Below are 115,343 nucleotides of genomic sequence, written 5' to 3' on the forward strand. Positions count from 1 at the left end.
ACCATCAATACATGAAAACCTACCTGAAGCATCAGAAGGATTTTGGTGGTGCTAACAACATTCTTATCTCGGTTTGTGATGCAGACGGAGATATTTTCAATGAGCCTTTCTTCAATGCGTTAAAAGGGGTTCATGACCAATTATTTTTTATTCCCGGTGTCGATAGGATCCTCGTAAAGTCACTGTATTCGCCGAGTACTCGATTTGTTGAGGTGGTCGAAGACGGTTTCGCTGGTGGTCCTGTTATCCCTGCCAACTTCAAGCCAGATGAAAAAGGCCTGGCGGTTGTAAAAGGAAATATAGAAAAGGCGGGTATTGTAGGCCGTATAGTTGCTGACGATTATAGTTGTGCAATGGTTACTGCATCTTTGATGGAAATTGACCCTGATACAGGTGAGAAACTAGATACGCTTAAAATTGCTAAGCAACTTGAAGAAGATATTCGTCAAAAGTACGAGAACAATAAAATCAGTGTGCATGTTATTGGCTTTGCCAAAATGGTAGGCGATGTTGCTGATGGTGCTAAAGGCGTGGTTGCGTTTTTCGCTTTAGCGATTGCAATTACAGCTGTCATGGTATTTTTCTTCTGTCGTTCGATTACACTCACATTCCTACCCATAGCCTGTTCGTTAATTGCTGTAGTATGGCAAATGGGTATGCTATCTAGCTTAGGCTTTGGTATAGACCCGATGTCTATCCTTGTACCGTTTTTAGTGTTTGCTATTGGTGTGAGCCACGGTGTACAGATGATTAACTCAGTTGTTAAGCAAGTACGCACAGGGATCACCTGTAAAGAAGGTGCTCAGAATAGCTTTAGAGCGTTGCTGATCCCGGGTGGTGTTGCGCTTCTATCAGATACCATTGGTTTTATTACGCTGCTGTCTATCGACATTGGCATAATAAGAGAGCTTGCCATAACAGCGTCGCTAGGTGTGGCAATGATCATCTTGACGAACTTGGTATTGCTGCCAGTTCTGATTTCGTACATGAAGTTAGAAAATAAACCACAAAAACCGGAGCGTCATTCTGGCGTCCATAAATCTGATGTTTGGCACGCAATGGCAAGTTTGGCTACGCGCGGCCCTGCAACAGTTATCCTTGTGTTAACGGCAGGTCTATATGCGTTTGGCTATTACCATGCGCAGAACATGAAAATTGGTGAATTGCATGCTGGAGCTCCTTCATTGCACGAAGACTCACGTTACAACCAAGATACATTTTTAATCACAGATCGTTATGCGATCAGTGTTGATTACATGACAGTCATTGTGGAGACTCAACCTGATGCTTGTACATCATATGATAATCTTGATGTGATTGATCGCTTCCAATGGCGACTAGAAAACGTGCCAGGTGTTCAGTCTGCTGTGAGCCTAGCGTCGATTGCTAAAGTGGTTAATGCTGGCTACAACGAAGGTAACCCAAAGTGGCGTGTGCTATCGCGTAACCAACAAACCTTAGTGCAATCAATTGCTCGAGTTCCAACAACAAGTGGTCTATTAAACCGTGATTGTAGTGTTATGCCTGTGGTGCTGTTCCTTGAAGATCACAAGGCAGAAACCATAGAGCGTGTAGTTGCTAAAGTGAAAGAAGTCTCTGCCGAACTAAATAATGATGTTTTACAGTTTAAACTAGCATCAGGTCCAGTGGGGGTTATGGCTGCGACTAATGAAGCAGTAGAGGCTGCACAATTACCAATGATGTTATACGTCTATGGCGCTGTCATACTGCTGTGTTTAATTAGCTTTAGAAGTATTCGTGCAACTATAGTTGTTGTATTGCCTCTTTATGTTGTGTCGACACTCGCGCAAGGCTTAATGACAGGGTTAGACATTGGTTTAACGGTGTCAACGTTACCTGTAATCGCCTTAGGTGTGGGTATCGGGGTTGACTATGGTATTTATATCTTGTCGACAATGAGTGCCCGTTTACGCGAAGGTGATTCGGTGGAGCAAGCATACTTTGCAGCGTTGAAAGAGCGTGGCAGTGCTGTGCTACTAACTGGAATTACGCTTGCTATTGGTGTTTCTACGTGGTTCTTCTCTGCACTTAAGTTCCAAGTAGATATGGGTATATTGCTAACCTTTATGTTCCTTGTGAACATGCTAGCGGCAATTATCGTGCTGCCAGCGATTGCGGCTTTCCTATGGCCAGCACCAAAAAAAGATGAAAAAAAATAAGCTTTTTTTCATTGCATAAATAAACAAGAAAATGGCCGAAAGGCCATTTTCTATTTAACCTCCCTGAATAAACACTTATTCCACTGAATAAATAACTCGCTAATTGGTCAACCTGTACGGTTTGGCTACAAAATATTGCTCGCAATACCTTAAATTTATTAATAAAATTGAAAACTATGGTCTATCCTCATAGGGATAGATTGATTTTAGTTCAGTTTGTTTGATTTTTAGCTGATTTTGCTGAGGCGTATTGACTTCAATAATAAGTAAAACAAGACCAATTCGCTTTTGCCGACTCCAGTTTGGCAAACGAACTAAAAGCAGTACAACAATTATTCTAAGCGTTTTATCCAAAAGGAAAGCGACATGGCGTTCGTAGACGGTCTACCCTCAGTATTATTGAAAAATGTTGCTCAATTTATCCAACAAAAAGTGCCTTCCCAAACGGCACCATTAGTTGAGCAATTTGCAAACCTGCTTTACGGCAATATCTCTACATCAGATTTAGCACACCGCAACGACAGCGATTTGTACGGTGCGACGATGAGTCTGTGGAATTCACTTAGTGATCATGTAGATGATAAACCAGTGATTAAAGTCTTTAATCCAGAAGTGTCGAAGCACGGTTGGAAGTCAAGCCATACGATCATCGAAGTTATCGTCCAAGATATGCCATTCTTGGTGGACTCGTTGCGTATTGCGTTAAACCGTCAAGGATTATCGCCACATTTGATGCTCAACAGCCCGATTCAGGTTGTTAGAAACACGAAGAATCAGATCACTAAAATTGCGTCTACGGCAGATGCAAAAATCCGCTCATCAAAGGCTGAAACGGTTTTCTTTATCGAGATAGATCGCCAAGACAGCGCAGAAGTGATGGCATCACTGACCGAAGAATTATACTCGGTAGTCAGTGATATCTTGCTCACTGTGAATGATTGGCAACCGATGCTCAAAAAACTCAACAATGTCATTACTGACGTTAAAAAGGCGAAACTTCCTTGTGAAAAGCAAGAAAAAGAAGACTCGCTAGAGTTTTTACAGTGGGTTGCTGACAATCACTTTACCATTATGGGCTATCGCTCTTACGATGTAAAAACGTTAAAAGGTGATGTTGCATTGGCTGCCAATGTCGACTCTAGCCTAGGTTTAATGCGCAATTCAAAAGGCACAAAGCAACGCCTTATCTCTACGTTGAGCGAAACGGCACGTGAGATAGCTCTGGGTAAAAACCTTCTGATTTTAACCAAGACCAACTCCCGTTCGCGTGTTCATCGTCCAGCACACTTAGATTATATTGGTGTTAAACGTTTTGATGACAAAGGTAATGTCGTAGGTGAAGAGCGCTTTATAGGCTTGTTTGGTTCAGCGTACTACACAAATAGTGCATTGAACTTGCCGCTTATCAAATCTAAGGTGATTGGTGTATGCGACGCTTCAGGGTTCGGTAAGGGGACGCATGCCTACAAAACATTAATCAATATTTTAGAAACATACCCGCGCGATGAAATTTTACAAAGTAGCATCAGTGAGCTTTTACAAAACGTAAAAGGTATCATGCAAATGCAAGAGCGCGACTACACGGGATTGTTTGTTCGTCGTGACGCGTTCAGTCGCTTCTACTCTTGTATGGTGTATGTACCAAGGGAGCGATACAACACTAAATTGAGAATTCAAACTCAGCAGTTACTTGGCGAATTCTTTGGCAGTGATCAAGAAGTTGAATTCAATACTTACTTCTCAGAGTCTGTTCAAGCAAGAACCCATTACATCGTCCGAGTGAACCATACAAAAGCTGATATTAACGTGAAAGAAATTGAAAAGAACTTAAATGAAGCAGCTCGTAGCTGGGATGATAAGCTTGCTGCTGCGTTAAACTCACACAAAGGTGAGGCACTAGGTAAAGCATTAAGCCGTAAATATTCGGCATTCCCGCAATCATATAAAGATGAAATCTTGCCGGGTACTGCGATTGTTGATATCGAAAAGCTTGAAAAAGTATGTGAACAGTGTCCTTTAGAGATGTTGTTCTATCAACCGCAGGAAGAAGATGCGACCAGTCGATTTGTTAAACTGAAGCTGTTCCACAAAGGCGAGCCACTTCATCTTTCCGACGTATTACCTATGTTAGAAAATTTTGGCTTGCGTGTGATTGGTGAAAGCCCATATGCAATTCGCACGTCAGAAGGAGAGACATGTTGGATTTTGGATTTCTCCATGTTGCTTACTGGTGAACGCGAGTTCAATCTTGATAAAGTACAAACACTATTCCAAGATGCGTTTGCTAAAGTGTGGAGTGGTCATTTAGAAGATGACGGCTTCAACCGCCTGATTTTAGGTGCAGGTGTAGGTGGTCGAGAAGTATCGATTTTACGTGCGTTTGCAAAATATGAACGTCAAATAGGTGGTACGTTCAGTCAAAACTATATTGAAGATACTTTCGCGCGTTATCCAAATCTCGCTGAATTATTAATTAAGCTATTTAATTTACGCTTTGATCCAACGGTAAAACGTTCAGAAAAAGCGATAACAAAAGTACTAACGGATATTGAAAGCTCGTTAGACAATGTGGCTAATTTGGATGATGACCGCATCATTCGACGCTTTGTTGAAATGATTAATGCGACAATCCGTACGAACTATTTCCAAAATGATAAGCAGGGCAACGAGAAGTCTTATATCTCGTTTAAAATTACGCCAAAAGAAATTTCAGATATTCCACAGCCTATTCCTGCATTTGAAATCTTTGTTTACTCGCCACAAGTCGAAGGTGTTCACTTACGTGGTGGCAAAGTGGCTCGTGGTGGTTTACGTTGGTCAGATCGCCGAGAAGATTTCCGTACAGAAGTACTAGGCCTTGTTAAAGCACAGCAAGTAAAGAACACGGTAATTGTACCTGTAGGCGCAAAAGGTGGTTTCGTTTGTAAACAACTTCCTGTTAATGGTTCACGACAAGAAGTGTTTGAGGCTGGTAAAGAGTGTTACCGTACCTTCATTCGAGGCCTACTTGATATTACAGATAATATTGTTAAAGGTGAGATTGTTCCGCCGAATGACGTTGTTCGCCATGATGAAGATGATCCATATTTAGTTGTTGCTGCCGATAAAGGTACGGCAACATTCTCAGATATTGCAAATGCGATTTCTGAAGAGTACAACCACTGGTTGGGTGACGCTTTTGCATCAGGTGGAAGTGTCGGTTATGACCATAAAGGTATGGGTATCACCGCTAAAGGCGCGTGGGAATCCGTTAAACGTCATTTCCGTGAAATGGATATTGACTGTCAAACTACTGATTTCACAGTAATTGGTGTCGGTGATATGGCTGGTGACGTATTTGGTAATGGTATGTTGCTTTCTAAACATATTCGTTTGCAAGCAGCCTTTAACCACATGCACATCTTTATCGATCCTGAACCAGTAGCTTCTTCTTCTTACAAAGAACGTGAGCGCCTATTTAACATGCCTGGTTGTACATGGGAAGATTACAACAAAGACCTTATCTCTGAAGGCGGTGGTATCTTTAGCCGAGCGGCGAAGTCAATCAAGCTTACCCCTCAAATTAAGAAAATGCTTGGCACCCAAAAGCAAAGCATGGCACCTAACGACCTAATCAAAGCAATATTGATGATGAAGGTCGACTTAATGTGGAACGGTGGTATCGGCACTTATGTGAAAGGTTCGACTGAAACCAATGCGGAAGTGGGTGACCGTGCGAATGATTCACTACGTATCAATGGTAGCGAGCTAAGAGCGAAAGTTGTGGGTGAGGGTGGTAACCTTGGCCTTACACAACTTGGCCGTATCGAGTACGGTGCTAAAGGTGGTCGTATTAATGCTGATTCTGTTGATAATGTCGGCGGTGTTGATTGTTCTGATAACGAAGTTAACATCAAAATATTACTTAACGGCTTAGTTACATCGGGTGACTTAACGGTTAAACAACGTAATCAGTTACTTTACGATATGACCGATGAAGTATCTGATATCGTGCTAGAAGACTGTTACGACCAAACACACTCTTTGTCCATTACCGCAATGCGTGGCGCGTCTCAATTGAAAGAGCAAACTCGCTTTATTCATGAGTTAGAGCGTGCAGGTAAACTTGACAGAGCGTTAGAGTTTATTCCAAATGATGATGAACTTGCAGAACGCTTAGCGCAAAATAAAGGATTAACTCGCCCTGAACTTTCAGTACTACTTGCATACAGCAAAATGGTGTTGAAAGAAGATCTTGTATGTCCTGAAATTACAGATAACCCATATCACGATCGCTTGCTAATTAGTGCTTTCCCTAAACAACTTCAAGAGAAGTATGCGAAGCAAATGCAAGATCATCCGCTTCGTGCAGAAATTATTGCCACCAAGCTTGCCAACAAACTTGGCAATGACATGGGCTTCAATTTCGTTAACCGCATGCAAGAAGAGACTGGTGCGAGCGTTGCAGAAGTGGCAAATTGCTACACAATGGCGAGCGAAGTATTCGAAATGGGCACTGTATGGGCCGATATCGCCAAGCTTGATAACAAGATTCCTACTTCGGTTCAAACGGAAATGCTTTTCCAATTGCGTCGTAACGTTCGTCGTGCAACCCGTTGGTTCTTGCGTCATCGTGATAAAGGCATGGACATTCAACAAACAATAGACTTCTTCAGTGGCACCTTTGCAACGATGACTAAGAGCTTAGATAAGTTCATGGCGTCAGAAGAAGTTGAACAATTGCAGCATGTTGAAAATGGGCTTGTTAAATCGGGTGTACCGAAGAAAACAGCACGACGTATTTCTCAACTAAGTACTTTGTTCTCTGTTATGGACTTAGCAGAAATTGCGAACCAAGATGGTCGTTCGGTTGAGTTAGTCGCGGAACTATACTTCAAGTTAGGTGACCGTTTAGATCTGCATTGGTTCTTAGACCAGATTACTAAGCAACCAGTATCTAACCACTGGCAAGCATTAGCACGTGCGTCATTCCGAGAAGAGTTGGACTGGCAGCAGCGCTCTATTACGATGGTTGCTTTGAAAGCTGATGCGAAAAGCAAGAGTACCGACGAGCTTCTCGATAAGTGGTTTGAACAAAGCGCTCAACCATTGGAGCGTTGGCAGCATATTCTAGCTGACTTTAGAACGTCACAAACACATGAGTTTGCGAAATTCTCAGTAGCGCTTCGAGAATTAATGCTGCTTAGTTTACACAGCGCTGTATAATAGCCGCCGTGCTATAGCGATTAGAAAAGTCCCTGCTTAGCGGGGACTTATTTTATCTACCCTAGAAAAAGAGGAACACCATGTTGTATTCGGCTATTCGTAAAGTGATGTTTCAGTTAGATCCTGAAGTTATTCATGACCTTACCATTAAAAGTCTCCACCTTACTGGTAACTCACCATTAAAGGGGCTTTATAAGCAATCATTACAAGAAAAGCCTGTAGACGTCATGGGTATTCGCTTCCCGAATCCTGTTGGGTTATCGGCGGGATTAGATAAAAATGGTGAGTGTATTCAAGCGTTTTCAGCGCTTGGCTTTGGTTTTGTTGAAATTGGTACAGTTACGCCACGCCCCCAGCCTGGCAACCCAAAGCCTCGTATATTTCGTCTAGAAGAAGCCAATGCAGTTATTAATCGCATGGGCTTTAATAATAAAGGCGTAGACTACCTTGTTGACCAGGTGCGAAAAGCAGACTTTAAAGGCGTACTGGGTATTAATATAGGTAAAAACAAAGATACGCCTGAAGAAAATGCAAAAGATGATTACATTCACTGCATGCGTAAAGTATATGATCACGCAAGTTACATTACAGTAAACATATCGTCACCAAATACACCTGGTTTGCGTTCTCTACAATACGGTGAAGCGTTAAATGAGTTGTTAGCTGCACTTAAAGAAGAACAAAAAACATTAGCTGAAAAATTTGGTAAGTATATTCCACTAGCTGTGAAAATTGCGCCAGACTTAACGGAAGAAGAAGTGAATGGTATTGCTGAGTGTTTAGTGCAAAACAATATCGATGGCGTCATTGCGACCAATACAACCTTAGCACGCGATAAAGTGGAACATTTGCTACATGGTAATGAGCAAGGTGGGTTAAGTGGCAAGCCAGTAAAAGAGCAAAGCACGATTGTCATCAAGCAATTAGCAAAAGCATTAGACGGAAAATTACCTATTATTGGTGTAGGCGGAATTCATAGTGCAGAAGACGCGAAGGAAAAGTTAGAAGCTGGCGCTGCTCTTGTTCAGTTATACACCGGCTTTATTTATGAAGGCCCAAGCCTGATCAAAGATATTGTTGACTCCTTATAAAGCCTATTACCTATAAATCGACATTAAAAAAGCGCCCAATAGGGCGCTTTTTTGAAGAACAACCTCAAACAGGTAAACGTTATCCTTGAGGCGTTGCAGGAGAAGACGAACTTGCGCTAGTAGGTTGCATTCTTTCAATTAACATCTTTACTGAAGTGTCTAATTCCTGAACCATAGTTGCCAGCTCAACTTGCTGGCTATCACGCTCAGATGATTTACTCTCTAAGCTTATCAACTTACTGTTCAACGCATCTATCTCTGATTTGATATTTTGAGCTTGCGTTAATTGCTCAGCAAGTGCGTCAATGTTAAACGTCGCAGCCGTTTGTTTGTCTGCTAAATCCTGTAGAGATGCAGCTGAGTTGGCTAGATTTGCATTGATATCCTTGAAGCTGTTTTCAGCTTTAATAGACTTTGAACGCAATTCTTTTATTTGAGATTGGTTTTTTCGCCATGCTGATGCCCATAACTTGTCCATTTCGCCCCATAAAGTATCAGTTTTCTCGATAAGGCCTTCGAGTTTAGCGCGCATTGCAACGGTAGATTCTCCCATTTCCTCGTCTGTTGCGGATAATTGGCGCTCAAGCTCGACAATACGCTGCTCAGCTGCCTCCAATGCTTGCTCACCTTTAATATCTTGTTGATAGAACCAATAAGCACCACCAGCAATAGCAGCATAAAGTACAAGGCTGTTAAAAATACCTAAGCCAGAAGACTTCGCTGGCGTTGATGATGTATCTACAGTAGAGGAAGGACCTGTTGATGACTTACTTGCCTTTTTGTTGGTGCGATATGCTTCAACCTGATCTCGGTCAGGTTTGATGCTTGGAATACTGTCATCAATTTGCTTATTCAACGTGAATTGTCCTACTTGTTGAGCTTATACAGAATACTAGGCGTTACTTTAAAGTAAATTCCAGTAAAGTTTAACTGCAAATTGTCATCAAGTTTGTGTTTTGTAATAAAAAAAGGCGCTTATTGCGCCTTTTATTAAAATACTGACTAGTAACTGTCGTTATGAACGTTTTGAACTGCTCGCCCAGAAGGATCTGCCATTTTACTAAATGCTTCATCCCAAGCGAGTGCTTGTGGTGTACTACAGGCTACCGATTTTCCACCTGGAACGCATTTAGCTGCACTTTCTAATGGGAATTTCTCTTCAAACACGCTTCTGTAGAAGTATGCTTCTTTGGTATCAGGCGTGTTGATAGGGAATTTAAACTTAGCATTTTCCAGTTGTTGATCGCTTACTTGTGATTCAACATAGGTCTTCAAGCCATCAATCCATGAGTAACCTACGCCATCTGAAAATTGTTCTTTTTGACGCCATAAGATTTCTTCAGGCAAGTAGCCCTCGAAAGACGCACGCAAAATACCTTTTTCAATTTTACCGCCACCGCACATTTTATCTTCTGGGTTGATTCGCATTGCTACATCTAAGAAGTTTTTATCTAAGAATGGTACTCGTGCTTCAATACCCCATGCAGACATAGCTTTGTTGGCACGTAAGCAATCAAACATGTGAAGCTTATCTAACTTACGTAAAAGTTCTTCGTGAAATTCCTGAGCGTTTGGTGCTTTGTGGAAGTATAAATAACCACCAAAGATTTCATCGGCACCTTCACCAGAAAGTACCATTTTGATGCCCATGGCTTTGATTTTTCTTGCCATAAGGTACATTGGCGTAGATGCTCGAACCGTTGTTACGTCGTACGTTTCTAAGTGATAAATCACTTCTTTTAGCGCATCAATACCTTCTTGCTCGGTAAAAATGACGCTGTGGTGAACAGTGCCAATACTGTCTGCTACTTTTTGCGCTGCTTCTAAATCTGGAGAGCCAGCCAAGCCGCAAGCGAAAGAGTGCACCTTAGGCCACCAAGCCTCAGATAAATCATTTTCTTCAATACGTCGAGAAGCGTACTTTTGCGTGATTGCTGACACAAGCGACGAATCTAGACCACCGGATAACAATACACCGTAAGGTACGTCTGTCATTAAGTGACTCTTTACCGAATCTTCTAATGCTGCGCGTAATTTCTCTTTACTCGTGTTGTTGTCCTTAATTGCATCGTACTGTTGCCAGTTACGTTTGTAATACTTGCGAATTTCACCTGTTTTACTGTCAAGTACATGGCCTGGAGGAAATTCAGAAACTGTTTTACATACCGGCATCAGGGCTTTCATTTCAGAGGCAACGTAAAAGTTACCATCTGCATCAAAACCCGTGTAAAGCGGGATAATACCGATATGGTCGCGGGCTATGATATAGCGATCTTGTGCTTGGTCGTATAAACAAAATGCGAACATACCTTGGAGCTTGTCAACAAACTCTGCGCCATGCTCTTCGTATAGAGGCAAAATAACCTCACAGTCAGATGCTGTTTGAAATTCGTAGTCTACACCTAAACCTGATGCCAAGGCTTTGTGGTTATATATTTCACCGTTTACCGCCAGCACATTTGTTTTGTCTTGGTTATAAAGTGGCTGTGCGCCATGCTCAGTATCAACAATAGCTAGGCGTTCGTGAACTAAAATAGCGTTGTCAGAGTGGTAAATACCTGACCAATCAGGGCCACGGTGACGTAATAAGCGAGAACATTCTAGTGCAATAGGGCGCAATGCCTCTGCACTTGTTTTAATATCGAGAATTCCAAAGATTGAACACATTGAAGCGCTACTCCTTTTTCCAAATTGTAGTTCCTTGGTGTGGATTAGATACACCAGGGATGTTGTCTGTCTAATGACCTGCATAGTCGACAGACGAAAACTATGAAGGGTTAGTATTAACGGTTTAACAAACGGTGGGCCGTCTGCACTTGTTATTTAACATGCTTGTATTTTTTTTAAATTGCAACACCTTGATGTTAATTTTTGTATAAAAGCTCTAATTCTTTTCGTTATTCCATATACCCGTTTCTAGCGTCCCCTGTGTTTGGACTTCATTTTGACGGAAGGTCATGTCGGACTTACTGGCTTGTTTGGCCAAATAGTCTTGATAAAGGGCTTTGATAGTAGGAGTTAACAAAACAATGGCGAAAATATTAACCAGTGTCATTAAGCCTAATGCCATATCAGCCATTGCCCACACCTGTTTTAAAGAAGCGTTTGCCCCCCAAAGTACCATACCCAAGTAACATGCAGTGTAGATACTTCTTCCTATTTTGTTATCCATATGGAATAGGTGTAGGTTGCTCTCGGCGTAAGCAAAGTTAGCTACAACAGAAGTAAATGCGAATAACGTGATAGCAGCGGCAACAAAATAAACACCGCCATCGCCCATATGGCTGGTCATAGCATCTTGAGTCAAGCGTATACCTTCCATTTGCCCACTCGTTTCGATACCAGCCAGAAGAATAATAAAGGCGGTACATGTACACAGCACCATGGTATCGATAAATACACCAAGCATTTGAACATACCCTTGAGTAACAGGGTGGTTAGGGTTTGGCGTTGCACTTGCTGATGCATGCGGTACTGAACCTGCTCCTGCTTCATTTGAATACAAACCACGTTGAATACCATTTTTTATGGCAGCGCCAAGTGCTCCTGCACCAGCTTCGGTTAAGCCAAAAGCACTCGCAAATATCTCTGCAAAAAGTGTGGGGACCAACTCAATGTTGATGGCGGTAATAATAAGTGCAGAAGCAATGTAAGCGATACCCATAAAAGGGACGACTAATTCGGCAAACCGCGCGATACTGCGCAGACCGCCTGCAACAATAACTCCTGCTAAAATGGTTATGACGAGTCCTGAGTATGTAGGGTTAATATCCAAAGCATGGTTTAAGGCGTCGGTGATGGTGTTTGCTTGCATAGCGCTAAAGCTCAGGCCATAACCTAGGAATAAGCAAAGCGCGAATGCGATGGCTAACCAACGCTTATTGAGCCCCATCTGAATATAGTAAGCTGGGCCTCCACGGTATTCGCCGTTTTCGTCTTTCACTTTATATAGTTGGCCGAGTACACTTTCTGCAAAGCCCGTCGCCATGCCAAGCAAAGCGATAACCCACATCCAAAAAATAGCACCAGCACCGCCTAAGGAAATCGCAACCGATACACCCGCTAAATTACCGGTACCGACACGAGCAGACAGTCCTGTGCACAATGCTTGAAAGGAGCTTATACCAGCTTTATCGCCATGTTGACTGTTTTTCATCACTGAAAACATATGACGAAACTGTTTAAGTTGAACGAAGCGCAACTGGTATGTAAACCAAAAGCCAGCGAAAACTAGAATATAAATGAGTAGTTGACCAGAACCCCACAGGACATCATTGACGTTTCCGACGACAAAATTGAGCGCTTGGTCAAACATAATTATTCCTTATTTTTCATTATCGTTTTAGCTTATCGAATATTGTTTGTATTGGCTAACCATCTTATTTTTATCAGCTATTTTTCAGTAGGTTCGATGGGGGGTAAATGAATACCTGCAAGCATGCAGCGCAAAGAGCCACCGGCAAGCTCTACTGTTGGAATATTTATATGGGCGATATCAACGTGTGTTTGAATCAAGCGTTTTTGTTCTTGAGTCAATGCATCAAATGCTGACGTTGACATGGCAATGAATCGGCCATTTTTACCGTCTAGCTCCAAAACGTTTCCGGCAAATCTATTAATTTGCTCCTCACTAAGTGGCACTAACTTTTTGCCACTACGATCAATAGTATTTAATACCTGATTTCTTTCGCTTTTGTTAAAAATCATAGCATCAGCTAAAAATACGAAGTCACTAGTGACTGCCATCATTACATTAGTGTGGTAGACGGCAACGTTATTTTTGTTGTGCGCTGCAAAGTAAACTGCGTCGAAGCCCATCAATTCACAGAATTCATGTACCGGTTTTTTGTGTGCTCGATTGGACAGTGCTACATAGGCAAGCTTTTTGTCATGATCTAATACGAGAGCGCCAGTTCCTTCCAAATACATAGCATCATGTTCAAAGTAAGAGAGGTCAACTACTCCTTTGAATCCATAGTGTGTTTTTAGTGTTTGCACGATGTCATGGCGTCGCTCCAGTCGTCTGTTTTGCGCATACATTGGGTAAAGTAGAATTTGACCAGAGTCATGAGTACTAAACCAATTGTTAGGAAAGACAGAGTCTGGCGTGATGGTGGTTTCGTCTTCAAACAGCTCTACTGTTACACCACGGTTGGTCAATACACGGGCAACCTCGGTCACTTCGGCGTACGCAGATCGAGCTTGTTGCTTTGTATCGGCTGTGTAGTCAGATGATTGAAAGCTATTATCTGCAAGTGTTTGTGGATTTGGGTGAAAGTGGTGAGGGCGAACCATTACAACGGTATTTGGGGCCTGTTTAGTCATTTCTGTTTCGATTATTTAAGTTATTTTTTGTAGCTTACAAAAGACACTTGATAAACAAAAAGACAAAAAATATGATGTTTTGCTATATAAATTGAGCAAAATGAAAGGTTGCATTGTGCAAATTGGTAAGTCTGATGAAAAGTCACTCAATCCTCATCGATATGATGATTTGGATAGAAAGCTGATAGCATTGTTGCGTGAGGACGGGCGAGCCAGTGTGTCTCATTTAGCGAATATATTAGGAGTATCCAGAGCAACAATACAAAATAGAATTGATAAGCTCGTTGAAACAGGGGCGATTCTTGGTTTTACTATAAGGGCGCATCAAGGATTAGATATAAATGCTGTGCGAGCAACTATGATGATAGAAGTTACAGGACGTTCAACATCTAGAGTTATTCAGCATTTGCGAGGCATTCCAGAGCTCGAAAAGTTGCACACGACTAATGGTAAATGGGACTTAGTGGCAGAAATTACTGCGACCAATTTAGTTGAGTTCGATCGCGTACTGCGGATAGTAAGAGAAATAGAAGGCGTAGTAGCTAGTGAAACAAGTATTTTGCTGTCGACTATTTAGCGCGCTTGCGCTGTAGAGTTTCGATATAAAGTTGTTTCTTTACATACCAGAGTGGACATTACAGGTAAGGTAGCTAATGAGAATAGATATCTTAGAATTTTTATAGGCTAGATAAGCAAAAAGCCGCTAAAAAGCGGCTTTTTTTATTGGCTCCCCTGGTCTGATTTGAACAGACGACACATGGATTAACAGTCCACCGCTCTAACCAACTGAGCTACAGGGGAATAAACTTTTACTTTTGAGTCGTTGACTCAAGCAACCGCTAATTACCTTAATAACTAGCCATCACTTATAATGTGGCTCCCCTGGTCTGATTTGAACAGACGACACATGGATTAACAGTCCACCGCTCTAACCAACTGAGCTACAGGGGAATAGTGTTTATTCCGTTAACAAGCTTGCGTCTCGCTAACGGGGCGGAATATTAAAGCCGCTTTGTGAGAGTGTCAACACAAAAATGACAAAAAATTTTAATAATCGTATCGTTTGCCCGCTTTGTAGCCAATTAGCGTTAAATCTAAACGGTGCGTATAAAAAGTGGTCTCTACCCAGTGTCTCGTCGTAACTTTATTAAGTTATCCACGCATGTTGTGGATAACTATGTGAGTTAAGCTGTAATAACAGATCGAGACGACGCAAAATCGGGGCCTCAGACAGATTGGTTAAAAAATGTAACATAAATCAGAAGTGCTTATATTACAGTTGTTTAGGTGTTTACATGTGCTTAAAACGTTAGTTGAGTGCGAAATTTGTACAAATCTTTTGTTTTGCTAAGTTAAATATAATGTTTTTAGGATTTTCTAATTATTAATATTGTCTTTATCTGTTGGAAAAGCTTAGTTACGAATTAGACGCTATTATTACGATGAAATTATATATTCGCGTAGCGACTCCTATTAGTATCTTTTACAATATGCCGTGTAATGACTTTACCGCTGAAAAGCGCCTTAATTAATGACAGATAACGAAAATAAACATCAAATAGACCTGCTTCGAGATCCAGTAGCAAAAACATTAAAGGATATGACCATTCCCATGATTTACGGAATGATCCTATTAATGACATTTAATCTCGTCGATACATTCTTTGTCGGCTTGTTAGGCACGCAGCCGCTTGCAGCAGTGAGCTTTACCTTTCCTATTACGTTTACTGTTATTAGCTTAGCTATTGGTTTGGGTATCGGTACATCAGCAGTTATTGCAAAGTACCTTGGGGCGAATGACAAAGAAGCTGCTAAAGACAGTGCAACGAGTGCTATGTACCTAGCTGCCGCAATTGTTGCCATCATTTCTGCTGTTGGTTACTACTACACTGACGAAATCTTTTTGTTGCTGGGCGCAAGCGAAGAACTATTGCCGCTTATTCATGATTACATGGATATTTGGTATCTCGGCAGTGTGTTCTTAATTGGTCCAATGATAGGTAATGCGGTGCTTCGTGCATCGGGTGATACACGCACACCGAGCATTATAATGGGGAGTGCCGGTCTTATAAACGCGATACTAGACCCTCTCTTTATTTTTGGATTAGGTCCTGTTCCGGCGATGGGGGTCAAAGGCGCTGCAATAGCTACGCTTATCTCTTGGCTGTTTGCGTTGGCTTTTGTGCTCCATATATTGGTTAACAAACGCAAGTTAGTGCATGCATGCCTCATTCCGTTAAAAACGTTCAATGCTGCCTGTCAGCGCATTTTGCATATCGGTTTACCGGCAGCTGGCGCCAACATGTTAACGCCAATTGCAGCAGCGATTATGACTGCCATTATTGCTAAATATGGTGAGCCAGCGGTTGCTGCCTTTGGTGTGGGTTCGCGCATTGAATCAATCGCTAGCTTAGTCGTTCTTGCAATGTCGATGACGTTACCACCATTTATTAGCCAAAATTTTGGTGCAGGCAATATGGAACGCGTAGAACAAGCCTATCGAACATCGATCAAGTTTGTCATGGTTTGGCAGGTATTGATTTACGCCGTACTTATATTAGCGTCGCCGTTCATCGCAGATGCGTTTTCGCAAGAGCAAGAAGTCGCTGATTTAATTAAATTATTTATATATACCTTACCGTTAGGCTATGGCTTACAGGGTATTATTATCCTGACAAACTCATCGTTTAATGCGCTGCATAAGCCTATGGTTGCGCTTGTTCTATCTGTTATTCGTTTGTTCGTTTGCTACGTGCCTTTGGCATATTTAGGTAGCAAGTTTTACGGTATAGAAGGTTTCTTTATTGGTGCGCTATGCGGCAATTTAGTGATGGCCTTTATTTCTTATTATTCATTTACCCGTCAGTTTAGTGATCGTGACGTTGATGCTGACGCGGAGCCTCAATCTACATGAAGTCGTTAGAATTAGTTTCAGATTATACGCCAAGCGGCGATCAGCCTACGGCAATTGCCCAACTGTTAGAAGGTATTGAGTCTGGTTTAGCACATCAGACATTGCTGGGAGTAACGGGGTCAGGTAAAACTTTTACTGTAGCCAATGTTATTGCGCAGCTTGACCGTCCAACTATGATGCTCGCACCGAACAAAACGTTGGCGGCTCAACTTTATGGAGAAATGAAAGAGTTCTTTCCAAATAATGCTGTTGAGTACTTTGTTTCTTACTACGACTATTATCAACCCGAAGCCTACGTGCCGACAACAGATACCTTTATCGAAAAGGATGCGTCTATTAATGATCATATTGAGCAGATGCGACTGTCGGCGACGAAAGCATTAATGGAAAGACGTGACGTTATTATTGTTGCGTCAGTGTCAGCGATATACGGGCTAGGTGACCCAGATTCTTACTTGCAAATGATGTTGCATCTCCGTCAAGGAGACATTATTAATCAACGCGATATTTTACGTAGGCTTGCTGAACTGCAATACACGCGCAATGATGTCGCTTTTCAGCGCGCTACATATCGTGTTCGTGGTGATGTTATTGATATATTCCCGGCTGAATCTGATCGTATTGCGTTACGTGTTGAGCTGTTTGACGAAGAAGTGGAAAAGATCAGTGAATTTGACCCATTAACTGGTGCTGTTGAGCGTACATTGGCTCGCGTTACCGTTTACCCTAAGACGCATTACGCGACGCCGCGAGACAAAATTTTATCAGCGGTTGAGTCTATTAAAATAGAACTCAAAGACCGTGCAAAGCAGCTCAAAGATCTGAACAAGCTTATTGAAGAGCAGCGTATAGTTCAGCGCACACAGTTCGATATTGAAATGATGACTGAGCTTGGTTATTGCTCAGGTATCGAAAACTATTCCCGATACCTTTCTGGCCGTGCGTCGGGGGAGGCGCCACCGACACTCTTCGATTATCTGCCTGACGATGGTTTGTTGGTTATTGATGAGTCTCACGTAACTGTGCCTCAAATCGGTGCTATGTACAAAGGCGATCGCTCTCGCAAAGAAAATTTGGTGGAGTATGGCTTCCGGTTGCCATCAGCGCTAGATAATCGCCCACTAAAATTTGAAGAATTTGAGGCACTAGCGCCTCAAACAATATATGTATCAGCCACACCAAGCGATTACGAGTTAGAGAAGTCGAGTGGGGAAGTGGCAGAACAAGTAGTGCGCCCAACGGGTTTGCTAGACCCGCAGATTACTGTGCGTCCTGTAGATAGCCAAGTTGACGATCTCTTGTCTGAAATCAACAAACGCATACCTATTGGTGAGCGTGTTCTCGCGACTACATTAACTAAGCGTATGGCAGAAGATCTAACCGACTATTTAGATGAACATAATATCAAAACACGTTATTTGCATTCTGACGTTGATACCGTTGAACGTGTCGAAATTATTCGAGACTTCCGTTTAGGTAAATTTGATGTGCTTGTCGGCATTAACTTGTTGCGAGAAGGTCTTGATATGCCAGAAGTTTCTCTGGTGGCAATTTTAGATGCCGACAAAGAAGGCTTTCTTCGCTCTGAACGCTCTTTAATTCAAACTATCGGTCGTGCAGCACGTAACGTTAACGGCCATGCTATTTTGTATGCAGACAGAATTACCGGTTCTATGCGACGTGCTATCGATGAAACAGACCGACGTCGTGACAAGCAAGCTGCATACAACGAAGCCAACAATATTACGCCGAAGGGTGTAGTGCGTAAGATAACAGATGTTATGGATGTTGGCGTCGATCCTGAATCAGAGCTTATCGCTAAGAAAGTGGCTGAAAAAGCGGCTCATTACAAAGTCATGTCGTTTGATGATATTGAAGAGAAAGCAAAGCAGCTTGAAGCAAACATGTTAGAGCATGCGAAAAACCTAGAGTTTGAACAAGCTGCTGCGGTTAGAGACGAAATTGCGCAATTACGCGACCAACAACTTCGCCGTTAATGAATTATTTCTATTTTAATTCGGGCATTGAATAACGTGTAATGATGTCGGCAACGGCATCGCTATTACAATGTGTAAGATTACTAATTTCTTCAATAATTTTGTCCTGTACATCAACAGGAAACAGCATTAATTGCTCCAAATACAAATGGGCTTGTGTTTCATTGTTGCAATTAATCATGTTGGCTAAATGCATGGCATGATTTTTCCAAATAGCACTCATAAATACATCCTCTTTTTATCAGTGGGTTCATTTATAAGTGTAGTGCATTTGGCTGCAAACCTTATATTCATTGGTTATGTAAAGAAATGGTCGCCAATTTGACAGTTATAAATAGCACAAGATAGACGAGAATATTTTATATAAATATTCGCGAATTCAATTAACAAGCGGTAAAATTCCGCGTCTAATTTATCAGGTGTCGTAGCCTTGATAACGCAGTGAGAATAGAAAATTTTATGTCTGAAATTAGAGCCCGAGTAAATCTTAAAGTAGGCCCCAAAAGTGACATCGATGCTGAAATCATTAGCTTTACCTGCTTTGATAAAGACAATGAACATGTTGCTATAGTCTTTAAACAAGCCGATATAAAACAAGAAGCTCCGATTGTTCGTGTGCATTCAGAATGTTTAACAGGCGATGTTTTTCACTCGTCCCGTTGTGACTGTGGAGAGCAACTTGATGAAAGCATCGACATTATGTCTAAGCAGGGCGGTATTATTCTTTATATGCGTCAGGAAGGTAGAGGTATTGGCCTTTACAATAAAATTGATGCATATGTATTGCAAAGCCAAGGTCTAAATACATATCAAGCTAATAATGAATTAGGTTTTGATGATGACCAGCGCAGTTTTGAGCACGCTATAGCCATGCTTAACGGATTAGATATATCTAAGTTTAAGCTGCTAACTAACAATCCTAAAAAGGCTAAAGCGCTTGCTGAGCATTTTACTGTGGTAGAGGTTATCAATACGAAAGTTCACCTCAAACAAGACAATGCTGACTACCTTGCTGCCAAAAAGGCACATGGTAATCATAATATTGACCTAGATTAGTGTAGATTATGCGCCGCAGCCATCACCCAGATTATGAAGTCACTGAAATAAACTGGCGTGTGCTAAAAACGCTGTGGCCTTATTTAACAGAGTTTAAATTGAGAATCAGTATTGCTGTAGCGTGTTTGATTCTTACAAAAATAGCGTCTGTATACCTGCCATTTATCCTCAAAGACCTTGTGGATACGCTAGATACGCAAACATCCAATAAAATTTATCTTGTCCCGCTAGGCTTGGTGGCTGCCTATGGATTGGTTCGATTTTCCATCGTTATTTTTGCCGAAATACGTGACACCTTGTTTGGTCGCGTGACAGAGCGAGCCATTCGGCGAATTGGGTTAAAAGTCTTTCAGCACCTCCATCAGTTAGAGCTTAATTTTCATCTAAATCGGCAAACCGGAGGACTGTCTCGCGATATTGATCGTGGTACTTCAGGCATTAGTTTTTTGATGCGCTTTATGGTTTTCAATATTGTGCCAACATTGTTTGAAATACTGCTTGTTGTTGGCATTCTTGGTTACAACTATGGCATTGGTTTTTCTTTGATGGTGCTTGTGTCGATTTTGACTTATGTAGCCTATTCTGTAAAAGCGACAGAATGGCGAACCGGTTACATCAGACAGGCCAATAAGGCCGATTCTTCGAGTAATACTCGTGCTATCGATAGCTTGTTAAACTATGAAACGGTGAAATATTTTACTAACGAAGACTATGAAGCAAAGGCGTATGACGCTCAATTAGCTGAATGGGAAAAGGCTAAAATAAAAAACCGATTGTCACTGTTTGCCTTAAATGGTGGGCAGGCGTTAATTATTGCTATTTCTATGACAGTAATGCTAGCGATGGCTGCTTATCAAGTGACCTATGAGGCTATGACATTGGGTGATTTCGTCTTGATTAACGCGTTTATGATGCAGTTGTTTCTACCATTGAACTTTTTAGGTTTTGTTTATCGAGAGATAAAAGGATCAATGGCCAATATTGAACACATGTTTAGTTTATTGTCGAAAAAGCCTCAAGTGACAGACGGGCCCAATGCCAAACCATTAGCGGTGCAATCGAGCCAAATTGAATTTCGAGATGTGGTTTTTAATTACGATGAGCGTCGCACAGTGATAGACAATATCAACCTAACCATTATGCCTGGGCAAAAAGTCGCCGTAGTGGGTGATAGTGGCTCAGGTAAATCTACATTAGTGAAGTTACTGTTTCGATTTTACGATCCTGTAGCTGGCGCTATTTATATTGATGGGCAAGATATCGCAACTGTTCAACAAACAAGTTTGCGCGCGCATATCGGTATTGTTCCTCAAGATACTGTGCTCTTCAACGATACTCTATTTGCTAACATTCAGTACGGTAACCCACGCGCCGATAGAAGCGATGTTTGGCGAGCGATTGAAATGGCGCACCTAAAAACGTTTATCAACGAATTGCCTGATAAAGAAAACACCATGGTCGGTGAACGAGGCTTGAAGCTATCTGGTGGTGAAAAGCAGCGTGTAGCAATTGCAAGAACTATTTTAAAGAACCCATCCATACTTGTTTTTGATGAGGCAACTTCATCGCTAGATAGTCACTCTGAAAGGGCTATTTTGAATGCGATGAAGGAAGTGAGCTTGGGCAAAACATCTTTGGTGATAGCACATCGCCTTTCAACCGTTGTTGATGCAGATGAAATAGTTGTGATGCGTAAAGGTCGCGTTGTTGAACAAGGAAGTCATCACACGTTATTAGCTAAGAATGGTGTTTATGCGTCAATGTGGGCACTTCAACAAAATGAAAAACGCGCTCTCTGAGCGTATACAATGAATAGATTACTAAAGTTACAGAGCTAAAACAGCCAATGAATCAACAACACCCTGCATTAGTGGCCACGCAAAAATGGCTTGAAGATATCGTTATTGGGTTGAATTTTTGCCCGTTCGCTAAAAAAGAGTTTATCAATGGCACTATCCATTATGAAATATCAACGGCAGGGCAATTAGATAAAGCATTAGAGGTTATTGCAGAGCAATGCCAGAAACTAATGGAAAATGATGACATTGAAACGACACTGGTTATTTACTCGCTCGGTTTTCGCCGGTTTGAGCAGTATTTGGATTTAGTTGAATACGCCAATGATTTGCTCATTGAATTCGGCTTTGAAGGTGACATACAAATAGCCAGCTTTCATCCTGACTATGTTTTTGATGGTGAAGATGAGCATTCACCTAGCCACTACACTAATCGTTCTCCATACCCCACCATTCATTTGATTAGAGAAGCAAGCATGGAGAAGGTACTGTCGGTGTATAAGGATCCTGAGCTAATTCCGGAAAATAATATCGCGTTGACAGAAGAAAAGGGCGCGGCTTTTTTTCGACAGTATTTAGCAAAAATTAAAAAAATGTAACCCGAACAATATTTGTACAATTTGTAACAGCAAGGTAGCAAATGCTGACAGTTGTATTGCGAACAATTATCTATGATTAGACCGTTGATAGATGAATTGGAGCAATATTATGAGTGCGTTATACAAAGGCAAACGTTATTACTTTAATTCGTTTGACGAACTTTGGCAGTTTTATGCGCAACAATTAAAGCCAACTGTAAAATCAAACGCAGCATAAGCACGCAATTGTTGTTGTGAAATTCACATTTCTCAATAATCTATCTGTCTAAAAAATCCACAGATTAAATTACCTAATTCGGGTACAATAGCCGCCAATTCACCCACAGACTGCATTATTTCGGCGAAACTATTCGTAAAATCGCAGGTAACTATTAAGTTAAAGGTTGTACGTGGAAGAGAAAAACGTAATTGAAATTGGTGGAAGTGTTGATAAAGCCCTAAAAGGTGAATACGTTATTACACCCAAAAAAGTGCTTGAAGAAGCTTGGCGTAATACACATACCACGCGCTGGACGATTAACGTTGGCTTATTATTCGTGATGGTACTTGGAATGCTTTCGTCAGTAATAGTGAGCAGCTATTTGGGCGGTATTGAAAAAGTCTTTGAAGATCCTCAAGCAAGTCTTGTACTAAATATCGTTGTTACCATCGTTATTTGGCCATTTTTAGCTGGTGTAGAGATGATGGGCGTTCTGCATGCCGTTGGCTTGAAAACCCAGCCTAAATTGATTTTTGCGTTTCTAAAGCGTGGTAGTTGGGTGGCATTGTGTGCAGTATTAACATCGCTATTCATTAGCCTAGGCCTGCAGTTACTCATTATACCGGGTATTTTCCTCGCCGTTGCGTTGTCACTCACAATACCTTTGGTTGTCGAAAAGAAAATGTCTCCTGCAAACGCTATTGTTACGTCAATTAAAGCGTTGCGTTTTCAGTGGTTTAATATTTTCTTGGTTTATTTGGCATTAGTTGGTGCGTTGTTATTGGCACTCTTGCCAATGGCATTAACTGCGCAGTCTGAATTAATGATTTTTGCAGGCGTTATTTTTATTGTCATGATGACATATATCGCACCGCTGTATTACAACGTAAAAGGCATTTTATACCGCGAAATTTTCGGCATGAAGCTTCATGCTGTGCATGCAGATAAGCCCATGGTAGATGATACCTTTATAGCTTAGTGCTCGTTTTCAATGGATTGTTAATTGATTATGTTAAAAAGAATCAGCGTTATTGTCGGTGCATTTGCCTTTCTTTATATGTTGGCTCGGCCCTTTCTTGTCGAGTTGCCAGTCAAAGAGGAAGAAAAGCCAGCGCTGCCAAAAGTTGAAGAAAAGCCAGCTCCACCACCTGAAAAACCTCTTCATAATGTGGCATTACCAAACTTTGGTGATATCAAAGACGTTCGAATGAAAAAGCAGGCATTTTTTAGTTTTATCCGACCTGCGGTTGAGGAAAAAAATAAGGAGATAATGGCACAACGTCGACAAGTGGAAAGCATGTTGGAGGCAGTTTCTCTTGGTGAGCCCTTATCAGCTGAGCAAGCTGAAAATCTTGCAAAACTAGCCAAACAATATCGCGTCAAATCGAGCGCCTCTCAGCTTGAACAGTTACATGCGCTTCATATTAAAGTCGACGTAATTCCCAGCGCACTTGTGCTCGTCCAGGCGGCCAATGAGTCGGCATGGGGTACATCACGCTTTGCTAGAATAGGACTCAATTTTTTTGGTATTTGGTGTTACAAGAAAGGGTGTGGCATGGTGCCGCGTTCTCGAAATGCTGGTGCAAACCATGAAGTCCAAGCGTTTCAAAGTGTAGACGAAGCAGTTACTCGTTATTTGAATAACATCAATACCAACAATGCTTACATTATGTTTAGAGCCATCCGAAAGCAGCTAAGAGAGCAAGAACAGCCATTGATACCAGAGATATTGGCGACAGGGTTGCTACCTTATTCTGAGCGAGGTTCAGATTATGTTATAGAGTTAACGGATATGCTAAGACATAATCAGCGCTATTTGGATATTCCAACTATTTCGGCGGTTTCTCCTTAGGAGCGAGCCGCCGCTGCTAAAGTAGGTTACAAGTAGAGTTTAACCATTAGGCTAACAACGCTTTCATTGTCCAGCCCTTCAATGCCGAATTTATTACGCCAGTAGCTATACTCAATTCCGACGTCAATGGTATTCGGGTTGCCAAAATAATTGCCTACGTCGACGCGAAATTGGGGATTGAAATGAAAATCTGCTGCATGGTCATCTGCTGCTGACGCCCAATCAAAATAGCCGTCAAACATGAACTTGTGATTGCCAAATTCAATAGGATAGCCCCACGCTACTGTTAGCTGAACATCGTTGTCTACCAACTCATTGTTCGACGCATAGACATTAGCATTGAAAAAGTTAAATCCCGGTACTTGCCACGATGTGCCAAACCCTAACAGGTAGTTATCAAACCCTTGACTGAAATCCGACTCTGAAACCGTGCTGTGCTCCCACATGCTGGCTACAAAGGTATCACTGAGGGCAGGTATGGGTAATTTTATGCCTAGGGCATAATCCAAACTGAGTCGGGCAGAAACTTCACCGTACGTTTCTTTGTGCTCAGGATTCTGTTTATCTGCTTTTGCATCAATTCTATCCATAAACATAAATACATCGCCCCAGTTATGGCCGGAAGTGTGTTCCAAGGTGAATACGTTTATGCTGTCGTTGGTTAAGACTTCAAAGTCGCTGGTGTTTTTTAAGTAGCTAAGGCTGTTTTTACTCCACAGTGTTTCTGCAACTGCAGGCGACATAATCATTGGGAACAGAAGCACTGAACAAATCTGAGCTGTTCGAATTTTAGAAGACATAGTCATTGTTACCCGAAATAGATGAATTTCACGACAAATAAAAGCGCTAAAACCAAAACGCTCTTGGAAAGCTGGTTAAACTTACCTGCGCAAATTCTAACTGCTGCAAAGCTGATGAAGCCAAACGCAATACCATGTGCAATGGAGAAGGTCAGTGGCATCGTTATGCAGATAAGCGCGGCGGGTACCGCCTCTAGCAAATCATCCCAATCTATATGAGCAAGGCTAGAAAGCATAAGTACGGCAACAAAGAAAAGGGGCCCTGCAGTTGCGTAAGCTGGCACCATACCTGCCAACGGTGAAAAGAATAGTGCTAATAAAAACAAGACACCAACCACGACAGCCGTTAGACCCGTGCGACCGCCTACTGAGACACCAGAGGCACTTTCGACATAACTTGTGGTAGTAGAAGTGCCCAACATACTGCCTGCTATTGTTGCGCTGCTATCGGCAAGTAGCGCTTTATCTAAGCGGGGTAATGTACCATCTTTATTCAGTAAGTTACCTTTTTGTGCAACGGCTACTAAGGTACCTGATGTATCAAAGAGATCTACAAAGAGGAACGCGAATATAACGCTAATCATACCAACTTCGGTTGCACCTGCTATATCAAGCTGCATAAAGGTCGGGGATGGATCTGGTGGCAAGGATACAATACCTGTATATGCAACATCGCCAAGTAAAATACCAAGTCCTGTAATGATAAGTATTGAGTACATGATTGCACCGTTTATACCGCGCGTGCTCATAGCAACAATCAGGAAAAGGCCTAATGCCGCTAACAGAGCAGATAGGCTAGTGATATCGCCCATATCTACCAATGTCGCTGGGTTATCAACGACAATCCCTGCACTTTTTAATCCAATAAAGGCGAGGAACAGCCCAATACCAGCGGCAATACCGTAACGTAAAGACTGTGGGATACTATTGATTATCCATTCTCTAATTTTGAATATGCTCAATACGACAAATACGATACCAGAAATGAAAACGCCACCGAGAGCGACTTGCCATGTATAGCCCATTTCTAACACCACGGTATAGGTGAAGAAAGCGTTCAACCCCATACCAGGAGCTAGGGCAATAGGGTAGTTGGCATAAAAGCCCATGATGAAACAACCAATTGCGGCTGCTATACACGTAGCAACAAATACAGCGCCCTGATCCATTCCTGCATCTGCTAGCATGGTTGGATTGACAAAAATTATGTAGGCCATGGTCAAGAAGGTCGTGATACCGGCAATAACTTCCTGACGAACGTTCGTTTGGTGTTCGCTTAACTTAAAGAGGCGTTCGAGCATAATAGATTGATTATTTTATTGTTTATTCGCAAGTATAGAATGAATTCGTAATTTTGCGATGGATTTTTGGGGCGTTGATGTGCTCAACTACACATCAACGTGAATGCGAGGCTAAACGTTTGATACGTCAATAATCAACGAATCGTCTATGTTTGTAGATGACACTACTTCTTTCGAAAAGTCGTATTCGTCGCGTGGCGCAGAGCGGTCTATTGGAAGGTTCACAAAATCAAATAAGTTGTTATCTGCTAACTGGCTCGGACTGACATTCTTAATCGATTTGAAAATGTTTTCTACGCGACCAGGTGATGTCTTATCCCACTCATTTAGCATCGCTTTAATATTTTGGCGTTGTAGATTTTCCTGTGAACCGCAGAGGTTGCAAGGAATAATAGGATACTCTCTAACCTCAGCAAATTTAACGAGATCTTCTTCTCGACAATAACTGAGTGGACGAATGACTGTGTTTCGGCCGTCGTCAGCACGCAGTTTAGGAGGCATTGCCTTCATCTTGGCACCAAAGAACATGTTCAAGAACAGTGTCTCAACGATATCGTCCATGTGATGGCCTAGGGCAATTTTCGTGGCGCCAATCTCTTCAGCAAATGAGTACAGGGTACCACGACGTAATCTTGAACATAGACCACAAGTTGTTTTACCTTCAGGCACCTTTTGTTTCACAACCGAATAGGTGTCTTTGTCGATAATGTAGTAAGGAATGTCTAGCGACTCGAAATACTCAGGCAATACATGCTCTGGGAAGCCAGGCTGTTTCTGGTCGAGATTGACCGCAATCACTTTAAAATCAATAGGCGCAGATTTTTGTAAGCTTAATAACACATCAAGCATTGCAAAAGAGTCTTTGCCACCACTAATAGCAGCCATGACGACATCGCCTTGCTCTATCATGTTGTAGTCTGCAATAGCTTTACCTACTTTGCTGCGAAGGCGTTTTTGAAGCTTGTTTACTTCATAAATAGCTTTTCTGTTGTCTGCGTCTGTCATACCCAAATAACAACCAAAATAAAGGGGCGCGTATTATAAATGGAACCAGAACTAATGATAAGTAAAAAATAACCAGTGCGATTGCACTGGTTATTTAGGTTGTTCCTTAAAACTTATATGAGGAGATAGCTAGCTTTGAAGCGGGGAGATGTAATCTGAAGGTTTAAGTGCCAATACATCACAGTTTAACCGGTCAATAACGTGTTCAGCCGTATTACCGATAAGTGCTGCAGACAGGCCAGTTCTGCCTATGGTGCCTAAAATAACAAGCTCTGCATCTAACTCCTGCGCAACGGCGTCTATAACATCTTCAGGTAAGCCTTCTTTTACGAAGGTACGCGCAGGGTCTATGCCATATTCTTCGGCGTGTTTAGTCATTGAGTCCTGGTGATGTTTTAGCATGGTGTCATTGTACTGACTTGCGTCGAACTCTGGTATTTCAATGGCAATATTGACTGGAGTACCTGGAAACGAATTCACCAGATTTACATTGGCATTAATGATATTCGCCAGATTTTTAGCCTCTTCGGTAATGATATTGTTGAGTGATAAATGCTCTTTCTCATCACTACCTACATTAACAGCAGCTAGAATGTTGCCGTTTTCAGGCCAAGAGTGATCTTTCACGAGTAGCAGAGGGCAAGGGCATTTACGCAACAAATGCCAATCTGTTGGGGTAAAGATCACAGATTTTAATTTGTCATGTTCGTGTGTACCCTTAATAACCACATCAAATTTTTCATTGATAACTTGGTCGATGACGGCCTCGAAAGGGCGATTGTGCCAAAGCACTTTTATATCAATTACATCAAGATTTACGCCAAGGGCTTTAATTCGCTCTTCAATCCAAACGGTGCGATCATTAATAACGGTTTGACGCATAGCTTCTCGCTCATCGCTTGAAAGCATGGTTGTCATTTCGTAGGAAAAATCGAAAATACTAAGAAAGGCCGTAATTTTAGCGCCAGTTTTACCTGCCAATTCTATTGCGCGACTCAACGCTTTTTGTTCTTCGGTCGTCGGGTCGATTACCACTAATATGTTTTGATAGGTTTCCATGTTTACCTCGCCGTCACTGAGTTACTGGGAATAGTTTGCCTTAAACAAGAGCATAATTTTTTGTTTTAAATCAACTATTCAACACTATGCTTACACAAAGCATAGTATGTAAAGCGAGGTAATTAAAGCGTTTTAGATCAGAGCTACTTGGTGTAATTTTTCGATATCGTTGATGCGGATAAGCTTGCCTTCCACGGTGATTAAACCTTCTTTATGAAAGCGATTTAGCAAGCGACTGATAGTCTCTACAGTTAAGCCAATATAGTTGCCAATATCACCACGTGTCATGGTCAAGCGGAATTCAGATGGCGACAAGCCTCTTGCCTGATAACGTGAACTCAGCGTCGATAAGAACGTGGCTAGTCGCTGTTCAGCATTTTTGCGATTAAGCAAAGAAAGCATGTCTTGGTCTGTACGAATCTCATTACTCATTAAACGCAATACTTGGCGTTTAAGTGATGGCATATTATTGGATAGCTCATCAAGCGTGTGATAAGGAATTTCACATACCATGGCAGTTTCTAACGCTTTTGCGAAACTTTGGTGCTCACTATTCGCTAATGCATCAAAACCCAGTAAATCACCTGCCAAATGAAAGCCTGTGATTTGTTCTTCACCGTTAGAGTCGATAGTAAATGTCTTAAATGTGCCAGAGCGAATAGCAAACAAAGAGTGAAGCGCTTCACCATCTTGGAAAATTTGTTCACCCTTACGGATAGGACGCTTGCGGTCGATAATGTTATCTAGCTTATCTAATTCTTGGTCATTCAACGAAAACGGCAAGCAAAGTTCACTAATACTGCAATTTTGACAGTGAATATGGTTATTTGCGGGGCAATGTTGAGCCATAGTTATGGTATTCCAAGAGTGTAATGACAACGGAGTCAATGAGATTAAATCATTGATTGGTAGGCAACAAAGACGCTATAAAAACCGTAGATAATCAAACTTAATGCCATCGATTTTCTAAAAGTCGGCATTTGTAATAAAGATTTGAGGGAAAGTGCACCAAAAGACAGCGTTAACATCGCTGGCAACGTCCCAAGTCCGAATGCTGCCATGATAAGTGCTCCTTGTGAGAATGAGCCGCTTGCTAGGGACCAGGTTAATGTGGAATAGACGAGTCCGCAGGGTAGCCAACCCCAAATCGCGCCAAGCATTAGCGCCTGTTTGGTTGATTTAACGGGGATACAGTGTTTAGCCAAAGGCTGAATATACTGCCATAAGTTTTTGCCAATGGCCTCTACTCTGGCCAATATCATGAACCATTGACCCAAATATAATCCGAGTAAAATTAGGAAGATGCCTGAGACTAGCCTTAATATGGTAAGCGGCATTCCTAAGCTTTTTGCGGCAATTGATCCTGTAAAGCCAACAATTGCGCCGAGTAGGCTATAAGATGCTATTCGGCCAATGTTGTAAAACAGAACCAATGGCCACTTTGTTTGCTGACTTTGTTGTGGGATTGCTGAGAGTAACATACCACTGACGCCACCACACATTGCGAGACAATGGCCAGCTCCGAGTAACCCAATAACAAAAGCGGAGAACAAATCGAGCGTCATTACGCAGCGCCTTAACTTGGCGTATCCTCCGATTTGTCTTCACGTTTTACTGTAGCAGCGTCTTTACTTTGGTCTTCAGTATTTGCTTTTTCTTTTTTTTCCTCGTCAAAAAGAATACTTAAACCTTGTTTTTCTAGGTCGTTAAACTGCTCTGTTTTTACGGCCCAAAAAAACAAATAAATACCTAGAATTGTGAGTAATATAGCAATAGGTATTAAAACGTAAATTACACTCATTTTTTCAAAAGCCTTAGTGAATTCGTGATGACGAGAATTGAACTTGTCGACATGCCTATAACCGCCATGTAGGGCGTAACAAAACCACATACAGCCAATGGCAACACAATAGCATTATAGCCAAATGCCCAGCCATAATTTTCCCATACAATTCTACGAGTTTTCTTGGCGACCCGTTGAAGTGTTCCAATAGAGGACAACTTATTGTTAAGCAATATTACGTCAGCGCCACTTTTAGCGACATCAGTTCCACTGCCCATAGCGATAGAAACATGAGCGGCGCTAAATACAGGGGTGTCATTCACACCATCGCCGACCATAGCGACAGTATGTGTTTGCTGCAGCTGTTTGACATGAGACATCTTGTCATGCGCTGTTAAGCTCGAATATGCACCGTCCAGAGCAAGTGCTTCATTAACGGTACGGCAGCCACTTTCTCCATCTCCCGATAGCATTATTGCTTTTATGTTTTGGCGTTGGAGTGAAGACACAACTGACTGCGCGTCATCTCTAACCTTATCGGACAAGTACAACGCAGCAGTAAGTTTATTGTCAATCAATACCACTATTTGTGCATCCGCAGCGGTATGGTTAGTATCGTTTAACAACCAACTCGCTTTACCAAGTTTTACTGGCACATTGTTGACCTTGCCTTCGATACCTAAGCCTGGGTGCACTTCTACATCGGTAGCGACATAAGAGAAGTCTCGATGTGTCGCAAATGCCTTTGCCAAAGGATGCTGTGAATGTGCTTCAAGAGCTGAGACCATTGCCAGTAGCTCTTGCTCGGAAGTTGGCTTGTCGTTTGGTTCGTCCAAACGCTTAATATTACTGATTGTGAATTCGCCCATGGTTAATGTGCCAGTTTTATCGAAAGCGAACACGTCAACTTCGGGGACTGTTTCCATCACATGGCCAGACTTTATCATGATGCCGTCACGGTTTAATCGCGTCGTGCCGCAGGTAAGGGCAGTTGGTGTAGCAAGAGATAACGCACACGGACATGTAGCGACTAACACCGATAGTGTGATCCAAAACGCTTCTTCTGGCATGTGTTGCTGCCAGTAAATTGCAGTACCTATCGCGGTGACCAGAATAATTGCGACAAAGTATTGTGCAATTTTGTCAGAAAGCTGGGCGATTTTGGGTTTATGATTTTGCGAAGATTCACTCAGGCGAATAAGTTGGCTTAAAAAGGTTTCACCACCTGGCTGAGTGACACGAGCGACAATATTTCCATCGCCATTTACTGTGCCTGCTAATATTGCATCACCTACCTTTTTGGCTACTGGTCGTTGTTCACCAGAGAGCATTGCTTCGTTAAAGTGACTCTTTCCACTTTCAATCGTGCAGTCAGCAGGCACTGTTTCACCTGGCTTTATCATGACTTGTTCGCCTATTGTCAGCGATTTTGCTGTAACGAATTGTTCGATGCCATCAACAAGCTTTGTCGCTGTCATAGGCATTAATTTGAGCAGGTTAGCTGACACTTGCGCAGCGCGAGAACGTGCTCTGAATTCCAAAAATTTACCGATAAGTAACAAGAAAGTGAACATTGAAACTGATTCAAAATACACCTCACCTTGCTGACTTATTGTTGCCCAAGCACTGGCGAAAAACGCCAACAAAATAGCAATGGATACGGGCACGTCCATGGATAGCCGCTTGGATTTGATGGCATTGATGGCGCCGACATAAAAGGGAAAAGCACCATAGAAAATTATAGGTGTGGTAAGTACAAGGCTGGTATAGCGTAAGTAGACCATGTTGTGGTCAGCCATACCTGAAAATGCGCCAAAGTATAGCCCTATTGCGATCATCATGACTTGCATCATTAAAATGCCAGAAACACCTAATCGTTTGATGAAAGTTTTGCTTTGTGAAATATTCAGCTGTTCTGCATCACTCGCTTTAAATGGCAGTGCATGATAGCCAAGCCTTTCTATATGCTCTATAAGTTGACTGAGCTTTACTGTACTGTTTTGCCATTTTAAGTTAGCACGCTGTGTGGTTGCGTTAACACTGATGTCACTCACACCATCAACTTCTGATAACTTCATTTCAATCAACCAGGCACAGGCTGCGCATGAAATACCGTCAACTGTTAATATGGTTTCCCGACTACTCCCATCTTGATGGGTAAACTCGTGTTGTAAGTTGTCGTCGTCGAGCAATTTATTTTTTTGTAATTGCTCAGGAACCAGTTCGGTGCCTTTAGGGGCATTTTCTGTCCGGAATTTGTAGTAGTCGGTTAGCTTATTATCAACAATAGTTTGCGCGACTGCTTGGCAGCCGACGCAACACATGTCTTGCGCTTTACCGTCAATAGTAACTTGAAGCGAGATGCCTTTAGGGATTGGCTCGCCACAGTGAAAACATGGCGATTGCATTATTGTGCTTCAGCAGGGTTTGGAATTAACTCAATAAAATCAGATTGTGGCAATGCAATGGTAGATTGCACTTTCCACGTATTTTCAAATGAAGTGATAGTCACTTGCCATTTACCACTGACGTCATGGTCAAAAGTGTGACGAAAATTACCACTGCCATCAGGTGTCAGTGCTAAATAAAAATCTCGTTCTTTTAGGGTAGGGTGATAAAAGTTAGCGTTTAGCAAAGGAAACGTTTTTTCAATGCCCATCGGTTTAATAATTAGCTCGCTATTTTTGAGCTTGAGACCGAACTTCATCCCCAATTTTTGCGCTTCTTTCACTTTGGATACTTCAAGGTTAATTGACTTACCTTTTTTATAGTAATCACCAACGACCAAGTCATCTGGGTTGGTATTGGCAATAATAAATGTCGTAATACCAGCTACTACTGCAGAGAAAGGTAGGAAAAAAACGAGCCAAGCCCACGGCTCTTTGTACCAAGGTGTTTTCATTGAAATATGCTTTACAAAAATTTTGGCGCTATTGTACCGTTTTTATTATTTCCCCACCAATATTTAATCGCATAATTAAGATCTGAATCAATAAAAAAACGCCTTGCTAAATACTTAACAAGGCGTTTTAAAAGAGTAGGTTAGTAGCTTATTATTTTGCTTGCGATAAGCTGTATACGTAAGCACTAATTACGTGAATTTTATCTTCACCTAAAATATCTAACCATGCTGGCATCACACCGGCTCTGCCGTTACGAATGGTTTCTTCTACAGCTTTTTGAGAACCGCCGTACAACCAGATATTGTCGTCTAAGCGCGGAGCGCCTAGAGCAGCCATGCCCATTGCATCACTGCCTTCGCCATTTGCACCGTGACACGCAGCACACATCGCAAATTTAGGTTCAGCACGTTTCGCCGCTTCTACATCTACTTCGCGACCGCTCAAGCTAAGCACGTATGCAGCCATATCTTTAACACCTTGCTCACCACCCAATGCTGACGACCATGCCATCATGCCTTGTGCTTTGCGACCATAGTATAAACTATGTTTAATGTCAGCAGGTTCACCGCCGTACAACCAATCGTTGTCTGCTAGGTTAGGGAAGCCTGTAGTACCACGAGCATCAGAGCCATGACATTGTGCACAGTTTTGCAAGAATAGGCGTTGACCAATCTTACGTGCATTGATGGCTTCATCGTCTGTAGCTAGGGCAAGGTCCTTGATGTCTCTTGTTGCAAGCTTTTCAAAGATAGGGCCGTACTTTTCGTTTGCCGATTGCACTTCACGGTCATATTGATTCAATACGCCTGAGCCATCTTCAAGGTTAGCAGCTGTTTTCGCTTTAGACTCTTCGATACTTAAGATGCCTTGGTTAGAACTCTGCCAGCCGAAAAGACCTTGCCAGTTACCTAAACCAGGGTAGAACAATAAGTAGCCGAAGCCCCAAATAATCGTAATAAGGAAGAATGTAGACCACCATTTTGGGAGTGGGTTGTTTAACTCTTCGATACCATCGAACTCGTGACCCATAGATTCGCCTTCAGGGACACCTGCGAAGTTCTTTAAACACCAACGTAATAGTAGGTAGCAGCCTACTAACGTACCAAGTGTTAGAACTGAAATCCAAATACTCCAGAAGCTAGACATTATTATTAGTCTCCTGTTTGTTTACTTTATCATCGCGGTCTTCTTCGAAAATAGAATTTGCAGCTTCGTCAAACGACGACTTGCGCTTCTTACTGTAGGACCAAACCACAATGATGAAAAAAAGTGCCATTATTAGGAGGGCGATTAGCCCTCTAAATGTACCGTAGTCCATATTACTTCAACGCGTGTCCAAGTGACTGCAAGTAAGCAATAAGTGCTTCCATCTCGGTTTTACCTTCTACGTCACGACGTGCGTTTGCAATGTCTTCAGCAGAGTAAAGCGGGATGGCGTTACCATTTTCGTCTTTATGACCACGATTTCTGGTAAGTAAGTTAAATGTTTCAAGCTTCTTAGCAGTTAGCTTGCCATCTAGCTTATTTTCTTCTAACCAAGGAAATGCTGGCATATTTGACTCTGGTACAACAGAACGAGGGTCTATTAAGTGAGCACGGTGCCAGTCATCTGAATAACGTTGACCAACACGCGCAAGATCAGGTCCCGTACGTTTTGAACCCCATAAGAATGGGTGTTCCCATACATGTTCGCCGGCAACTGAATAGTGACCGTAACGTTCAGTTTCTGCACGTAACGGACGGATCATTTGGCTATGACATACGTTACAGCCTTCGCGAATGTAGATATCGCGACCTTCCATTTCTAACGCAGTATACGGACGCAAGTTTGTCACTGGCGTTGTCGTTTCTTTCTGGAAGAATAGAGGAGTGATCTCTACTAAGCCACCAATACTGATAGCTAAAATAGTAAAGATGAAAAACCAACCAACGTGTTTTTCAACTTTTTCATGTTTGTTTTGTGGATTGCTATTAGCCATGATGATGCTCCTTAAGCTGCTTCTACTTTCTTAAGGCTGCCGTTTTCAGCACCTATGGTTTTGAACATGTTGTAGATCATGATAACGAAACCAGCAACTACCAATACACCACCTAAGAAGCGCATAAAGTAGAATGGGTAAGACGCTGTCAAACTCTCAACGAAGCTGTATGTTAATGTACCGTCAGTATTTACTGCACGCCACATCAAACCTTGCATAACACCTGAAATCCACATCGCAACGATGTATAAAACAATACCCGCTGTGTGCATCCAGAAATGGATGTTGATTAAACGAATGCTGTACATACGCTCTTGGCTAAATAGCACTGGGATTAAGTGGTACATTGCACCGATTGAAACCATTGCAACCCAACCCAATGCACCAGAGTGAACGTGGCCTACAGTCCAGTCTGTGTAATGAGAAAGAGCATTAACTGATTTAATTGCCATCATTGGACCTTCAAATGTAGACATACCGTAGAAAGACAATGAAACAATAAGGAAACGAAGAATAGGGTCATGACGAAGTTTATGCCATGCACCTGATAACGTCATGATACCGTTGATCATACCACCCCATGAAGGAAGGAATAAAACAACAGACATTACCATACCAACGCTTTGTGCCCAGTCTGGTAACGCGGTGTAGTGAAGGTGGTGAGGACCTGCCCAAATATATAATGATACTAGCGCCCAAAAGTGAACGATAGATAAACGGTAAGAGTAGACCGGACGTTCGGCTTGTTTAGGTACAAAGTAGTACATCATACCTAGGAAACCAGCTGTTAATAGGAAACCTACAGCATTGTGACCGTACCACCATTGCATCATTGCGTCGATAGCACCTGAATAAATCGAGTAAGACTTCATCGCAGAAACTGGTATTGCCATGCTGTTACCGATGTGTAGCACAGCTACGGTAATTATGAAGCCACCAAAGAACCAGTTAGCTACGTAAATGTGCGATGTCTTACGTTTGACCAACGTGCCGAAGAATACAATTGCATAGCTGACCCAAACTACAGCGATTGCAATATCGATTGGCCATTCTAATTCTGCATATTCCTTACTTGACGTGTAACCTAACGGCAAAGTGATTGCAGCAGCAACAATAATTGCTTGCCAGCCCCAGAATGTAAAGGAAGCTAAGCTACCGCCAAAAAGGGTAGTTTTACAGGTACGCTGAACAACATAATAAGATGTCGCGAATAGGGCACTGGTACCAAATGCGAAGATAACGGCATTTGTGTGCAATGGACGTAAGCGAGAATAAGTTAGCCAGGGCGTTTCAAAGTTTAGCGCCGGCCAGATAAGCTGCGCGGCAATTAAAACACCAACAAGCGTACCAACAAATCCCCAAATGACAGTCATCACAGTAAATTGACGTACAACATTCATGTTGTAGTCTACTGCTGCTGTATTACTTTGACTCATGTTTAGGTTTCCGCAGTTATAATTATTAAAACAGTAAAAAGTAGGTTAAACGCCAGATAATCCACTAATTAATCTACAGTTAGTTATAGACCAAAAATCGCGACATCACCTAAGCGGGTTTCCAACTGGTGCGCATAATAATGATTTCACTAATAAATGTCATCAGCTCATCATTGAAAACCTGACCTAAATCAAAAAAAATTACGAATAATTACAATAACGGAGAAAAATGGAGATAAAATGACATCACTCAGGATTTAACGAGTTGAAAAGTGGCTAAAAAATACGCACTGTGTCTTTTTGTAATTTTGGTAATCGGCGCTTGTTCGAAGCACGATGATATGACGATTTTGACGCAAGATATGGCTTGCATTGATGGACAATCAACTTGCTTCAGTTCGTTAGAGAATGGTCACTTATTTTATCAGTTTGATGTCAGCCATTTGTTGGCAGAAACTCCTTTCAATTTTCAGGTGTTCGCTGAAGGCGTCGATGTAATTGCTGTCGAAGGTTATATGGAAGGGGATGATATGTTCATGGGGAAGATACCGTTATTCTTCCAAGAGACGCTCGGTGGTATAGAACAAAATAAAGTGCAAGATCACCGTATTTTCCGTGCCGAAAGTTTATTTGGTAGTTGTAGCGAAGCAAAAATGACTTGGCGAGTTTGGTTAACGGTAAAATATCAAAAAGATAATGTAATCAATGAGTTAAATAAGAGTTTTACGGTTACGAGTTACCGTAATTCAAGAGCGATTGAGGACAATCAGAGTCGTTAACTATGAAGATATGAGCCGCAACACAACTAATAGGTGTGTTGCGGCGTACTTCTCACCTATGGAAGACTCTAACTATTCTAGGCTTTACTGTTCATACACTCTTGGTGAACCAATTGTTTAAACGCAGCAACGGCTTTTGCTTTGTCATCTTGACTCGCGCCAATAGGCATAGACCAAGCATGCGCTGATTTGCTTTTTGCGAATCGTGTTTCCAGCTCACCATATACATCACTTAAACTGGCACCATATTGTCTCAACAACATGATGTTTTCGGCGTATAGTGACTCAAAATCACAACGTTTGTCTTTTGGTAACAGGTCCATTAAGCCGTTGCCATGACTATCTGAATTGCTGACCAAGCCATCCATCACTGAAGCGCTGAGGGCATCGGGTTCAGATGCAAGTGCCTTGGGAATTACAGTAACTGCTGCAAGTGCAGTCAATACAACGGCTGCAATGGCGCCAAACGCGCGTTTATTGTTTACTGCCATGACATTTTCCCTACTTCTTTCTTGCTTTTATCTCACCAATTGCAACGGCAATGGCTAGCGCAACTAAAATTCCGATTGATGCATAGATATGACTCATGTGTAAATCACTCATAGTAATTAAGACAGCGTCATTGTACGCCTGACGCCACGTAAATCTGTTCTCGTTTGATACACGCCTGTAATAATTTGTATCCGAAATAGGTTTGCCTTGATTAAAGTTTTTAAAACGTCAGTTCTTACTGTTCACGGACTTCAGCTTGCTAACTCATTATCTAGGTGGGCTTTTATGTAACTCATATTTTGATACAGAGTGCGTCGATAGTTACAACTGTAAAAAATATGTCGAATTTTAACGGTGTACTTACGTTGGAAACTAAAACAGCGGCAGTTAAACTGAAAATATAGAGGTTCGTGCATGAGTTTAGGCGCTTTGACATGTCGAAAATTTGTTTTTTATAGCGTGTTTTTTTCAGTTACGTTAACCTAGCGGTTCACCGTTATTGCTAAGTTGAGAAGTTAGTGGACTTAACAACACTTTCCATTTTTGTACCGACCATTTTTTTTGTCTCAATTACTCCCGGTATGTGTATGACACTTGCTATGACACTTGGAATGTCAGTGGGTATCAGAAGAACTCTATATATGATGGTGGGAGAATTACTTGGTGTTGCGTTGGTGGCTATTGCAGCGGTAATTGGCGTCGCGTCTGTGATGTTAAAGTACCCTGATATTTTCGCAGCGCTTAAATGGGTAGGTGGCGCTTATTTGTGTTTCTTAGGTTACCAGATGTGGCTGTCTCGTGGAAAAATGGTCATAGACACTGAGACGCAATCGGAAGTGGGGCGAGTTGCGCTATTTTCACAAGGGCTGATTACTGCAATTTCCAACCCTAAAGGCTGGGGCTTTATGATAGCGCTATTACCACCATTTATTAATACCGAGAATGACATGTTGCCTCAAATGGTAATTATACTTTTAGTGATCACCTTATCAGAGTTCCTCTGTATGATGATTTATGCGAGTGGTGGTAAAACGTTGAGATTGTTTTTAGCCAAAGGCGACAGCGTGAAATTGATGAACCGGATATCAGGTACACTTATGATAGGTGTAGGCATTTGGTTAGCTTTTGGCTGATAACTTGTTAGCGTTAAACGGACAAATAAAAAAACGAGCATGACTGCTCGTTTTTTTATTAGCACAGCGCTAGTGGCTAAATATTATTGGTAACATCTACCGATAACTTAAGCATTTGACCAGGTTGCAAGTAGTTCTTACGTGATAGGTTATTCCACTTTTCGATATCACTAATTTTTACGTTGAATTTGTCAGCGATGCGCGCAAACGAGTCACCACGACGAACCTTGTAGGTGATATTTCTCATTACTGCTTGTGCAGCAGGTTTACCTGGTGCTTGTTTTAAACCTACTTTTTGCCAAATAACGAGTGTTTGACCGGGTTTAATGTAATCACGCGGCGCCATGCCATTCCACTTGGCGATACTGCGAGTCGATACGTTATATTTGCGGCTAATATCCCATAAGGTATCACCAGACTTTACTTTATGCTCAAGTTTTACACCGTTGCGTTTACGCTGTTGAGTTTGCGTGAGGCGTTGGTCTTGCGACAAAATATAATCATCTAACGCTTGTGCTGCTACAGGAATTAACAAGTGTTTACCAGCACGTATATTATTACCGTTGATATTGTTTACTTTGCGAATTAACTCTGGCGTGGTGTGGAACTTTTTCGCAATGCGAATCAAACTATCTCCACTTTTTATCTGATAGCGCTGCCAAGATAAGCGTTCTTTTTCTGACAGTTTCGAAAGCTTTTCTTTGAACGACTCAACTTTTGCTGTTGGGATGAGCAGGTTGTGCGGTCCGTCTGGATCTGTTGCCCAGCGGTTGAAGCCAGGGTTTAGGCGCTGGAATTCAGCTAAGCTCAGATCGGCGAGTCTTGCCGCCTTTGCTAAATCTAGCTGTGACTTCACATCGACTTTTGAAATAACTTGAGCGTTGTCTATTTCGTATAGCTTCAATCCAAAGTCTTCTGGACGTTTGACAAGATCAGCAAGTGCTAGCAGCTTAGGTACATATGCGCGTGTTTCTTTTGGTAAGTCTAACGACCAAAAGTCAGTTGGCTTATTTTTTCGAGCATTGTTTCTGATAGCACGTTTTACACGGCCTTCGCCTGAATTATATGCGGCTAGAGCATGCAACCAGTCGCCATCAAAATATTTGTGTAAGTACTTGAGGTATTTAATAGCACCTTCAGTCGAAGCAATAACATCGCGTCTACCGTCGTACCACCAATTTTGTTTCATGCCGAAACGCTTGCCTGTTCCAGGGACAAACTGCCACATGCCTGATGCGCGACCATGAGAATATGCAAATGGATCAAATGCACTCTCTACGATGGGAAGTAGTGCCATTTCCATTGGCATGTCATTCGCCTCAAGCTCTTGCACAATGTAATGTAGAAAAGGCTCTGCGCGCTTTGCGACGCGATCCATATAACTTGGATGGCGAGCGTACCAGTTACGCTGATTTAAGACCCGTTTATTTTCCGGTACATCAAAGGTTAAACCTGAGCGAATATGTTGCCAAATATCTTCTGAAACGTGCACGTCGCCTTGGCTTAGCTCAATATCTACATCGGCAACAGGATGAATAACATCAATGGTTTCATCTACGAGCAGTGCTTGATTAATTTCTATGGGAGAGGCGACATTTTCATTCACTAGTGGAGATTCTTGGCTGGTCTTTGCTACATCTAGCGTTTGACAGCCAAAAAGAAATAGTGATGCCGAGATTGAAAGTGGTAAATACTTCATAAAACAAAAATTTGGCAAAAAGTAGCAAAATTCTACTCGTTTACAGGGGTAAATCAAGGATCTTAAAAGTTGTCTTTCCATTTCCTAACAGCGGTAAAGACTTCGACGTCTGAATTTAATGATTGATTAACATATTGCTCTGCATTTGACTTTACCTCTTTGCTGGCTGAACGTAAAAAGGGATTTATCGCCTTTTCCAGTCCGATAGAGCTTGGCAATGTAGGAACGTTATCTTGTCTTAGCCGTTTCGCTCGTACGATATAACGTTGCAGTTCAACATTGTTTCCCTCAACAGCTAGTGCGAAATCAAGATTAGCGAGCGTATATTCGTGAGCACAATAGATTTTTGTATCACTCGGGAGCTCCGCTAAGGTTGATAATGAGTTGTACATTTGTTCGGGCGTACCCTCGAACAAACGCCCACATCCGGCAGAAAAAAGTGTATCACCGCAAAACAATGCGCCTAGTGTATAGTAAACGATGTGTCCGGAAGTATGGCCTGGGACATGTGTTACTTTAAATTCAGTGTCAATGGCGGGTATATGAATGCTTTCACCTCCCTGCAATGAAACCGAACGATGTGGAATATCTTCGTAACTTGGACCGTAAACATTAACGCCGTCAAACGCAGAGGTTAGCTCATCAATCGCCCCCACATGATCTCTGTGATGATGGGTAATTAGAATATCGGTTAACGTTAACCCCTTTGCTTCAATAAAAGCAAAGCAAGGGGCAGCTTGACCAGGGTCAACTAAGACTAACTTGTTGCTATTATTGGTGATTGCCCAAATATAGTTGTCATTAAATGCAGGAATTGGCGTTATAGTAATAGTCATAGCATTCATATTTTATCGTTTTTCACATTATAACTCGGCGACTGAGATAGGAAACCTTTATGAAGTCAGCATTAGCATATCGTGAACCCAGCTCTCCGCAAAGTTGGAGTGAATTGCCTATGGGAGAAACGATACTAACGGCAGTTAACCAAGCGATCGAACCGTGGACACATAAGTTTTTTGGTTATCATCTACTTAAGATAGGGGCTTTAAGCGGTGCTATTGACTGTCACCAGTCACCAATAAAGCATCAGGTGACAATTTCTCATTGTCGCGAAAAGAGTGCGGTAATTGCAGATATCGATGATTTGCCAATGCTTGAGCACAGTGTTGATGTGTGCCTGTTAGGACATGCGATGGAGTTTAGTGTTGACCCTCACCATGTGTTGCGAGAGGCGAGCCGTGTATTGATACCTAATGGTTATATCGTATTGACAGGCTATAACCCGATAAGTTTTGCAGGTCTGAACAAACTAGTACCATACCGACGCAATCAAATCCCCTGGAAAGAGCAGTTTTTCACGCCAATGCGTATTAAGGATTGGTTAGAATTAATGGGATTTGAAATACTCGAAGACAAACGAATGTTGTATTCAACACTTGCGAGTAGTCAGAATAAATCCAGCAGTAATGGCAAAGTAATGCAAATTTGGCAACGATTTGCGTCGAATTATCTATCCTCTATTGGGAGCGTTTATGTGATAGTGGCGAAAAAGCGTGTCCACCCATTAACGCCAATTAAGCCTAAGTGGCGGTTGCGGCCCAGTTTGCAGCCTGCGCGAGTGCCATCAATGAACAGTAATAAGCAGTTCCGGAAATAAAAAAGCCTGGTAAATACCAGGCTTTTTAGTCTGACTAAACCGCGTTTAGAATTTATATGTTGCTTGTGCGTATGCAAAGCGGCCTTGGCCACTGTGAACATTTACAACAAAGCCCATAAAGTCATGGTAGGCAAATGGTGGCTCTTCGTCGAACAGGTTAGTTGCACCAAGCGTTAATACGGTATTCTCGATACCGAAGTAATTGATTGATGCGTCAACTGTTGTCATAGAGTCAACTTTTCCTTTTGCAGGGTCTTTCTGATTAAATTCGTCTACAAAGTTGATGGCCATCGTCGTGCTGAAGTCATCTTTGATCCAATCAACTGATGTAGTCCATCTTATCTCAGGTTGTTCAAAATCGCCTTCTTTGAGATGTAGCCTTGAACCTCCTGTACCGTCAGGTCGCGTATCTTCAAACTCAACTACGTAGTTCATTACATAACCGAATCTAAATTGACCATACTCTGTTTCCAGATTATATCTGACATCTAAGTCAAAACCTGATGTATCGATGTTGCCGATGTTTCTGAAAGTGTCGTTGATTTGAATAACTTCACCAGGGTCATTGGGAATCGTGGTTGGCCTACGCTCGACAATTTCAGGGTTTAAACCTTGAGTATCCATTAAAAACTGACCATCAGCAGTTATTACATCTTCTATTTCGTAAGTGTAATAGTCCACTGAGAAGTTGAGATTTTCTGTAACATTGTATATTACCCCTAAGTTATAACTTGTTGACTCTTCAGCGTCCAAATCAGGGTTGCCTTCATATACCAACGTATATTCTTGACCATCACATGAGTTGTCTGCGTTTGCTGTAAGAGCACAACGTGCAGTATCTATTAGATTTGGAGACTCATCTGTTCGACCTAACCCTAGTTGATGCAATGATGGTGCTCTGAATGCGGTGCCATATGAGCCTCGGATGCTTAGATCTTCATTCGGCGCCCACAAAAATGATACTTTTGGATCGGTTGTCGTACCAAAATCGCTGTAATCTTCATGTCGAACAGCGAGTTGGATTTCTAATGTTTCCAAAAGAGGCAATGCAAGTTCGCCGAAGACAGCTGTATTGTCCCGCGAGCCTCTAGCTTGCGTTGCTTCTGTTCCAAATATATCACCGCGAATAAATTGGTCATCTGGGTTATCAGAAATTTTCTCTTCCCGATACTCTGCACCAACAGCCAACATCAGATCACCGTACTTCATTTCCATGATTGGGCCAGAGATTTTGGCGTCAATTGAACGGTTAGTGGACTTTCCAACTCGAGTAGTTGTTGTTTCTATATAATCCAAAGATTCTTGTGAATTTTGTGATGGTTCAAATGGGTTCCAGTACAGCGTTGAACCATCATCTTGCAATACTCCATCAATTGCTTCTTGTGTACGACGAGAGTTTGGAAAACCATCTACACCGCGTTCGGTTGATTCACTTTTGATGTAACTGTAGGCTACTTCCCAGTTCCAATCCCCAAACTCCCCTTGTAAACCAAGAATTGCACGATAGTAGTCTGAGTCAACACGCTTTTCACGGTTACCAATATCGACAGTACGACGACGCATGGTTAAGTCTTGACCGTGGAATTCGTGATCGGGCATATCTGCAAAGGGATGATTTGGATTATCACCAGACATAAAAAGCTCATTGAAACTTGGGCTACCTGCACCGCGAATAACAGATTTAGAATTTTGGCCGTTGAGTTCGCCAAAAACGCGAACCGTGTCGTTAATCTCATATTTGCCCATGTAGTTCCAACTGAAACGTTCAGCATCCGGTATCATTGTCATATGAGGTGCATAGTCATAGCGACAATTACTCCCAATTTGGTTACCGTCTGTATCTCTAATTGGTGTAATCTGATCCGCGGGACAAACGTCATTACCAAATGTGTCAGCAATTCTTCCGGTTCCATCAGCGAGCATAATCGAACCTGATATACCTGATGAAGACCGGTAGTCTGTTGCTAATGGGTCACCTGTTCGAGCAAATTGGTTGGCAGTTTTTGAATAATCTCTGTCTGCATATAACACTTCTTCCCGATCAAAATACTCTAAGATAAAAGTATGGCTCGATTTTTCAGTTTGGTTACCAAACACCATACTGATACTCGTTTCTTCACCGCCTCCGTCGGCTGTTCCACCAAATTTACCTGATAACTCAACACCCTCGACATCATCACGCAAAATAACGTTGATTACACCAGCAACCGCATCAGAACCATAAGTTGCAGAAGCACCATCTTTTAGGATATCTACACGTTTAATCGCAGAAAGAGGAATGTTGTTGATATCAACGAAAGCAGTGTCAATACCTTTGGCAAATGGACTTACTGATACACGACGCCCATTAACAAGGATAAGTGTTGAGTCAGCACCTAAGCCACGAAGTGATACAGAAGAACCACCGTTGGCCGTGTCATCTGAGCTGTTTGCTTGTGTTGAGAATGTACCTTGACCTGAAATAGGAAGCTTAGTGAATAAGCTAATTAAATCGGTAACACCTGTTTTTTGAATATCTTCAGAAGATAAACTGGTGACAGGTGATGGGCCTTCCATACTGGTTCTCGTGATATGAGAACCTGTGATTTGAATGCGTTCTACTTCTTCTTCAGTCTCTGCTGCAACGGCTGTAAATGATTGTGATGCAAATAGAGCGGCTGAAATACTGAGCGCAAGAGAGGTTTTCTTTGAGAAAAATTTAGTCATTTTCCATGTTCCTTTTGCTTATAATTATTGTTGTCAAATCCGTTATAAAATCCTGGTGTTAACATCGTATTAACAAGAGCTAACACGCTGTTTTACAAGGCAATGCATGACGCTAATTTTGTAACAAATATGTTCCCTTATAGGAATAGGTTTTATGTATATAACTATTGGTATTTGTAAATAAATCTGTCCAAAAAATAACCGTAATTTGACGCTAGCCCAGAGCTATATTGATTTTCGTACGACTTCGTTCGTATAAACGAAAATTTTTCAAGTGCTGTTTTATTACACAAATAAATCGGAAGTTGGGGCTGAAATACGAAATATGAGACACTATTGTTAGAATAAATTTGGAAAGTGTTATGAAAAGAAAAGAACTAGAACAAATTTTAAATGACTTACTTCAGCCGCATCTTATCAAAGATTTTTGTCCAAACGGACTTCAGGTTCAGGGTAGTGAAGAAATTAGCAAAATTGTGAGTGGTGTAACTGCGACGGAAGCGCTTATTGACAAGGCGATTGAAATTGGTGCGGACACCATTTTTGTACACCATGGTTATTTTTGGAAAAACGAACACCAACCAATTACTGGTATGAAATATCGTCGTATTCAAAAGTTAATCGCGAATAACATCAATTTGTTTGCTTATCACTTACCGTTGGATATCCATCCAGAGTTAGGCAACAACGCACAGCTAGCAAAACTATTGGGCATAAAGCCAACGGGCCCATTGGAGCTGGGCAACCCAACCAGTGTTGGTGTGCAGGGCGAGTTGCCATTTGGTATTGATGGTGAAAGTTTTAAAGCGCTTATTTCAAATAAGCTTGACCGTGAATGCTTGCACATAGCTGCGCCGTCAAACAAAACTATCAAAACGGTTGCTTGGTGCACAGGCGGCGGACAAGGTTATATTGATTTAGCCGCCAGCCAAGGTATTGATGCGTATATAACTGGCGAGGCATCTGAGCAGACCACACATGTCGCCAGGGAGATGGATATACATTTCTTCGCAGCGGGTCATCACGCTACAGAGCGTTATGGTGCGAAAGCGGTTGGCGAACATCTGGTGACTGAGTTTGGATTAGATGTCACCTTTATTGATATCGACAATCCAGTTTAATCAATAATAGCTCGCCGCTTTACTGTTAAGTTCTATTTACTATCTTAATGGCTAATAGGCGAGCCATTGCCACAGTCTTCCCATTGACTCGTACCAAGCATTGCTGGTTTTTTCTAGATTACCTGTCACTGGCACAAAGTGAGACCAGTGCAGTGGTTCATTAATATTCTTAATTCTAAATCCAGTGGGCGCTGGAATAGCTTTAACACCCTCTAGTTCAAAATATTTCATCGCACGAGGCATGTGACTCGCATCAGTCACCAATACGACATTTTGACCAATAACTCTTGGCGCGATTAGCTGAGCTTCTTCTCTGGTGTCTTTTGGAAAAGGCTCAGTGATAATTTTACTTCTCGGCACCCCTAGTTCAATGGCAGCTTGTTTTACTTTTACCGCATTGGTTACTTCATCATGAAAGGCAAAGCCTGACGTTATTATTTTGGCTTCTGGATGTAACTTGGAAATACGTACACCTTCGATTAGCCGTCTTAATGAACAATCTTTCAATTGCGTCAATGCAGGCATTTCATAATTTGTTGTGTGTCCACAGCCCAATACAATGATGTAATTTACGGGTGTGCTCGAGCGTGAAAATGTCTCATAACTATTTTCAATGGGGTGCATCAAGTTGTCAGCAACCGGACTAATTGAGGATAGTGTCATCAAAATGAAAGCGGACAGTAGGCTTGTTCTTGCCAGTCCAGGTTTTCTTTTCAGAGTAAAAAGCGCAATCAACATTAGAAACAGCGATACCGTCAACGGCATCAAAGTCACAGAAATAATTTTTTTTATGAGAAAAAAGTCCATGTATCAGATAGCTAGTTGTTTAAGGCCCGCAAACTATACCAATGAATGAAGCGGGACTACATTGTTTTGACAACAAAATTAAATAGACATCTAAAAGTCTATTGAATTAAACCGCTAAATGGGGTTTAATGATGTCGCTTTGGAGTATTTACTTTAAAACTCCAGCACCAGAAGAGGTGCGATAGCCAGGTAAGTAGCGCGAGGAACCACATTCCGATGAAAGCTACTGAGGGGGACTATCGCCGAGGATGCTGTTTTGAGTGGCAAAACACATTCGGTCGCTAGGGTTGAATCCCTAGGATTGTCACCGCTATTCGTTATTCCCAATAACGAATAGCATGGTGGAGAGCTTCTGGCTGAAAATGTTAGCTATACCAATACAAGCGCATCCCTCAGCCTTGCTCTTCCTGTTGTAATTAGTACTTAATTTGCTAAGAAAGGGAGAAAACCCAATGAATTGCTCGCTACAATTAAGCTGTTTGCTTTCCTCTATCGATGGAGAAAATGACAATGGCTAATATCACAGTCGCAAAGTTCGGTGGCACCAGTGTCGCAAATCACGAAGCTATGTCGCGTTGTGCCAACATTATCAAAAATGACTTGAACAACCGTGTAGTCGTGGTATCAGCAAGTGCTGGAGTGACTAACCACTTGGTTCGATTAGGGCAGGCTGACGTACCTGCAGCCGAACGTAGTCAAATTTTAAAAAGTATTCATGATATTCAAAGTGCCATTGTCGATAAACTGCAAGATAGTGATGAGTTGAAACGGACAGTGGCTCAAACGCTAGACCAGTTAGCAACACTTGCGGACGTACAAGCCTCACAGTTCAATGCAAAGCATGCAGACGAGATATTGTCTTTTGGTGAACAGCTCAGTTCTTTACTTTTTACCCAAGTACTCAATGAAATAGGCGTTTCAGCACGCTGCTTTGATGTTCGCCAAGTGATGAAAACGAATAGTTTATATGGTCAAGCAGTTGTGGATACAGAAGGGTTGAAAACTCATGCGTTAGAGCAGTTAAAATCGTTACTGGCTGATTCAGTCATTGTTACTCAGGGCTTTATTGGACAAGACGGGTTAGGCCATACCACAACACTGGGCCGTGGTGGCTCAGACTATAGCGCAGCACTTTTAGCCGAGGCAGTTGATGCTGACAATTTAAGCATTTGGACGGATGTGGTGGGAATTTTTACGACCGATCCTCGAATTACAGACCAAGCTCGAGCTATCCCTGAAATTAGCTTTGGTGAAGCGGCTGAAATGGCAACATTTGGTGCTAAAATTCTCCACCCTGCAACCCTTATTCCTGCAATGCGCCAAAATATTCCGGTATTTGTGGGGTCCAGCAAAGAGCCGGAAAAAGGTGGCACATTCATTCAACAATCTGTTGCTTCAAATCCAACATATCGATCAATTGCATTGCGTCGAGAACAAACACTAGTGACAGTTAAAAGCCCAGCAATGCTTCATGCAAGCGGCTTCTTGGCAAAAGTGTTTGCTATTTTAGCTAAGCATGAATTGAGTGTTGACCTGATTACAACCAGTGAGATCTCAGTTGCGCTAACTTTTGATAATCCAACTGGCAGTACCCAATCGGTTATCAATAGTAACGTTGTTGCTGAACTAGAGCAGCTTTGTGAAGTTACTGTTGAGCATGGCTTGTCGTTAGTTGCTGTTATTGGCAACAACCTTCACAGAACAAAAGGGCTGGGGAGTAGCGTATTCGATAAAATTAACGATTTTAACATTCGTATGATTTGTCATGGCGCGAGTAGCAACAATCTATGCTTCTTGGTCCCTGAACAGGACGCAAACACGGTCGTTGAACAGCTGCACGACACGTTGTTTGCCGCTTAACTGACGTTAGTCGTAATAACACCCTGATATTTAAAAACGCCAAGTGCTCTAATTTAAATGAGACTTGGCGTTTGACATCAGCTTGTCGAGCGTATGCTGCAAGCTTGCTAGTTCATCTACTTTCATACCGGTTAACGAATATAGCTTGCCCGGTATATGTCGTGCTTTTTGTTTGATGTGTCTGCCATGCGCAGAGAGCGCAATAGTTACAGAGCGTTCGTCATCTTCACTACGCTGTCTTTTGATGAGCTGCGCCGCTTCCATTCTTTTGAGCAAAGGTGACAATGTTCCTGTATCTAGATCCAATTTTTCACTCAAGAACTTTATTGGTACACCGTCATTTGCCTCCCATAACACCAGCATCACAAGGTATTGTGGATAGGTAAGGCCGATATCTTTCAATAAAGGCGCGTATAACTTAGTAATGGTTTTATTTAAGTTATACACACGAAAGCATAGTTGCTTCTCAAGTTTTAAATTTTCACTCATTGTTGACTCACAGCAGTGCTTTAATTGCACCCTCTATCGCAGCAGGTTTTGTAATTGTGGCAAAACGCTCAACGCTTTGACCGTCTCGGCCAATTAAAAACTTAGTAAAGTTCCACTTGATGCTTTCACTACCTAATATGCCTGGTGCTTGTTTTTTCAAATACTTATACAAAGGGTGAGCATTATCACCGTTTACATCGATTTTACCAAACACTGGAAATTTAATGTTGAACTGTAAATCGCAGAATGACTTTATTTCTTCGTTGGAGCCTTTTTCTTGCTCTTTAAATTGATTACAAGGAAAGGCCAATATTTCTAAACCTTGATCTTTGTATTTGTCATAAAGTTCTTGAAGGCCTTTGTATTGCGGTGTAAACCCGCATGCACTTGCAGTATTCACAATGAGTACAACTTTGTCTTTGTAATCTGCTAAGGAAACTTCGTCACCCTTAAAGTCTTGTGCCGTAAAGTCATAAATAGAGGCTGCCATATCTGATCCTATAAATATTGTGAAAAATAATATTGTGCACAATATATAATTTTATCTTAGAAAGATCAATTACTAGAGTAGGTATAGCAAATAAAGTAGTATAGCGGTCTATTCACTCAAATATTTTTGCTATGAAAAAAGTCGCATTTATTGGTTTAGGTGTCATGGGGTATCCAATGGCAGGTCATTTATCAACAACTGGGCATGATGTAACGGTTTATAACCGCACAACAGAAAAGGCTGAAGCATGGACGAAAGCGCATAAAGGTGGTTATGGCATTACGCCATATGATGCGGCAAAAGACTGCGATATCGTGTTTTTATGTGTAGGTAATGACGACGATGTGCGAAGTGTTGTCTATGGAGAACAAGGTGTTTTAGCGGCAATGAAAGAGGGCGCTATACTTGTCGACCATACTACGGCATCTGCAGAACTAGCCCGTGAATTAGATAGTGCTTGCAAAGAGAACGGCATTGGCTTTTTAGATGCCCCCGTTTCAGGCGGCCAAGCAGGTGCGGAAAATGGTGTGTTAACTGTTATGCTTGGAGGCGATGACGTAAACTACCAGCAAGCAAAGCCTATCATGGATGCATTTTCACGTTTTACTCAGCTAATGGGACCTGCTGGCAGCGGCCAATTGGCTAAAATGGTGAATCAAATATGTATAGCTGGTGTCGTGCAAGGCTTAGCTGAAGGCTTCAATTTTGCGCAAAAGGTTGGTTTAGACCCCGATTTGCTTGTTGAGACTATTTCCAAAGGTGCAGCAGGTTCATGGCAAATGGAAAATCGCTACAAAACGATGTTTGATGGCGAATACGAGTTTGGTTTTGCGGTAGACTGGATGCGCAAAGACTTGTCGATAGCGTTTGCTGAAGCAGAGAAAAACAATGTACCGTTGCCTATGACTAAAATGGTGGACGGTTTTTATGAAGAAGTGCAACAATTAGGCGGTAGCCGTTGGGATACGTCTAGCTTAATTGCCCGTTTTAAAGACGCTAAGTAGCTATTGCGTTATACTCATTTAAATGTCGACAACTGTGTGAGGTATAAGTGCGACGATTAATTCTTGCTATGTTAATAGGATTTAATTTCGCATTAGGGACATTTGCACAAGCTAATCAAACATATCGTATCGTTACGCCTGGTCCCTTGGATGGGCATAACGTGCGAAACCCATTTGTAGAAGAACTTCTACACCTAATTTTCGAACGACAAGGTTTAAATCTAGACCTTGTTTATAATGACAGAACATTTACACAAGGACGGGCATTAAAAGAGCTCAGTGAAAGCGATACGATCAACCTCAATTGGTCTGCGACTTCTAAAGAACGACAACAGAACCTTAGAGCTATTGAAATCCCGCTGTATCAAGGGCTGATTGGTTGGCGCGTTTTATTAATCAAGCAAGGTGAACAAAGCCGCTTTAACACGATTGAGTCGCTCGAGATGCTTAAATCACTAGTGGCAGTGCAACGTTTCGACTGGCCAGATTATCAAGTACTGAAAGAAAACGGTTTAAACGTGGAAGGTAATTTGTCTTTCGAAAATCATTCGCTAGCCGTAAATGATGGCATAGCTGACTATTTTCCTCGTTCGGTACTCGAAATTGTAAGAGAAGCCAAAGAAAGCAGGAACAGTGGTTTATCGATAGAGTCGAGTATCATTTTGAAATATCCCGCGGCTTATTATTTCTTTGTTAATAAAGATAATGAAGAGTTAGCACGGGTGATCGAAAAAGGATTTCGACTGTTACTAAAAGATGGTGGGTATATCAGTTTGTTCCAAGCACATTTTGGTGAGCAACTTAAATCACTTAAATTGGACAACCGTAGAGTGTTCAATTTGAAAAACAGCACGTTCCCGAGTCAAGGCGTTGTTGCCGCGAGTAACAACGCTCTGTTTTACGAGTAGCTAGCTCTGAAGATACTCGTACAGTGCTTTTAGAATACTAATTTTATGAGCATTGTCTTCATATTCGTGAACAAGATTTTCAAGCTTGATCATGAATTCATCTGCGCTCAACAGACCTTTCCCACCCGTTTGAATTTTGTCACGACAATATGCTTGCCATTGTTGTGCTTCGTCAGGGGTAAGCGTATACGGGTAGTTTCTGGCGCGATAGCGATATAGCATTGGCGCAAGTCGCTCATCTTGGAAAGCAAACTCATGATTTGCTATTTGCTCTGGTGCCAAGTTTTGCAAAATTGCCATTTGTGCTTTATCTGCTTCAGAGAAAAAAGCGCCTCCATATAGCGCATGTTCTGGCTCTTGAGTATGAGTATCATCAAATTCCTGGGTAAATACCTCGTTTAACTTATCAATAATATCGCGATGGGCTTTAAGCTTGCTTAAATGCTCTAGGCAGGTTTCACGTGGTATCGCCAAGCGTTCGGCGTTTTCAGGTAGTAGAGTTTTCGCAGGTGCAACAACAGGGCACTTATTAATATGGATCAGTTTAACTGGAATCGGTAACTCACCTTCCGCCAATTCATCGTAGCGTGTGTATAATCGCTCTTCGATTTCTCCAGCGCTTAGCTCAAATAATGGGGAAGGGTCTTTCGCAAGGTCAATGGCTATCACCGCATTTTTATTCGTTGGGTGGTAAGCAATTGGCGCAAACCAACTCGTACATCCATGTTCTGCAGATATTTTACTGGAGGTATGAACTATCGGTGTCATGTTGTAGACATCTATTAGCTCAGCGACAGCCTTTTTATTCCTTAATCCAAATAGAAAATGATAGAGTTTAGGTTGCTGGTCTTTAATCAGCTTAGCCATTGCTATCGTTGCATAAACGTCGCTCATGGCGTCATGAGCAGCCTCGTGGCTAATACCATTTTCTGCTGTTAACAGTTCCAGACGAAAGCTGACCCTTTCTTCGCCAGTTTCTTCGTTTGTTACTTTTGGCCATTTGATACCGTCTGGACGTAACGCATAGCAGGCCCTGACCATGTCGATTATATCCCAGCGACTATTGCCGTTTTGCCATTCACGCGCATAAGGGTCGAAAAAGTTACGGTAAAACATGTAGCGTGTAACTTCATCATCAAAGCGAATGTTGTTGTAACCGGCGACACACGTATTTGGTTGGGAAAACTCTTGATGAATACGCCTTGCAAACTCTGCTTCAGGTAAACCTTCTTTTAACGCTTTTTGAGGTGTAATTCCTGTCACTAATGCAGCTTCGGGATGTGGCAAATAGTCAGCGGGTGGCTGACAATAAAACATGATGGGTTCGCCAACAATGTTCAATTCTAAATCGGTTCGGATAGCGGCGAATTGTGAGGGTTTATCGTATTTAGGGCTAACACCCCAAGTTTCATAATCGTGCCAAAGAATTGTAGGCTGTGCTGTCATAACGCGTGTACAAGACGTCTTCTTATTTTGTTGGTGCAAACTTTATCACAGTTTGGGTGAGTTGACGTTATTGCGGAAAAATTTAGTTCGCTGTTGCTCACTATGTTTTGTCAAAAGCGGTATTGGTTATGTCTGCGTGGTTATCGAATGAAAAATTCGATAACCACAACAGAATAGATCATTATGGCGTGTAATATACCGGAGAATTAGGGCCTACTGGCATACCTAATGCAAATACCCAAATATAGAACAAGGCTACCCAACCAACGAAGAACGCCATACTGTATGGCAGCATTGTTGCTACTAGGGTGCCAATACCCATATCTTTCTTATATTTGGTGGCCACAGCCAATATCAAACCAAAATAGCTCATCATGGGGGTTATCAGGTTTGTAACAGAGTCACCAATACGATAAGCGGCTTGGATAGTCTCTGGTGCATAACCAATTAACATCAGCATGGGGACAAAGATTGGTGCTGTAGCTGCCCACTGAGCAGAGGATGAACCTAAGCTCAAATTAATTAACGCACACATAAAGATAAAGAGTACGAATACTTCAGGGCCTGTTAGGCTCAAGGCCTGTAATAGCTCAGCGCCGTTGATAGCCAAAATAGTGCCTAAGTTGGTCCACTTAAAGAAAGCGACGAATTGAGAGGCGAAAAATACAAGCACAATATATAAGCTTAATGAGCTCATACTTTTACTCATAGCATTGATCACATCAACGTCATTTTTCATAGTGCCAACCACCTTTCCGTATACAAAACCTGGAATGGCAAACACGATAAAGATAATGACAACGATACCTTTTAAGAAAGGCGAACCCGCAACTGCGCCTGTTTCTGGGTGACGCAAAATACCGTCTTCAGGAATAATCGTAAGAGAAAGTAAGGCAGCTACCATTAAGAAGCTTACGCCTGCCCATTTAAGGCCTTTTTTCTCTAGTGCAGAGAGATGCTCGATATTTGAAACAATAGGCTCGCTAGCTTCGCTTTCGTTGTATTTACCTAAGCGAGGTTCTACTACTCTTTCTGTAATGACAGTACCTAAACCAGCGATTAAGAAGGTTGATACAATCATGAAAAACCAGTTCGCTTCAGGGCCAACTTGATAATTGGGGTCGATAAGCTGTGCTGCAGCACTTGTAATCCCTGAAAGTAGCGGGTCAATTGTGCCTAAAAATAAATTTGCGCTATAACCGCCTGATACGCCGGCAAATGCGGCAGCAAGGCCAGCTAGAGGATGTCTTCCTAAACTATGGAAAATCATCGCAGCAAGCGGAATAAGTACAACATACCCTAGCTCAGAAGCAGTGTTCGATAAAATGGCGGCGAATACTACCATGAAGGTCACTAGACGCTCAGACGCGCCCATCACCATGCCACGAAGTGCAGCAGATAACATGCCCGAGTGTTCTGCAACACTCACCCCAAGTAACGCTACAAGCACAGTACCAAGTGGGGCAAAGCCGGTAAAATTAGTAACCAAACCGGAAAATATTTTTTGTAAACCTTCTGCGCTCATTAGGCTTACTACTTCAATGACGCCGTCAGGATCTCTACCAGCAGAGCCTACTGGGCGAGGATCGATCGCACTCAAACCAAAAAAGTCTGCTATCCCGCTAAAGACAATGATAAATAAACAAAACATTGCGAATAACGTGATGGGGTGTGGGAGGAGGTTACCCAAAAATTCTACCGTTGATAAAAATCGGTTAAACAACCCATTTTTAGGTGTTGACGGAACAACACTTGAAGTCATATGTAAACGCCTTATTGCTGCGAGCAGATAGATTCCGCTTCTTTTTGTCAAAGTTTTTACTGGCTTTGTGTTTCGCTAAACATACATTTAAGCGTGAATGCCAACTTACCAAATTGATTTACAACACAATTTATTCAAGAAATAACCGCTGTTCCATTAAGCAGGTTAATGTAGTGTCGTAAAAGCCCGACATTATACGTAAAAGCAAGGGAAATATGCCAGCTTAGACAGCCTAAACCGAACACTTAAGTGAAACATTACACAAATTGTTACATCCGGTTTTTAAAATTGCTGAACTTTTTTTAAACCATTTCAACTTCAACTGCGACATACCCAATGATTGTTCAAATAATTATTCGGGAAAGTATAGTGAAAATCGCAGATACAAGCGGTCAAGACGTTGTTCTTGAAAAACCGTCAAATAAAAAAACATGGATAGTCTCAGCCACAGTCGCGGTAGGCTTGATTGCATTGGTTGCCTTTGCCATGCCATCAATTGCTACTTGGTCATCTGGTGAAGCCACTATTTCGAGAGATAGAGTCAGGTTAGCGACTGTTACTCGTGGAGATTTAGTTAGAGATCTTTCAGTACAGGGGCGTGTTGTCGCCGCAGTTAGTCCGAGGCTTTATGCGACAGGCCAAGGTACCATTACGTTTGAGGTAGATGCTGGTGATGAAGTCAAAAAAGGCCAAGTGTTAGCCATTATTGAAAGCCCAGAGCTAACCAACCAACTAAAGCAAGAACAAGCGACCCTTCAACAGCAGACATTGGATATCGAACGCCAAAAAATTCAAGCCCGAAAGCAAGCATTGGAAAACCAAAAAGCGGTGGATTTGGCTAAGGTGACTTTAGTGGCCGCAGAGCGTGAAAAGCGCCGCGCTGATAAAGCCTATGAGTACAATTCGATCAGCCAAATAGATTTTGAAAAGGCACAAGACGATTTACAAAACGCAGAGCTAGTATTCAAGCATGCAGAAGAAGATGCATCATTGAACTCGGAAAGTTTAGCGTTTGAAATTAAGACTGCTGAGCTGCAAGTAGACAGACAAGCATTACTGGTCAAAGAGCTTCAACGCAAGGTTGATGAACTGACGATGAAGTCGCCTGTGCAAGGTATCGTTGGTAATTTGGCTGTGAAGCAAAAGAACCAAGTGAGTCGCAATCAACCGATTTTAAGTGTTGTTGATTTGTCTGAGTTTGAGCTTGAAGTCGATATCCCAGAAAGCTACGCCGACGATCTTGCGATAGGCATGCCAGCACAAATTAACGTTAATGGTGAAACGTACGCAGCTAACCTAGTGACTATCTCACCCGAAATTGAGAACAATCAAGTGACTGGGCGCGTACGTTTCGCCGACTCTTCAACAAACCAACCGCTGGGTTTACGCCAAAATCAACGACTAACTACCCGCATTCTGATGGAAAACAAAACTGACGTACTAATGGTTAAGCGTGGACAGTTCTTGGAAAGTTCAAGCGGTAGATTTGCATACAAATTAACTAACGATATGGCAGAAAAAGTCACCATTCGTACAGGGGCTAGAAGCCTGTCAAATGTCGAAATAGTCGATGGTCTTGAAATCGGCGACACCATTATTGTGTCCAGCACAGATCAATTTAATAAAGCGGAAAAAGTACTGATTACGCAGTAATCCATATAAACAATAGGGAAAGGGGAACACTATGTTAACCATGAAGAATGTAAAAAAAGTATTTCGAACAGACCTCGTTGAAACCCATGCGCTGCGTGATTTTAATTTACAAGTGGATGAAGGTGAGTTTGTAGCCGTAACAGGCCCATCAGGCTCTGGCAAAACAACGTTTTTAAACATCGCGGGTATGCTAGAAACCTTTAATGGCGGTACCTATTCGTTAGACGGTGAAGACGTTAGCCACCTTAACGATAATCAGCGCAGCCGCTTACGTAATGAAAAAATAGGCTTTATCTTTCAAAGTTATAACTTAATACCTGATTTAAGTCTTTTTGATAACGTCGATGTGCCGCTTCGTTATCGTGGTTTTGATGCCAAAGAACGCAAAAAGCGCATTGAAGAAAGTCTGGAAATTGTTGGCTTAGCAAGTCGAATGAAACACTTGCCTGCACAGCTATCGGGTGGTCAGCAACAACGTGTGGCAATTGCTCGGGCATTGGCTGGCAAACCCCGTTTTCTTCTCGCGGATGAACCAACGGGGAATTTGGATTCGGAAATGGCACAAAGCGTAATGGAACTGCTTAAAAACATAAATAAAGCAGGTACTACGATTATCATGGTAACTCACGATCCTCAATTGGCGCAGCAAGCAACGCGAAATATCTTCGTTAAAGACGGCAAAGTCAGTGAACTCGATACTGTTGTCCCCATGACAGCCGCGTCAGCATAGGAGGCAGTATGTTTGGTTATTATGTAAAGTTAGCCTTAAAAAGTATTCAGCGAAACCCGCTGTTAAGCTTTTTAATGGTGGTTGCTATTGCGCTGGGAATAGGTGCAAGTATGACCACGATTACGGTGAATTATTTGATGTCAGCGAATCCTATCCCAGATAAAAGTGAACAACTTTTTTATGTACAAGTTGATAGCTGGGACCCTCACAATGCGTTTCGCGATGAATCTAACGAGCCTCCCAACCAGTTAACCTGGACCGATGCCAATAACCTTTTCAATGCTCAAAAAGCGGAAAAGCAAGTGATTATGGCGAAATCAGGTGGCGTATTGGTGCCAGCAGATAAAGATGTCAATCCATTTGAAGCGGAGTTTCGTCTAACGACCAGTGACTTCTTTGCAATGTTTGATACGCCATTTCTATATGGTCAAGGCTGGACTGCCGCGGAGGATATGGGCCGTGAACAAGTCGTTGTACTGACAAAACGAATTAACGACAAAGTCTTTGGTGGCGAAAATTCTGTAGGTAAAACACTGGAAATAGCGGGCAGCAATTTTCGTATCGTCGGTGTATTAAACACCTGGGAACCAGTACCGAAGTTTTATGATGTCAACAACGGCGCTTTTGACGAAACAGAAGAGTTGTTTATTCCGTTTTTGTTAAAAGAATCAATGGAATTACCAAATTGGGGCAACACTAACTGCTGGAAAAGTCCCGAAGGTGAGGGCTTTAAGGCGTTCTTGCAATCAGAGTGTATCAACTACCAAATGTGGGTGCAGTTGGATAACGCTGAGCAAGAAAAAGAATATTTATCATTCTTGAACAACTATGTAAGCGACCAAAAAGCATTGGGTAGATTTCCACGACCAATGAACAATCAATTATCTGATGTGATGGAATGGATGGAGAACCAAGACGTCGTGCAGGACGATGCCAAAATGATGATGTGGATGTCGTTTATGTTTTTGATGGTGTGCTTGTTAAATACCGTCGGTCTATTACTGGCGAAATTTATGGGCAAATCTTCAGAAATTGGTCTTCGTAGAGCAATTGGCGCTGAGAAAAAAGATATCTTTATTCAACACATGATAGAAGCTGGAATCATAGGCTTGCTTGGTGGATTATTTGGTTTAGTACTAGCGCTAGGCGGTTTAAAAGGCATAGAAAGCTTATACGGAGACTTTGTCACTAACTTAGTTGAACTTGACTTTGTTATGGCATTAACTGGCATCGCTATAGCACTAATTTCTAGTATCGTTGCTGGCCTTTATCCAACGTGGCGCGCATGCAATATTTCTCCAGCTAGTCAGCTCAAAAGCCAATAAGAAGGACAAACATTATGTTAGAACTAGGACCTATTTTACGTGCATTGTCACGTAACAAAATTGGCGCATTACTAATCGCGGTACAAATTGCCTTTACTATGGCCATTATTGTGAATTCTGTGTTTATCATTTACGAGCGTAGTCAAGAAACTAAGCGCGAAAGTGGTATCGATGAAGCCAATACATTCTTTTTAAGCAGCAGCGGCTTTGGTGCAAACTTTAGCGCGAAAGCAACTATACAAGAGGATTTGGACGCAATTAGAGCGCTTCCAGGTGTCGTTAACGCTGTTCAAATAAACGCGATTCCAATCAGTGGTGGTGGCTGGTCTATGGGCTTACAAACGCAGCCCGGTGCTGAACATGACGGCATAGGGTTAGCGGTTTATATGGTTGACGAGCATGGTCTACAAGCGATGGATTTAGAGTTGCTTGCAGGTGAAAACTTTACACCTTCTGATATTCGCTGGCGTGGCAATGGTGCGAGTGACTGGCCTGATAAAATCATTATCACTAAAGCAATGGCCAATCGTCTATTCCCTGATGATGATTACAGCCAAACGGTTGGGAAAACTGTTTATATCAACGATACAGAGCCTATGATTATTAGCGGTATTATTGATAAGTTACAAGCGCCATGGGTTGGTTGGGATAACGTTGAGAATGCCATGCTGTCGCCTGAACATTTGGAACGCTCAGCAGTTCGCTACATGATTCGTACGGAGCCTGGTAGACGCGATGAGTTGATGAAAACAGTAGAAGAGTTACTGGCGCAAAATAAAAACCGTGTTATCGATAATATGCGCAGCATCGACTATGTCCGCGAACGCAGTTACCGTGGGCATACAGCGATGATTAAAATTTTATCAACTGTCATTATAACGTTAACGATAGTTACAAGCCTTGGCATTGTTGGTTTAGCCAGCTTTAGTGTAAACCGTCGTAAAAAGCAGATAGGTATTAGAAGAGCGCTCGGCGCGACTAAATTTGATATTCTCCGCTACTTTATGGTCGAAAATCTCATGATAAGTTGTGTTGGCGTTGTTGTTGGTGCCGCACTAACAATCGGACTGAACATGGTATTGGTAAATGCACTATCAATCACACCTATGGATTGGTTTTATATCCCTATTGGTATGTTGTTGCTTTGCACTATTGGTCAACTTGCCGTCTATGGTCCAGCGAAAAAAGCGACGCTTATCGCCCCTGCAACGGCTACTCGGACCGTGTAAGTTTAATTAACGCAATAAAAAGCCCGAAAGGGCTATTTTTATGCCGAAAAATAAATAGTACTGCCCAAGCCTTACTATACTTGAATGTAACACTCAGGGTTTAGTGTTTTTCCGTGTTTCATTCAAGGAGGCTCCCATGGATCCGTTTCAACATTTTGTCGATGCTCAAAGTATGGTTTGGGCGAACGTTCAGGAAGAACTATCACAGGGCCACAAAACAAGTCATTGGATGTGGTTCGTATTTCCTCAGCTGTCTGGTCTCGGCAGCTCGTTGCTGGCTAGGCAATATGGAATTGATGATCTCGCGATGGCAAAAGCTTATCAAGAGCATGAAATACTCGGACCAAGGCTTATCGAAGCGACTAAAATGGTGTGTAAGCACCAAGGAAAATCGCTCGATGCTATTTTTGGTAATCCAGACAAACTTAAATTTATTTCGTGCATGACCCTATTTGCTAAAGCGTCAGGAAACAAGCTCTTTAAAAAAGCGATAAAAGCATTTGATGTCAAAAAGGATAAGCTTACGCTTGCTCGTATTTAAGCAAGCTTGGGTAACTGCCCGTTAACAAGAAAAGATTCTTTATAAAAGTTAATAGGCTCAGTGCCAACACCTGAAAAACTGATGGTCTCTGAATAAGAGCGACACTGCCATAGCTGTTGGTTCTCAGGTTGTTGGGATTTGATCACCGACGGCTGGCTTATTGCGACGTTTATACCGTTTGAGGTGCTGCGCGCTGACGTGTAACGCAGTGTATCTACGCCTAACTCTAGCGTGGCATATTTGCCTATTGCTTGAGTTGTGCGGTAATCACTAGGCGATTTAATTACACAGCTTAACTGTGGGTCTATGATTGCGGTTAAGTCGAAACAATCATTGCTTTCGACATACACTGAGAAGGTCATATGTTCAGAGCGTATCGGTTTACTATACGGTGTTGCCATATCAGACAAAAACACGAAGCGGTAAAAAGCGCACTCTGCAAGTGTGGTGTCGACTTCCTCGCAACCGTAAAAGTAGCTTGGCATTGTGGTGTCACCAAAGCGAGAACCGTATTTTAGAGGAGGATAACGAAAAGGGGTAGCAATGAGATAATGCCTTCCAATAGTATCAGGACGGTAAGGGGGCTTGACACCATCGAGAAGTTGCTCGAGTAGGTGCTGCTCTTCAAAATCATCAACCAGCTTACTAGTCGCAGCATACTCTTGTGTTTCGACTATCCTATATACATTCTTTTTGTACTGGCTTTTTAGTGGCAACAAATCCTTGTTGAACAGCATTGCTTAAATTTTCCCTCGCATTGCATCTAGATACTGATTGGTACGGAATAACCCTTCAATGGTAGGGCATAACTCCGCGGGAATACCATTTAATGCTGTGTTGTGCGTACGAAACCAATGTTGCATAAACGCTTCGTCGCCACCTGCAATAGCAAATAAAGAACGATAAAGCCTAATGAAGTGCAATTGAAGTTCGCCTGTTTTGGAATCAGGTGCGAAGCCTGAATGTTGTTTGCGAGAGAGTGTTGATGCATTAACCCCTAACAACGACTCTTTTTCTTTGGTTGTTAATTTTAAAGCCATGCATGCGTTATTGAATGCTTTCATTAACACATTAGCCGAATTTGGTTTAGCAATTGCAGTCATAAGATAGCTCCTTCGAACATCTCTTATTGTAGAACTACGTTATTGCAAATGCAATTTTATGGTGTGTTTTTGTGCTTTTGCATTAATTGGTGGCAAGGGCAATCGAATCTCGTGTAATGACACTAGGTTCGAATACTCGTTTGATTTCGAGCTTTTTGCGCTGATAAACCTCTTTTAAGACTAACTTAGCTGCCATAACACCCATTTGATTAACAGGGTTGTCGATAGTGGTTAGTGTAGGGTATAGATAATTCGCAAATATAACGTTATCAAAGCCGATGACCGACAAATCATCTGGTAACGTGTAACCATGTTCGCGAGCATACTTCATAGCACCAGACGCCATTTCATCATTAGCGCACACCAATGCACTAAACGTATGTTTTTGCTTGATAAAGTGCTTTAAACCGCTACTGCCGCCTGTTTCTTTAAAGTCGCCAATAAAGAATAAGTCTTCATTAAATACTATGCCGTTTTCAGCTAGAGCTCGTTTGTGACCTAACAAACGATTGCTGGCGTCAGCTTTGAATTGAGGGCCTGCGATATAAGCAATATCTTTATGCCCTTGCTCAATAATAGCGCTTGTTGCTAAGTAACCGCCTAGCTCATTGTCCAAGCTTATGCATTTGTCAGCAAGCTCTTCAACAAACCGACTCATTAGATAGATAGGCGTTTTTCCTTTGTTGAGCTCTACAATGTACTCATCAGAGACGGCTTCAACATGAGCAATAATCGCATCACAGTTGCGCCCAATTAAAAACTCTATTCCGTCTTTTTCTTTTTCTTCTTCAGAGTGCCCGGTTGTAATGATGACGTGCTTACCGGCAGTTCTGAGCTCGCTTTCAATGCCCGCCATCATCTGTCCAAAGAATGGACCGTGTAATTCTGACACTAATATCCCGACTGAGTCACTTCGATTAGAGGCGAGGGAGCGTGCGGTAGCGTTAGGGCGGTAGCCAAGTTCATTCATGGCATCAAGTACTTTTTGCTTCGTTTTGTCACTGACCTTCGCGTTGTTATTCATCACGCGAGAAACCGTAGCAAGTGAAACACCAGCAAGTTTAGAAACTTCGTAAATTGTTGCCATAGAAGAAAAAACTACCGAATAATTTTGTATATTTTCTAATAATACCGGAGTGTTAACGCATTAACTAGCCGAGAATCTTAATCGCGATTGGATTTGATCTATCTTGTCACTGGTTAACTGGTATTTTGTCATAATAGCGGCGACTGCAAACGAGCCCAATGCGGGCAGTATTGTAAACGACAGTAAGATACCTTGCTGTGTCGCTTCTGTTTGCGCGGTATCAGCTTGATAATCGTAAAAGGCTAATAACCAGCCCGCAATCGCGCCACCTAATGCCACACCCATTTTAATAAAGAATATAACCCCAGAGTATACAAGGCCAGTTACACGCACACCTGTTTTTTCGTGACCATAATCAATGGTATCAGCCATTTTCGCCCATAGCAGTGGCGTGGCCATATCGAGGAAAAACTTCCAGAAAATAAATGCTACAAACGCGAGTACAATTTGGTCGGCAGCTATGAAAAAGCTCAAAACACATATAACGGCAGAGATTGTTTGCAAAGCTATATACGCTTTGATTTTACAAACTCGTTTAGCTAACGGCTGTGCGATAGCGCATCCTATCATGCTAGCGACGACCCCAAGGGTCATAAATGGGGTAATAAGGTCTTCTCTTACCAGGTAGTATTTCACGTAATAAACGGCCAGGGTAAAGCGCAGCACTTGTCCTGTAAGCAGAAATAGGGCGGCTAAACATAAAATTCGCCATTGGTCATTTTTCCAAAGAGATTTACCACTTTCCCAAAACGACACTTCCTGAGACTTCGGTTGCTCAATGCGCTCTTTAGTGCCAATAAAACATAAAAGAAACAGCACTAAACCAAGAATACTCATTGCGGTCATGGTGTATTGGTAACCTTTGGCTGTGTCACCTTGACCAAAATACTCAACAAGCGGCATGGTACAGCCGGCAACAATAACACCGCCCAGCATGCCAAATACAAAACGATATGACTGAACCGTAACACGCTCTTTGGCATCTGCAGTGAGTACGCCACCTAGTGCACAGTAAGGAATGTTTATCGCAGTATAAGCCACCATTAGCATGGTATAGGTGGCGAAAGCATACGCTATCTTACTGGTACCCTCCAAATCTGGGGTGGTGAACGCTAAAATACTGATAATGGCAAAAGGTAGTGCGAGCCATAATAGGTAAGGCCGAAAGTGTCCCCACTTAGTATGTGTTCTATCGGCTACAGCACCCATCAATGGGTCTGTAACTGCATCAATTACACGAACAACGAGGAACATGGTACCAACCACTGCAGGAGACAAGCCCACTACATCAGTGTAGTAAAGCATTAAAAACATCATAACCGTTTGAAAGATGATGTTACTGGCGGTATCACCTAAGCCATAGGCTATCTTTTCTTTAACACTTACCATTGTTACCTCGCCTCGTTGTTTTATTGTTTTTATTATTTTCGGCTAGAAATCAGTTGCTTGTAGCAGAGACCACTTTCCTTAATGGTACGAGTTTGTGTTGGATAATCAACATAGACAATGCCAAAACGTTTTAGGTAACCTTCTGCCCATTCAAAGTTGTCCATTAGACTCCACGCAAAGTACCCTGCAACGTTCACCCCTTGCTCTATTGCATTATGTAACGCAATAAAATGCGCTTGGTAGTAATTTACGCGATCGATATCGTTAACTCGGCCATTTTCCAGTTTATCAGCCATTGCTGCGCCATTCTCAGTGATAAATACTGGTGGGAGGTCATAGCGTTTGTTTAAATCCACCAATAAATCGGTAAATGCTTGCGGGTATATCTCCCAACCGATATCGGTCAATGGTTCTTGCGGCGGCAGTTCACGATAGATGTTTTGCTCATCAGCAACATACTTTAAGCGTGTATAGAAATTAATACCCAAAAAGTCGATAGGTTGGCCAATAATCGCTAAGTCACCTTCATGGATGTCAGGCTTTTGCCATTCTGGCATGCTATCGATAATGTCAGGATATGCTTTATCAAATATCGGCTTTGCATACCACTGGTTAATGTAGTCGTCTGCGTAGGCTGTTGCCGCTTCATCAGCTTTTGAGTTTGCATAACAAGGCGTAAAGTTTAAAACAATGCCGTTTTGTGTATTAGGACTTTCGCTGTTTAATACCTGCATGCCAAGGCCGTGAGCCAGCAAGATATGATGTGCTGCTTTTCTGCCGTATTCTTTGCCTATTTTTCCTGGCGCGTGAATACCAACTTCATAGCCAAGAAACGCACTACAGAAAGGTTCGTTAAAGGTGGCGTAAGAATATACACGGTCACCAAAAGCTTTAACGACTAATTTGGTGTATTCCTGAAATCTATACGCTGTTTCTCGATTTAGCCAACCACCTTCATCTTCTAGGTATTGAGGTAAATCCCAGTGATACAGTGTGACGTAAGGCTTAATGTTTTTCGCATTTAACGCGTCAAGTAATTGAATATAGAAGTTTAAGCCTTCTTCATTCGGCGTGCCATCTTGATGCATAACACGTGGCCAAGAAATGGAAAGGCGGTATGCGTCAACGCCCAAGCTTTCTATTAATTCAACATCTTCCTTCCAGCGCTTTACATGTTCACATGCAACGAAGCCATTTGAGTTATCTGCGATTTTGCCTGGTGTCGCACAAAAAGTGTCCCAAATGCATGGTAGTCGAGTATCCGCAGAACCTTCAATCTGAAACGAAGCGGTTGCTACGCCATAAGTGAAGTTTTTTTCTAGTAGTCGCGAACCAGAAGGCAGCTCAAATTGATTCATTTCTTTTACCTATTCATCAAACACAAGTATTAGCACTCATGCTTTGGATAATCCGTTTTTATTTTTGAAAGCGCTTACAATTTTGTTGAAAAAAAGACGCTGTTCGACTTTAATAGTTGTGTAAGCGCTTACATTTAGGTTAGTGTTATTTATCGGATAGGTCAACCTTATTATCAAAAGCGCGACTACACTAATACAAAAATTATTAAAAACAGAACATAGGGGGCTGTATGGCAGGTGCTACCACAATGCCTGAGCAAACATCGAATATTTCATCAGGTGGTGATCAAAATTACCGCTTCGCTCTAACTTCACTTACGTCATTGTTTTTTATGTGGGGTTTTATTACATGTCTCAATGACATTCTAATTCCACATCTAAAAGCGGTATTTGATTTAACCTACACCCAGGCAATGCTGATACAGTTTTGTTTTTTTGGTGCTTACTTTATCGTCTCTATTCCGTCTGGCGTATTGGTGAAAAAACTGGGTTTCCAAAAAGGTATCGTTATTGGTCTTGTCATCGCAGCACTGGGTTGCCTTGGCTTCTATCCTGCCGCGTCAATGCAAAGCTATCCCGTTTTTTTAGTTGCTCTGTTTATTTTGGCGAGCGGAATTACCTTACTGCAGGTATCAGCTAACCCTTATGTCAGTATTCTTGGTAAACCAGAGACAGCTTCTTCTCGCCTAACACTTACTCAGGCGTTTAATTCGTTAGGTACCACAGTGGCGCCATTTTTTGGCGCATTTTTAATTTTAGAGCAAGCAGCGACTGAAGTAGGCAATGTTGCAGCAGGTGCTGAGGCGGTGCAAATGCCTTATATCATGCTTGCTGGCATGTTGCTGATTCTTGCCGCCATTTTCGCCTATATGAAATTGCCTGTTGTAGAAACGGCGCAGGTTGACGAGAAAGAAGAAGTTTCTGGCAGCGCATGGCAATACAGTCATCTAGTGCTTGGGGCGCTGGGTATTTTTGTCTATGTTGGCGGTGAAGTTGCAATAGGCAGCTTTCTCGTTAACTTTTTAAATCAACCAGACATCGCAGGATTAGAAGAAGCGGAAGCCGCTAAATACATCGCATACTATTGGGGGGGCGCTATGGTTGGCCGCTTTATTGGTGCTGGTGTTATGCAACGAATTGCTGCTGGTAAAGTATTGGCGTTTAACGCCTGTGCGGCAGTTATTCTTATTGTCGTTGCAATTTTTAGCTCTGGTCATTTCGCAATGTGGGCCATTTTAGCAGTAGGCTTATGCAACTCTATCATGTTCCCAACTATTTTCAGCTTAGCAATTACGGGGTTAGGCAAACATACATCGCAAGGCTCAGGCATATTATGTTTAGCGATTGTTGGTGGTGCAATTATCCCTGTATTCCAAGGAATGTTGGCAGATAGTATTGGTGTTCAACTGTCTTTCGCATTACCCATTTTATGTTATGTATACATCGCTTATTACGGCCTTATTGGCAGTAAAGTAAAACAGGCTGATAAATAAGGTCTTACAATGAAAACAACAATGATTAAAAAGAAAAAACTAGCACTTTTGGTCCCTGCTTTGGTCGCACTGACAGCCTGTAATCAGGATTCAACGTCGGTGCAAAAAACCGAAACTGCTACGCCAAATAAAGTTGAAGATCAAAGCCAAGTGACTTCAACTCACAACATAGATATTTGGCCAACATTGGATATTGCTGTAAAAAAAGACGAAAAGATTGAAGCTAGCGTCGAATCTTTGCTAGCAAAAATGACACTTGAACAAAAAGTTGCGCAGATGATCCAGCCCGAAATACGCGATATCACGGTTGAAGACATGCGTAAGTACGGCTTCGGCTCTTATTTAAATGGTGGTGGTTCATTCCCAAGCAATAATAAGCAATCAACCCCACAAGACTGGATTCAGCTAGCGGAAGATATGTATCAGGCATCAATTGATGACTCACTTGATGGTTCGTCTATCCCAACGATGTGGGGTACCGATGCAGTCCACGGTCACAATAATGTTATTGGGGCGACATTGTTTCCACACAATATTGGTCTTGGTGCGGCAAACAACCCTGATTTAATCGAAAAAATTGCTGAAATTACGGCGAAAGAAGTGATGGTAACGGGAATTGATTGGGTGTTTGCACCAACCGTTGCTGTGGTACGAGATGATAGATGGGGCAGAACCTACGAAGGCTATTCGGAAGACCCGGAAATTGTCCGTTCTTATTCGGCGGCTATTGTAAAAGGTCTTCAAGGTCATGCTGACGGCGACTTTCTGAGTGATCAACGTGTGATTTCAACCGTTAAGCATTTTGTTGGTGATGGTGGAACAGTTGGCGGAGACGATCAAGGCGATAATATTTCATCCGAGCAAGAGCTGTTTGATATCCATGCTCAAGGTTATGTTGGTGGCTTAACCGCAGGCTCGCAGTCTGTGATGGCATCATTCAATAGCTGGCACGGTAAGAAAATTCATGGCGACGAATATTTATTAACCCAAGTGCTAAAAGAAAAAATGGGGTTCGATGGCTTTGTTGTTGGGGATTGGAATGGGCACGGCCAAATTAAAGGGTGTACTAACGATAATTGTCCGCAGGCAGTCAATGCTGGTTTAGATATCTACATGGTACCAACCAATGCGTGGAAGCCGCTTTACGAGAATACTATTGAGCAAGTTAAAGCGGGTGATATCAAAATGTCACGCATTGACGATGCTGTGCGTCGTATCCTACGCGTAAAAGTACGGGCGGGTTTGTTTGAAAAACCGAGTCCTGCAAAACGTCCATTCTCGGGCAAAACAGAGCTAATTGGCGCTAAAGAGCATCGCGACGTTGCTCGTCAAGCGGTCAGAGAGTCACTCGTTTTATTGAAAAACCAAGATAATATTCTGCCACTTTCTCCTTCGCTGAACGTACTCGTTGCCGGTGACGGTGCTGATAATATCGGTAAACAATCTGGCGGTTGGACGGTAACGTGGCAAGGCACGGGCAATAATAATAACGATTTCCCGGGTGGTACATCTATTTATGATGGTATAGCTAAGCAGGTTGAAAGTGCTGGTGGGAGCGCAACGCTTAGTGTAGATGGCTCTTTCGACAAAAAGCCTGATGTAGCGGTGGTTGTTTTTGGTGAAGATCCTTATGCAGAAGGTCATGGTGATCGTGACAATCTAGAATACCAACGCGGTGATAAACGCGATCTTGCTTTGTTAAAGAAACTGAAGGCGCAAGGAATTCCAGTTGTTTCTCTGTTCATTAGTGGGCGTGCAATGTGGGTAAACCCAGAAATGAACGCTTCAGATGCCTTTGTTGCGGTCTGGTTACCTGGTTCTGAGGGCGATGGTGTCGCAGAAGTTATTTTTGCTGACAAAGATAACCAAGTACAACATGACTTTGTGGGTAAACTATCATTCTCATGGCCGAAATCGGCAAATCAAGCAGTCGTTAACCGCGGTGATGCAGATTATGACCCGCTGCTTCCATACGGCTTTGGTTTGAAATACGGTGAAACTAGCACGCTATCTTCAGAGCTGGATGAATCTGTTGTAGTTTCTGATGCAGATTTAACGAGAGAAATGCTGTTCGATGGAAAAATGCATAAACCATGGCTGATGTGGCTATTTTCGGACAATGATCAAATGCAGCCAAACGCAAATACCCACGAATTAGGCGCGCTTTCATACCGTACGGTAGATATGAATGTACAAGAAGATGCCCGACAAATTGTGTTGAAGGGTGGTGCAAAAGCTGGTTTGCGTATCGTCAGCAAAAGTAACTTTAGAGAAGACTTACGATCAGCGCTTGAAGCGAAATCTGCATTAACCTTTATGGTGAGTGTATTAGATGAACCTAAGGGGCGCATTATGGTTGGTACGCGTTGTCAAAAGGCGGAGAGCCCTACGGACAATTGCGGGGCAGAAATCGATATTACAGACAAACTAAAGCCTATTGTTCATCACGGCTGGGCTAAAGTTGATATTGATTTGAAATGCTTTGCGGACAAAGGGACTAGCTTTGGCGACCTAGTAGTTCCATTTGAAATCTATTCGACTGAGTCTGCTACGTTGCAACTAGCTGCCATTAGTTATGAGCCAAATAAAGCTGAAAAAGCAGCGATAAGCTGTCAATAGCACTAGTTAGACGCTCATTGGTATTTTACCTTTGAGCGTTTTTATTAGAAATCAATGTAAGCGCTTACATTGATTTCTAATAAAAACGGGGAGTAACTAAATGAAAACGATAAGTAAAATAACACCGTTGGCTATAGCAACAGCATTAGTAGTATCGGGATGTGGGGGCTCTGATGGCTCATCATCGAATGTCAGTGACAATATTGCACCTAAAATCAATAGCGTTCCAATTACTGACCTCGCAGTTGGCACGGCTTATACCTATCAATTAGATGTTAATGACAGTGATGGCGATACGCTGTCTTATCAAGCAACAGTACTTCCCAGTTGGTTGTCTTTTAATGCAGAAACGGGCGAGTTGAGTGGTACGCCATCTCAATCGGATGTCGGTAGTCATCAGGTTTCTATTTCGATAAGCGACGGTACAGTTACCGTTGAGCATGAATTTACTGTTGTCGTTTCAATAGCTTCTGGACAGTGGCAATTAACTTGGAGTGACGAATTTGACGGCAGTGGGTTAAACACTGATAACTGGAATATTGAAACAGGTGATGGCTCTCAATATGGCATCCCGGGTTGGGGTAATAACGAATTAGAATGGTACCAAGAAGACAATGTCACTGTAGCAAACGGTAACTTGGTCATTGAAGCACGTGAAGAAGCGTCTAATGGTTATGATTACACATCAGCACGTCTTCGCACTGACGGCAAAGTTGATATTCAATACGGTCGTATAGAAGCAAGAATTAAAATACCCGAAGGACAAGGACTATGGCCTGCGTTCTGGATGCTACCAACAGATAGCCAATATGGCGGTTGGGCTTCAGGTGGTGAAATCGACATTATGGAAGTGGTAAATCCACTATCAACAGAAGAAAACCATGTTCACGGTACCATTCACTATGGAATGGCATGGCCATTAAACGTGAGTTCGGGTAAAGAGCTAACCGCTGACGTGCTGAGTGACTTCAATGTTTATGCTATTGAGTGGGAAGAAAATGAAATTCGTTGGTTCTTCAATGATGTTCATTACGCGACAGTCACCTCAGATACGTGGTGGAGTTACTTCTATAAGGATACTGAAACAGGGTATGTGTCTGATGAAGCGGCGCCATTTAATCAGTCATTCCACTTACTATTGAATATGGCTGTTGGTGGCAACTGGCCGGGTTCACCAGATGCGGCGACACAATTTCCAGCGCAAATGTTAGTAGATTACGTGCGTGTTTACGAATGTGACGCTGACAATGCAGACGGTTCAGGTTGTTTTTCCAATGTTGATAATAGTGTAGAGCCAGCCCCTGCAAACAGCCCACATATCGCGCAATACGATTTATTTAGCGATGAAGCAAATGCTTTAGCGTGGGAGATAAATGGCGAAACGTTGACGCGAGACTTATCTATTTCTGTTGCCTGGGATAATAGCGGTGCAATAACGGCTCAAACAATTGATGTTGGTGGTGAGCAAGGCACCGTTCTTGACATTGTCACAACAGATAAAGGCAATGTTGCTATATACGCGCAAGACGGTGAAACCTTTGCACTAAAAGGTATGGGGGATTCATCGCAGCCTTGGATGCTACATGCAGCTGAGCTTAAGTTTGATGTCTATGTCGAAGCGGCAAATACCGATTTAGATAGCCAGTTTATTGTCAAAATGGATAGCGGCTGGCCAGCGCTTGGTCAAAAAGTCATGAACTTTGCTGATGTTAAAACTGGCGAATGGCAAACAATATCTGTACCGGTTAATGAGTTAATTGCTACGCCAGGCGAGCAAGCTGTAAACCTAAACAATGTGTTAAACCTTTTCGTACTTGAGTTTAGCGCTTTTGCACATGTGCAAGTGGATAATGTTCAATTAATTTGCGGCCATAAAGATGCTAATGGGTGTGGTATTAACCCACCTGCGCAAAGTGTCACTATAGACACGTTAGTGGTTTTTGACGATGAGGTGAACAACGATACTTGGAATAACGGTATTGGTGCATGGGACACGGCAATAAACCGTGATTACACCAATAACAGTGGTAACTTCGTATCATGGGACGTTACTGCAAGCGATGATGCCGCGCGAGGTAATGTGCTTAATGTGAGCTTTGGTTCTGCATCAGGTATTGATGGTCTTTTATATATTCAATCAGACCCAGCAGTTGACTTGGGTTCGTTTGCAAGTGGTGAACTAGTGTTCGACATCAAGGTTAATGACTATGCTGAAACGTCAAACGGTATTAGCTTTAAAGTTGACTGTGTATACCCTTGTACAACCGGAGACCAATTACTTGGCGTTATTGCAGATGGCGAATGGCAAACTGTGCGTATACCAGTAAGCTCGCTAGTGTCTAATGGCTTAGACCTATCGCAAGTAAATACTGGTTTGGTGATATTCCCTACATGGGGCGATCAAGCAGGCGTTGACTTTTCGCTTGATAATATCCGATGGGTTAGCACGGCTTCGCCATCAGAGCCGCCAGCTGTAGAAGGTGATATCGTGATTTATGCAGAATCATTTGACAGCAATTGGACCTTCTGGGATTGCTGTGGCGGCGCAAGTTATCAGCAAGTCGTCGACAGTGATAATGGCAACGTGGTAGAGGTGTCGTTTGCAGGTGCGCCAACGGTTATTGGTGCTAGTGCTACTTCACCTGTTAATGCCGCGACGCTAGATAACGCCACGATAGAGTTTGACTTTAAAATGGCAACGCCACCGTCAGATAGCAGTGCAGATTGGCTTATTAAAGTGGAAAGCGCTAATGCCAGTCAGTTTGCTGAAATTCGATTAGACCAGAGTGTAGAGGGGCATGCACCTATTCAAGGGCAGTGGCAACACTATACTTTTAATGTGTCAGAGTTGGCATCGCTTGGGTTAGATCCTAGTAGTATTAAATTGATTCTCGTTTTCCCTACGTGGAGTAAAGCGAACGGTGCAGTTTATCAAATAGATAACATCGTTATTAAAAGTAACTGATTTAGTAAAGTAAAAAAGGAAAGCAGCATAACGCGTTTGATGGGTTATGCTGCACGACTAACATGATAAAAAAATCTATCGTATTACTAACCTCAATCGCATTTCCCGCCGTTGCAGCTGACGTGGCTACAGGTGAAGCGGTTACGGTAAGCAAAGATTGGGAACTTGTTTGGCAAGACGAATTTAGTCAACCCACTATTGATAACGCTAAATGGAGCTTTGAACAGAACTGCTATGGCGGCGGTAACAATGAGCAACAATGCTACACCGATAGAGCGGAAAATGCGTTCATCGAAGACGGGGTGTTGGTGATAAAAGCCCTAAAAGAGTCGTTTGTTGGTCCCGCGGTTCATGACGATGCAGCCAATTACCAAAGTGCAGGAAATCGTGAACTACCATACACCTCGGCGCGTTTAAGAACCAAAAACAAAGGTGATTGGCGCTATGGCCGAATTGAGGTCAAAGCCAAATTGCCACAAGGTCAGGGTACTTGGCCAGCAATCTGGATGTTGCCAACAGATTGGGTATATGGTGGCTGGGCAGGTTCAGGCGAAATTGACATCATGGAAGCCGTAAATTTAAAAGCGCTCAGCGACCTTGATAACACGTCATCCGAAAACAAGTCACCCGAAGCGCGTATTCATGGCACATTGCATTACGGAAGGGCTTGGCCTGATAACGTCTATAGTGGTATCGGGTACTTATTACCCGAAGGTAAAAATCCAGCAGATGACTTTTATACCTATGCTGTTGAGTGGGAAGAAGGGGAAATTCGTTGGTATGTGGACAACATCCACTACGCGACTCAGCAAGCCTCTGGGTGGTATACACAGTACACAGTTAAGCAAGGTCAGTTAAAAAACGGCACGGGAAGCGCACCATTCGATCAAAAGTTTCATTTGTTGCTTAACTTTGCCGTTGGTGGAAATTGGGCGGGCGTTGTTAATGAAAAGGGCATTGATGACAGCATTTTCCCGCAACGTTTTGAAATTGATTATGTCCGTGTGTATCAGTGCAGTATTGACCAAAATACAGGCAAAGGATGCGCGGCAAAAGGTCAAAACGTTAAAGTGTTACCGGGAAAAAAGGCACCATCTCTTTAAGTGGATAATTTGAATAGATATTAGCTTGAACTGTCAGATTCGATTACTAGGAAGTAATCAAATCTGACAGTCGAAAAGTGCCAATAGCGGACGGTGGTAACGCCCTAGTTAATGGGCAAAATTTAGTTGGCTAAACTTAAGCGACGAAGGAGCAAAAAGCCAACTGTTTTTTGTCCTTTTAAACGACTTGTTATATTGCTTCTTGCAACACAACCTTATGATTAGCTTGATTTAGTGTAACACCAAAGCTGTTAAGATGAAGTAATTGACCATACTCATCCATATTATTGTCGCGACCAGTTTGTTTTAACCACTCTTGATAGAAAATGTCGAACTCAGAATCTTCGAAGTGCCTAATTCTCTGCGATAACACCCAAGAATTTTCTACATCATCAATGTCAGGTAAATCCACTGATTTTATACATGTTCCAAATAACTTTAGTAATATTACAAGTTCATCAAACGATTCTAGAGCTACTGTTTCTTGAAGCCCAACTCTTGCTTCAAGATCATTAAGGAATTCTGGCTTGATCGAATCAGATGCTACAAACGAAAAGTGTATCAAGAGATGCTGACTCCATTAGCAATATAACGCCCCAATGAGAGGCTGATAATGCTTGTGTAGCGAAGCGGAACTGAGCCAAGCTTTAGCAGTCCCGTACTTGATTGGCTTGTTATGCGGATATTTTGATCGTTTCAGATTCGTTTTCAATACTATAAATTAATTTAACCTCTAGACCACTTGAAAATTTAAAGACCAAAATATCATTACCGATTACTTCATAACCAAGCATATATCCAATAGCCTTTTTATCATCGCGGGCATACTCTACATATTTGTATGAAAACTCATGATCACCTTCCGCAACTAGAAAATCAGGAACAGATTTAACTCCTGCTACTTCCCAAATATAATGTTCGTCACTGTATGTAGCCTGAAGGCAATCACCATTTTCAAAGAGTAAATAAAATGTGCAACAGTAAGTAACGATTTTGCCATTAAGCCAAAACTCTTTTGCATATAACTTATTGCATTCAAAGTTACTCATATACCCTACTTATCCGCATAACGCCCCAATAAGAGGCTGATAATGCTTGGCTAAACTTGTGTAGCGTAGCGGAACTGAGCCAAGCGTTAGCAGTCCCATCACTTTATGCGCTTGTTAGCTATCTTTCTTAAAATCTGCCATTAAATTTTTATAATCAGACCACTCGGGATCTTGATAAAACACAATGTCTAAGGGGTATCTAGGGTGATCTTTAAGTGCTTCATTTAAAACGCTTAAAAACATTGGCTGATCAACAGTATAATGAACAAATTCTCTAAGGTTGTTACCTGTTCTAGCATAAGCTCTAAAACTAGCTCCAGAATCGGCAATTTCATTTAATGCTTCTTCTAGTTTATAGATTTTTGTTTGTTCTTCTTTCGTTGGCATTCCGTTGTTTTCACTGCCGTCGTATTCCCATTTAATTACAGCTAAAGTTGGGAAATGCTCAATAACTGATTTTTCAGGAAGGTAATTATCAAATGAATAGATGACCGGCATGCCTTTTTCCATTATTTTTCCAATAATTCCATTTTCTTCCGCATTCACAATACCAATAACTCCAAATAATAAAATAAACAGCCAATGTCTCATTTTTCGTCCTGATAGCTAACGCTCCAATATGGGGCGCATAAATGCTTGGCTAAAATTAGCGACTAAGGAGCGCAAGCCAAGCGTTTTGCGTCCCTGCCATAATTGACTTGTTATATTCAAAATTCATTGGGCTGAATAAATACAACACCTTCTTTTGTTATTTTCGTTTTTCCGTTCATGTCCTTATCGTGCCATGAACCATTACCCATTTTTAAAGATGTAATTGCTTCAGAATGAACCGTCATTGTACTCAAAGCGTACCCAGCTTGTTTTCTCATCGTTGCGTCAACGGCATCTATTGGCAAAACGGTCGGATATTTAAGTTGTTCAATTTCGACATTTTGTTCATTCGTTTTAACCTGCCAAAACTCTGATTCTGTAATCCAAAGTTGATAAGTGCTAGGGAACTTATTTCCAGCGGGAGTATTTATTGAAGCTATAGATAAAATTCCGCCACCTGCTGGCACTTCCATTTTTGCGCTAGAGTTTTTATATAATTTGAAATCATTATTGGTTGTCATTTTGGGAGTAGATGATGACTCTTGCTCTATGACCTCGGCTGATCTCGAATCATTAAATTCAGGAGTTTTGTTAGAGCTATTCATTACAGCAGGAAGGAGCACTTGTAGACCTAAATAGGCAATAAAAACAAAGGCTATCGCAAAACCGCTACCAAACACTAATCCACTCAAAAACTTATTGAACACGCCGATCCTTCCTTTGAATATAACGCCTTACTAATGGGCGCATAAATGCTTGGCTAAAATTAGCTACGAAGGAGCGCAAGCCAAGCGTTTTGCGTCCTTTTGAGCAACTTGTTATAAAGCACTTTTCGCAAATTTATACAGCCCATTTGTACCGAGGTTTGCTTCGGTCTTTACCAAGCTCCAACCTAAAGAGTGGAATGGGGAACCATCTTCTAAAAGGTTAATTGTTAATACGCCTAACTCTTTGTACATGCCATGAGGTGACAAAATTAAAACTTGGTTGGTATTAACATTTGGATTAACAGATCTTAAATTTAAAGTTACGTGACCATCTACTAGTTTTTTGCCTGAAAGGTCAACCGGAAAAATCCAACCCTCAAGGTAACTGTCTCCAATAGAAATGGCGTAAAACCCTTTTCCTTTATTATCAATTTCTAAAATATGATGAAAGTATTCATGACCATTCTTTTGATGTCCCGCCCAAGTTCCTTGTAATTTATCTAAATCGACAGCAATAGATTCGAATGTTAAAAAGATCATCAAAATCAGAATTATTCTCATGACTATCCTTGTGCTTTATAACGCCCCAATAAGAGGCTGATAATTGTTGGCTACAATGTGCAGCGAAGCGGAACTGAGCCAACTGTTAGCAGTCCCGCTTGAGTTACTTGTTAGCTATACTTTTCACTTCTTTGATGAGTTTTTCACGCTCTTCAATATTGTATGCCATAGGCTGAGTGCTAGAACATGAACTAATTGAAGGAGTTTTTCCATAGTTACCAAAAACAATGCATTCATAACCAACGGTCACATCCAAGTCACACGATGTGAAATTAACAAAAGAAGTCATAGTATTTATATCTGGGTAGGACTTTAACTCTTTGGATACTACAAGTTTACTTTCTACTTCGTTGTCATCTATCAACCGACTAGAAACTACCTTACCAATATACACGTAATCTGAGGCATCCACTTTTTCTTTAAGTATTCCTGAGACACACGTGCACGCAAAACTAAATGAGCTAAAGAGTATTAATATAAGTCCGATTACTTTCACAATACCTCCGATGTATAGCTAACAGTATATTATTTAGACGTCTCAGTAATATCCGCCTACGACTATCTAATTAAATTATCATAAACCGTAATTAATTCAATTTGTTACCAAAGAAATAAACGTACTTCTTTGCCTTCTTGCGGATACTACTGAGACTTCATAGTAATATCCCGCTGTAATTACCGATTATTATTCAAATATTTCATGATGTTAAAGAGATGTTTTGTGTAGTTTGGGGATTTACTGAGAATTCTCAGTAATGTCGAGGTCAATGTCCTTAATTCACTCATAGCTGCCTTTAAGATATGAGCCACTGCATATATTTCTATTGAAATTCTAGAAAAATATTAGCGGTTAGTCGGCCTTGGGCTGGGTTGTCGCTAATGTCCTTTTCTTCGTCTACTAAAGTAGAGTGTAAAAGGTTTCCAGGATAAATAACCATACGATTAGGTTTGTATGGAATCGAATGAATTAATTCATAATGTTCATTGCTGTCAATCTGGTATCCATTCTGACTTAGGCCACTGTTATCAACTTCTTGCTGAACTGATGCAAAATAGCTATCAACCTGATTCTCTTTAATTCGTTCGAGCCCCGATTTTCTGTGTCTGAAAAAGCCTGTGCCACCATGGTTACCCTCATTAAGGTAAAGCAATACGGCAAAGTAGTATGGGCGAGCGGTATCAAAGTGTGGCAAGGTTTGCATTGCCGTTAACTCGTCAGGTTGTTTGGTTATTAATGAAAAATAACTGGGGTGAGCAGCAGGTAATAACCGCGTAGGTACATTAAGTACTTTATGAAACCCTTCAATCACGGGCTGTATAAGAGAAATGATCGTGTTTTGGGAAATGGGGCTGCGAATGCCTGGATAGTATGATTGCTTATCAACCTTATATACGCCATGCAACGCTTGCTGAATTAATTTTTCTATATTTAAGCAGTAATTATCGATGATAAGGGCAGGAGTTTTTTCCTTGCCGATATAGTTAACCCCGACACTAAAGTCAGGGTTAATTGTTATCGCAGACATATGCTTACATCATCTTACTTTTACAGTAATGGTCAATAAACTGCATGTGTGGCGGCCAACTAGCGACTTTCTTCTTCACATTCTGTTCTATGTTAGTCAGAAATGCTTGTAACTCTTGCTCAGTCATCATATCAACAATAGGGTGGTATTGATCAGGTATAAGGCCCTGTCCCATCATAACTTGTACCCAGCTTGATTCGCCAAATAGCTCCTCAGCTTTTTTAAATACTCTACCTGACTGTTTAAATAACGCCATACGATGAGTCAGGGTATCGGGTATCGGCATAGAGGCGCAATAGCGCCAAAAAGCAGAGTCTCTGCGATCGGTTAAATGATAATGCAGAATAATGAAATCTCGGATGTTGTCGATTTCTTCTTTCGTTTGTTTATTAAACTCAGCAACATCCGCATCGTTGATGCCAGTATGTGGGAACATTTGCAATAAACGTACAATCGACTTTTGGAATAGGTGAATGCCTGTAGATTCTAAAGGCTCGATAAAGCCTGACGATAAGCCAATAGCGATACAGTTTTTATTCCAATGTTTGCGACGGCTTCCTGTTTTGTACTTGATCACCCGAGGCTGATTCAACGGTTTACCTTCGATATTGTTCATCAAGGTATCAATTGCTTCTTCGTCCGTCATGTATTTATCACAGAAAACAAGGCCATTACCGGTACGATTCTGCAAAGGAATACGCCATTGCCAGCCGGATTCTCTCGCAATAGAGCGAGTGTAAGCTGGTGGTGTACCTACCGTTTCTGTTTGTACTGCAATTGCGCTGTTACAAGGTAAATAGTGGCTCCAGTCGTCGTAGCCTGTATGTAAAGCTTGTTCAATGAGCAGCGCCCTGAAACCCGTGCAATCGATAAACAAGTCACCTTCAACGAGTTTTCCATTGTCCAAACGGATGCCGGTGATAAAGCCGTCATTTTCGTCCAGGTTAACGTGATCAATTTTTCCTTCTACACGCACACAACCGTGTTTAAAGGCTAGCTCCTGCAAATACTTTGCATAAAGACCAGCGTCCAAATGGTATGCATGATTTAAATCTTGATTCGCCATAATCGCGAAACGACCTTCACGACTAGCCAAATGCTCAAGGCAATAGTCCCCAATGTCTTTGGCTATGCCCAACTCTTGGCCTTTTCGCCAAAAGTGATGAAATCCACACGCCCAGCACTCTTGACCCAAATAGCCAAAAGAATGAATGTAGTCTTTGCCGACATCACGCCAGTTTTCAAATGATATTCCTAGCTTAAAGGTTGCATTTGTAGAGGCCATGAATTCGGCTTCGTTGATGCCAAGTAATTGATGCAAAATGTGAAGGGTAGGTATTGTGGCTTCACCTACACCAACGGTTGGTATTAAATCAGACTCAACGAGTGTAACCGACAAATGTTTACCTAGCAGCTTACTCAATGATGCTGCTGCCATCCAGCCTGCAGTGCCACCACCTGCTATGACTACTCTTTTAATTGGTTTGTTCATCATCGCTTCAATTTCTCTAGTAATTCTGCACGAATACGACGGGCTGTTAGCTCATCTATAGGTCTTTTCAACATGCCTTTAGCGTTGTCGCTTAAGTAGGAAAAGTCATTCTCTTCATGCTCAAAAATATAATGATCAAAAATAGCTTTCCATGCTTGTCTTTGTGCTTTGGGTAAATTGCGTAAACTCAACATTGCGTTGAGTAAAGCATTGTTTGGTCGCCCCATGAAAGCTGGCGTGTCACGCCACCAGTGGCTCAGTAGCACGCTAAATTCACTTAGTGCCTCAACATGATGCCACCACATACTGGGTATAAATAAGGCATCACCTGGTTCAAGCTCTGCGACAATAGCGTTCTCAAGTGCCGTTTTAAACTTTGGAAATTTATCAAAGTCGGGATTGTGAAAATCAACCATTGAAACATCCTGTCCACCTGGTGCAAATTCCATCGGGCCAGGGTAAAGATTGCTGATTTGCTCAGGAGCAAACAAAGTAAATCGTCTATTTCCAACGAGTGAACAAGCGATATTTAACGGAAAGTCATAATGTGCTGCGACGCGACTTTGATTACCAATCCATAGGCTGGTTAGCGGGCTGAAGTTGTCTAAGCTAGAGTTATGTTCTTCTTTAAAACCCGGGAAATATCGACTCACCTCTGTCGATGCAACATAGTAGGTGGTGCCCGTTGGCTTGGATATTTCTTCAAAAAGTTTAGACAGCACTTGTGATAAGTCTATTCGCGCTGCTTCAAAGTTAAAGCCATTAACCTCTTTGTTGTAGAAAACTCTACCTTGAGCCTCTGGCGGCAGCCGGCAAGCGCTTACAGGCTCTCCGCTGTAATAGCTTTGCAACAAGTTGCCTGCTTCCTGAGGGGATGCTAATCCAGCTTTCACCATAGGCCAATTGGCTCCGAATCCTTTTAGTAGGAGCGGTGCCTCTGATGCATACAAATATTCAGGTATATTGTCCGCTTGAATACCTGTTACTTCTTTAACTTGTTTCATATCAGCTTCCGTACAACGCTAGTAGACGCTATAACTGAGCATTTTTCTTTGCAAGTAAATGGTGCACGTTCCCTTGTGAGGCAAGCATCATATATATTGCTTGAAGATAGCCTTTCTCTTTCAGAGCGATAATGTTTTCGTTACTCAAGGTATTGAACTTGTCTTCATTGATAGTGTAAAAGCCAATCATCTGGTATTTCTTACCGTCATTTAATTGGATATCAAACGTGCAAGCTTCAATCAAGTCTAGCTCTGATAACATGCTACAAAAGTTCTCGCCGTCTGTCGCTCCATGATGCATAGCCTCTAACATGCTAGCTGTTTGGTCGAGGAAAGGGGAATTACCGCCGTATTCTAGGAAAAGGGGTTCTCCTTGATCTTTACTTACACGAGGATGTTCCATATCGATACAAAGCATACGATCTTTCACTTCTTCACCGTTTTCAACGCGTGTGTTGTTAGCAATTAAAAATGGTTGTCGCTTGACCGACATCGGAATATACGCGGCTTGCCAACCAGTTTCATTAAGAAATAGGTTTTCACCATCTTGAAAGCCAAACAGGGCAACAGAAACAAACTGGCCTGTTTGTGGGTCTTTTCTCAAAAAAATCGGGTAGTGAATTTGAACGCTTCTAAATTCATTAGGAAATGTGAGTGCGTACCATAAATCATCACCCAATTTCGCTGAGCGATCAGTGATGACTCTGACATCTTTGTGGTCGATATTATTGACTAGTGCGTGTTGTGACATTGTTGTTCCCCCCAAATATAAACCTATCAGACTTTACTTAAACCATACTGTTTTATTTTGTTTATCAGTTCACGGTTGGTCGGTAAAACCTGCATCATTTGTTTTGTTCTTTGAATATTTTCATTAAAGAGTTGCTGCGCAAATTGTCTAGAGCTTGTCCGCTTTTCTCGATTCGGTAGTTTAGTTGGGTAACCCATCCCATAAAGTACATATTGAAAACTAGCCGCTGGAAAAAGTTCATCTGTTTGATGCGTATCAAATTGATAGGGCGTTTGGAACTGCCAGACATCAAGCAACTCTTTTAAGTGTTCAGGTATCGTTTCTGGTTGACGATTTGCTATCCAATAATCGCTATCGTTGCGTTTAGAGAGCACGTAATGCAGCTTTAAAAACTCAATAATACGCTGCCAGCGATGTGTAAACTTTTGATTAAAACGCTTTGCAGTAACGTCCATAATTTGTCTGTTGGCTGGCAGTTGCTCAGCAACAAAAGTAGCTGATAGTTCAATCAATGCAATAGCGGATGCTTCTAGAGGCTCTATAAATCCGGCTGAAAGGCCAATGGCAACGCAGTTGTTTTGCCAAAATTTCTGTCTGTAACCAGGGTTTATCGTGAGTTTTCTAATTGAGATATCACTGTCTATTTTTGAAGTGTCCGCTATGTATTGTCTGAGTTGCTGTTCTGCTTGGTCGTCTGAAATGAAATTACTTGCATAAACATGCCCAACGCCTCGACGACTTTGAAGGCCTATATCCCATATCCAACCGCTGGTTTGGGCGGTAGAGACTGTATGTGAAGCGATAGGCGCGCTGTTGGTTTCATAGGGCACATGGGCAGCTAGGGCACTGTCATTAAATAGTACGTGTTTCTGAGATTCGAACGCTACTTGGTAGTGTTTATCAATCAGTAGGGCATGGAAACCTGAGCAGTCAATAAATAGATCACCTTCGATATTGCCACTCTTTTCAGTTGCTAATGAGGTAATGTCATTGTGCTCATCTACTTGAACTTGCACAACATTATCAAGAATGTGCTTAACACCGAGCTTTTCTTTGCAGTGGTTAGTTAGCAATGCTGCAAATTTACCTGCATCTAGGTGATAACCATAATTCTGAATAAATGCATATTCAGGTGTAGATATTTGCTTGGGCGCTAAACCTTGAGCGCATAAAACGCTTTGGCTTGATATGGCATCTGCAAACGGCACTGAGCCTTGATGTGACAGCCAGTGCTCAGCCAAGTTCGCGTCGAAATAACCGGTTGGCATAGTGAAAGGGTGGTAGTAGGCGTCGTTTCCACCTTCTGTCCACCCGTAAAACTTGGATGCTTGTTTAAAGCTCGCGTCACATTGCGTAATAAACTCAGCTTCGCTGATGCCCAACTTTTTGAGTGTTCCTCGCATTGATGGCCATGTACCTTCACCAACGCCAATCGTAGGTACGTCTGGAGATTCGATTAATGTTACGGAGATAGCATTTTCGCCATTAGTGTTGTAGTGAGCGGCAATAATTCCTGCGCTTAACCAGCCTGCAGTGCCTCCACCAACGACAACAATATGTTTTATTTCTTTACTCATACTACCTACCAAAACACTTAAGAAAGTACTCGATCATCTAAACAATAATAACTCACTGTAAAGTACTAAACCCTGGGGGGGAACTAAATACTTTAAATGGCTAGTGTTGTTCACATTAATCGAGCACTTTATTAAATATCCTGTTTTTTAATTGAGATAAAAAAGCCGTATGAAGAGGGAGAATCAATCATACGGCTTTTAGGTCATCGAACTTTTTGCCGACTAGAAGTTGTAACGTACACCTAGGCTATAACGTGCACCTTGCTGGGTAACATTAAGCACTTGGTTTGAGTTACGACCGTGTTTACGACGATATTCATCCGTAATATTGATACCTTCGAAGAAGACTGAAAGGCCTTCAACCCATGGAGTATCGTAGCTAACATTAAAGTCAATTTGCTCATACTCTTCTACAAATGTAGGGTTAGAGCCTGTGTCGTCCCCCACTTTTTCTAAGTAATCGTCACGCCAGTTGTACGCTAAACGTGCTGATACACCATAGTTTTCGTAAAAAAGTACGAAGTTTGCTGTATCTGAGATACCATTTTGTACGTCATCATTGGTATCACCGAGCAACTCGGTGTTGTCGTACGAACCACCAGTAATCAACTGGTTGTTGTAATCGTCACCAGCGTCAACGTAGGTGTAGTTTACGAAAAATCCAAATCCTGAATCATCAAAGATATGTTGGATGGCAAACTCTAAACCATCGAATGTATTTTCAATGTCATCGTTTACAGGGAGGTTGATCAAGAATTCAACTAGCTCATCTTCCTCTACGCCTTCGATAATAAGCTTACCGTCTTGCATGTAAACTTCTGGACGATCGCCATAGTTTTCATATATCCATTGACGTTGCTGACCAGCATCACCGCCAACAGCTGCTACAGCCTCATTGTACTTAGGACCATCAATTGGGTTGTTAATGTTGAACAGGGTGTCACGAATTTGACCATTCGTTACCCAGTTTTCAACGTCTTTCTTAAACCAACCAATAGCTGCGTAACTTGTATCACTGTAATACCATTCAAGTGATAAATCGAAGTTAGTAGATTCAAGAGGTTCTAAATTAGGGTTACCTGAACTACCACTACCACCGCCACGGTTGTATTGAGTACCTACCGTTGTACCACCTTGTAATTGGTCGTAACCGGCACGGCCAATAGTTTCACTGTATGCCGCACGGAATACTACGTCATCGGTAACTTCTAAATTAAAGTTTATATTTGGTAATGTATGATCATAATCACCTGACTTACTGCCTGCTTCAAACTCACCACTTCCGGTTAACACGATTTCAGTGTCACCTTCCCATCGTGCGCCATCAAAAACAGGCACGATAGAACGTGAATCAACTTCTGTTTCTTCATAGCGGATACCAATGTGAAGGTCGTAAGGCATATCGCCAATTTCACTCTCATAATTCCATTGAACGTAGAACGAAGTTATTTCTTCTTCAACAAACCGATCTGTATCCGTGCCGTAGTCAGTAGAGGCACAAAACATGTTTCCGCAATCCCCACCACCGACAAAACCAGCTGGAGTATAATTTGCTGCTGCAAAGTCACGGAGCGTTTCGAAATCCCATTGAATAATGGTATCAACAATCTCAAAGCCGTCAGGACCGTCAGGGTGATCTTCAAAGTTACCACCGTCTACATCGTCAAATTTACCTTGAACACCCGTTATGTCACCAGCAATATTTGTCAAGTCGCCAGCAGCACCGACACCACCCCAGTCATTGCGTTGTACTTGAACGGCTTTGTTGTGTTTTTCTGCTTTGATTAAGCTAGCACCGAAATCAATACTACCCCATTCACCGAGCTCGTAAGTCGCATTGATCTGTGTTTGATCAATCTCTGAACGATTATCTTCATTACGGAAGAATGAGCCCGTAACCAACATATCCGCTTTAGTTACGCCGCTTGAACCGCGTACAGCAAGAATAGGCAAGTCGCCAGTAAAGTCAGTTGCTGCTGCTTCACGCACAAAACCAGCCGTTGATAGTGCATTTGAACTACCGTATGGACTATTTGGTGTTTGTTCAGCTTCCGATGAATGGTGGTCAAACTCAACAACTAGACTGTCGTTGACTTGCCATTTTAAATTTAAACCTATTGAGTTAGATTCTGCTTTTGTTGATGAACTTGACGCAGCCATCGATAAATCTTGGTTGCCAATGCCGTTTGCTGCATAGTCTTCCGAATAGAAAAGTGGTGCAGAAACAGGACCGTCTGTCCAAACATTTTCAGATGGTGCGAATGTGTACCACGCGGAAACATCGTTGTATTGGCGATCAATTTCATTGGTCATGTGTGTAAAATCAAGCGTAGCTGTGATTTTATCTGTTGGTGCATATTGCAATACTAACTGGCCGTTAATACGTTCACGTTGTTGTTCTTCGAACTTGTAGATAGTCGTTTGTGGTACAGAATAAATCGAATCACTGTTCGGATCTGGACGATTCACCTGGTTCTCGTATGGAACACCACCCCAATCTGCGTTATTTCCACTCCAGTCTTGGTTTACGCGAGCAGGGAAGGTACGCCAACCAGTGCCAACTTCAGCCTGCTGGTTACCACTTTCACGTTCAGAGTAACTACCAGAAATGGAGATACCGAATGTGTCATCAGCAAAAGTTTGTGAATACATGCCCGAAAATTCCGGTGTGATATCACCATCTTCAGCTGACGTATCATCCATTAATTTGCCACTTATTGTTGCTACTCGACCTGGGTTATCTAAAGGTCGGTGAGTAAGGATATTAATGGTTGCACCAATACCGCCTGTAGCTACAGTTGCATCACTTGTTTTGTATACTTCTGCTCCTGAAATTATTTCCGAAGCAATATTTGCAAAATTAAAGGAACGGTCACCAGTTGATGTAGGCATTTGACGACCGTTTAGAAGCACTAAGTTACGATCTGGGCCAAAACCTCGGACAGTTACTTTGCTGCCTTCACCGTTATCACGGTCAATGGCGACACCTGATATACGTTGTAGAGATTCCGCTAAGTTGGAATCTGGAAATTTACCTATGTCTTCAGCGTTAATCGCTTCAACAACACCGGAACTGCTGCGTTTTATATCCATAGCTTTTATAAGTGAGCTACGAATACCTCGAACTTCTATGACTTCAACGTTATCAGCATTTGCGTCTGCTTCTTCTGCCGCTAACGTGGGATTGACAACAGAAGCACCTAAAATCAAAGACAGGCTAGTTGCCAACTTTGATTTATTGAACCTGTTATACATCATTATGTTTTCCCTCGATTTTCTAATTTTTATATCATCTTTTATGCTTTAATGATTGTTGTAAGCGCTTACATTTTGCATTAAAAAAAACGCAGCGTTTCTGGTGTAATTTTTATTGAAAGCGCTTACATAAAGTTAGTTCAAAAAAAATAAAGGGTCAACAAATAAATAAAATTATTGTTACAAATCGGTGAAAATGTCGTCAAAAGGTCTTAATGGTTTAATTACCTATTTCTTCGTAATTTACTGTTTAGCTTTGATTTATGTGTGTGTGAGATCTCACTGGTAGGATTACAAAGATTTTACTTGTCTTTTATTTCGACAGTATCTATATTCTGTGAAAGCGCTTACATTTGTGTTTGGGGAACAGAAATGTTCGCTGTGCTAATTTGTTCAGAAATCAATCCGAATAATAATGAAAGCGCTTACGTAATGCTTTAATGAAAGTTGTACACGTTTGGAAACACAAGGACGTGCATCCTTTTTGATGGTATTTGGAGAGTAACGTGTCTACGCAAAATAAAACGATAATAAGCGTGAGTGAAAAGGTCGGTTACGCATTTGGCGATGTCGCATCCAACTTTTATTGGCGCATTATAGATGTATTTTTACTAATATTTTATACCGATGTATTTGGCTTGCCGGCCGCTACTGTTGGTACTATGTTTTTAGTGACTCGCATAATAGATGCGGTGTCAGACCCTGTAATGGGGGTTCTTTCTGATCGCACTCAAACACGATTTGGTAAATTTAGGCCTTATTTGCTGCTTGGTATTATTCCGCTGTTTGCGGCAGGTGTTCTCACATTTACAGTGCCTGATTTAGGTGATGATGGAAAAGTCATCTGGGCCTATTGTACCTACATATTCCTGATGCTCGCTTACACCTTCATTAACGTGCCGTATGGTGCGTTACTTGGAGTCATTACAAACGATCCGCAACAACGCACTACCTTAACAAGCTTCAGATTTATTGGCGCTTTTTCAGGTGGTAGCTTAGTTGCCTATTTTACGCCTGAACTGGTGAATTATTTTGGCGCAGGTGATGATGCGCTTGGTTGGCAATACACGATGACTTTGTATGGCTTTATTGCAGCAGCTTTGTTTGCTGTTAGTTTTGTTTCAACGACAGAACGTATTTTGCCTCCTGCTAACCAGCAAACGTCGATCAAACGCGATCTTAAAGATTTGTCAAAGAACAAACCTTGGATTGTATTGTTTGTCTTGGCGTTGGTTATCATGGTGACCATCTCTTTGAGGGCCAGTTCAGGTACTTTTTATTTTAAGTATTACGTTCAGCAAGAAGACCTTATAGGTAGCTTTACTACGGTTTATCTCATTGCACTGGGTATAGGCGCTGCAATTACGCCAATATTAACCCGCTTTTTTGACCGAAAACGATTGTTGATCGGTTTAATGTTAATTGTTGGGGTTCTGTCGGCTGCTTTTTATTGGATACCGAAAGATCAAGTGGCGTTAATGTTCGTGCTACAAGCTCTTATTGGCTTGGCTCTTGGGCCTAAATCACCACTCGTATTTTCAATGTACGCAGATACAGCCGATTACTCTGAATACCAAAATGGTCGCCGAGCAACAGCATTAGTCTTTTCGGCAGCAGCGTTCGCGCAAAAGTTGGGTGGAGCGGTTGCAGGTGCCATCATAGGTTGGTTACTCGCATCTATGGGCTACGTCGCAAATACCGAACAAAGTGCTGCTTCAGAATCGGGCATTGTTTGGTTGATGACGATTATACCTGCGGTGTTTGCGTTTATCTCCGTAGCGGTAATTCGCTATTACCCGTTAAGCGAAGATAAGATCGCTGATGTGCAAGAAGCACTCTCTAGTCGCAGAAGAAGTATAGAAGAGAGCCGAGAAAGCTCAGTACAGCAACCGGGGGTGGTAAGTGGTATCTAAACGACCTCCAACGAGCAATTTATATAAAGCTGAAAATGGTCAAGTCAGCCTATATTCTCCAACACTGCTTCCATTGGCTAGTAGCTACTTGTACAACCAGCATATGCTGGCACAGGTGAATTGTCGTGGTTATGTTAATGCGCAGTTTATGCAGCCAGAACCCAGTAAATATAGTCGTTCACCTACCATGGAAGCGACAAGTTTCATTCAGCCAGAACAAAACTTTTTTGCTCACTCACCGGGTCGATTTTTTTACTTTAAAAATCGGCATACCGGTGAATTGTTCTCCGTGCCTTATGAGCCATGCCGTGTGCCACTTAAGAGTTTTGAGTTTGCTTGCGAGAAAGACGAGATTACATGGTTTATCACACATGAACACCTAGCCATTGAATTACGTGTTTCACTCGCCGAGGAGACAGCAGCGGAGATATGGAGCATTTCTATTACTAACAATGGTGATAGTGATGTTAGCTATGATATGTATCCATATTTTTCGATAGGGTATTTGTCGTGGATGTACCAAGAAACCTTCTTCGATGAGACGCTCAACGCAATTGTCAGTAAAACAATAACGCCTTATCAAAAGCTCGAAGATCATTATAAAAATAAGTCGTTGAAGGATTGTACTTACCTACTGGCTGATAGGGCACCCAATAGCTGGCAATGTCGACAATTGAACTTTGAGGGTGATGGTGGGTTGCATAATCCGTCCGCTACTTCTAATGGTTTGCTGACGAACAATGACGCACGATATGAGCCGGGATGCGGTGTTCTGCAATACAGCTTGGCGCTAGAACCCGGACAACAGGAGACGTTTCGATTTGCATTTGGTCCTGCACAAAACAAGCGTGAAATTGCTGATATCAAAAACACGCTATTTGACGACTCGATGAAGGGGAAGCTAGATACTAACAGTGATCCTAGACAACAGTTTCCGCTGACAGTGACGAGTGACATTGTTCACAAAGATTACCTAAACCATTGGTTGCCCAACCAGATGAAATATCATGGCGACCTTCAGCGTCTTTCAACAGATCCTCAGTTCCGTAATTATCTGCAAGATGCGATGGGGAGCACATATTTAACGCCTGATAAAAGCCGACAGGCATTTATCACTGCCTTGTCACAACAGTCATTGTCAGGACAACTGCCAGAAGGAGTGCTGCTCAATGACTCGGCTTCGCTCAAATATATTAATCAAGTACCGCATGCAGATGCTAGCATATGGGTGCCAATATGTTTGCTTGCCTACTTAAATGAGACGAATGATTTTCAATTACTCGTTGAGCCAATCTCATTCTCAGACAGTGAAGAATCCGCACCACTGCATGTTCATGTAGAGAGAGCGTTAAGCTATTTACTTGAAAAGCGGGACTATCGTGGTCTGTGCTTTATTGAACAAGGGGATTGGTGTGATCCCATGAATATGGTGGGTCATCAAGGGAAGGGCGTATCTTCATGGCTGTCTATGGCACTTTCATACGCGCTGCAAGCATGGTTGGAAATTTTAGAACACTATGGCAGCCAAAACCAATTAGCTGAAAAACAAACGCAAGACTGGGATAGATTTAGTCAGGAAATTAACAGTGCTATTAATACGCATTGTTGGCACCAAGACTGGTATGGGCGCGGAATCACAGACAATGATGACTTGTTTGGTACCATGGATGATAAAGAGGGACAAATATTTCTCAATCCTCAGAGCTGGGCAATATTATGCGGTGCAGCGTCTACAGCGAAGCAATATAGTATGCTAAATGCGGTAGAACAGCGTCTAAATACCCCTTATGGTGTGATGATGTTAGCGCCAAGTTATACCGAGTTTAGAGATGACATTGGACGTATTACACAAAAATACCCGGGTGTATCAGAAAATGGCTCTGTTTATAACCATGCTGCTGCATTTTACGCGTATAGCTTATACCAAATAGGGCAGCATGATTCGGCGTTTAATGTTTTAACAAAAATGCTACCTACTGAGAAAGATGTCTTGCTTAGAGGGCAATTGCCAAACTTTATTCCGAATTATTACCGCGGCGCATATTATCAGTTTCCTGAGCATGCAGGTCGATCTAGTCAGCTAATCAATACAGGTACAATATCGTGGTTTTATCGCTGTATTATTGAAGAATTATGTGGGCTGAAAGGTCAGCGTGACTACCTAATCGTTGAGCCCAAACTGCCCGATAGTTTGCAGCAACTGTGTGGTACGCGTATTTTTAGAGGGGCAATATTACATTTTAAAATTGAGAAAGCTCAGCAGTTAGATGTAACTGTTTCTCTTGACGGCGTAAAACTTAAATCGAATCGTGTGAAAGACTTGCAGTTGGGTAAAAACTATCAACTAGATATTAGAGTGCCAGTATAATGGCCCCACGTTTAATTACGATCATGGGTGTGAGTGGCACTGGGAAAAGCAGTTTAGCAATTGCTGTGGCGCGCAAAGTTAATGGCATCTACCTTGATGCAGATGATTTTCATACGAATGAATGTAAAACGCTGATGGCAGAAGGAATAGGTATAAGTGACCAGCAACGTCAGGAATGGTTGATACGATTAATGAAAGGAATCTCAGAACAATTATCAACAGATCAAGATGTCGTGTTGGCCTTTTCAGGCTTGAAGAAAGCTCATCGGAAACAGGTCTACTCTTCTTTCAGTAACCAGTGGCAATTTATGCTAGAGGGGTCTCCTGATTTGATCCTCAAACGTTTAATGAATAGGTCAGATCATTTTGCAGGGGCTGATTTACTGCCATCACAAATATTGGCGATGGAGCCTATTGATACCAACGAAGAATTAGTGATAAAACTTGCAATTAACTTATTGCCTAAAGAGCAAGTCGCTCTGGTTGTGGACAGTATTTCTCAGGAAAAAGTATGGTGTTAAGAAAAATAGGTATGGCATTTTGTGCGGTTGCAGCATTGAGTAGCCAAGCAAAAGACGTTAATGGTGAAGTGATTTTCACGGATACGGCAATATCTGTTGACGGTAAAATTGATACAGCTTGGGAAAACGACAATTGGCGAGGCATGAACCATCATATCCTTGGTGATTTGCCAGAAGCCACAGACTTTAGCGGCGATTACAAACTGTTGTGGGATGAGCAATACCTCTATTTGTTAGCACGTATCTATGATGATGTGTTATTTGATTCTCACCCTAATCCTCTCGAAAACTATTGGGATGATGACTGTTTAGAAATATTTATTGACGCGGACGCTTCTGGTGGTGAGCACCAGCATGATTTTAATGCGTTTGCTTATCATGTTGCATTGGACAATCAAGTTGTTGATTTAGCGCCAATTGGTGATAACTACTCAAAGCCAGCTTTGTTCAATAGCCATGTAACTAGCGCTTGGCAAAGGAGCGACGAACCAGGCAATCCTATTTACTGGGAAACCGCGATTAAGCTATATGATGAGAGTTATGCATTGGACGGCTCTCGTGATAAAAAGAGCAGAGTAAGACTTGGCGCTGATCAAAAGATTGGTTTTATGCTTGCATATTGTGACAACGATGGTAGCAATCAGCGCGAGCATTTTATGGGTTCAACAGCGATAAAACCAATAAACAATGATAAAAACCTAGGGTATAAAACGGCAGATGTTTTTGACGTATTGACGTTAGTGAAAAAGTAATTTTATTCACTTGCCTAGCCAACATATTTAAACGATGGATGCTAATAAATGTCGCTGCTATGTCATCAATAGCTCTAGAGTACTTTTCTCACATAGTCACGAACAATAAAACTTGATAACCAATCTATTAATAGTCTGGAAGCAGCCCAACCTATAAGTGCTAGGTTGGGCAATGAATAACGCTAACTACTTTAGCTTTTAGGGCGAAGTGTTTCGATGATTTTGGCATCTACCCAGTAACTTTTACCTTTCCATTTGCGCGTACCATCATCCTGTCTGTACCAGTCGCCACGTGAAAAAAACAGGTATTTGCCATCATGTGTTACTCTTGGAGAACTATCATTCATGTCAGAGTTAATTTTGTTTCCCATATTAATAGCAGGTAACCAATTGCCAGTTTTATCTCTAAAGCTGATATAAATATCAGAGTTACCATAGCCATCATCTCGAACAACATCCCACATTAAATACGACTCATCTGGGGCAACATAGGGGTGAGCAATCCACTCTCCTCTGTTTATTTCGGGACCCATTTTGACAGGTAGTTCGTTTTTACCGTTTATTCGGCGTGAGTAGCCAATATTTCCATGGCCATTGTCTTCTTTCTTGAAAAAAGGGAAGTAAAAAGTGCCGTTATTTGAAATAGTTAAGCCATGTGCTTGTTCTTTCAAAAAATCACCACGTGTTTTTATGTCAGACCAGCCATTTTTTGTTCGCTCTCTATACCATTTACCGCCAAACATGGTATTACCGTCAGCAGTAAACTGAGGCCATCTAATGTTCGTTTCAGTAGCTTTACCCCATTTTCCATTTTCATGTCGGATTACGTAAAAAGTCCGTTTTCTATAATCTGCATCTTTTCTAGAGAAATAAAATGTTTTTCCGTCAGGTGTGAAAGTACCACCTTCTAACCTTCCATTTGGTGACACAATTTTGGGATCAAATAACTTAGGGGTTAATCCTGGTGGTTTTTCGCCAAAATATGGTTTGTCGGTTAATTCTTTTTGGCCTTTGTCATCGCAATGGCCACTTCCACTATAGGTTAAGATTGATAGGACTAGGGAAGTCAGTATGCAAACACGTTTCATTATTTATCCTTATGTAAGCTTGCCGAGCACCTTTAACGTTGCTCTACAGTGATTAAACTCACAGATAACGTAACGAAATTAGGGAGTTAAGAACTGATGTTGCTATGACTTTTAGCTGATTTTATGATGAAGCGAAGAGGAAGTATCTATTCTTTGGTTTCCCATTTACGTTGATTACTGAATTCATTGTCGCTTTAACTAACACATGATAGTGTCTAAGCGATTTTGTATTGTTTTATCTTTAGGTACTTGAATTGCTGATATGCACTGATCGGTATATTCATATATTCAATGAGTTGCTCGCAATTGACGCAACTATTAGTGATTAAAAATAAGCGAATAATAACCTACGTGTGATAGCTGTTACTCTGCTTCTTTGGAAGCCACAGAGTCAATAACTATTAATTCGCTAGCAGTAACTCTGCGATTTCTTTTTTCCCTGTAATAAATATTGATAGATAGACTTCACCGTTGCGGATATCGCTAATTTTGGTTGTGTTTTGTGGCGCGTTACCGAGTAGGGTAAATTCTTTAGTGTCTAATGTATAGCGCCAAAGTTGGAAGTCTTCATTAATACCAAACAAAGTATTATTCTTAATGATAAACCCTTTATCGCTGCCGTGTGCATCCAAAGTGTCTATTGATATATCTTCTAATGGGCCTTGACGCCAGAACCTATCCATATGATCAGTATAGATAATTTGGCCATCTGCATTTTTCAATGCCAATGAAACACGCTTGTCGTTAATCACGTCAAAATCACCTGTAATTAGGTTAACTTCAGCGAACTTTGCTAAACCGTTAATCTTGATGTTGGCGAGTATCGTATTAGTTTGCGAATGCCAATCGAATAAATCTATGACAGGGTAATCAAGGGGGTAGGCCTTCAGTTGACCATCTAGAGTTAGCTTGGTTAATTGGCTGTTGGCGTTGGCAAGAATGCTCTTGCCGTCATCTGACCACAGAAAGCTAAACAAAAACGAATCCATTGGGAAGTGGCTAAGTTGTACCGGCTTTTCACCATCACTTATCCATATATGAGCTTGACCAGAGCGCTGCGTGCGAAATGCCATCAAATCACCGTTTGGCTGAAATCTCGCTTCGGAATCACTCACATTTGACCGCTCTATGATGCGCACATTACTAGGTTCACCTTCTAGGCTGAAATCATTGAGCGATATAGCGACAATATCGTCATTAAAGTTGCCCTTTGTTGCTAACATTCTCTCTCCATTAGGATGCAGCACTGGCGTGCCCATTGGTCTATCAAGAGGTAAACTAATGGGCGATACTTTGCCGTCCAAAGAAAGGGTAAACAATTGTCTGCCAGTGCTAAATATCAGCTGTTCGCTGAGAGGAGAGAAATTCGGCGCTATTGCTCTAAAACGAGAAATACTCTCAGGGTAGATTATTTTAGCGTGAGAATTAATCTCTCCTTCTGGAGTCAATATTGATAGAAAATAATCATTATTTTGGTCTGTGGTGATTACAGATAGAAGGTTGTCTCGAGGCGTGTAGTCATAATCGACTACGTTTCCGTTATCTACACGAAAAATGGTTTCACTCTCATTTTCAGTTGGCGAATAGCTTACCAATTTCCACCGATCGGTAGACTTTTGTAGTAGGGCGATTCGGTCATTATTCATCCATTTTGGATTTCGAATAATGGAGTTTTTACATTCAAGTAAAGTTCTTGGTTCACGAGGCGACTGAAGAGCCTTTTCAAAGTCTAAGCTCATCAGGTGGTAACACATTTTTTGGTCTATCGGTTCTTCACATGTTTTTGACTGGACGAAAACGAGTGACTTGCCATCTTTTGAAAAACTGTGCGCGCCATATGAATTGAGGTTGTTTGTTAGCTGGAATTCTTCTTGGGTTTCTATGTTTTTAGCCCAAATATTGTTTTTACAAAACTCGTTAGAGTACCTGTGGAACACAACATACTTGCCGTCAGGCGAGTAAATACCGTCAACCTCTTTGTTGTCAGTGGCAGTGAGTGCGCGAATTTCACCAATGTTGAGCATTGGATGATTTGACCCAGGAGTGAGGAGGTACACTAGGGCTGCAATAAATGCAATGGTAATCACCAAATAAAGAATACCATTGTTTGAATCAGTGTTTGCTTGAACATGAGGGGGGAAATTCGATTCCGTTTGAGTCTCTGAGGTACTACCAACAGCTGAATCGGACGTTTGTATATGCTGTTTAGCAACGTGTTCTAGTTGCTCACTCCACCTAACGTCACACTCTAGGGAATAGCCTTTTTTGGCATGAGTCTTTATATAAACTTGAACTTTGCCATCATCTCCTAAGGCTTTTCGTAATTGTGCAATACTGCGCTGTAGCGTGTTTGGTGAAACAATAGTATCTTTCCATACGTGTTCCATTAACTCATCTTGACTTACCACCTTACCTTGATGTTCCGCCAAATACGTTAAAACTGATAGTGCTTTAGGTGCCAGCGTTTGTGATTCTTTATTTTGGGTGATTTGATTACGAGACAAATCTATATAAAAACCACCGATCCAATATTGCTGTGCCATATTCACTCTATTCCTGAAAATGCTGTCTACTTGACGTCTATCTTTGCCACAAATTATGTGATGTAAAAACCAAGTAAGTTGGCCTAGCATAAACGCGTCTACTCATAAATTCAAATACGTAACGTACTGAAAATAATCGAAAATAAATATATCAGTAAAAATTCAGGAAAAAGTCAGTGCAAGCTCAAGCTTACATCTTACTAAAGCGATAGGGTTTAGATGTTAATGGGTCGCTAAGATCCTCAATTTAGAGAGGGCTTGAACGTAAATACTGAAATAAACGTTCGAGCTACGTTAAACAAAAGGGGAAAAATATGAAGCTAAGCGCGTTAGTGTTGGGAATGTTGATAGTAAGCAATGTAGCTTTAGCAGAAACCCCAGACTACCAAACAAAGCCACTTAGGTTATCAGGCCCTTATTTAGGGCAAAAACTTCCCGGTGATACGCCTGTTGTTTTCGCCCCAGGTTATGTATCAAGAGAACATAGAGACAATAGTGGTTTTTTTAGTCCTGATCTCAAGACATTTTACTTCACACGCAAATATAAAAACTCAGATAAATGGTCATTGGTTAGTTTCAAGGTGACCGAGAATATATGGCATGAGTCAGTTGTTATGGAACGAATAGGTCGGCCACTTATTTCACCAGATGGACAAACTATGCACCTGGGGAATAAATACATGACGTTAAATGGTGAGGCGGCAGAGCCTGAATGGTCGACAGTAAAAAGCTTAGGTAAAGACTTTGAACAATTTCGCGTAATGCGATTGACTTCATCACTTGACGGCCTGTACGTGCTAGATGAAGTGGGGCCGGGGGGCACTGGATTATTGCGTTACTCAGAGCTTGTCGATGGCAAAAGGCAAACGCCGAAACCATTTGGAAAAGAAATTAATACAGGTCAGTGGAATGCACACCCATTTCTAGCTGCGGATGGTTCTTACCTTATTTGGGATGGAGAACGCGAAAGCGGCCAAGGTGATGGGGATCTTTACATTAGTTTCCGCCTACCTAATGGTAAATGGTCTGAGGCACTGAATATGGGTGACTCTATAAATACAGAAGCCTCAGAAAGTGGCGCTTATGTAACACCGGATGGCAAGTATCTGTTCTTTAATCGCAATATGAACCACCCTCAAAACTACGATAATATTGATATCTTTTGGGTAAGCGCGAAAATCATTAACAAACTGCGCGAGAGCCTCTAATAATTTCAGTAGAATGCATAAGCACAATTGAAAAAACGTAAAAGCGGCTTATCTAAGCCGCTTTTACGAAGTTCGCAGATATTCAGTACATGAGATGTTTAGGATTTTGGCCTTAGTTCTTCAATGAAACCGGCGTCGACCCAGTATAAATCTACATTTGGTAACTCATTTTCGTTGCCGGCCTTAACCATCCTATTGAAGAAAAAATATTTGCCATCAGGGGACACGTGGCCTGCAGCATCCCACGTTGCTGAGTTTATTTTACTCCCTAAATTGATTGCTTCGCCCCACGAACCATCGTTTTGTCGATAGCTAATATAAAGATCAGAATCACCAAATCCTTCATCTTTTTTGGCGTCCCAAATTAAATACGACTCATCTGGTGCAATAAATGGATGATTCAAATAGGTACCGGTATTGATGTGTTTAGCCAACGGTTTTGGTGACTCAAATTTGCCGTTAATGTGGCGAGAATATCGTAGAGGAAAAGCATCGTTTTTTTCGTCATAAGTATCAAAATAGCGTGTTCCGTTAGAAGACGCAGTCATTCGCATAATGAGTTGATCGTTGAATGGTGCATCAAGCATTCTTACGTCTGACCAACCATCGTTGGTACGTTCTTTATAGCGTCTACCTAAGTGCATTGTTTTACCATCAGTTGTTATAAAGGGTTGTCCTGCGCGAGGGGATATGTCCGTTATTTTCCATTCGTCATCTATTAATCGATACGTGACAAATTCTTGAGACTTGTTGTCTTTTCCACCTCTAATGAAATAGAAAGAGGTCATATCTGGTGCAAACAAGCCAATATATTCGTAGCCTTGTGTTGATACAATTCCAGGCGCGAATGGTTCAGGGTTATCAGAAGGAGGTTCCTGGCCTAGGTATTTCCCTATCAGGGGAAAGTTGGAGTCTTTACTTAGGGCAGGTTGAGCAATTAGCAAGGTTGACAAAGGCGTCATCAATGCCATGAAGTAAATTAGCGGGTTGTTTGCTCTCATAATGTATCCTTGTTTCAAGTGCTTTTAAAAATGAACAAGGGGTAACTTATGATGCTTGGTAATCCTTTACCTGACGTTGAACTGATTTTTTTCTGATTTAACGCTGTTTCATTTAGTATGTTGATTCTTCTTGAGTGGAAACAGCTTAAACCAGAAACACGCTTCTAATGCTGCGCCAATAAGAACAAACAAAAATGTACTTGTTGTGCTGCCATAGCTATATGCTGTTATTGCAGCAACAAATAGAATGAACAAAATAATAATTCGATACAAATGTTTCAAGTACACCTCTAATTCATGGAACAGTTGGTACTATGGTAATTAATAAAAGCCGATAAAAATAGATACTTTCTGACAGCATATTAGATAAATATCTATTCTATATTCAGCTCTGTAATTGAGGTTATCGTTTTAATTGGCTAATCGTCTTCGAGTATTTGCTTGATGCGAGCGAACCACGCTGTCGTGTGTTTGTTTTCACTCGGCACGGTTTCTTTTACCCAGCCAGCAAACTTAATTACCGCGTATGCATCGATATCTGCTTGGGTAATACTGGAACCGACAATAAACTCTTTGCCTGCCAATGCTTGTTCAAGGTTTGTCCAAAAACCTTCTAAACGCATTTTTCCTCTAGCAATGAGTTCTGGCATTTGTTCGATGTCTATATTGCCTGGAAATGCTCGTCCGGCAAAAAATTCGCTCTTGTTTCTTAAAATTTCAGCAACCGCGGATAGCCCATCTACATAAATACGGTGCATCCAACCAATAACAATGGCCGCCTCTTCATCACTGTTGCCAAATAGGGGGTTAGCAGGATATTTTTTCTCTAAATAGCTACAAATGGCGATGGTATCGATTAAAGTACAATCATCATTTACATAAAGCGTAGGTACCGTTGCATTTGGATTGATTTTTAGAAAACCTTCATCAAATTGCGCCTTTTGGCCCAAATCAACTTCAACTGTTTCTATGTCTATACCTTTGTACTTTAGAAACAAACCCAATCGCTGAGGGTTTGGCGCAGGTGAATATGTATATAGCTTCATTGATGTTCCTTTTCTGCTTTATAAGTGATGCTGTTGTGATAGTTACACTATCAGTTATAAAGGCGAGATCAATGAAAACACGTATATCCTCTCTATAAAATGTGTGAATAAATTTAACTAATTAATGTACCTGTCGGTTTTAGCCAATGGCGTCAGCTACTGATCAACAATGTTTTTGGTTGAGCGAAGGACAATAAAAAAGAGCTATATAAAATAGCTCTTTTGTGTGTTCTAAGATACAGATGCGTTTAGCTTTTAGCTGCAGCCTCAAGTTCCGCAATTTTCGCTTCTAATTCCTTAACCTTAGCGTTTGCTCGATCAGCTGTGTTGGTCAAACGTTCAAATGTAGTGGTTTGATTGTGCTTCATAAATTCAATTTGTTCTCGTAATTTAATCCGCTCTTCTTTTGCTTCTTGGCCGCCAGATTGTGATTGCTGCAGTTGAGTTTCTAATTCACGCACTTTCATCATTGCTTGTTCTGATTTCGCGGTTAAACGCTCTACCGTGGCAATGTTATTGTTTTTCACAAAGTCCATTTGGCTAACCAGCTTAGCATTCTCAGCTTGCAATTCAGTTACGCGTAACTGTGCACTTTCCACCGTAGCAGCAGAGCTATCAAAGGCTGATTGCTTTTTAGCGAACTCGTCTTTGTCTGAAGCATGTTCAGCTTTGGCTTGCTCTAAACTTGACTCTAAAGACTGAATTTTTTCTGACGCTTCGCTTATAGAGTTTTGCAACTGACCAATAACATCACCAGAATTTGCAGATTCAGAGGTAATTTGTTCTATTCGTTTCTGTTGTTGCTCTGTTGTTTGGGTTAGTTGCTCTATATTTTTCGTCGATTGCGCTAGCTCATTTTTAAACGAATCTCGCTCTTGTTCGGCTTGTTCAAGATGCTGATTCAGTTCAGTGATCACGACATCAGAATCTTTTGTTGCGTTGGCTAACAGATCACTATGTCTAGACTTTATTGACGATAAGGTTTCTTCATGTTGAGCGGTTAATTGCTCTGTTTGCGCCTCGAATGATGTTCTTAACTCTGAAACTTCATTGGTGTGCTTAGTCACTAATGATTCAACTTTCTCATCATGTACGCTTTGAATGTCTGATAGCTCAGCACTTAGTTTATCTGCACGCTCAGACAGTGTATGTTTTGTGTCGGCTAATTCTTGCTCAAGCTTGGTTTGTATTTTTTCTACAGCTGCTTTCTTGTCTTGTTCAGCATTATCGCGTATTTGCGCTATTTCGCTTTTCGCGTGCTCTTTTGTCTCTTTGACTTCTTGTTTCAGCTGAGCAATAGAGTCATCTCTGTCTTTCGTAAAGCTGGCAAGCACTTCTGTATGCTCTTTAGCCTGCTGAGACATCGCTATTTCATGGGTTTCTTTTAGGTGTTGAACAGCAGATACGTGCTCAGTTTTTAACGTGGAAAGTGTTTCCTGATGCGTTGCTGAAAGCTGTGCAATGGCATCATCATGCTTTTGCGACGCGGACGCTAACTGTTGCTGTATGTCTGCAAACTGTTGTTCTAATGTTGTTAATTTCTGCTGAGATTGGCTAAGTTGTTCAGCTAGATAGGCTTCAACTTGCTGACCTTGCGTAATTTGAGAGTTGGCGCGCTCAACAGCGGAAGATACCGCCTGATTGATTTCATTATTTAGTAGGGTGATAACATGATCACTAACGCCAAGGTCTTTTGCATCTTGGCTCGCAGACTCTTCACGCCACTTATTGAATAGGTTTAATATTTGACCTTGGGGTGCATCGAAGTGAGACAACACCGAATTTAAAACACTTCCTTGATTTGTTTTGGAAACTTCATCACAAAAGCGTTTTACATCTTCGTATACTACTGACACCGTTTCTTCCCTCTAACATTTTGTCAAAATTATGACCGAATAGACGTTTTACCACAAAGAAACAATTGATTAAAAGCCCTACACAGTAATTTTTACAAAAATATGATGATTTAAGCTGATGGACGATATTAAATTTGTTGGGTAAGCTTAAACGCAAAATAACAACAATCAGGAAAATTAAGTCATGGATGCTCAATTACACAGTGTAAAGTCGATCCTCTTTGTTTGTATGGGCAATATTTGCCGCAGTCCTACTGCTGAAGCTGTTTTTCGAAAGAAAGCGCAAGAAAAAGGGGTGTCTTTAGAGATAGATTCTGCTGGCACAACGGGTGCACACGTGAGAGAAAAGCCTGACCATCGCTCGCAGAAAGCAGGGGCAGCTAGAGGTTATTCGTTTGACGGTATTAAATCTCGAAAGGTTACAGAGCGAGATTTTTCACATTTTGATTTGATCTTAGCGATGGATAACTACAATGTCTCTGAGTTAGAGAAAGTTGCGCCAGAAGAATACAAACATAAAATTGCATTGTTTTTAGATTTTGCTTCGAACTACGATGAAAAAGAGGTACCTGACCCCTATTACGGCGGCGCAGGCGGATTTAAATACGTTTTAGATCTTGTCGAAGATGCGAGTGATGGTTTGATTCAGAAACTTGTATAGTTGCGTATAAATCATTTAGATAAGAATTTTTCATTAGATACATTAAAAAGGCTGCATGATGCAGCCTTTTTTGTCGAACACCTATAGATATTAGGCGTTTTTGCGACGCTCTAATACCGCTGCAGCGAGTGTCGTCAGCATTTCTTCACTGGCGGTTAGGTCTACACAAGCATCAGTAATGCTTTGACCGTAGATTTCTGCCTTTCCGTTTACTACATCTTGTTTACCAGCAACAAGAAAGCTCTCTATCATAACGCCAAAGATTGCAGTAGAGCCGTTTGCGATTTGGTCTGCTAGTTCATCCGCCACAATAGGTTGTCTGTTGTGGTCTTTACTGCTGTTACCGTGGCTGCAATCTACCATTAGCGGTTTATTGATCCCACTATTAAATAAGGCCTCTTGCGCTGCATTTACGTGCTCAGCTTCGTAGTTAGGGCCTTTACCGCCTCGCAGTATGATGTGAGCATGAGGATTACCGTGTGTTTGGTAAATACACATTTGGCCTTTTTTATCAGGTGAATAAAGTACGTGAGGCACGCTTGATGCTTTTATTGCATCCACTGCAATTTTTACGTTTCCGTCAGTGCCATTTTTAAAGCCAACAGGACATGATAGTGCAGATGCAAGTTCACGATGAACTTGACTTTCAGTCGTTCGGGCACCAATTGCGCCCCAGCTGATAAGGTCAGAAATATACTGGCCAGTTACCATGTCGAGAAACTCTGTTCCAGCTGGCAAGCCAAGTTCATTAATCTGAACCAGAAGGTTTCTTGCTAGGTTCAAGCCTTTTGCTACTTTGAACGACTTATCTAAATCTGGGTCTGAAATGAGACCTTTCCAGCCTACCGTTGTACGAGGTTTCTCAAAATATACTCGCATGACAATAAGTAATTCATTTTTATACTTATCATGCATTTTTTTCAGTTTACTTGCGTAGTCTAATGCTGCTTCGGTGTCATGAATAGAACACGGGCCAATCACAACGAGAATACGATCATCTTTTTTGTTAATGATGTCTTCAATTTGATGGCGGCTATCAAGAATAAACTGCGCTGTGTTATCAGATAATGGGATTTGTTCAGCAAGTTCGGCAGGAGACGCTAAATTTTCAATTAGCGTCGTTCTAATTTCATCAGTTTTAATGGTCATTAATTAATGCAAATGTGAGCCCAAAACAGGGCACGAAACAATGGCGTTAACATAGCGAAAATAGCGGTGTTTGTGAACCGCTAATTAAGCAATTACTTTAATATTTGTAACGTTGTAGGCCCATTTCAGACAATATTTTCGCTGTAATTTCTTCAACAGAGAATTTTGTTGTATTAATGAAAGGAATTTTTTCTTTTTTATATAGCTTTTCTACTTCTCTTAATTCCATTCGACACTGCCTAGCAGATGAGTAACGACTATTGGCCATGCGATTGTCACGTATATCAATTAAGCGCTCTGCGTCTATGGTTAAACCAAAAATTTTCTTTTTATACGGTTTTAGGAAATCCGGTAGTTTTAGATCATCCATGTCATCGTCAGTAAATGGGTAGTTAGCCGCTTTCACACCGTACTGCAATGCAAGATATAAAGACGATGGTGTTTTACCTGAACGTGATACGCCAACTAAGATCACGTCTGCGTCAGCATAATTGGTTACATTAGAGCCATCATCGTTAGCTAAAGCGTAGTTTACGGCATCAATTCTATAGTCGTAGCTATTTTCATGAATGCTGTGTGTGCGATGTGCTTTTGGTTTGGCTTCGACACCCAAAACCTTTTGTACGGGTGATACAAAATGCTCCAGAAAGTTATAAATGACAGCATCGCAACTATCTATGATGCGTCTAATCTCTGGGTTCACGAAAGTATGAAAGACAAGTGGCTCTTCACCAGTGCGCTTTTTAGCGGCATTGATTTTAGCTTTTGCCTCTTCGGCCTTTTCAATGGTTTCAACGAAAGAAATAGTATGGTGCTCGAATTCCATTGGGAATAGAGAGAGTAGGGCGTGTCCAAACACTTCAGAGGTTATTGCTGTGCCGTCAGAGATATAAAAAGCTGCACGCATAAATGATCGTCCTTATGAAAACTTTCAAAATATGTTTTGGTATTTAGGTCGAGCAGTGTAGAATGACCGCGCTTGAAATGCCAACAACGTTTTAACAAGGTCTATACTCAAGTAACTTTATGGGTAAACGAAGTTAAAGTTACTTAACTATACACTTTAATGACTGATCTTGGAGATAATGTCGTGCAAGAAAACGTACTTTGGTATGAAGAGTTGGGGATGAATGATGTTGAGCGCGTTGGCGGTAAAAACGCGTCGCTCGGTGAAATGATTTCAAACCTAGCAAACGTGGGCGTACAAGTGCCTGGTGGCTTCGCTACTACAGCTTTTGCGTTTAATGAGTTCCTCGAACAAAGTGGTCTTAACGACAGAATATATCAATTACTTGATACCTTAGATGTTAGTGATGTTAACGCACTAGCTGAATGTGGCGCTAAAATCCGTCAGTGGATTATCGACACGCCTTTCCTTCCTCAAATGCAACAAGACATCGAGCAAGCATACGCTAGGCTTGCTGGTGAATTCACAGAAGACGCCTCTTTCGCAGTGCGTTCATCAGCAACTGCTGAAGATATGCCTGATGCTTCGTTTGCTGGTCAACAAGAGACCTTCTTAAACGTAAAAGGCTTAGATGCGGTTATGGTTGCTATTAAGCACGTATTTGCGTCGCTGTTTAACGACCGCGCTATTTCATACCGCGTACATCAAGGTTATGACCACCGAGGCGTTGCATTGTCTGCTGGTATTCAACGTATGGTGCGCAGTGATATCGCGTCAAGTGGTGTTATGTTCTCTATTGATACCGAATCTGGCTTTGAAGATGTCGTATTTATTACATCAAGTTTTGGTTTGGGTGAAATGGTTGTACAAGGTGCTGTGAACCCAGACGAGTTTTACGTACATAAGCCAACACTAGAGAAAGGTAATCCAGCTGTTGTTCGCCGTACCTTGGGTAGTAAAGCGATAAAAATGATATATGCAGATACGCAAGAACACGGTAAGCAAGTTGAAGTGGTAGATATTGAAGAGTCAATTTCAAACCAGTTCTCACTGTCTGACGACGAAGTGATGGAGCTTGCTAAACAGGCGGTCATTATTGAGAAGCATTACCAGCGACCTATGGACATTGAATGGGCAAAAGATGGCTTAGATGGCAAGTTGTACATCGTTCAAGCACGCCCAGAAACTGTACGTAGTCGTGAAAGCGGCAATGTAATGGAACAGTTTAAATTACAAGGCAGTGCGGACATTGTTATTGAAGGACGTGCTATTGGTCACAAGATTGGTAGCGGCACAGCGAAAGTGCTTTCGTCATTAGATGAAATGGATAAAATCCAGCCTGGTGATGTGCTCGTTACTGATATGACGGACCCTGATTGGGAACCAATTATGAAGCGTGCTTCTGCGATTGTTACTAACCGCGGTGGCCGTACATGTCATGCTGCCATTATTGCCCGTGAAATGGGTATTCCTGCAGTTGTAGGGTGTGGCAATGCGACCAGCAAAATTAATACAGGTGATGAAATTACCGTATCTTGTGCCGAGGGTGATACAGGCTTTATCTATCAGGGCTTGTTAGACTTTGAAGTGACAACATCTGAAATTGATCAAATGCCTGATTTACCGTTGAAAATAATGATGAATGTCGGTAATCCTGACCGTGCGTTTGCCTTCGCTCGTTTACCGCATGCAGGTATTGGCTTGGCGCGTCTAGAATTCATCATCAATAAAATGATTGGTGTTCACCCGAAAGCGCTACTCAATTACGATGCGCAAGATGCAGATCTAAAAGCAGAAATAGATGACATTATGGCAGGCTATGAGTCGCCTGTTGAATTCTACATTGCAAAGTTAACCGAGGGTATTTCGACACTAGCTGCTGCCTATGCGCCTGAGCGCGTGATTGTGCGTATGTCAGATTTCAAATCTAATGAATACGCTAATCTTGTTGGTGGCGACGAGTATGAGCCGGAAGAAGAAAACCCGATGATTGGTTACCGTGGTGCATCTCGCTATATTTCGGAAGATTTCCGCGAGTGTTTTGCATTGGAATGTGAAGCTATTAAACGTGTCCGTAATGACATGGGTTTAACAAATGTTGAAGTCATGATTCCTTTTGTACGTACGTTAGAAGAAGCTGCGCAAGTTATCGAAATCCTAGAAGCACATGGTCTGAAGCGTGGTGAAAACGGTCTTAAAATCATTATGATGTGTGAACTGCCGTCAAATGCGCTATTAGCTGATCAATTCCTTGATTACTTCGATGGTTTTTCAATCGGCTCTAATGATTTAACGCAATTAACACTTGGCTTAGACCGTGATTCTGGATTAATTGCTCATTTATTTGATGAACGTAATCCAGCGATTAAAGTGTTGTTAGAAATGGCTATCAAAGCGTGTAAAGCGCGCGGCAAGTACGTTGGTATTTGTGGTCAAGGGCCTAGCGACCATGCTGATTTCGCAGCGTGGTTAGTAGAACAAGGCATTGACAGCGTATCTCTAAACCCGGATACGGTGTTACCAACTTGGTTATATTTGGCTGAGCAATATCCAGCTTCATAGTTGATGTAAATAACGACGAGTAAAAAGCCCGCAGTTAGCGGGCTTTTCTATATGTAACGTGTTTTAATCCGATTCATTATTCCAAAACGTATTGATTAATTATTCACGTGGACATCCAATTGTCGCGTAAAATTGAATAGCCATGCTCTCTATATTAATAACCAGTTTTTATGCTCAAAAATAAGGCAAAAAGCTATCACTAGTTAGGCTAAAAAGTTCTTAATCTAATGTTGAGCTAGAGTAAACATTCAATAAAGGCGTGTTATACTGAATGCCCCATAAAGTATTGCTGACATTAGATTAAAGTAGTTATGTTACCTCGGTTAGATCCTGTTGAATTGATAAAACCTATTTATCAAGACTTTATTAACGCCTTAAAGCAAACCGCTTACTTAGGAGAGATAAACAGTCAATACAGTTCAAGGCTCGCGGTAGCGACTGACAATAGTGTTTATCAGCAATTACCTCAATTAGTACTTCACCCCCGTTCTAAACAAGACATTCAGTTAATTACTGAATTAGCGAATCAAGCAAGATTTAACGAAATAAAATTTAGTGCGCGTGGTGGTGGGACAGGGACTAATGGACAGAGTTTAACGCCTGGCATTGTGATTGATTTATCTAAATTCATGAATCGAATTTTAGAAATCAATGTAGAAGAAAATTGGGTGCGCGTTGAAGCAGGTGTCGTAAAAGATCAACTTAACGATTATTTACGCCCTCATGGCTTTTTCTTTTCGCCTGACTTATCCACGTCCAATAGGGCAACGATAGGTGGCATGGTAAATACTGATGCTTCGGGGCAAGGTTCTTTAGTCTATGGTAAAACCTCAGACCATGTACTTGGTTTGGAAACGGTGCTAGCCAATGGTACGTTATTAGCCACGTCGCCGATGTCCGTTTCAGATGCTGAAAAGCGAGCTGAGCAGGGCGATACCAAGGCTGAAGTTATTTCAACAGTGCTAAATACGTGTCGCGATAATCGTGAATTAATTCTGCGTAAGTTTCCGCGTTTAAATAGATTTTTAACCGGTTACGATTTGGAACATGTATTTAATGATGATTTGACTGAATTCGACCTTTCGAGGGTCATTACCGGTTCAGAGGGCTCGTTAGGTATTGTTTGTGAAGCAAAGCTTAATTTGACGCCAATTTCGAAAGCCAAAGCGTTGGTAAACATCAAGTATGACAGTTTTGATTCGGCGTTAAGGCACTCTCCCGATCTTGTTAAAGCAGAAGCGACCTCAGTTGAAACTATTGATAGCAAGGTATTAAATTTAGCCAAGCAGGATATTATTTGGCACACCGTCAGTGATTTAATCACTGACGTACCCGATGCCGTAATGGACGGCCTGAACATGGTCGAATACAACGATGTTTCTACTGATGCACTTGAACAGCGCATAGCAACACTTGAAGACATTTTGGCCCAAGACATTGCGGCCGATAAGGGTATTATTGGTTACCAAATTACTTATGACCTACCCAGCATTGGTAGGCTTTATGCGATGCGTAAGAAGGCGGTGGGCTTACTTGGCAACACCGAGGGCAATCAAAAGCCATTAGCCTTTGCTGAAGATACGGCAGTGCCACCGGAAAATTTAGCTGACTTTATCGTAGAGTTTCGAGAATTGCTCGATAGCCATAATTTACAATACGGTATGTTTGGCCATGTTGATGCTGGTGTGCTTCATGTAAGGCCTGCCCTTGATATGTGTGATCCTGAGCAAGAGAAATTACTGCGCGATATCTCTGACAAAGTCGTAGCATTAACGGCTAAATATGGTGGTTTAATGTGGGGTGAACATGGCAAAGGCTATCGTAGTGAATATGGACCGGAGTTTTTTGGCGAAACACTTTTCACTGAATTACGGCGTGTAAAAGCGGCGTTTGATCCGAAGAATAAAATGAATCCAGGCAAAATTTGTACGCCTTTGGATTCTAAAGAGAAACTTGTTTCAGTAGACGATGTAAAGCGAGGCTATTTTGATCGCCAAATATCAACGCCAGTAAAAACCTCTTTTGATTCAGTTTTGGGTTGTAACGGAAATGGCTTGTGTTTCAACTATGACGTTAATAGTCCAATGTGTCCTTCTTCAAAAGTAACTCGAGATCGACGCCACTCTCCAAAAGGTCGCGCTGGCTTGATGCGTGAATGGTTGAGGCTTGTCGAAAAGCAAGGCGTAGATATTCTCTCGCTTGAAAAAGACATTCAAGGTACATCTGTTAAACAGCTACTGAACAAAGTTTCGAATAAATTGTTGGGTGAGCCACAAGAAGATTTTTCTCATGAAGTAATGGACGCCATGCAAGGCTGTTTAGCGTGTAAAGCCTGTGCAAGCCAGTGTCCAATCAAGGTGGATGTGCCAGATTTTAGGGCGAGATTTATTAACTTATACCACAGCCGTTATTTCAGGCCGATGAAAGATCATCTGGTTGCCAATGTTGAAACCATGGCGCCGCTGATGGCGAAAATGCCTAAGGTCGTTAACGGCGTATTGAGCTCAGGGATTTATAAAAAGTTGTCTAAAACAGCGATTGGTTATGTTGATACACCATTATTGAGCTATCCCACGTTGAAGCAACGACTTGCCAATCGCGAGTTTACGCAATTTAATTTAGAACAATTGAAATTGCGCACGCAAGAAGAGCGCTCGAGAACTGTACTTATCGTTCAAGACCCGTTTACTTCCTTCTATGATGCAAAATCTGTCGAAGCAATGATGGTATTGGCTAAAAAGCTTGGCTTTGATCCGATTTTGTTGCCATTTAAGCCAAATGGTAAGCCGCAGCATGTGAAGGGCTTTTTGAGCCGTTTTGCAAAAACAGCAGCAAATACTGCAGCCTTCCTTAATGAACTACACACATTAGGTATCCCCATGATAGGAATGGACGCATCGCTTGCGCTTTGTTATCGCGATGAATATAAACAAATTTTAAACGGTGAGCGCGGGGAGTTCGAAGTGCTTTTAGCGCACGAATGGTTGTTGAGTGTTTATAAAAACACTGATAACCAAGCCTTAGATACAGCCGCCCAAACGAATTACCAGTTGTTTAGTCACTGTACTGAAAAAACCGCGTTACCAAAATCAGAAACACAATGGCAGGAAATTTTTCAGCATTATAATTTGTCGTTGGACAAAGTCAGTGTTGGATGTTGTGGTATGGCAGGTACTTATGGTCATGAAGCGTCTAACTTAGATAATTCAAAAAGCTTGTTTGAAATGAGTTGGCAGGGGAAACTCAACAATCTTGATGAAAGGCAAGTTGTTGTAACAGGTTTTTCATGCCGAAGTCAGGCAAAAAGGTTTGCTAAAGTTAGAGCCAGACATCCTGTGGAAGTGCTTGCTGAGGCACTTCAATAAAAGCTTGAAGTGTCCGAAACAGAATGTAAGGAATATAAGAATTCTTGCACGTTAATCGACCTGGGTGGGTCAGACAATAAAAAGGAGGCTGAAGCCTCCTTTTTATATTCCTAACGTAAGATAAACATCCATGTGTTATTGTTGAGTGCTGTCGATCAAATTAAAAATCTTTTTAGCGATGTCAGTATTATCCTGATTTCCAGCAAATACTGCTGCATGTTTGCCAAACGCAATGACAGGTACGTCTACAGCAGTGTGGCCACTAGTAGTCCAGCCTGTATATGTTCGGACATCAATGATTTCTTTGATCTCTTTTTCAATGGCACGTACCTTTTTCCACGATGCTAATTCACTATCCGCAAACACCTCATCTTGCTTTGAAAAAATGGCTTTTATTTCTTCTTCTGTTAATTCAAAGTTAAACAGTTCGTTCACCTTAGCTTTGCTTAGTTTTTCTTCGGATAACTGTTTCGCAATAAAGTTGGGAGAGTGTTTCATTCGATGGATAATTTCTGGTTTCCATAAATAGTCACCATTGACACCCAATGTCACGCCGCCGGTAGAGTGGTCGGCTGTTAAGATAACGGTGGTGTTTGGATTTTTAGCAACAAATTGCTCGAGTACCTGCATAGTTGCGTCTAAATCTGCCATCTCAAGTAAGGCAGCTGCAATATCATTACTGTGTCCAGCCCAGTCAACTTGGCTTGCTTCCACTAACATGAAAAACGGTTTGTCGTTATCAAGTAAGCGAAGCGCATGAGATGTCATATTGGCAAGACGGCCTTTTTCGTCATCCAGTGCCCATGGTAATCCTACATCGGCAAATAAGCCAAGTGCTGGCTTGCCAACACGAAGATTAGCAAGGTCGTCATATTTGTCGACATATTGAAAACCTTGTTGTTGAAGTTCTTCGACTAAATTTCGATCTTCTCGGATAAAATATTTCCAACCGCCGCCAAGCAATACATCAAACTTCACATTGTTGTTAATTTTTTCATCAACGTAACTGTTCGCAATGGCGTCGTAATTTTTTCGGCTTTCATTATGAGCGAGGTAAGAAGCAGGAGTTGCGTGATTAACCTGTGATGTCACCACCACTCCTGTTTTCATGTTTAATGTTTTAGCATGTTCGAGAACGGTTAATAAGGGCTTCTTATTAACGTCTACACCAATCGCACCATTATAACTTTTTACGCCAGTTGATAGTGCTGTAGCACTGGCTGCAGAATCGGTTACATAGCCTGACATTTTAGCAGGGTAAGTGCTTGATGTACCAACTAAATATTTATCAAAAATTGTAGTTTCGACTTTATTAGTTTCCGGGTTATCCTGAAAATACCTGTATGCGGTGGTATATGTTGGTCCCATGCCATCGGCAACCACCATAATGATGTTGTCCGCCCCGATATCTTGATTAGTGGTTGCGTATGCCGAAGAAATAGAAACGCTTAGACACAAAGTCGTTAGTAATTTACGCATGAATTATCCAGTTATTTAATTTTTAGGTCGACCCACACTAAACGGTGGTCTGATGATGCACTTCTGTCAGAGACAAGGCGATACATAGGTGATGTTTGCTCTGGCCAGAAAACACCGCTATCAACAACATCCCAACCTTGGTTAGATGGCAGCACGTAATCTGCGCGCATACCCCAGTATGCGGTGTGATGTTTGCCGTTTGGGTTGTCAGAGCGATGTTTCTCGCCACCTTGGCTAGCAGGTTTTGGATCATTGATATTACTATGTGACAGCAATGTACCAATACCCGACATAACAGCGTCGCCATCTGTCGTTGAAGCATTTAAATCGCCTAAAATAACGAAACGACTATACTGCGCTATGCCACCTTTATGACCAGTATCGTCATAAATATAACTTGCTTTCTCAGGTGTTATGTAATCTGTCCAGAAACGAATTTCATCGTGATTTCTTTTACCGTTTCTATCTTCTGGGCCATCAAACACCGGTGGTGTTGGGTGGCTGGCTAACACTCTTACCGATTTCCCATTAACAAGAACCGGTATATCCCAATGAGATTTAGAGGAGAGTCGGAAATGAGAAAGAATCTCTTCATTGTAGTAAGGTTGTTTGGTGTCAGGGTTTATTGGCAACATTGCTTGCGGCATATCTTGCCATTTAAACTGCTGAAACGTTCTTATGTCATTTTGGTCGATTGGAAATTTTGACAATAATGCCATTCCAAAATGGCCGGGGAAGTGCCCATATCCATAAGTGTCTTGTGGCTGAGTAATTTCACCGTCGTCGTTGATGTCTATTGGGAATTTAACGCCAGTGTTTACGGGGCCTTGAAAATAATAAGGGTAATCAACGGCATTTTGTTTATGCTGACTTTCGTTAAGATAACGTTTGATGAATTGTTTCAGTGCTATTCCATTATTATCAGTTCTATCAAATTCATTGATAAGCAGAATGTCAGGGTTTACACGTTGAATAATCTCAGCAATGTTTTTTATTTGCTGGTGATTATTTGCCAAAGACTCACCGAGTTCTTTGCCTGTAGGCTTTTGTGATTCTCGTTGACCTTTTGGTAAATAGTTCAAGGCTTCCATGCTGACATTAAATGTAGCGATTCGAATTGTTTTCGTTTCTTCGCTCATTGCTACTCCTGAAATTGCCTGAGATAGCAAAGCCGCTGTCACAGAAGCGTAATATTTATTCATTATTTCGTTATTCCACAGCCTCGAAGGATGACATCAGTTAAAAACCTTGTGACTTGCTCTTGGTCTTCTTCTTCATAATCTGCTCGGTTCATCACAGTAAGGATTTGTGTTTCAAAATCTGCGTAATGTTGTGTAGAAGACCAAATAAGAAAAATTAAATTGTATGGGTCAACGTCCGCCATTTCGCCATTATCAATCCAAGTTTGGAATAAGGCTGCTTTTTCTCGAACCCATTTGCGCAAATAGGTGCGTGCAAACTCTTTTAAATGTTGCGCCCCTTGGATAATTTCCATGGCATAGATTTTAGAAGAACTAGGGTGTTCGAATGACATTTTTACTTTCGAAGCAATAAACTTTTCTATTGCTGCCTTAGGTCCGTCGGAAGGATCTATATCACCTATGCCTTGGTCCCACATATCTAGTGTTTGCTCTAATACAGCGTGATAAATGTTTTCTTTGTTTTTGAAGTAATAAAGGATGTTTGCTTTAGGCAATCCAGCTCTGTCGGCTATAGATTGGACAGTGGCGCCTTTGTATCCTTGTAGAATGAATTCTTCTTGTGCAGCAGCTAAGATTTTCGCCTCACTTTGGATGCGAATCTTTCCTTGTTTCGGTTCTTTTTTTTCTTCTTCTTTCATCAAACTCTGACCAATAAAATCCCTGTTCTAGGGTAAAAACTGTAACGGCTAAAGTGTACAACAGATTATTACTAGAAAATAGTGTTTAACCAGTTAGTCAACACAAGCGTTCGTTTATATAAAATTAGTGTTAAACAAATAAGACATAAGTTGTTTTTATAACTAAAGTCTTCGTATTAAAAAAACAATATTTGAATAAATAATATAAATATATCCACCTGGTAAGTTTTTGCTTCTGCTATAAAAGCGTAGCAAATACAGACGGATAGAGATGTGGTGCGGTTAAATTTATATTGCGATGTTTTGACGGGGAACTACGAAAAATAGAGTAATTATTCAGTGATTAAAAATAATTCATCTATTGATTTAAATTAATACCTGACCAAATAGACAAAGTGTAATGATTTTGTCATTTTTTTCTGCTTTAATATACGCCGTAACAAAAACGTCACAAGTGTTTCGTTGTGTAAACACGAAATATAAAAATTAAAAACCAAGGAAAAGTAAGATGAATAGTCATCGTCTCTCACAAATCGCTGGTGCTGTTGTAGTAGCGCTTGGCCTATCAGGTCCAGTAATGGCAAATACCATTACGTCTGGTGTTAAAGGTCAAATCGTTGATACAAATGGCGCGCCTGTAACTGACACTACTATTACAATTACTCACGTACCATCAGGTACAAGTAAATCAGTTACGGTTAACCAAGCTGGTAACTTCTCAACAAAAGGTCTACGTGTTGGTGGTCCATACTCAATTGTAGTGGACTCTCAATCATTAGAAGACCAAGTAATCAATGATGTTTACTTGTCAGTTGGTGAAGCTTACCCGTTAAACCTTACGCTTAACGAGATTCAAGATGTTGAACGTATCGAAGTTACAGGTCGTGTTATCAGTGCAAATGCTGGTGGTACAGGCCCTGCGACTCACTTCGGTATCGAAGAACTAGAAAACTTACCTGCTATCAACCGTGATATCAAAGATATTGTTCGTGTTGATCCTCGTATTTACATTGACGAAACTAGCTCTGATTCAATTCAGTGTGGTGGTGCTCACCCTCGCTTTAACTCGTTAACACTTGACGGCGTTCGTATGAATGACCGTTTTGGCCTTAATAGTAATGGTTACCCAACAGAGCGTATTCCATTCTCTTACGATGCCATTGAACAAGTAGCTGTAGAATTAGCACCTTACGACGTTAACTACGGTGGTTTCACAGCGTGTAACATCAACGCTGTATCAAAGTCTGGTACTAACGAAGTAACTGGTGGTTTCTTCTACGATTACACGTCTGATTCACTTAAAGGTGACAAGATTGAAGGCGAAAAAGTAGATAATGGAGACTACACAGAAGAACGTTACGGCTTCAATGTTGGTCTTCCTCTTATAGAAGACAAGCTATTCTTATTCGTTGCTTATGAAGAGCTAGAAGGTGCAGAATTATTCACTTACCCTGGTTTGGGCGATGATGTAACAGCAGCAGATGTTGAGCGCGTTCGTGCGATTGCTAGTAACCTATACAACTACGACATCGGCGGTAACCCAGCAAGTATGCCGGTTGAAGATGAAAAGCTACTAGTTAAAGTTGACTGGAACATTAACGAAGATCACCGTGCAGCATTCGTATACAACTACAATGATGGTTTCTCACTTAGTCAGTCGGATTCAAGCGACATCACATTTGATAGCCATTTCTATGAGCGTGGTGCTGAGTTCACTTCAATTGTAGGTTCATTATACTCATCCTGGTCTGATAACTTCGAGACTGAAATTCGTGTTGAGTCTTCAGAGTTAGATAACCGTCAAATTTCATTAGACGCTGACAGCAGCTTCGCTGAAGTTCAGATTGACGTAAACAACTCAACGTTATTCATCGGTCCAGATGATTCTCGCCAATCAAATAAGCTTGATTGGGAAAATTTATCATTCAAAGTCTCTGGTACTTATTACCTTGATGAGCATGAAATTACTGCCGGCTTCGAATATGAAGACTTAGAAGTATTCAACTTATTTATGCAGCACACACAAGGTGAATACCGTTTCGATAGCATCGAAGATTTTGAAGCAGGTACGCCAGCTCGTATTTACTACAACAACTCTGCGGGTACTAACAACCCTAACGATGTAGCAGCAACTTTCTCTTACCAGCAAAACACCTTCTACGTACAAGACGTTTGGAGCCTTGATGAGTACGACTTAACGTTAACTTACGGTCTACGTTACGACTGGTACACAAGTGATGACAAGCCTCGTTACAATGCTAAGTTTGAAGAGCGTTACGGTTATGCAAACAACAATAACTTCGACGGTATTGACTTACTTCAACCACGTTTCGGCTTCAACTGGATTGCAGATGATCAATTAGAAATCCGTGGTGGTTTCGGTCTATTCTCTGGTGGTAACCCGAACGTATGGATTTCAAACAGCTACTCAAATGATGGTCTGGTACAAATCGGTCTTCAAGATCGCTCTCGTGAATCTTTATTTGATAAGCCATTAACTGGTGAAGGTCGTCCAATTTACGACATTCCACAAGCATTGTACGATGAAATTGCTTCAATTCCAGAAGAGTCAGGTGACGGTTCTGTAAATGCAATTGACCCTGATTTCGAAATTCCTTCAGAGTGGAAGTACTCATTAGGTGCGACATTCATCACTGAAGATGAGTACATCATTAACGCTGACTTCATCTATACACAAAAGAAAGACCAAGCAATCATCAACAACATTGGTTATGACTACCGTGCAGATGGTGCGGTAGCGCCAGACGGTCGTCCTTTATATGAGCAAGTTGTTGACGGTCGTTTTTCTGACTTCTTATTAACGAATGTTGATGGCGATGACGGTACGTCGCAAGTATTCTCATTCAGTGTTGCTAAGAGCTATGACTTTGGTTTAGATGCGTCAATCGGTTATGCATACACTGATTCAGAAGACGTAAGTCCAATGACTAGTTCTGTAGCGGGTTCGAACTACTCTTTCTTCGCTCGTACAGATCCTAACAATCCAGGTGTTTCGACATCAGATTATGAAATTCCACACCGCTTTACATTGAACTTGAGCTATGGTCATGACTTCTTTGATGGTTACACGACTCGTTTCTCATTGTTCGCTACACGTAGTGAAGGTAAGCGTGTTTCATACA

General features: G+C 41.7%; 89 protein-coding genes, 2 tRNA genes, 1 pseudogene and 1 riboswitch (2 of these 93 only partly in view). Of the genes and pseudogenes, 36 read left to right on the top strand and 56 right to left on the bottom strand.

Features of this window, described 5'->3' with window-relative positions:
- The 3 genes from ACFSJY_RS09895 to pyrD form a co-directional block, all read left to right on the top strand.
- On the top strand, positions 1-2,180 hold the 3' portion of the coding sequence (locus tag ACFSJY_RS09895) for an efflux RND transporter permease subunit (RefSeq protein ID WP_386033773.1). 154 nt of this gene lie to the left of the window's left edge; 2,180 of the gene's 2,334 nt are visible here — the last part of the coding sequence; its start codon lies off the left edge, out of view; the stop codon is at positions 2,178-2,180.
- A 366-nt stretch (positions 2,181-2,546) separates the two neighbouring features.
- A complete protein-coding gene (locus tag ACFSJY_RS09900; protein ID WP_386033775.1) occupies positions 2,547-7,385 on the top strand; it encodes an NAD-glutamate dehydrogenase in 4,839 nt (1,612 codons plus the stop codon).
- Between the two features lie 80 nt (positions 7,386-7,465).
- Positions 7,466-8,476: a quinone-dependent dihydroorotate dehydrogenase gene (gene pyrD / locus ACFSJY_RS09905; RefSeq protein ID WP_386033777.1), complete on the top strand. Its 1,011-nt coding sequence runs from the start codon at positions 7,466-7,468 to the stop codon at positions 8,474-8,476.
- A 79-nt stretch (positions 8,477-8,555) separates the two neighbouring features.
- Here pyrD and ACFSJY_RS09910 read toward each other — a convergent pair whose 3' ends face one another.
- The 4 genes from ACFSJY_RS09910 to ctlX form a co-directional block, all read right to left on the bottom strand.
- A complete protein-coding gene (locus ACFSJY_RS09910) occupies positions 8,556-9,332 on the bottom strand; it encodes a hypothetical protein (RefSeq protein ID WP_386033779.1) in 777 nt (258 codons plus the stop codon).
- 146 nt (positions 9,333-9,478) lie between these two features.
- On the bottom strand, positions 9,479-11,143 hold the full coding sequence (gene asnB, locus ACFSJY_RS09915) for an asparagine synthase B (protein WP_386033781.1): 1,665 nt from the start codon (positions 11,141-11,143) through the stop codon (positions 9,479-9,481).
- 217 nt (positions 11,144-11,360) lie between these two features.
- The gene (locus ACFSJY_RS09920; protein WP_386033783.1) at positions 11,361-12,791 is read right to left on the bottom strand and encodes an alanine/glycine:cation symporter family protein; all 1,431 of its coding nucleotides are present in this window, start codon (positions 12,789-12,791) and stop codon (positions 11,361-11,363) included.
- Positions 12,792-12,868: 77 nt separating this feature from the next.
- Positions 12,869-13,801 (bottom strand): citrulline utilization hydrolase CtlX, encoded by a 933-nt coding sequence (ctlX, locus tag ACFSJY_RS09925; protein WP_386033785.1) that lies wholly within the window; start codon positions 13,799-13,801, stop codon positions 12,869-12,871.
- A 115-nt stretch (positions 13,802-13,916) separates the two neighbouring features.
- On the opposite strand from ctlX, the gene ACFSJY_RS09930 reads away from it, so the two are divergent.
- Positions 13,917-14,378 (top strand): Lrp/AsnC family transcriptional regulator, encoded by a 462-nt coding sequence (locus ACFSJY_RS09930; RefSeq protein WP_386033787.1) that lies wholly within the window; start codon positions 13,917-13,919, stop codon positions 14,376-14,378.
- 147 nt (positions 14,379-14,525) lie between these two features.
- Here the strand turns inward: ACFSJY_RS09930 and ACFSJY_RS09935 are convergent.
- Positions 14,526-14,602, bottom strand: a tRNA-Asn gene (locus ACFSJY_RS09935).
- Positions 14,603-14,675: 73 nt separating this feature from the next.
- Positions 14,676-14,752, bottom strand: a tRNA-Asn gene (locus tag ACFSJY_RS09940).
- A gap of 580 nt (positions 14,753-15,332) precedes the next feature.
- Between ACFSJY_RS09940 and ACFSJY_RS09945 the strand changes: the two genes are divergently transcribed.
- Together ACFSJY_RS09945 and uvrB are read left to right on the top strand one after the other, a co-directional pair.
- Positions 15,333-16,715 (top strand): MATE family efflux transporter, encoded by a 1,383-nt coding sequence (locus ACFSJY_RS09945; protein ID WP_386033789.1) that lies wholly within the window; start codon positions 15,333-15,335, stop codon positions 16,713-16,715.
- On the top strand, positions 16,712-18,712 hold the full coding sequence (gene uvrB / locus ACFSJY_RS09950) for an excinuclease ABC subunit UvrB (RefSeq protein WP_386033791.1): 2,001 nt from the start codon (positions 16,712-16,714) through the stop codon (positions 18,710-18,712). Before ACFSJY_RS09945 ends, uvrB begins: the two co-directional genes overlap by 4 nt.
- A gap of 10 nt (positions 18,713-18,722) precedes the next feature.
- Here uvrB and ACFSJY_RS09955 read toward each other — a convergent pair whose 3' ends face one another.
- Positions 18,723-18,935: a hypothetical protein gene (locus ACFSJY_RS09955; RefSeq protein ID WP_386033793.1), complete on the bottom strand. Its 213-nt coding sequence runs from the start codon at positions 18,933-18,935 to the stop codon at positions 18,723-18,725.
- A 236-nt stretch (positions 18,936-19,171) separates the two neighbouring features.
- On the opposite strand from ACFSJY_RS09955, the gene ACFSJY_RS09960 reads away from it, so the two are divergent.
- From ACFSJY_RS09960 to ACFSJY_RS09980, 5 genes are all read left to right on the top strand, one after another.
- Positions 19,172-19,768: a GTP cyclohydrolase II gene (locus ACFSJY_RS09960; protein ID WP_386033795.1), complete on the top strand. Its 597-nt coding sequence runs from the start codon at positions 19,172-19,174 to the stop codon at positions 19,766-19,768.
- An 8-nt stretch (positions 19,769-19,776) separates the two neighbouring features.
- On the top strand, positions 19,777-21,567 hold the full coding sequence (locus ACFSJY_RS09965) for an ABCB family ABC transporter ATP-binding protein/permease (protein WP_386033797.1): 1,791 nt from the start codon (positions 19,777-19,779) through the stop codon (positions 21,565-21,567).
- Between the two features lie 47 nt (positions 21,568-21,614).
- Complete coding sequence (locus ACFSJY_RS09970; RefSeq protein ID WP_386033798.1) at positions 21,615-22,163, top strand: DUF1415 domain-containing protein; 549 nt, start codon at positions 21,615-21,617, stop codon at positions 22,161-22,163.
- 389 nt (positions 22,164-22,552) lie between these two features.
- Positions 22,553-23,341, top strand: a complete 789-nt coding sequence (locus tag ACFSJY_RS09975; protein ID WP_386033800.1) for a hypothetical protein — start codon at positions 22,553-22,555, stop codon at positions 23,339-23,341.
- A gap of 30 nt (positions 23,342-23,371) precedes the next feature.
- Positions 23,372-24,214 carry a glucosaminidase domain-containing protein gene (locus ACFSJY_RS09980; protein WP_386033802.1) on the top strand — a complete coding sequence of 281 codons (843 nt, stop codon included), beginning with the start codon at positions 23,372-23,374 and terminating at the stop codon, positions 24,212-24,214.
- Positions 24,215-24,240: 26 nt separating this feature from the next.
- On the opposite strand, the gene ACFSJY_RS09985 is transcribed toward ACFSJY_RS09980, so the two are convergent.
- The 13 genes from ACFSJY_RS09985 to ccoN all read right to left on the bottom strand — a co-directional run bounded on the left by ACFSJY_RS09985 (position 24,241) and on the right by ccoN (position 36,480).
- The gene (locus ACFSJY_RS09985) at positions 24,241-25,014 is read right to left on the bottom strand and encodes an outer membrane protein OmpK (RefSeq protein WP_386033804.1); all 774 of its coding nucleotides are present in this window, start codon (positions 25,012-25,014) and stop codon (positions 24,241-24,243) included.
- 8 nt (positions 25,015-25,022) lie between these two features.
- Complete coding sequence (locus tag ACFSJY_RS09990; RefSeq protein WP_386033806.1) at positions 25,023-26,315, bottom strand: NCS2 family permease; 1,293 nt, start codon at positions 26,313-26,315, stop codon at positions 25,023-25,025.
- 111 nt (positions 26,316-26,426) lie between these two features.
- Positions 26,427-27,320, bottom strand: coding sequence for a tRNA 2-thiocytidine(32) synthetase TtcA (ttcA, locus tag ACFSJY_RS09995; RefSeq protein ID WP_386033808.1), 894 nt, complete (start codon positions 27,318-27,320; stop codon positions 26,427-26,429).
- A gap of 129 nt (positions 27,321-27,449) precedes the next feature.
- Complete coding sequence (uspE, locus tag ACFSJY_RS10000; RefSeq protein WP_386033810.1) at positions 27,450-28,379, bottom strand: universal stress protein UspE; 930 nt, start codon at positions 28,377-28,379, stop codon at positions 27,450-27,452.
- A gap of 132 nt (positions 28,380-28,511) precedes the next feature.
- Positions 28,512-29,228: a fumarate/nitrate reduction transcriptional regulator Fnr gene (gene fnr / locus ACFSJY_RS10005; protein WP_386033812.1), complete on the bottom strand. Its 717-nt coding sequence runs from the start codon at positions 29,226-29,228 to the stop codon at positions 28,512-28,514.
- A 44-nt stretch (positions 29,229-29,272) separates the two neighbouring features.
- The gene (locus ACFSJY_RS10010; RefSeq protein ID WP_386033814.1) at positions 29,273-29,944 is read right to left on the bottom strand and encodes a sulfite exporter TauE/SafE family protein; all 672 of its coding nucleotides are present in this window, start codon (positions 29,942-29,944) and stop codon (positions 29,273-29,275) included.
- A gap of 11 nt (positions 29,945-29,955) precedes the next feature.
- On the bottom strand, positions 29,956-30,180 hold the full coding sequence (gene ccoS / locus ACFSJY_RS10015) for a cbb3-type cytochrome oxidase assembly protein CcoS (RefSeq protein ID WP_386033816.1): 225 nt from the start codon (positions 30,178-30,180) through the stop codon (positions 29,956-29,958).
- On the bottom strand, positions 30,177-32,570 hold the full coding sequence (locus ACFSJY_RS10020; protein WP_386033818.1) for a heavy metal translocating P-type ATPase: 2,394 nt from the start codon (positions 32,568-32,570) through the stop codon (positions 30,177-30,179). The genes ccoS and ACFSJY_RS10020 overlap by 4 nt, the downstream gene beginning before the upstream one ends.
- Positions 32,570-33,064 carry a FixH family protein gene (locus ACFSJY_RS10025; RefSeq protein ID WP_386033820.1) on the bottom strand — a complete coding sequence of 165 codons (495 nt, stop codon included), beginning with the start codon at positions 33,062-33,064 and terminating at the stop codon, positions 32,570-32,572. The genes ACFSJY_RS10020 and ACFSJY_RS10025 overlap by 1 nt, the downstream gene beginning before the upstream one ends.
- A gap of 151 nt (positions 33,065-33,215) precedes the next feature.
- Entirely contained in the window at positions 33,216-34,211 is a 996-nt protein-coding gene (ccoP, locus tag ACFSJY_RS10030) for a cytochrome-c oxidase, cbb3-type subunit III (RefSeq protein ID WP_386033822.1), read from the bottom strand.
- Positions 34,204-34,383 carry a cbb3-type cytochrome oxidase subunit 3 gene (locus tag ACFSJY_RS10035; RefSeq protein ID WP_386033824.1) on the bottom strand — a complete coding sequence of 60 codons (180 nt, stop codon included), beginning with the start codon at positions 34,381-34,383 and terminating at the stop codon, positions 34,204-34,206. The genes ccoP and ACFSJY_RS10035 overlap by 8 nt, the downstream gene beginning before the upstream one ends.
- Before the next feature lies 1 nt (position 34,384).
- The gene (gene ccoO, locus ACFSJY_RS10040; RefSeq protein WP_386033826.1) at positions 34,385-35,044 is read right to left on the bottom strand and encodes a cytochrome-c oxidase, cbb3-type subunit II; all 660 of its coding nucleotides are present in this window, start codon (positions 35,042-35,044) and stop codon (positions 34,385-34,387) included.
- An 11-nt stretch (positions 35,045-35,055) separates the two neighbouring features.
- Entirely contained in the window at positions 35,056-36,480 is a 1,425-nt protein-coding gene (gene ccoN, locus ACFSJY_RS10045; protein WP_386033828.1) for a cytochrome-c oxidase, cbb3-type subunit I, read from the bottom strand.
- A gap of 341 nt (positions 36,481-36,821) precedes the next feature.
- Here ccoN and ACFSJY_RS10050 point away from each other — a divergent pair, with 341 nt between their 5' ends.
- Positions 36,822-37,259, top strand: coding sequence for a hypothetical protein (locus ACFSJY_RS10050; protein WP_386033830.1), 438 nt, complete (start codon positions 36,822-36,824; stop codon positions 37,257-37,259).
- Between the two features lie 77 nt (positions 37,260-37,336).
- Here the strand turns inward: ACFSJY_RS10050 and ACFSJY_RS10055 are convergent, their stop codons facing one another.
- Positions 37,337-37,750, bottom strand: coding sequence for a hypothetical protein (locus ACFSJY_RS10055; RefSeq protein ID WP_386033831.1), 414 nt, complete (start codon positions 37,748-37,750; stop codon positions 37,337-37,339).
- Positions 37,751-38,269: 519 nt separating this feature from the next.
- Between ACFSJY_RS10055 and ACFSJY_RS10060 the strand changes: the two genes are divergently transcribed.
- Positions 38,270-38,884, top strand: a complete 615-nt coding sequence (locus tag ACFSJY_RS10060; protein WP_386033833.1) for a LysE family translocator — start codon at positions 38,270-38,272, stop codon at positions 38,882-38,884.
- 76 nt (positions 38,885-38,960) lie between these two features.
- Here the strand turns inward: ACFSJY_RS10060 and ACFSJY_RS10065 are convergent, their stop codons facing one another.
- A complete protein-coding gene (locus ACFSJY_RS10065; RefSeq protein ID WP_386033835.1) occupies positions 38,961-40,583 on the bottom strand; it encodes a LysM peptidoglycan-binding domain-containing protein in 1,623 nt (540 codons plus the stop codon).
- 62 nt (positions 40,584-40,645) lie between these two features.
- Entirely contained in the window at positions 40,646-41,419 is a 774-nt protein-coding gene (gene gloB / locus ACFSJY_RS10070; protein WP_386035007.1) for a hydroxyacylglutathione hydrolase, read from the bottom strand.
- A 59-nt stretch (positions 41,420-41,478) separates the two neighbouring features.
- On the opposite strand from gloB, the gene ACFSJY_RS10075 reads away from it, so the two are divergent.
- Positions 41,479-42,240 (top strand): methyltransferase domain-containing protein, encoded by a 762-nt coding sequence (locus ACFSJY_RS10075; protein ID WP_386033837.1) that lies wholly within the window; start codon positions 41,479-41,481, stop codon positions 42,238-42,240.
- Between the two features lie 45 nt (positions 42,241-42,285).
- On the opposite strand, the gene ACFSJY_RS10080 is transcribed toward ACFSJY_RS10075, so the two are convergent.
- Positions 42,286-44,946, bottom strand: coding sequence for a TonB-dependent receptor plug domain-containing protein (locus tag ACFSJY_RS10080; RefSeq protein ID WP_386033839.1), 2,661 nt, complete (start codon positions 44,944-44,946; stop codon positions 42,286-42,288).
- Between the two features lie 362 nt (positions 44,947-45,308).
- On the opposite strand from ACFSJY_RS10080, the gene ACFSJY_RS10085 reads away from it, so the two are divergent.
- The gene (locus tag ACFSJY_RS10085) at positions 45,309-46,067 is read left to right on the top strand and encodes a Nif3-like dinuclear metal center hexameric protein (RefSeq protein WP_386033841.1); all 759 of its coding nucleotides are present in this window, start codon (positions 45,309-45,311) and stop codon (positions 46,065-46,067) included.
- A 51-nt stretch (positions 46,068-46,118) separates the two neighbouring features.
- On the opposite strand, the gene ACFSJY_RS10090 is transcribed toward ACFSJY_RS10085, so the two are convergent.
- Positions 46,119-46,730, bottom strand: coding sequence for an ElyC/SanA/YdcF family protein (locus ACFSJY_RS10090; protein WP_386033843.1), 612 nt, complete (start codon positions 46,728-46,730; stop codon positions 46,119-46,121).
- Between the two features lie 307 nt (positions 46,731-47,037).
- A riboswitch (Lysine riboswitch) is annotated at positions 47,038-47,234 on the top strand.
- Positions 47,235-47,384: 150 nt separating this feature from the next.
- On the opposite strand from ACFSJY_RS10090, the gene lysC reads away from it, so the two are divergent.
- Positions 47,385-48,734, top strand: a complete 1,350-nt coding sequence (gene lysC, locus ACFSJY_RS10095) for a lysine-sensitive aspartokinase 3 (protein ID WP_386033845.1) — start codon at positions 47,385-47,387, stop codon at positions 48,732-48,734.
- Positions 48,735-48,782: 48 nt separating this feature from the next.
- Here the strand turns inward: lysC and ACFSJY_RS10100 are convergent, their stop codons facing one another.
- The gene (locus tag ACFSJY_RS10100; protein ID WP_386033847.1) at positions 48,783-49,223 is read right to left on the bottom strand and encodes a MarR family winged helix-turn-helix transcriptional regulator; all 441 of its coding nucleotides are present in this window, start codon (positions 49,221-49,223) and stop codon (positions 48,783-48,785) included.
- 7 nt (positions 49,224-49,230) lie between these two features.
- Positions 49,231-49,713 (bottom strand): glutathione peroxidase, encoded by a 483-nt coding sequence (locus tag ACFSJY_RS10105; RefSeq protein ID WP_386033849.1) that lies wholly within the window; start codon positions 49,711-49,713, stop codon positions 49,231-49,233.
- 131 nt (positions 49,714-49,844) lie between these two features.
- On the opposite strand from ACFSJY_RS10105, the gene ACFSJY_RS10110 reads away from it, so the two are divergent.
- On the top strand, positions 49,845-50,717 hold the full coding sequence (locus ACFSJY_RS10110) for an NAD(P)-dependent oxidoreductase (RefSeq protein ID WP_386033851.1): 873 nt from the start codon (positions 49,845-49,847) through the stop codon (positions 50,715-50,717).
- 47 nt (positions 50,718-50,764) lie between these two features.
- The gene (locus tag ACFSJY_RS10115) at positions 50,765-51,625 is read left to right on the top strand and encodes a substrate-binding periplasmic protein (protein ID WP_386033853.1); all 861 of its coding nucleotides are present in this window, start codon (positions 50,765-50,767) and stop codon (positions 51,623-51,625) included.
- Here the strand turns inward: ACFSJY_RS10115 and sbcB are convergent, their stop codons facing one another.
- Both sbcB and ACFSJY_RS10125 read right to left on the bottom strand, forming a co-directional pair.
- Positions 51,626-53,071, bottom strand: coding sequence for an exodeoxyribonuclease I (gene sbcB / locus ACFSJY_RS10120; RefSeq protein ID WP_386033855.1), 1,446 nt, complete (start codon positions 53,069-53,071; stop codon positions 51,626-51,628).
- Positions 53,072-53,252: 181 nt separating this feature from the next.
- Positions 53,253-54,833 carry an AbgT family transporter gene (locus ACFSJY_RS10125; RefSeq protein ID WP_386033857.1) on the bottom strand — a complete coding sequence of 527 codons (1,581 nt, stop codon included), beginning with the start codon at positions 54,831-54,833 and terminating at the stop codon, positions 53,253-53,255.
- 369 nt (positions 54,834-55,202) lie between these two features.
- Between ACFSJY_RS10125 and ACFSJY_RS10130 the strand changes: the two genes are divergently transcribed.
- The 5 genes from ACFSJY_RS10130 to ACFSJY_RS10150 all read left to right on the top strand — a co-directional run bounded on the left by ACFSJY_RS10130 (position 55,203) and on the right by ACFSJY_RS10150 (position 60,311).
- Positions 55,203-56,486 (top strand): efflux RND transporter periplasmic adaptor subunit, encoded by a 1,284-nt coding sequence (locus ACFSJY_RS10130; protein ID WP_386033859.1) that lies wholly within the window; start codon positions 55,203-55,205, stop codon positions 56,484-56,486.
- A 31-nt stretch (positions 56,487-56,517) separates the two neighbouring features.
- Entirely contained in the window at positions 56,518-57,216 is a 699-nt protein-coding gene (locus ACFSJY_RS10135) for an ABC transporter ATP-binding protein (RefSeq protein ID WP_386033861.1), read from the top strand.
- 8 nt (positions 57,217-57,224) lie between these two features.
- Entirely contained in the window at positions 57,225-58,541 is a 1,317-nt protein-coding gene (locus ACFSJY_RS10140) for an ABC transporter permease (protein ID WP_386033863.1), read from the top strand.
- A 14-nt stretch (positions 58,542-58,555) separates the two neighbouring features.
- Positions 58,556-59,770 (top strand): ABC transporter permease, encoded by a 1,215-nt coding sequence (locus tag ACFSJY_RS10145; protein ID WP_386033865.1) that lies wholly within the window; start codon positions 58,556-58,558, stop codon positions 59,768-59,770.
- Positions 59,771-59,906: 136 nt separating this feature from the next.
- Complete coding sequence (locus tag ACFSJY_RS10150; protein WP_386033867.1) at positions 59,907-60,311, top strand: DUF1810 domain-containing protein; 405 nt, start codon at positions 59,907-59,909, stop codon at positions 60,309-60,311.
- Here ACFSJY_RS10150 and ACFSJY_RS10155 read toward each other — a convergent pair.
- From ACFSJY_RS10155 to ACFSJY_RS10175, 5 genes are all read right to left on the bottom strand, one after another.
- On the bottom strand, positions 60,308-61,048 hold the full coding sequence (locus ACFSJY_RS10155; RefSeq protein WP_386033869.1) for an RES domain-containing protein: 741 nt from the start codon (positions 61,046-61,048) through the stop codon (positions 60,308-60,310). The two genes, ACFSJY_RS10150 and ACFSJY_RS10155, sit on opposite strands and share 4 nt — an antisense overlap.
- Before the next feature lie 3 nt (positions 61,049-61,051).
- Positions 61,052-61,414: an antitoxin Xre/MbcA/ParS toxin-binding domain-containing protein gene (locus tag ACFSJY_RS10160; protein ID WP_386033871.1), complete on the bottom strand. Its 363-nt coding sequence runs from the start codon at positions 61,412-61,414 to the stop codon at positions 61,052-61,054.
- Between the two features lie 82 nt (positions 61,415-61,496).
- The gene (locus tag ACFSJY_RS10165; RefSeq protein WP_386033873.1) at positions 61,497-62,501 is read right to left on the bottom strand and encodes a LacI family DNA-binding transcriptional regulator; all 1,005 of its coding nucleotides are present in this window, start codon (positions 62,499-62,501) and stop codon (positions 61,497-61,499) included.
- A gap of 60 nt (positions 62,502-62,561) precedes the next feature.
- Positions 62,562-63,890, bottom strand: coding sequence for a glycoside-pentoside-hexuronide (GPH):cation symporter (locus ACFSJY_RS10170; RefSeq protein WP_386033875.1), 1,329 nt, complete (start codon positions 63,888-63,890; stop codon positions 62,562-62,564).
- 32 nt (positions 63,891-63,922) lie between these two features.
- Positions 63,923-65,248 (bottom strand): GH1 family beta-glucosidase, encoded by a 1,326-nt coding sequence (locus ACFSJY_RS10175; RefSeq protein ID WP_386033877.1) that lies wholly within the window; start codon positions 65,246-65,248, stop codon positions 63,923-63,925.
- Positions 65,249-65,478: 230 nt separating this feature from the next.
- On the opposite strand from ACFSJY_RS10175, the gene ACFSJY_RS10180 reads away from it, so the two are divergent.
- From ACFSJY_RS10180 to ACFSJY_RS10195, 4 genes and pseudogenes are all read left to right on the top strand, one after another.
- The gene (locus ACFSJY_RS10180) at positions 65,479-66,741 is read left to right on the top strand and encodes a sugar MFS transporter (protein WP_386033879.1); all 1,263 of its coding nucleotides are present in this window, start codon (positions 65,479-65,481) and stop codon (positions 66,739-66,741) included.
- Between the two features lie 9 nt (positions 66,742-66,750).
- Entirely contained in the window at positions 66,751-69,360 is a 2,610-nt protein-coding gene (locus tag ACFSJY_RS10185) for a glycoside hydrolase family 3 protein (protein ID WP_386033881.1), read from the top strand.
- A 100-nt stretch (positions 69,361-69,460) separates the two neighbouring features.
- Positions 69,461-72,325, top strand: coding sequence for a putative glycoside hydrolase (locus ACFSJY_RS10190; protein ID WP_386033883.1), 2,865 nt, complete (start codon positions 69,461-69,463; stop codon positions 72,323-72,325).
- A gap of 62 nt (positions 72,326-72,387) precedes the next feature.
- Positions 72,388-73,371 (top strand): annotated as a pseudogene (locus ACFSJY_RS10195) (glycoside hydrolase family 16 protein); the annotation flags it as partial.
- A gap of 247 nt (positions 73,372-73,618) precedes the next feature.
- On the opposite strand, the gene ACFSJY_RS10200 reads toward ACFSJY_RS10195, so the two are convergent.
- The 12 genes from ACFSJY_RS10200 to ACFSJY_RS10255 form a co-directional block, all read right to left on the bottom strand.
- Positions 73,619-73,993 (bottom strand): hypothetical protein, encoded by a 375-nt coding sequence (locus ACFSJY_RS10200; RefSeq protein WP_386033885.1) that lies wholly within the window; start codon positions 73,991-73,993, stop codon positions 73,619-73,621.
- Between the two features lie 109 nt (positions 73,994-74,102).
- Positions 74,103-74,477 (bottom strand): hypothetical protein, encoded by a 375-nt coding sequence (locus ACFSJY_RS10205; RefSeq protein ID WP_386033887.1) that lies wholly within the window; start codon positions 74,475-74,477, stop codon positions 74,103-74,105.
- 114 nt (positions 74,478-74,591) lie between these two features.
- On the bottom strand, positions 74,592-75,068 hold the full coding sequence (locus ACFSJY_RS10210) for a DUF695 domain-containing protein (RefSeq protein WP_386033889.1): 477 nt from the start codon (positions 75,066-75,068) through the stop codon (positions 74,592-74,594).
- Between the two features lie 116 nt (positions 75,069-75,184).
- Complete coding sequence (locus ACFSJY_RS10215; protein ID WP_386033891.1) at positions 75,185-75,775, bottom strand: hypothetical protein; 591 nt, start codon at positions 75,773-75,775, stop codon at positions 75,185-75,187.
- 111 nt (positions 75,776-75,886) lie between these two features.
- The gene (locus ACFSJY_RS10220; RefSeq protein ID WP_386033893.1) at positions 75,887-76,336 is read right to left on the bottom strand and encodes a hypothetical protein; all 450 of its coding nucleotides are present in this window, start codon (positions 76,334-76,336) and stop codon (positions 75,887-75,889) included.
- 103 nt (positions 76,337-76,439) lie between these two features.
- Positions 76,440-76,832 carry a hypothetical protein gene (locus ACFSJY_RS10225; protein ID WP_386033895.1) on the bottom strand — a complete coding sequence of 131 codons (393 nt, stop codon included), beginning with the start codon at positions 76,830-76,832 and terminating at the stop codon, positions 76,440-76,442.
- A 325-nt stretch (positions 76,833-77,157) separates the two neighbouring features.
- On the bottom strand, positions 77,158-77,862 hold the full coding sequence (locus tag ACFSJY_RS10230; protein WP_386033897.1) for a DUF6445 family protein: 705 nt from the start codon (positions 77,860-77,862) through the stop codon (positions 77,158-77,160).
- Between the two features lie 4 nt (positions 77,863-77,866).
- Positions 77,867-79,354, bottom strand: a complete 1,488-nt coding sequence (locus ACFSJY_RS10235) for a tryptophan halogenase family protein (protein ID WP_386035010.1) — start codon at positions 79,352-79,354, stop codon at positions 77,867-77,869.
- Complete coding sequence (locus ACFSJY_RS10240) at positions 79,354-80,358, bottom strand: cupin-like domain-containing protein (protein WP_386033899.1); 1,005 nt, start codon at positions 80,356-80,358, stop codon at positions 79,354-79,356. The genes ACFSJY_RS10235 and ACFSJY_RS10240 overlap by 1 nt, the downstream gene beginning before the upstream one ends.
- A 28-nt stretch (positions 80,359-80,386) precedes the next feature.
- Positions 80,387-81,109, bottom strand: a complete 723-nt coding sequence (locus ACFSJY_RS10245) for a SapC family protein (RefSeq protein WP_386033901.1) — start codon at positions 81,107-81,109, stop codon at positions 80,387-80,389.
- 26 nt (positions 81,110-81,135) lie between these two features.
- Positions 81,136-82,686, bottom strand: a complete 1,551-nt coding sequence (locus ACFSJY_RS10250; RefSeq protein WP_386033903.1) for a tryptophan halogenase family protein — start codon at positions 82,684-82,686, stop codon at positions 81,136-81,138.
- 222 nt (positions 82,687-82,908) lie between these two features.
- Complete coding sequence (locus ACFSJY_RS10255) at positions 82,909-85,944, bottom strand: TonB-dependent receptor (RefSeq protein ID WP_386033905.1); 3,036 nt, start codon at positions 85,942-85,944, stop codon at positions 82,909-82,911.
- A gap of 503 nt (positions 85,945-86,447) precedes the next feature.
- Between ACFSJY_RS10255 and ACFSJY_RS10260 the strand changes: the two genes are divergently transcribed.
- From ACFSJY_RS10260 to ACFSJY_RS10275, 4 genes are read left to right on the top strand one after another with little or no spacing between them, the layout of a single operon-like run.
- Positions 86,448-87,854, top strand: a complete 1,407-nt coding sequence (locus ACFSJY_RS10260; RefSeq protein ID WP_386033907.1) for an MFS transporter — start codon at positions 86,448-86,450, stop codon at positions 87,852-87,854.
- Complete coding sequence (locus ACFSJY_RS10265; protein WP_386033910.1) at positions 87,844-90,222, top strand: GH36-type glycosyl hydrolase domain-containing protein; 2,379 nt, start codon at positions 87,844-87,846, stop codon at positions 90,220-90,222. The genes ACFSJY_RS10260 and ACFSJY_RS10265 overlap by 11 nt, the downstream gene beginning before the upstream one ends.
- On the top strand, positions 90,222-90,743 hold the full coding sequence (locus tag ACFSJY_RS10270; protein WP_386033912.1) for a gluconokinase: 522 nt from the start codon (positions 90,222-90,224) through the stop codon (positions 90,741-90,743). The genes ACFSJY_RS10265 and ACFSJY_RS10270 overlap by 1 nt, the downstream gene beginning before the upstream one ends.
- Positions 90,734-91,495 carry a sugar-binding protein gene (locus ACFSJY_RS10275; protein ID WP_386033914.1) on the top strand — a complete coding sequence of 254 codons (762 nt, stop codon included), beginning with the start codon at positions 90,734-90,736 and terminating at the stop codon, positions 91,493-91,495. The genes ACFSJY_RS10270 and ACFSJY_RS10275 overlap by 10 nt, the downstream gene beginning before the upstream one ends.
- 191 nt (positions 91,496-91,686) lie before the next feature.
- Here the strand turns inward: ACFSJY_RS10275 and ACFSJY_RS10280 are convergent, their stop codons facing one another.
- Together ACFSJY_RS10280 and ACFSJY_RS10285 are read right to left on the bottom strand one after the other, a co-directional pair.
- On the bottom strand, positions 91,687-92,583 hold the full coding sequence (locus ACFSJY_RS10280; RefSeq protein WP_386033916.1) for a hypothetical protein: 897 nt from the start codon (positions 92,581-92,583) through the stop codon (positions 91,687-91,689).
- Between the two features lie 401 nt (positions 92,584-92,984).
- Positions 92,985-95,126 (bottom strand): winged helix-turn-helix domain-containing protein, encoded by a 2,142-nt coding sequence (locus ACFSJY_RS10285; RefSeq protein WP_386033918.1) that lies wholly within the window; start codon positions 95,124-95,126, stop codon positions 92,985-92,987.
- A 314-nt stretch (positions 95,127-95,440) separates the two neighbouring features.
- Here ACFSJY_RS10285 and ACFSJY_RS10290 point away from each other — a divergent pair, with 314 nt between their 5' ends.
- Entirely contained in the window at positions 95,441-96,334 is an 894-nt protein-coding gene (locus tag ACFSJY_RS10290; RefSeq protein WP_386033920.1) for a TolB-like translocation protein, read from the top strand.
- Positions 96,335-96,432: 98 nt separating this feature from the next.
- On the opposite strand, the gene ACFSJY_RS10295 is transcribed toward ACFSJY_RS10290, so the two are convergent.
- The 3 genes from ACFSJY_RS10295 to ACFSJY_RS10305 form a co-directional block, all read right to left on the bottom strand.
- Positions 96,433-97,335, bottom strand: coding sequence for a hypothetical protein (locus ACFSJY_RS10295; protein ID WP_386033922.1), 903 nt, complete (start codon positions 97,333-97,335; stop codon positions 96,433-96,435).
- 419 nt (positions 97,336-97,754) lie between these two features.
- Positions 97,755-98,381 carry a glutathione S-transferase family protein gene (locus ACFSJY_RS10300; RefSeq protein ID WP_386033924.1) on the bottom strand — a complete coding sequence of 209 codons (627 nt, stop codon included), beginning with the start codon at positions 98,379-98,381 and terminating at the stop codon, positions 97,755-97,757.
- Between the two features lie 248 nt (positions 98,382-98,629).
- Positions 98,630-100,237, bottom strand: coding sequence for a hypothetical protein (locus tag ACFSJY_RS10305; protein WP_386033926.1), 1,608 nt, complete (start codon positions 100,235-100,237; stop codon positions 98,630-98,632).
- 184 nt (positions 100,238-100,421) lie between these two features.
- Here ACFSJY_RS10305 and ACFSJY_RS10310 point away from each other — a divergent pair, with 184 nt between their 5' ends.
- The gene (locus ACFSJY_RS10310) at positions 100,422-100,898 is read left to right on the top strand and encodes a low molecular weight protein-tyrosine-phosphatase (RefSeq protein WP_386033928.1); all 477 of its coding nucleotides are present in this window, start codon (positions 100,422-100,424) and stop codon (positions 100,896-100,898) included.
- 90 nt (positions 100,899-100,988) lie between these two features.
- Here the strand turns inward: ACFSJY_RS10310 and ACFSJY_RS10315 are convergent, their stop codons facing one another.
- Complete coding sequence (locus ACFSJY_RS10315) at positions 100,989-102,047, bottom strand: 3-deoxy-7-phosphoheptulonate synthase (protein WP_386033930.1); 1,059 nt, start codon at positions 102,045-102,047, stop codon at positions 100,989-100,991.
- A gap of 97 nt (positions 102,048-102,144) precedes the next feature.
- Positions 102,145-102,954 carry a posphoenolpyruvate synthetase regulatory kinase/phosphorylase PpsR gene (gene ppsR / locus ACFSJY_RS10320; protein WP_386033932.1) on the bottom strand — a complete coding sequence of 270 codons (810 nt, stop codon included), beginning with the start codon at positions 102,952-102,954 and terminating at the stop codon, positions 102,145-102,147.
- 183 nt (positions 102,955-103,137) lie between these two features.
- Here ppsR and ppsA point away from each other — a divergent pair, with 183 nt between their 5' ends.
- Together ppsA and ydiJ are read left to right on the top strand one after the other, a co-directional pair.
- Positions 103,138-105,516, top strand: coding sequence for a phosphoenolpyruvate synthase (gene ppsA / locus ACFSJY_RS10325; protein WP_386035012.1), 2,379 nt, complete (start codon positions 103,138-103,140; stop codon positions 105,514-105,516).
- A 311-nt stretch (positions 105,517-105,827) separates the two neighbouring features.
- Entirely contained in the window at positions 105,828-108,881 is a 3,054-nt protein-coding gene (ydiJ, locus tag ACFSJY_RS10330) for a D-2-hydroxyglutarate dehydrogenase YdiJ (protein ID WP_386033934.1), read from the top strand.
- A 135-nt stretch (positions 108,882-109,016) separates the two neighbouring features.
- On the opposite strand, the gene ACFSJY_RS10335 is transcribed toward ydiJ, so the two are convergent.
- From ACFSJY_RS10335 to ACFSJY_RS10345, 3 genes are all read right to left on the bottom strand, one after another.
- A complete protein-coding gene (locus ACFSJY_RS10335) occupies positions 109,017-110,360 on the bottom strand; it encodes an alkaline phosphatase (protein WP_386033936.1) in 1,344 nt (447 codons plus the stop codon).
- 11 nt (positions 110,361-110,371) lie between these two features.
- Complete coding sequence (locus tag ACFSJY_RS10340; RefSeq protein WP_386033938.1) at positions 110,372-111,499, bottom strand: endonuclease/exonuclease/phosphatase family protein; 1,128 nt, start codon at positions 111,497-111,499, stop codon at positions 110,372-110,374.
- Between the two features lie 62 nt (positions 111,500-111,561).
- The gene (locus ACFSJY_RS10345) at positions 111,562-112,200 is read right to left on the bottom strand and encodes a TetR family transcriptional regulator C-terminal domain-containing protein (protein ID WP_386033940.1); all 639 of its coding nucleotides are present in this window, start codon (positions 112,198-112,200) and stop codon (positions 111,562-111,564) included.
- Between the two features lie 508 nt (positions 112,201-112,708).
- On the opposite strand from ACFSJY_RS10345, the gene ACFSJY_RS10350 reads away from it, so the two are divergent.
- Positions 112,709-115,343, top strand: the 5' portion of a protein-coding gene (locus ACFSJY_RS10350) for a TonB-dependent receptor (protein WP_386033942.1). Its footprint extends 479 nt past the window's final position; 2,635 of the gene's 3,114 nt are visible here — the first part of the coding sequence; the start codon lies at positions 112,709-112,711; its stop codon lies beyond the right edge, outside the window.

The sequence above is a fragment of the Thalassotalea euphylliae genome, assembly GCF_042682785.1.
Lineage (GTDB): Bacteria > Pseudomonadota > Gammaproteobacteria > Enterobacterales > Alteromonadaceae > Thalassotalea_F > Thalassotalea_F euphylliae.

Bases quoted from the DNA above. Each gene is read 5' to 3' on its own strand.
- ACFSJY_RS09900 (WP_386033775.1), top strand. From the start codon at position 2,547: ATGGCGTTCGTAGACGGTCTACCCTCAGTATTATTGAAAAATGTTGCT.
- pyrD (WP_386033777.1), top strand. From the start codon at position 7,466: ATGTTGTATTCGGCTATTCGTAAAGTGATGTTTCAGTTAGATCCTGAA.
- asnB (WP_386033781.1), bottom strand. From the start codon at position 11,143: ATGTGTTCAATCTTTGGAATTCTCGATATTAAAACAAGTGCAGAGGCA.
- ACFSJY_RS09920 (WP_386033783.1), bottom strand. From the start codon at position 12,791: ATGTTTGACCAAGCGCTCAATTTTGTCGTCGGAAACGTCAATGATGTC.
- ctlX (WP_386033785.1), bottom strand. From the start codon at position 13,801: ATGACTAAACAGGCCCCAAATACCGTTGTAATGGTTCGCCCTCACCAC.
- ACFSJY_RS09945 (WP_386033789.1), top strand. From the start codon at position 15,333: ATGACAGATAACGAAAATAAACATCAAATAGACCTGCTTCGAGATCCA.
- uvrB (WP_386033791.1), top strand. From the start codon at position 16,712: ATGAAGTCGTTAGAATTAGTTTCAGATTATACGCCAAGCGGCGATCAG.
- ACFSJY_RS09955 (WP_386033793.1), bottom strand. From the start codon at position 18,935: ATGAGTGCTATTTGGAAAAATCATGCCATGCATTTAGCCAACATGATT.
- ACFSJY_RS09960 (WP_386033795.1), top strand. From the start codon at position 19,172: ATGTCTGAAATTAGAGCCCGAGTAAATCTTAAAGTAGGCCCCAAAAGT.
- ACFSJY_RS09965 (WP_386033797.1), top strand. From the start codon at position 19,777: ATGCGCCGCAGCCATCACCCAGATTATGAAGTCACTGAAATAAACTGG.
- ACFSJY_RS09970 (WP_386033798.1), top strand. From the start codon at position 21,615: ATGAATCAACAACACCCTGCATTAGTGGCCACGCAAAAATGGCTTGAA.
- ACFSJY_RS09980 (WP_386033802.1), top strand. From the start codon at position 23,372: ATGTTAAAAAGAATCAGCGTTATTGTCGGTGCATTTGCCTTTCTTTAT.
- ACFSJY_RS09985 (WP_386033804.1), bottom strand. From the start codon at position 25,014: ATGTCTTCTAAAATTCGAACAGCTCAGATTTGTTCAGTGCTTCTGTTC.
- ACFSJY_RS09990 (WP_386033806.1), bottom strand. From the start codon at position 26,315: ATGCTCGAACGCCTCTTTAAGTTAAGCGAACACCAAACGAACGTTCGT.
- ttcA (WP_386033808.1), bottom strand. From the start codon at position 27,320: ATGACAGACGCAGACAACAGAAAAGCTATTTATGAAGTAAACAAGCTT.
- uspE (WP_386033810.1), bottom strand. From the start codon at position 28,379: ATGGAAACCTATCAAAACATATTAGTGGTAATCGACCCGACGACCGAA.
- fnr (WP_386033812.1), bottom strand. From the start codon at position 29,228: ATGGCTCAACATTGCCCCGCAAATAACCATATTCACTGTCAAAATTGC.
- ACFSJY_RS10010 (WP_386033814.1), bottom strand. From the start codon at position 29,944: ATGACGCTCGATTTGTTCTCCGCTTTTGTTATTGGGTTACTCGGAGCT.
- ccoS (WP_386033816.1), bottom strand. From the start codon at position 30,180: ATGAGTGTAATTTACGTTTTAATACCTATTGCTATATTACTCACAATT.
- ACFSJY_RS10020 (WP_386033818.1), bottom strand. From the start codon at position 32,570: ATGCAATCGCCATGTTTTCACTGTGGCGAGCCAATCCCTAAAGGCATC.
- ACFSJY_RS10025 (WP_386033820.1), bottom strand. From the start codon at position 33,064: ATGAAAACACCTTGGTACAAAGAGCCGTGGGCTTGGCTCGTTTTTTTC.
- ccoP (WP_386033822.1), bottom strand. From the start codon at position 34,211: ATGTCTAGCTTCTGGAGTATTTGGATTTCAGTTCTAACACTTGGTACG.
- ACFSJY_RS10035 (WP_386033824.1), bottom strand. From the start codon at position 34,383: ATGGACTACGGTACATTTAGAGGGCTAATCGCCCTCCTAATAATGGCA.
- ccoO (WP_386033826.1), bottom strand. From the start codon at position 35,044: ATGGCTAATAGCAATCCACAAAACAAACATGAAAAAGTTGAAAAACAC.
- ccoN (WP_386033828.1), bottom strand. From the start codon at position 36,480: ATGAGTCAAAGTAATACAGCAGCAGTAGACTACAACATGAATGTTGTA.
- ACFSJY_RS10050 (WP_386033830.1), top strand. From the start codon at position 36,822: ATGACGATTTTGACGCAAGATATGGCTTGCATTGATGGACAATCAACT.
- ACFSJY_RS10055 (WP_386033831.1), bottom strand. From the start codon at position 37,750: ATGGCAGTAAACAATAAACGCGCGTTTGGCGCCATTGCAGCCGTTGTA.
- ACFSJY_RS10065 (WP_386033835.1), bottom strand. From the start codon at position 40,583: ATGAAGTATTTACCACTTTCAATCTCGGCATCACTATTTCTTTTTGGC.
- gloB (WP_386035007.1), bottom strand. From the start codon at position 41,419: ATGACTATTACTATAACGCCAATTCCTGCATTTAATGACAACTATATT.
- ACFSJY_RS10075 (WP_386033837.1), top strand. From the start codon at position 41,479: ATGAAGTCAGCATTAGCATATCGTGAACCCAGCTCTCCGCAAAGTTGG.
- ACFSJY_RS10080 (WP_386033839.1), bottom strand. From the start codon at position 44,946: ATGACTAAATTTTTCTCAAAGAAAACCTCTCTTGCGCTCAGTATTTCA.
- ACFSJY_RS10085 (WP_386033841.1), top strand. From the start codon at position 45,309: ATGAAAAGAAAAGAACTAGAACAAATTTTAAATGACTTACTTCAGCCG.
- ACFSJY_RS10090 (WP_386033843.1), bottom strand. From the start codon at position 46,730: ATGACACTATCCTCAATTAGTCCGGTTGCTGACAACTTGATGCACCCC.
- lysC (WP_386033845.1), top strand. From the start codon at position 47,385: ATGGCTAATATCACAGTCGCAAAGTTCGGTGGCACCAGTGTCGCAAAT.
- ACFSJY_RS10100 (WP_386033847.1), bottom strand. From the start codon at position 49,223: ATGAGTGAAAATTTAAAACTTGAGAAGCAACTATGCTTTCGTGTGTAT.
- ACFSJY_RS10105 (WP_386033849.1), bottom strand. From the start codon at position 49,713: ATGGCAGCCTCTATTTATGACTTTACGGCACAAGACTTTAAGGGTGAC.
- ACFSJY_RS10110 (WP_386033851.1), top strand. From the start codon at position 49,845: ATGAAAAAAGTCGCATTTATTGGTTTAGGTGTCATGGGGTATCCAATG.
- sbcB (WP_386033855.1), bottom strand. From the start codon at position 53,071: ATGACAGCACAGCCTACAATTCTTTGGCACGATTATGAAACTTGGGGT.
- ACFSJY_RS10125 (WP_386033857.1), bottom strand. From the start codon at position 54,833: ATGACTTCAAGTGTTGTTCCGTCAACACCTAAAAATGGGTTGTTTAAC.
- ACFSJY_RS10135 (WP_386033861.1), top strand. From the start codon at position 56,518: ATGTTAACCATGAAGAATGTAAAAAAAGTATTTCGAACAGACCTCGTT.
- ACFSJY_RS10140 (WP_386033863.1), top strand. From the start codon at position 57,225: ATGTTTGGTTATTATGTAAAGTTAGCCTTAAAAAGTATTCAGCGAAAC.
- ACFSJY_RS10145 (WP_386033865.1), top strand. From the start codon at position 58,556: ATGTTAGAACTAGGACCTATTTTACGTGCATTGTCACGTAACAAAATT.
- ACFSJY_RS10150 (WP_386033867.1), top strand. From the start codon at position 59,907: ATGGATCCGTTTCAACATTTTGTCGATGCTCAAAGTATGGTTTGGGCG.
- ACFSJY_RS10155 (WP_386033869.1), bottom strand. From the start codon at position 61,048: ATGCTGTTCAACAAGGATTTGTTGCCACTAAAAAGCCAGTACAAAAAG.
- ACFSJY_RS10160 (WP_386033871.1), bottom strand. From the start codon at position 61,414: ATGACTGCAATTGCTAAACCAAATTCGGCTAATGTGTTAATGAAAGCA.
- ACFSJY_RS10165 (WP_386033873.1), bottom strand. From the start codon at position 62,501: ATGGCAACAATTTACGAAGTTTCTAAACTTGCTGGTGTTTCACTTGCT.
- ACFSJY_RS10170 (WP_386033875.1), bottom strand. From the start codon at position 63,890: ATGGTAAGTGTTAAAGAAAAGATAGCCTATGGCTTAGGTGATACCGCC.
- ACFSJY_RS10175 (WP_386033877.1), bottom strand. From the start codon at position 65,248: ATGAATCAATTTGAGCTGCCTTCTGGTTCGCGACTACTAGAAAAAAAC.
- ACFSJY_RS10180 (WP_386033879.1), top strand. From the start codon at position 65,479: ATGGCAGGTGCTACCACAATGCCTGAGCAAACATCGAATATTTCATCA.
- ACFSJY_RS10185 (WP_386033881.1), top strand. From the start codon at position 66,751: ATGAAAACAACAATGATTAAAAAGAAAAAACTAGCACTTTTGGTCCCT.
- ACFSJY_RS10190 (WP_386033883.1), top strand. From the start codon at position 69,461: ATGAAAACGATAAGTAAAATAACACCGTTGGCTATAGCAACAGCATTA.
- ACFSJY_RS10205 (WP_386033887.1), bottom strand. From the start codon at position 74,477: ATGAGTAACTTTGAATGCAATAAGTTATATGCAAAAGAGTTTTGGCTT.
- ACFSJY_RS10210 (WP_386033889.1), bottom strand. From the start codon at position 75,068: ATGAGACATTGGCTGTTTATTTTATTATTTGGAGTTATTGGTATTGTG.
- ACFSJY_RS10220 (WP_386033893.1), bottom strand. From the start codon at position 76,336: ATGAGAATAATTCTGATTTTGATGATCTTTTTAACATTCGAATCTATT.
- ACFSJY_RS10230 (WP_386033897.1), bottom strand. From the start codon at position 77,862: ATGTCTGCGATAACAATTAACCCTGACTTTAGTGTCGGGGTTAACTAT.
- ACFSJY_RS10235 (WP_386035010.1), bottom strand. From the start codon at position 79,354: ATGAACAAACCAATTAAAAGAGTAGTCATAGCAGGTGGTGGCACTGCA.
- ACFSJY_RS10240 (WP_386033899.1), bottom strand. From the start codon at position 80,358: ATGAAACAAGTTAAAGAAGTAACAGGTATTCAAGCGGACAATATACCT.
- ACFSJY_RS10245 (WP_386033901.1), bottom strand. From the start codon at position 81,109: ATGTCACAACACGCACTAGTCAATAATATCGACCACAAAGATGTCAGA.
- ACFSJY_RS10250 (WP_386033903.1), bottom strand. From the start codon at position 82,686: ATGAGTAAAGAAATAAAACATATTGTTGTCGTTGGTGGAGGCACTGCA.
- ACFSJY_RS10255 (WP_386033905.1), bottom strand. From the start codon at position 85,944: ATGATGTATAACAGGTTCAATAAATCAAAGTTGGCAACTAGCCTGTCT.
- ACFSJY_RS10270 (WP_386033912.1), top strand. From the start codon at position 90,222: ATGGCCCCACGTTTAATTACGATCATGGGTGTGAGTGGCACTGGGAAA.
- ACFSJY_RS10275 (WP_386033914.1), top strand. From the start codon at position 90,734: ATGGTGTTAAGAAAAATAGGTATGGCATTTTGTGCGGTTGCAGCATTG.
- ACFSJY_RS10280 (WP_386033916.1), bottom strand. From the start codon at position 92,583: ATGAAACGTGTTTGCATACTGACTTCCCTAGTCCTATCAATCTTAACC.
- ACFSJY_RS10285 (WP_386033918.1), bottom strand. From the start codon at position 95,126: ATGGCACAGCAATATTGGATCGGTGGTTTTTATATAGATTTGTCTCGT.
- ACFSJY_RS10290 (WP_386033920.1), top strand. From the start codon at position 95,441: ATGAAGCTAAGCGCGTTAGTGTTGGGAATGTTGATAGTAAGCAATGTA.
- ACFSJY_RS10295 (WP_386033922.1), bottom strand. From the start codon at position 97,335: ATGAGAGCAAACAACCCGCTAATTTACTTCATGGCATTGATGACGCCT.
- ACFSJY_RS10300 (WP_386033924.1), bottom strand. From the start codon at position 98,381: ATGAAGCTATATACATATTCACCTGCGCCAAACCCTCAGCGATTGGGT.
- ACFSJY_RS10310 (WP_386033928.1), top strand. From the start codon at position 100,422: ATGGATGCTCAATTACACAGTGTAAAGTCGATCCTCTTTGTTTGTATG.
- ACFSJY_RS10315 (WP_386033930.1), bottom strand. From the start codon at position 102,047: ATGACCATTAAAACTGATGAAATTAGAACGACGCTAATTGAAAATTTA.
- ppsR (WP_386033932.1), bottom strand. From the start codon at position 102,954: ATGCGTGCAGCTTTTTATATCTCTGACGGCACAGCAATAACCTCTGAA.
- ydiJ (WP_386033934.1), top strand. From the start codon at position 105,828: ATGTTACCTCGGTTAGATCCTGTTGAATTGATAAAACCTATTTATCAA.
- ACFSJY_RS10335 (WP_386033936.1), bottom strand. From the start codon at position 110,360: ATGCGTAAATTACTAACGACTTTGTGTCTAAGCGTTTCTATTTCTTCG.
- ACFSJY_RS10340 (WP_386033938.1), bottom strand. From the start codon at position 111,499: ATGAGCGAAGAAACGAAAACAATTCGAATCGCTACATTTAATGTCAGC.
- ACFSJY_RS10345 (WP_386033940.1), bottom strand. From the start codon at position 112,200: ATGAAAGAAGAAGAAAAAAAAGAACCGAAACAAGGAAAGATTCGCATC.